General features: G+C 57.6%; 104 protein-coding genes, 3 tRNA genes and 4 pseudogenes (2 of these 111 only partly in view). 67 read left to right on the forward strand and 44 right to left on the reverse strand.

Features of this window, described 5'->3' with window-relative positions:
• From BLT55_RS02440 to BLT55_RS02465, 6 genes and pseudogenes are all read right to left on the reverse strand, one after another.
• Positions 1-1,712: pseudogene (locus BLT55_RS02440) on the reverse strand (glycosyltransferase); its annotated part reaches 307 nt to the left of the window's first position; the annotation flags it as partial.
• A gap of 103 nt (positions 1,713-1,815) precedes the next feature.
• A pseudogene (locus tag BLT55_RS02445) lies at positions 1,816-2,292 on the reverse strand (beta-(1-3)-glucosyl transferase); the annotation flags it as partial.
• A gap of 136 nt (positions 2,293-2,428) precedes the next feature.
• Positions 2,429-3,544 (reverse strand): annotated as a pseudogene (locus BLT55_RS02450) (glycosyltransferase family 2 protein); the annotation flags it as partial.
• A gap of 144 nt (positions 3,545-3,688) precedes the next feature.
• Positions 3,689-4,666 carry an IS5 family transposase gene (locus tag BLT55_RS02455; protein ID WP_007247761.1) on the reverse strand — a complete coding sequence of 326 codons (978 nt, stop codon included), beginning with the start codon at positions 4,664-4,666 and terminating at the stop codon, positions 3,689-3,691.
• 235 nt (positions 4,667-4,901) lie between these two features.
• Complete coding sequence (locus tag BLT55_RS02460; RefSeq protein WP_007247761.1) at positions 4,902-5,879, reverse strand: IS5 family transposase; 978 nt, start codon at positions 5,877-5,879, stop codon at positions 4,902-4,904.
• Positions 5,880-5,967: 88 nt separating this feature from the next.
• Positions 5,968-7,368: pseudogene (locus BLT55_RS02465) on the reverse strand (glycoside hydrolase family 17 protein); the annotation flags it as partial.
• A gap of 213 nt (positions 7,369-7,581) precedes the next feature.
• On the opposite strand from BLT55_RS02465, the gene tcdA reads away from it, so the two are divergent.
• Complete coding sequence (tcdA, locus tag BLT55_RS02470) at positions 7,582-8,412, forward strand: tRNA cyclic N6-threonylcarbamoyladenosine(37) synthase TcdA (protein ID WP_055001137.1); 831 nt, start codon at positions 7,582-7,584, stop codon at positions 8,410-8,412.
• Here tcdA and BLT55_RS02475 read toward each other — a convergent pair.
• Genes BLT55_RS02475 through BLT55_RS02490 form a run of 4 tightly spaced genes read right to left on the reverse strand, consistent with a single transcriptional unit; the run spans position 8,403 to position 11,502 of the window.
• Entirely contained in the window at positions 8,403-8,810 is a 408-nt protein-coding gene (locus BLT55_RS02475) for a SufE family protein (RefSeq protein ID WP_055001136.1), read from the reverse strand. The two genes, tcdA and BLT55_RS02475, sit on opposite strands and share 10 nt — an antisense overlap.
• Entirely contained in the window at positions 8,807-10,012 is a 1,206-nt protein-coding gene (locus BLT55_RS02480) for an aminotransferase class V-fold PLP-dependent enzyme (protein WP_055001135.1), read from the reverse strand. Before BLT55_RS02480 ends, BLT55_RS02475 begins: the two co-directional genes overlap by 4 nt.
• Positions 10,013-10,072: 60 nt before the next feature.
• Positions 10,073-11,107, reverse strand: a complete 1,035-nt coding sequence (dapD, locus tag BLT55_RS02485) for a 2,3,4,5-tetrahydropyridine-2,6-dicarboxylate N-succinyltransferase (protein ID WP_055001134.1) — start codon at positions 11,105-11,107, stop codon at positions 10,073-10,075.
• Between the two features lie 47 nt (positions 11,108-11,154).
• Positions 11,155-11,502, reverse strand: a complete 348-nt coding sequence (locus BLT55_RS02490; protein ID WP_054087307.1) for an ArsC family reductase — start codon at positions 11,500-11,502, stop codon at positions 11,155-11,157.
• A gap of 233 nt (positions 11,503-11,735) precedes the next feature.
• Between BLT55_RS02490 and BLT55_RS02495 the strand changes: the two genes are divergently transcribed.
• Positions 11,736-11,966, forward strand: a complete 231-nt coding sequence (locus tag BLT55_RS02495; RefSeq protein ID WP_007250141.1) for a hypothetical protein — start codon at positions 11,736-11,738, stop codon at positions 11,964-11,966.
• A gap of 87 nt (positions 11,967-12,053) precedes the next feature.
• Here BLT55_RS02495 and BLT55_RS02500 read toward each other — a convergent pair whose 3' ends face one another.
• From BLT55_RS02500 to map, 4 genes are all read right to left on the reverse strand, one after another.
• Positions 12,054-12,884 carry a matrixin family metalloprotease gene (locus BLT55_RS02500; RefSeq protein ID WP_055001139.1) on the reverse strand — a complete coding sequence of 277 codons (831 nt, stop codon included), beginning with the start codon at positions 12,882-12,884 and terminating at the stop codon, positions 12,054-12,056.
• 148 nt (positions 12,885-13,032) lie between these two features.
• Positions 13,033-14,226 (reverse strand): succinyldiaminopimelate transaminase, encoded by a 1,194-nt coding sequence (gene dapC / locus BLT55_RS02505; RefSeq protein ID WP_055001133.1) that lies wholly within the window; start codon positions 14,224-14,226, stop codon positions 13,033-13,035.
• A gap of 51 nt (positions 14,227-14,277) precedes the next feature.
• Positions 14,278-16,974, reverse strand: coding sequence for a [protein-PII] uridylyltransferase (locus BLT55_RS02510; protein WP_055001132.1), 2,697 nt, complete (start codon positions 16,972-16,974; stop codon positions 14,278-14,280).
• Positions 16,975-17,038: 64 nt separating this feature from the next.
• On the reverse strand, positions 17,039-17,821 hold the full coding sequence (gene map, locus BLT55_RS02515; RefSeq protein WP_055001131.1) for a type I methionyl aminopeptidase: 783 nt from the start codon (positions 17,819-17,821) through the stop codon (positions 17,039-17,041).
• Positions 17,822-18,145: 324 nt separating this feature from the next.
• Between map and rpsB the strand changes: the two genes are divergently transcribed.
• The 23 genes from rpsB to ispD all read left to right on the forward strand — a co-directional run bounded on the left by rpsB (position 18,146) and on the right by ispD (position 44,437).
• A complete protein-coding gene (rpsB, locus tag BLT55_RS02520) occupies positions 18,146-18,889 on the forward strand; it encodes a 30S ribosomal protein S2 (RefSeq protein WP_003314293.1) in 744 nt (247 codons plus the stop codon).
• Positions 18,890-19,079: 190 nt separating this feature from the next.
• Complete coding sequence (tsf, locus tag BLT55_RS02525; protein ID WP_007250147.1) at positions 19,080-19,943, forward strand: translation elongation factor Ts; 864 nt, start codon at positions 19,080-19,082, stop codon at positions 19,941-19,943.
• A 206-nt stretch (positions 19,944-20,149) separates the two neighbouring features.
• Positions 20,150-20,893, forward strand: coding sequence for a UMP kinase (gene pyrH, locus BLT55_RS02530; protein WP_007250148.1), 744 nt, complete (start codon positions 20,150-20,152; stop codon positions 20,891-20,893).
• The gene (gene frr / locus BLT55_RS02535; RefSeq protein WP_007250149.1) at positions 20,890-21,447 is read left to right on the forward strand and encodes a ribosome recycling factor; all 558 of its coding nucleotides are present in this window, start codon (positions 20,890-20,892) and stop codon (positions 21,445-21,447) included. Before pyrH ends, frr begins: the two co-directional genes overlap by 4 nt.
• A gap of 16 nt (positions 21,448-21,463) precedes the next feature.
• On the forward strand, positions 21,464-22,219 hold the full coding sequence (gene uppS / locus BLT55_RS02540; protein ID WP_055001130.1) for a polyprenyl diphosphate synthase: 756 nt from the start codon (positions 21,464-21,466) through the stop codon (positions 22,217-22,219).
• The gene (locus tag BLT55_RS02545) at positions 22,219-23,034 is read left to right on the forward strand and encodes a phosphatidate cytidylyltransferase (protein ID WP_007250151.1); all 816 of its coding nucleotides are present in this window, start codon (positions 22,219-22,221) and stop codon (positions 23,032-23,034) included. Before uppS ends, BLT55_RS02545 begins: the two co-directional genes overlap by 1 nt.
• Positions 23,031-24,224: a 1-deoxy-D-xylulose-5-phosphate reductoisomerase gene (gene ispC / locus BLT55_RS02550; protein ID WP_055001129.1), complete on the forward strand. Its 1,194-nt coding sequence runs from the start codon at positions 23,031-23,033 to the stop codon at positions 24,222-24,224. Before BLT55_RS02545 ends, ispC begins: the two co-directional genes overlap by 4 nt.
• A 106-nt stretch (positions 24,225-24,330) precedes the next feature.
• Positions 24,331-25,683: a sigma E protease regulator RseP gene (gene rseP, locus BLT55_RS02555; protein ID WP_055001128.1), complete on the forward strand. Its 1,353-nt coding sequence runs from the start codon at positions 24,331-24,333 to the stop codon at positions 25,681-25,683.
• 74 nt (positions 25,684-25,757) lie between these two features.
• The gene (bamA, locus tag BLT55_RS02560; protein ID WP_055001127.1) at positions 25,758-28,145 is read left to right on the forward strand and encodes an outer membrane protein assembly factor BamA; all 2,388 of its coding nucleotides are present in this window, start codon (positions 25,758-25,760) and stop codon (positions 28,143-28,145) included.
• A 45-nt stretch (positions 28,146-28,190) separates the two neighbouring features.
• Positions 28,191-28,694 (forward strand): OmpH/Skp family outer membrane protein, encoded by a 504-nt coding sequence (locus BLT55_RS02565; protein WP_003314303.1) that lies wholly within the window; start codon positions 28,191-28,193, stop codon positions 28,692-28,694.
• Between the two features lie 2 nt (positions 28,695-28,696).
• Entirely contained in the window at positions 28,697-29,752 is a 1,056-nt protein-coding gene (gene lpxD / locus BLT55_RS02570) for a UDP-3-O-(3-hydroxymyristoyl)glucosamine N-acyltransferase (protein WP_055001126.1), read from the forward strand.
• A gap of 109 nt (positions 29,753-29,861) precedes the next feature.
• Positions 29,862-30,302 (forward strand): 3-hydroxyacyl-ACP dehydratase FabZ, encoded by a 441-nt coding sequence (gene fabZ / locus BLT55_RS02575; protein WP_007250155.1) that lies wholly within the window; start codon positions 29,862-29,864, stop codon positions 30,300-30,302.
• Entirely contained in the window at positions 30,299-31,075 is a 777-nt protein-coding gene (gene lpxA, locus BLT55_RS02580) for an acyl-ACP--UDP-N-acetylglucosamine O-acyltransferase (protein WP_055001125.1), read from the forward strand. The genes fabZ and lpxA overlap by 4 nt, the downstream gene beginning before the upstream one ends.
• Before the next feature lie 2 nt (positions 31,076-31,077).
• Entirely contained in the window at positions 31,078-32,220 is a 1,143-nt protein-coding gene (lpxB, locus tag BLT55_RS02585; protein WP_055001124.1) for a lipid-A-disaccharide synthase, read from the forward strand.
• Between the two features lie 11 nt (positions 32,221-32,231).
• The gene (rnhB, locus tag BLT55_RS02590; protein ID WP_007250158.1) at positions 32,232-32,885 is read left to right on the forward strand and encodes a ribonuclease HII; all 654 of its coding nucleotides are present in this window, start codon (positions 32,232-32,234) and stop codon (positions 32,883-32,885) included.
• A gap of 63 nt (positions 32,886-32,948) precedes the next feature.
• Entirely contained in the window at positions 32,949-36,470 is a 3,522-nt protein-coding gene (dnaE, locus tag BLT55_RS02595; protein ID WP_055001123.1) for a DNA polymerase III subunit alpha, read from the forward strand.
• 127 nt (positions 36,471-36,597) lie between these two features.
• The gene (accA, locus tag BLT55_RS02600; protein ID WP_055001122.1) at positions 36,598-37,545 is read left to right on the forward strand and encodes an acetyl-CoA carboxylase carboxyl transferase subunit alpha; all 948 of its coding nucleotides are present in this window, start codon (positions 36,598-36,600) and stop codon (positions 37,543-37,545) included.
• Positions 37,546-37,696: 151 nt separating this feature from the next.
• Positions 37,697-39,034, forward strand: coding sequence for a tRNA lysidine(34) synthetase TilS (gene tilS / locus BLT55_RS02605; protein WP_055001121.1), 1,338 nt, complete (start codon positions 37,697-37,699; stop codon positions 39,032-39,034).
• Positions 39,035-39,297: 263 nt separating this feature from the next.
• Positions 39,298-40,929, forward strand: coding sequence for a CTP synthase (locus tag BLT55_RS02610; protein ID WP_007250162.1), 1,632 nt, complete (start codon positions 39,298-39,300; stop codon positions 40,927-40,929).
• A 14-nt stretch (positions 40,930-40,943) separates the two neighbouring features.
• Positions 40,944-41,789 (forward strand): 3-deoxy-8-phosphooctulonate synthase, encoded by an 846-nt coding sequence (gene kdsA, locus BLT55_RS02615; RefSeq protein ID WP_054087328.1) that lies wholly within the window; start codon positions 40,944-40,946, stop codon positions 41,787-41,789.
• Positions 41,790-41,927: 138 nt separating this feature from the next.
• A complete protein-coding gene (gene eno / locus BLT55_RS02620; RefSeq protein WP_054080059.1) occupies positions 41,928-43,214 on the forward strand; it encodes a phosphopyruvate hydratase in 1,287 nt (428 codons plus the stop codon).
• A gap of 189 nt (positions 43,215-43,403) precedes the next feature.
• Positions 43,404-43,682, forward strand: a complete 279-nt coding sequence (locus BLT55_RS02625) for a septum formation initiator family protein (RefSeq protein WP_055001120.1) — start codon at positions 43,404-43,406, stop codon at positions 43,680-43,682.
• Positions 43,683-43,726: 44 nt separating this feature from the next.
• The gene (gene ispD, locus BLT55_RS02630) at positions 43,727-44,437 is read left to right on the forward strand and encodes a 2-C-methyl-D-erythritol 4-phosphate cytidylyltransferase (RefSeq protein WP_055001119.1); all 711 of its coding nucleotides are present in this window, start codon (positions 43,727-43,729) and stop codon (positions 44,435-44,437) included.
• Positions 44,438-44,444: 7 nt separating this feature from the next.
• Here ispD and BLT55_RS02635 read toward each other — a convergent pair whose 3' ends face one another.
• Positions 44,445-45,341 (reverse strand): LysR family transcriptional regulator, encoded by an 897-nt coding sequence (locus BLT55_RS02635; RefSeq protein WP_007250167.1) that lies wholly within the window; start codon positions 45,339-45,341, stop codon positions 44,445-44,447.
• Between the two features lie 104 nt (positions 45,342-45,445).
• On the opposite strand from BLT55_RS02635, the gene BLT55_RS02640 reads away from it, so the two are divergent.
• The 8 genes from BLT55_RS02640 to rpoS all read left to right on the forward strand — a co-directional run bounded on the left by BLT55_RS02640 (position 45,446) and on the right by rpoS (position 52,686).
• Positions 45,446-46,558, forward strand: a complete 1,113-nt coding sequence (locus BLT55_RS02640) for an S-(hydroxymethyl)glutathione dehydrogenase/class III alcohol dehydrogenase (RefSeq protein ID WP_055001118.1) — start codon at positions 45,446-45,448, stop codon at positions 46,556-46,558.
• Between the two features lie 99 nt (positions 46,559-46,657).
• On the forward strand, positions 46,658-47,503 hold the full coding sequence (gene fghA / locus BLT55_RS02645; protein ID WP_055001117.1) for an S-formylglutathione hydrolase: 846 nt from the start codon (positions 46,658-46,660) through the stop codon (positions 47,501-47,503).
• A 53-nt stretch (positions 47,504-47,556) separates the two neighbouring features.
• Complete coding sequence (gene ispF / locus BLT55_RS02650) at positions 47,557-48,030, forward strand: 2-C-methyl-D-erythritol 2,4-cyclodiphosphate synthase (RefSeq protein WP_055001116.1); 474 nt, start codon at positions 47,557-47,559, stop codon at positions 48,028-48,030.
• On the forward strand, positions 48,027-49,085 hold the full coding sequence (truD, locus tag BLT55_RS02655; protein WP_055001115.1) for a tRNA pseudouridine(13) synthase TruD: 1,059 nt from the start codon (positions 48,027-48,029) through the stop codon (positions 49,083-49,085). Before ispF ends, truD begins: the two co-directional genes overlap by 4 nt.
• A complete protein-coding gene (surE, locus tag BLT55_RS02660) occupies positions 49,073-49,822 on the forward strand; it encodes a 5'/3'-nucleotidase SurE (protein ID WP_055001114.1) in 750 nt (249 codons plus the stop codon). Before truD ends, surE begins: the two co-directional genes overlap by 13 nt.
• A gap of 41 nt (positions 49,823-49,863) precedes the next feature.
• Complete coding sequence (locus tag BLT55_RS02665) at positions 49,864-50,499, forward strand: protein-L-isoaspartate(D-aspartate) O-methyltransferase (protein WP_007250173.1); 636 nt, start codon at positions 49,864-49,866, stop codon at positions 50,497-50,499.
• Between the two features lie 206 nt (positions 50,500-50,705).
• Entirely contained in the window at positions 50,706-51,572 is an 867-nt protein-coding gene (locus BLT55_RS02670; protein ID WP_055001113.1) for a peptidoglycan DD-metalloendopeptidase family protein, read from the forward strand.
• A gap of 103 nt (positions 51,573-51,675) precedes the next feature.
• The gene (gene rpoS / locus BLT55_RS02675; protein ID WP_007250175.1) at positions 51,676-52,686 is read left to right on the forward strand and encodes an RNA polymerase sigma factor RpoS; all 1,011 of its coding nucleotides are present in this window, start codon (positions 51,676-51,678) and stop codon (positions 52,684-52,686) included.
• A gap of 556 nt (positions 52,687-53,242) precedes the next feature.
• Here rpoS and fdxA read toward each other — a convergent pair.
• Positions 53,243-53,566 (reverse strand): ferredoxin FdxA, encoded by a 324-nt coding sequence (gene fdxA, locus BLT55_RS02680; protein WP_007250176.1) that lies wholly within the window; start codon positions 53,564-53,566, stop codon positions 53,243-53,245.
• A gap of 245 nt (positions 53,567-53,811) precedes the next feature.
• The gene (gene mutS / locus BLT55_RS02685) at positions 53,812-56,379 is read right to left on the reverse strand and encodes a DNA mismatch repair protein MutS (RefSeq protein WP_174518633.1); all 2,568 of its coding nucleotides are present in this window, start codon (positions 56,377-56,379) and stop codon (positions 53,812-53,814) included.
• 272 nt (positions 56,380-56,651) lie between these two features.
• On the opposite strand from mutS, the gene BLT55_RS33355 reads away from it, so the two are divergent.
• The 4 genes from BLT55_RS33355 (at position 56,652) to recX (ending at position 59,015) form a co-directional block, all read left to right on the forward strand.
• Positions 56,652-56,789 carry a hypothetical protein gene (locus BLT55_RS33355; protein ID WP_156357547.1) on the forward strand — a complete coding sequence of 46 codons (138 nt, stop codon included), beginning with the start codon at positions 56,652-56,654 and terminating at the stop codon, positions 56,787-56,789.
• Positions 56,790-56,879: 90 nt separating this feature from the next.
• Positions 56,880-57,380 (forward strand): CinA family protein, encoded by a 501-nt coding sequence (locus BLT55_RS02690; protein ID WP_055001111.1) that lies wholly within the window; start codon positions 56,880-56,882, stop codon positions 57,378-57,380.
• 94 nt (positions 57,381-57,474) lie between these two features.
• Positions 57,475-58,539, forward strand: coding sequence for a recombinase RecA (recA, locus tag BLT55_RS02695; RefSeq protein ID WP_007250179.1), 1,065 nt, complete (start codon positions 57,475-57,477; stop codon positions 58,537-58,539).
• 5 nt (positions 58,540-58,544) lie between these two features.
• Entirely contained in the window at positions 58,545-59,015 is a 471-nt protein-coding gene (gene recX / locus BLT55_RS02700; protein WP_055001110.1) for a recombination regulator RecX, read from the forward strand.
• Between the two features lie 51 nt (positions 59,016-59,066).
• On the opposite strand, the gene BLT55_RS02705 is transcribed toward recX, so the two are convergent.
• Both BLT55_RS02705 and BLT55_RS02710 read right to left on the reverse strand, forming a co-directional pair.
• Positions 59,067-60,140 (reverse strand): LOG family protein, encoded by a 1,074-nt coding sequence (locus tag BLT55_RS02705; RefSeq protein WP_055001109.1) that lies wholly within the window; start codon positions 60,138-60,140, stop codon positions 59,067-59,069.
• Positions 60,141-60,323: 183 nt separating this feature from the next.
• A complete protein-coding gene (locus BLT55_RS02710; RefSeq protein WP_007250182.1) occupies positions 60,324-60,740 on the reverse strand; it encodes a quorum-sensing-regulated virulence factor family protein in 417 nt (138 codons plus the stop codon).
• A 229-nt stretch (positions 60,741-60,969) separates the two neighbouring features.
• On the opposite strand from BLT55_RS02710, the gene BLT55_RS02715 reads away from it, so the two are divergent.
• The 3 genes from BLT55_RS02715 to BLT55_RS02730 all read left to right on the forward strand — a co-directional run bounded on the left by BLT55_RS02715 (position 60,970) and on the right by BLT55_RS02730 (position 62,983).
• On the forward strand, positions 60,970-61,680 hold the full coding sequence (locus BLT55_RS02715) for a tRNA-uridine aminocarboxypropyltransferase (protein WP_055001108.1): 711 nt from the start codon (positions 60,970-60,972) through the stop codon (positions 61,678-61,680).
• 207 nt (positions 61,681-61,887) lie between these two features.
• Positions 61,888-62,535, forward strand: coding sequence for a response regulator transcription factor ErdR (gene erdR / locus BLT55_RS02725; protein WP_055001138.1), 648 nt, complete (start codon positions 61,888-61,890; stop codon positions 62,533-62,535).
• An 82-nt stretch (positions 62,536-62,617) separates the two neighbouring features.
• Positions 62,618-62,983 carry a diacylglycerol kinase gene (locus BLT55_RS02730; RefSeq protein ID WP_054080061.1) on the forward strand — a complete coding sequence of 122 codons (366 nt, stop codon included), beginning with the start codon at positions 62,618-62,620 and terminating at the stop codon, positions 62,981-62,983.
• A 6-nt stretch (positions 62,984-62,989) separates the two neighbouring features.
• On the opposite strand, the gene BLT55_RS02735 is transcribed toward BLT55_RS02730, so the two are convergent.
• Entirely contained in the window at positions 62,990-63,916 is a 927-nt protein-coding gene (locus tag BLT55_RS02735) for a LysR family transcriptional regulator (protein WP_007250186.1), read from the reverse strand.
• Positions 63,917-64,039: 123 nt separating this feature from the next.
• Between BLT55_RS02735 and fpr the strand changes: the two genes are divergently transcribed.
• Positions 64,040-64,819, forward strand: a complete 780-nt coding sequence (gene fpr, locus BLT55_RS02740; RefSeq protein ID WP_002554680.1) for a ferredoxin-NADP reductase — start codon at positions 64,040-64,042, stop codon at positions 64,817-64,819.
• A gap of 48 nt (positions 64,820-64,867) precedes the next feature.
• Here fpr and tsaA read toward each other — a convergent pair whose 3' ends face one another.
• The 6 genes from tsaA to BLT55_RS34630 form a co-directional block, all read right to left on the reverse strand.
• Positions 64,868-65,575 carry a tRNA (N6-threonylcarbamoyladenosine(37)-N6)-methyltransferase TrmO gene (tsaA, locus tag BLT55_RS02745; protein ID WP_055001107.1) on the reverse strand — a complete coding sequence of 236 codons (708 nt, stop codon included), beginning with the start codon at positions 65,573-65,575 and terminating at the stop codon, positions 64,868-64,870.
• A gap of 4 nt (positions 65,576-65,579) precedes the next feature.
• A complete protein-coding gene (locus tag BLT55_RS02750; protein ID WP_055001106.1) occupies positions 65,580-66,050 on the reverse strand; it encodes a YehS family protein in 471 nt (156 codons plus the stop codon).
• A gap of 76 nt (positions 66,051-66,126) precedes the next feature.
• Positions 66,127-66,837, reverse strand: a complete 711-nt coding sequence (locus BLT55_RS02755) for an rRNA pseudouridine synthase (protein ID WP_007250189.1) — start codon at positions 66,835-66,837, stop codon at positions 66,127-66,129.
• 93 nt (positions 66,838-66,930) lie between these two features.
• On the reverse strand, positions 66,931-67,371 hold the full coding sequence (locus BLT55_RS02760; RefSeq protein ID WP_055001105.1) for a GNAT family N-acetyltransferase: 441 nt from the start codon (positions 67,369-67,371) through the stop codon (positions 66,931-66,933).
• A gap of 116 nt (positions 67,372-67,487) precedes the next feature.
• Positions 67,488-68,831, reverse strand: a complete 1,344-nt coding sequence (gene rimO, locus BLT55_RS02765) for a 30S ribosomal protein S12 methylthiotransferase RimO (RefSeq protein ID WP_007250191.1) — start codon at positions 68,829-68,831, stop codon at positions 67,488-67,490.
• Positions 68,832-69,160: 329 nt separating this feature from the next.
• Positions 69,161-69,400 carry a T3SS effector HopA1 family protein gene (locus BLT55_RS34630; RefSeq protein WP_397389525.1) on the reverse strand — a complete coding sequence of 80 codons (240 nt, stop codon included), beginning with the start codon at positions 69,398-69,400 and terminating at the stop codon, positions 69,161-69,163.
• A gap of 44 nt (positions 69,401-69,444) precedes the next feature.
• On the opposite strand from BLT55_RS34630, the gene BLT55_RS02770 reads away from it, so the two are divergent.
• A complete protein-coding gene (locus BLT55_RS02770) occupies positions 69,445-70,422 on the forward strand; it encodes an IS5 family transposase (RefSeq protein ID WP_007247761.1) in 978 nt (325 codons plus the stop codon).
• 237 nt (positions 70,423-70,659) lie between these two features.
• Here BLT55_RS02770 and BLT55_RS02775 read toward each other — a convergent pair whose 3' ends face one another.
• A complete protein-coding gene (locus tag BLT55_RS02775) occupies positions 70,660-71,259 on the reverse strand; it encodes a T3SS effector HopA1 family protein (RefSeq protein WP_139206371.1) in 600 nt (199 codons plus the stop codon).
• 101 nt (positions 71,260-71,360) lie between these two features.
• Here BLT55_RS02775 and BLT55_RS02785 point away from each other — a divergent pair, with 101 nt between their 5' ends.
• Positions 71,361-72,434: an IS630 family transposase gene (locus BLT55_RS02785; RefSeq protein ID WP_074799928.1), complete on the forward strand. Its 1,074-nt coding sequence runs from the start codon at positions 71,361-71,363 to the stop codon at positions 72,432-72,434.
• 554 nt (positions 72,435-72,988) lie between these two features.
• Here the strand turns inward: BLT55_RS02785 and BLT55_RS02795 are convergent.
• On the reverse strand, positions 72,989-73,966 hold the full coding sequence (locus BLT55_RS02795) for an IS5 family transposase (protein WP_007247761.1): 978 nt from the start codon (positions 73,964-73,966) through the stop codon (positions 72,989-72,991).
• 107 nt (positions 73,967-74,073) lie between these two features.
• Complete coding sequence (locus BLT55_RS02800) at positions 74,074-74,454, reverse strand: CesT family type III secretion system chaperone (RefSeq protein WP_074801268.1); 381 nt, start codon at positions 74,452-74,454, stop codon at positions 74,074-74,076.
• A 329-nt stretch (positions 74,455-74,783) separates the two neighbouring features.
• Between BLT55_RS02800 and BLT55_RS02805 the strand changes: the two genes are divergently transcribed.
• A complete protein-coding gene (locus tag BLT55_RS02805) occupies positions 74,784-76,679 on the forward strand; it encodes a potassium transporter Kup (RefSeq protein ID WP_054999735.1) in 1,896 nt (631 codons plus the stop codon).
• Positions 76,680-76,771: 92 nt separating this feature from the next.
• On the opposite strand, the gene BLT55_RS02810 is transcribed toward BLT55_RS02805, so the two are convergent.
• From BLT55_RS02810 to BLT55_RS02835, 5 genes are all read right to left on the reverse strand, one after another.
• Entirely contained in the window at positions 76,772-78,106 is a 1,335-nt protein-coding gene (locus BLT55_RS02810) for a virulence factor family protein (RefSeq protein WP_054999734.1), read from the reverse strand.
• The gene (mprF, locus tag BLT55_RS02815; RefSeq protein ID WP_054999733.1) at positions 78,106-80,748 is read right to left on the reverse strand and encodes a bifunctional lysylphosphatidylglycerol flippase/synthetase MprF; all 2,643 of its coding nucleotides are present in this window, start codon (positions 80,746-80,748) and stop codon (positions 78,106-78,108) included. Before mprF ends, BLT55_RS02810 begins: the two co-directional genes overlap by 1 nt.
• Positions 80,749-81,098: 350 nt before the next feature.
• Positions 81,099-81,175, reverse strand: a tRNA-Met gene (locus tag BLT55_RS02820).
• A 204-nt stretch (positions 81,176-81,379) separates the two neighbouring features.
• Positions 81,380-82,620, reverse strand: a protein-coding gene (locus BLT55_RS02825) for an IS3 family transposase (RefSeq protein ID WP_167359962.1) whose coding sequence is annotated in 2 segments (ribosomal slippage) — positions 81,380-82,269 and positions 82,269-82,620 — 1,242 coding nt in all. Because the reading frame shifts where the segments join, the coding sequence is not laid out codon by codon here.
• Between the two features lie 98 nt (positions 82,621-82,718).
• A tRNA-Met gene (locus BLT55_RS02835) sits at positions 82,719-82,795 on the reverse strand.
• Between the two features lie 271 nt (positions 82,796-83,066).
• On the opposite strand from BLT55_RS02835, the gene dinB reads away from it, so the two are divergent.
• On the forward strand, positions 83,067-84,128 hold the full coding sequence (gene dinB / locus BLT55_RS02840; protein ID WP_055000896.1) for a DNA polymerase IV: 1,062 nt from the start codon (positions 83,067-83,069) through the stop codon (positions 84,126-84,128).
• Positions 84,129-84,163: 35 nt separating this feature from the next.
• Here the strand turns inward: dinB and BLT55_RS02845 are convergent, their stop codons facing one another.
• The 3 genes from BLT55_RS02845 to BLT55_RS02855 all read right to left on the reverse strand — a co-directional run bounded on the left by BLT55_RS02845 (position 84,164) and on the right by BLT55_RS02855 (position 88,401).
• A complete protein-coding gene (locus BLT55_RS02845; RefSeq protein ID WP_055000897.1) occupies positions 84,164-85,120 on the reverse strand; it encodes a hypothetical protein in 957 nt (318 codons plus the stop codon).
• Positions 85,121-85,189: 69 nt separating this feature from the next.
• On the reverse strand, positions 85,190-86,905 hold the full coding sequence (locus BLT55_RS02850; RefSeq protein ID WP_007250199.1) for a proline--tRNA ligase: 1,716 nt from the start codon (positions 86,903-86,905) through the stop codon (positions 85,190-85,192).
• A 173-nt stretch (positions 86,906-87,078) separates the two neighbouring features.
• On the reverse strand, positions 87,079-88,401 hold the full coding sequence (locus BLT55_RS02855; protein ID WP_007250200.1) for an OprD family porin: 1,323 nt from the start codon (positions 88,399-88,401) through the stop codon (positions 87,079-87,081).
• 1 nt (position 88,402) lies between these two features.
• On the opposite strand from BLT55_RS02855, the gene BLT55_RS33365 reads away from it, so the two are divergent.
• The 3 genes from BLT55_RS33365 (at position 88,403) to BLT55_RS02870 (ending at position 89,947) form a co-directional block, all read left to right on the forward strand.
• Complete coding sequence (locus BLT55_RS33365) at positions 88,403-88,798, forward strand: hypothetical protein (protein WP_156357544.1); 396 nt, start codon at positions 88,403-88,405, stop codon at positions 88,796-88,798.
• Positions 88,799-89,312: 514 nt separating this feature from the next.
• Complete coding sequence (locus BLT55_RS02865) at positions 89,313-89,738, forward strand: HIT domain-containing protein (protein WP_007250201.1); 426 nt, start codon at positions 89,313-89,315, stop codon at positions 89,736-89,738.
• 2 nt (positions 89,739-89,740) lie between these two features.
• Positions 89,741-89,947: a SlyX family protein gene (locus BLT55_RS02870; protein ID WP_007250202.1), complete on the forward strand. Its 207-nt coding sequence runs from the start codon at positions 89,741-89,743 to the stop codon at positions 89,945-89,947.
• 90 nt (positions 89,948-90,037) lie between these two features.
• Here the strand turns inward: BLT55_RS02870 and BLT55_RS34385 are convergent, their stop codons facing one another.
• Positions 90,038-90,646, reverse strand: a complete 609-nt coding sequence (locus BLT55_RS34385; protein WP_042913110.1) for a cold-shock protein — start codon at positions 90,644-90,646, stop codon at positions 90,038-90,040.
• A 313-nt stretch (positions 90,647-90,959) separates the two neighbouring features.
• Here BLT55_RS34385 and BLT55_RS02885 point away from each other — a divergent pair, with 313 nt between their 5' ends.
• A complete protein-coding gene (locus BLT55_RS02885; protein ID WP_007247761.1) occupies positions 90,960-91,937 on the forward strand; it encodes an IS5 family transposase in 978 nt (325 codons plus the stop codon).
• Positions 91,938-92,325: 388 nt separating this feature from the next.
• Positions 92,326-92,799, forward strand: a complete 474-nt coding sequence (locus tag BLT55_RS02890; RefSeq protein ID WP_024644441.1) for a Dps family protein — start codon at positions 92,326-92,328, stop codon at positions 92,797-92,799.
• Between the two features lie 655 nt (positions 92,800-93,454).
• On the opposite strand, the gene BLT55_RS02895 is transcribed toward BLT55_RS02890, so the two are convergent.
• On the reverse strand, positions 93,455-94,432 hold the full coding sequence (locus tag BLT55_RS02895; RefSeq protein ID WP_007247761.1) for an IS5 family transposase: 978 nt from the start codon (positions 94,430-94,432) through the stop codon (positions 93,455-93,457).
• Between the two features lie 53 nt (positions 94,433-94,485).
• Here BLT55_RS02895 and BLT55_RS02900 point away from each other — a divergent pair, with 53 nt between their 5' ends.
• From BLT55_RS02900 to BLT55_RS02975, 16 genes are all read left to right on the forward strand, one after another.
• A complete protein-coding gene (locus BLT55_RS02900) occupies positions 94,486-94,827 on the forward strand; it encodes a ribbon-helix-helix domain-containing protein (protein ID WP_055000657.1) in 342 nt (113 codons plus the stop codon).
• Between the two features lie 311 nt (positions 94,828-95,138).
• Entirely contained in the window at positions 95,139-96,914 is a 1,776-nt protein-coding gene (gene aspS, locus BLT55_RS02905) for an aspartate--tRNA ligase (protein WP_055000650.1), read from the forward strand.
• A 117-nt stretch (positions 96,915-97,031) separates the two neighbouring features.
• A complete protein-coding gene (locus BLT55_RS02910) occupies positions 97,032-97,778 on the forward strand; it encodes a YebC/PmpR family DNA-binding transcriptional regulator (RefSeq protein ID WP_055000651.1) in 747 nt (248 codons plus the stop codon).
• Between the two features lie 131 nt (positions 97,779-97,909).
• A complete protein-coding gene (gene ruvC / locus BLT55_RS02915) occupies positions 97,910-98,434 on the forward strand; it encodes a crossover junction endodeoxyribonuclease RuvC (RefSeq protein ID WP_003364732.1) in 525 nt (174 codons plus the stop codon).
• 106 nt (positions 98,435-98,540) lie between these two features.
• The gene (gene ruvA, locus BLT55_RS02920) at positions 98,541-99,149 is read left to right on the forward strand and encodes a Holliday junction branch migration protein RuvA (RefSeq protein ID WP_007250209.1); all 609 of its coding nucleotides are present in this window, start codon (positions 98,541-98,543) and stop codon (positions 99,147-99,149) included.
• On the forward strand, positions 99,150-100,211 hold the full coding sequence (gene ruvB, locus BLT55_RS02925; RefSeq protein ID WP_055000652.1) for a Holliday junction branch migration DNA helicase RuvB: 1,062 nt from the start codon (positions 99,150-99,152) through the stop codon (positions 100,209-100,211).
• A 134-nt stretch (positions 100,212-100,345) separates the two neighbouring features.
• A complete protein-coding gene (gene ybgC, locus BLT55_RS02930) occupies positions 100,346-100,813 on the forward strand; it encodes a tol-pal system-associated acyl-CoA thioesterase (protein ID WP_055000653.1) in 468 nt (155 codons plus the stop codon).
• Positions 100,803-101,498 (forward strand): protein TolQ, encoded by a 696-nt coding sequence (gene tolQ, locus BLT55_RS02935; RefSeq protein WP_055000654.1) that lies wholly within the window; start codon positions 100,803-100,805, stop codon positions 101,496-101,498. The genes ybgC and tolQ overlap by 11 nt, the downstream gene beginning before the upstream one ends.
• 14 nt (positions 101,499-101,512) lie before the next feature.
• The gene (gene tolR / locus BLT55_RS02940) at positions 101,513-101,977 is read left to right on the forward strand and encodes a protein TolR (RefSeq protein ID WP_002554654.1); all 465 of its coding nucleotides are present in this window, start codon (positions 101,513-101,515) and stop codon (positions 101,975-101,977) included.
• The gene (tolA, locus tag BLT55_RS02945; protein ID WP_007250212.1) at positions 101,977-103,047 is read left to right on the forward strand and encodes a cell envelope integrity protein TolA; all 1,071 of its coding nucleotides are present in this window, start codon (positions 101,977-101,979) and stop codon (positions 103,045-103,047) included. Before tolR ends, tolA begins: the two co-directional genes overlap by 1 nt.
• Positions 103,048-103,094: 47 nt before the next feature.
• Positions 103,095-104,345 carry a Tol-Pal system beta propeller repeat protein TolB gene (gene tolB, locus BLT55_RS02950; protein ID WP_223862785.1) on the forward strand — a complete coding sequence of 417 codons (1,251 nt, stop codon included), beginning with the start codon at positions 103,095-103,097 and terminating at the stop codon, positions 104,343-104,345.
• 52 nt (positions 104,346-104,397) lie between these two features.
• Positions 104,398-104,901, forward strand: a complete 504-nt coding sequence (gene pal / locus BLT55_RS02955) for a peptidoglycan-associated lipoprotein Pal (protein WP_003314369.1) — start codon at positions 104,398-104,400, stop codon at positions 104,899-104,901.
• Between the two features lie 6 nt (positions 104,902-104,907).
• Positions 104,908-105,723, forward strand: coding sequence for a tol-pal system protein YbgF (ybgF, locus tag BLT55_RS02960; RefSeq protein WP_042913115.1), 816 nt, complete (start codon positions 104,908-104,910; stop codon positions 105,721-105,723).
• A 171-nt stretch (positions 105,724-105,894) separates the two neighbouring features.
• Positions 105,895-106,542: a 7-carboxy-7-deazaguanine synthase QueE gene (gene queE, locus BLT55_RS02965; RefSeq protein WP_055000658.1), complete on the forward strand. Its 648-nt coding sequence runs from the start codon at positions 105,895-105,897 to the stop codon at positions 106,540-106,542.
• A gap of 16 nt (positions 106,543-106,558) precedes the next feature.
• Positions 106,559-107,233 (forward strand): 7-cyano-7-deazaguanine synthase QueC, encoded by a 675-nt coding sequence (queC, locus tag BLT55_RS02970; protein ID WP_162234975.1) that lies wholly within the window; start codon positions 106,559-106,561, stop codon positions 107,231-107,233.
• 63 nt (positions 107,234-107,296) lie between these two features.
• Positions 107,297-107,372 (forward strand) — tRNA-Lys (locus tag BLT55_RS02975).
• A gap of 485 nt (positions 107,373-107,857) precedes the next feature.
• Here BLT55_RS02975 and BLT55_RS02985 read toward each other — a convergent pair.
• Both BLT55_RS02985 and mobH read right to left on the reverse strand, forming a co-directional pair.
• Entirely contained in the window at positions 107,858-109,312 is a 1,455-nt protein-coding gene (locus tag BLT55_RS02985) for a site-specific integrase (protein ID WP_055000656.1), read from the reverse strand.
• A complete protein-coding gene (gene mobH, locus BLT55_RS02990; protein ID WP_074799944.1) occupies positions 109,309-111,225 on the reverse strand; it encodes a MobH family relaxase in 1,917 nt (638 codons plus the stop codon). Before mobH ends, BLT55_RS02985 begins: the two co-directional genes overlap by 4 nt.
• Positions 111,226-111,834: 609 nt before the next feature.
• On the opposite strand from mobH, the gene BLT55_RS03000 reads away from it, so the two are divergent.
• Complete coding sequence (locus BLT55_RS03000; protein ID WP_074799949.1) at positions 111,835-112,236, forward strand: DUF3742 family protein; 402 nt, start codon at positions 111,835-111,837, stop codon at positions 112,234-112,236.
• A 168-nt stretch (positions 112,237-112,404) separates the two neighbouring features.
• Here BLT55_RS03000 and BLT55_RS03005 read toward each other — a convergent pair whose 3' ends face one another.
• The 3 genes in view from BLT55_RS03005 to BLT55_RS03015 are tightly spaced (at most 2 nt apart) and all read right to left on the reverse strand, a layout consistent with a single transcriptional unit that may run on beyond the window.
• Complete coding sequence (locus BLT55_RS03005; RefSeq protein WP_055001788.1) at positions 112,405-113,943, reverse strand: conjugal transfer protein TraG N-terminal domain-containing protein; 1,539 nt, start codon at positions 113,941-113,943, stop codon at positions 112,405-112,407.
• Positions 113,940-114,314: a hypothetical protein gene (locus BLT55_RS03010; RefSeq protein ID WP_055001787.1), complete on the reverse strand. Its 375-nt coding sequence runs from the start codon at positions 114,312-114,314 to the stop codon at positions 113,940-113,942. Before BLT55_RS03010 ends, BLT55_RS03005 begins: the two co-directional genes overlap by 4 nt.
• 2 nt (positions 114,315-114,316) lie before the next feature.
• Positions 114,317-115,343, reverse strand: the 3' portion of a protein-coding gene (locus BLT55_RS03015) for an integrating conjugative element protein (RefSeq protein WP_167359949.1). 365 nt of this gene lie beyond the right edge of the window; only the last 1,027 of its 1,392 coding nucleotides appear in the window; its start codon lies beyond the right edge, outside the window; it ends in the stop codon at positions 114,317-114,319.

The raw sequence follows: 115,343 nt of genomic DNA on the forward strand, positions 1-115,343 counted from the left end.
AGCGCCATGCCGGCCAGTATGGCTGCCAGTGCTTCGTTGATGTGGGTGCTGATCCGTTGTCTGTAAAGTGCCGCTACTTTGAGGGCGCGCACAACGTACATCAGGATCAATGACGTGGAAAATATCCATGGCACCGGTTCGACAGTGTCGGGCGTCAGGAGCATCGTCATGGACCAGGCGAGCGCCGCCAGTGCCAACAGATAATTCAGGCCTTCTGCTGCCCACGGCATCCACCCAACGACGAAATGGTAGCGTTGCATCGCGGTCACGGATGCGCAGTTTCCTGCAATCAGGCTTCCGGCATGCCGCTTGATGATCTGGATGGCGCCATATGCCCAGCGATAGCGCTGTTTCTTGAAATCAATGAATGTGTCGGGCGTTAGGCCTTTGCCATAGCTGGTAGCGGCGTAGCCGGTGGAAAATCCGTTTTCCAGCATGCGCAGACCAAGTTCGGCGTCTTCGCAAATGCACCATTGCGCCCACCCCAGCCGGTCCAGTGCCGAGCGGCGAATAAGGGTCATGGTGCCGTGCTGGATGATCGCATCGTGATCATTACGAATGACCATACCAATATTGAAAAAGCCTCGATACTCGGCGTGGCAGCAGCGTTTGAACAGACTTTCATGGCTGTCGCGATAATCCTGCGGTGACTGAATAACGGCAATCTTCGGGTCCAGGAAGTGCGGCATCATATGTTTCAGCCAGAGTCGCTGAACGCAATAGTCAGCATCGACGACGGCCACCACCTCGGCATCTTCAGCTGTATGTTTCAGCAGGTAATTGAGTGCGCCCGCCTTGAACCCGGGAAGCGAATCGACATGAAAAAACCGGAAGCGGGCGCCGAGTTGCTGGCAATAGCGTTCAATGGGCTTCCAGATGGCCGGGTCTTGTGTGTTGTTGTCAATGACCAGCACTTCGAAATCCGGGTAATCCAGTTTTTGCAACGAATCGAGCGTCAGTTTCACCAGGTCAGGGGGTTCGTTGTAGCACGGCACATGCAGGGAAACCTTTGGCGTGGGGCCCACATGGCGGTGTTCAGGGGAGAACGATCGTGGGTCGTCCGGCCCCCAACAGGCTTCCAGAAACTCATGAGTTTCCATGCCGATGTAAGTCAGCAGGCTGGCAGCCCAGATAACAGCGACAGGCAGTGCCAGCCATACGGACAGTGATTGCGCGTAGCTCATGCCGAGCCAGACCAATGCGCAATAAATCAGAATCACTATTGAAGCACCTGTAAACCACGAGTCCGGCCTCAGGCGAGTCATGAGCCTGAGTATTTCCGAGAGCATGTTGAGCGGCATTCTCACGGGGCCACGAACATGCAGTTTCAGTCTGCGCTTTGCATCGAACAGACCCCAGTTAGGGCCTGGCAGACCTTCTTCGGTCTTCCAGTGCTGGTCGAAAGCCTCTATCACGAAATAGTCATGGCCGTGCTGATCCAGCAACGGGATCTGATTGCGCAGGTATATCGAGTGTTCTGCCGCAGATGTCGTTATCCGTCTCTTGGCGCTGGCTTTGCTGGGCCAGCCAATCTCGGACAGTATGAGGGGCTTGTCAGGGAATCGAGTCCTCAGCTCATTGGCCCGTGCCAGCACCATCGGGCTCGCGTCTATCGCACCGGCGCCTTCCCAGAATGGCAATATATGAGCCGCTATAAAATCAGCATGTTCGGCAAGTTCCGGCGTCTCGTACCATTGCATCCATATTTCGGAAGGAGGCGCTGATTTATTCGATTTTTCGTCCCTGCAACGCTCTGGAGGCCTTGATTTATCTGGGGGCAACAGCTGGGTTTTAGAATAAATCAGCGTCTCCGGAAGTCGAGACAGGTACGTTGACGGCGCGTCGTGCGGTTTGCATATAGTGGACAAGCAGATCGACAGGGATATCGTCACGAAGCAGAACTTCATTGCTGATGATCAGTCGTCGCACGCTTGAAAACCGATTGGTCAACTCGACCCCCTTCAGCAATTCCCGCGCATTATGTTTTTCGTCCTCTGTGATCCATACGCCGAGGGTGACCGTCATATCCAACTCTGCGGCGAGTTCGGGGATATGCATCAGTGTCCCTTCGACCGAGTACGTTCTTATATTCCGTGTGACGCTTCGAAGCAGCAGCAGGTCGTCCCTGATCTGGTCGCGAGTCGGAAAAATCTGTTTGTAGGGGCTTTGTCCCGGGCGAAACGGGGCATAGGCTAAACCAGAGATCATTTCAGGCCAGTCGGGCGGATGGTTGAGTCTGGTTTTGAACAGGTTTGTTGACCACGTGCCTGCCTTGTTTGAATTTTTACCCATGTTTGAAATGTGCTCCATGCGGTGTATCTGTAGCGCGACTCCCTGTCGCGTCTATTAACCTTGGCGGCTTTGAGGTGCCAGGCGTTTTAGAGCAAACGATGACCTGAGACCGCCGTTTATCGTGTCTTCTGGATATTCAAATAGTGGACGGGGCAGGGCGGTTTGCGCGAGCAGACAGGATCGCCATGGTCATGGCGGCTACGTAAGGCAATGACTGGGCGAACATTATCGCCACCCAGAATCCAAGGTCTGGACCGATAGCGTCTTTTCGGATGCACAGCGATACCATCATGGCCCACCAGGCCACGGCCATGTACAGATCTTCCCGGACGTCCAGCAGAGCCTTGCCGAGCCCGCTGCCAGAGGTCTGCTTGGGCGTGCGAAAGAACGGTAATCCTGAGGTGAATGCCGATGAAAGCACGGCCTTGCCTACGACCGAGTACAGCGCCATGCTCGCAATTATGGCTGCGAAGGCGTCTTTGACGTCAGTGCTGGCCAATCGTTGATAAAGGCTGATCGCTTTGCAAACGCCCAGAACAAACATCAACAGTAATGAGGATGAAAATATCCACGGCACAGGTTCGAGAGTGTCGGGTTTAATGATCATTGCCATTGACCAGAGAAGCACAGCGATAGCCAGAAAGTAATTTATTCCCCCTGCAATCCAGGGCATCCAGCCGGCAATGAAGTGATAGCGCTGTATTGGCGTCAAGGCCTCGCACGTACCTGCTATCAAGCTTCCAGTATGATGTTTGAGTATCTGGATGACTCCGTAAGCCCAGCGATACCGTTGTTTCTTGAAGTCCATGAATGTATCCGGGATCAGTCCCTTGCCATAGCTGATGGCGACATAGCCGGTGGAAAAGCCGTTCTCCAGTATTCGCAGCTCGAGCTCGGCATCCTCGCAGATGCTCCATTCTGCCCAGCGCAGTTGCTGCAACACCGAATTGCGAATCAGGGTCATGGTGCCGTGCTGAATGATTGCGTCGTGGTCGTTGCGGATGACCATGCCAATATTGAAAAAAACGCGATACTCGGCCTGGCAGAAACGTTTGAACAGACTTTCGTCGCCATCACGGTAGTCTTGCGGTACTTGAATAACCGCTATATCCGGGGACGCAAAATAGGGGACCATGTGCTTGAGCCAATGCCGGTGCACGCAATAATCGGCATCGATCGCCGCTACGATCTCGGCATCCTCGGCGGTGTATTTCAGCAGGTAGTTCAATGCGCCCGACTTGAACCCGCTAAGGAGACGCTGAACAATTAACCCGTTCGCACCGTCCCCATTTCCAAGCCGGTTTTTTTCAACCTGCCGGCCTTATTTTACGTTTCTCGAGCAGATTTCTGCCCTCATTTTGCTGAAAGGCGGGCCAGTCCCGCCTTTCAGACGGATTTATCCTGCCGTCTGTTGTAAATACCGCTTGGCCAGCATCAGATTGGCCAACCCAAACAAACTGAACAACTGCGCTGTATTCTTTTCCAGCCCACGGTAGCGAACCTTGCGATGATTGAAGCGCACCTTGATTACCTGGAAGGGGTGCTCGACCTTGGCACGCAGTTGCGCCTTGGCATATTCAATTTTGCGCTTGACCCGATACAGCACGCTGCCTTCGCCGTGCTGCTTGTAACTGCTTGGCCGTTCTGCAATCGACCAGATAACGTCCCGTTCAGCATGCTCCGGTCGCTTGGCCGCACCGGTGTATCCAGCGTCACCCGAAACATAGGTTTCGTCACCGTGAAGCAACTGGCCAACCTGGGTGACATCCGCCACGTTAGCGGCCGTCCCTACTACGCTGTGCACCAGCCCCGACGTGGCGTCTACACCAATGTGGGCCTTCATCCCAAAGTGCCATTGATTGCCTTTCCTGGCCTGATGCATCTCAGGATCACGCTTGCCTTCTCGGTTCTTGACCGAGGGCGGCGCGGCGATCAGAGTAGCGTCGACGATAGTGCCTTCCTTGAGCAGCAGCCCCCGGCTGGCCAGATGCTGGTTAATCGTTTCAAACAGCAGCCGGGTTAGCTGATGGACTTCCAGCAAGCGGCGAAAACGCAGCAAGGTGGTGGCATCCGGTGCAGACTCGCGACCCAGGTCGATACCCATAAAACCGCGGATGGCCTGGCTGTCGTAGACGGCATCTTCGCAACCTTCATCGGAGAAACCGAAACACTGCTGCACGACGTACATGCGCAACATGCGCGACACCCCTATCGCAGGGCGTCCGCGCTTGCCTGCGGTGTTGCTATAAAACGGCGCCACTTGCGCCTCCAGCAGGGCCCAGGGCACCAACTGTTCAAGGTCAGCCAGGAAGCGATCTCGGCGAGTCTGCTTTTTCTTGCCGGTATATTCGAGTTCGGAGAAGGTCTTCTGCACGCGCGTAACGCTCACGGAGAGGGAGGCTGTTGAAGGAACTTAGTGTGCCAAGGGTGGGGACAGTTGGCTATTTTTGCAGCGCCTCCCTAAGGAGACGCTGAACAATTAACCCGTTCGCACCGTCCCCATTTCCAAGCCGGTTTTTTTCAACCTGCCGGCCTTATTTTACGTTTCTCGAGCAGATTTCTGCCCTCATTTTGCTGAAAGGCGGGCCAGTCCCGCCTTTCAGACGGATTTATCCTGCCGTCTGTTGTAAATACCGCTTGGCCAGCATCAGATTGGCCAACCCAAACAAACTGAACAACTGCGCTGTATTCTTTTCCAGCCCACGGTAGCGAACCTTGCGATGATTGAAGCGCACCTTGATTACCTGGAAGGGGTGCTCGACCTTGGCACGCAGTTGCGCCTTGGCATATTCAATTTTGCGCTTGACCCGATACAGCACGCTGCCTTCGCCGTGCTGCTTGTAACTGCTTGGCCGTTCTGCAATCGACCAGATAACGTCCCGTTCAGCATGCTCCGGTCGCTTGGCCGCACCGGTGTATCCAGCGTCACCCGAAACATAGGTTTCGTCACCGTGAAGCAACTGGCCAACCTGGGTGACATCCGCCACGTTAGCGGCCGTCCCTACTACGCTGTGCACCAGCCCCGACGTGGCGTCTACACCAATGTGGGCCTTCATCCCAAAGTGCCATTGATTGCCTTTCCTGGCCTGATGCATCTCAGGATCACGCTTGCCTTCTCGGTTCTTGACCGAGGGCGGCGCGGCGATCAGAGTAGCGTCGACGATAGTGCCTTCCTTGAGCAGCAGCCCCCGGCTGGCCAGATGCTGGTTAATCGTTTCAAACAGCAGCCGGGTTAGCTGATGGACTTCCAGCAAGCGGCGAAAACGCAGCAAGGTGGTGGCATCCGGTGCAGACTCGCGACCCAGGTCGATACCCATAAAACCGCGGATGGCCTGGCTGTCGTAGACGGCATCTTCGCAACCTTCATCGGAGAAACCGAAACACTGCTGCACGACGTACATGCGCAACATGCGCGACACCCCTATCGCAGGGCGTCCGCGCTTGCCTGCGGTGTTGCTATAAAACGGCGCCACTTGCGCCTCCAGCAGGGCCCAGGGCACCAACTGTTCAAGGTCAGCTAGGAAGCGATCTCGGCGAGTCTGCTTTTTCTTGCCGGTATATTCGAGTTCGGAGAAGGTCTTCTGCACGCGCGTAACGCTCACGGAGAGGGAGGCTGTTGAAGGAACTTAGTGTGCCAAGGGTGGGGACAGTTGGCTATTTTTGCAGCGCCTCCCTAAGTGGATTGACATGAAAGAACCGGAAGCGAGGCCCCAGTTGCCTGCAATACTGCTCGATGGGCTTCCAGACTTCCGGGTCTTGAGTGTTGTTGTCGATGATCAGAACCTCAAAGCTCGGATAGTCCAGCCGTTGCAATGCGTCGAGCGTCAGCTTCACCATGTCGGGAGGTTCGTTGTAGCACGGCACGTGTATGGACACTTTGGGTAACGGGCCCGCGTAAGCTCGTAACGGAGGAAAAGATCGCGGTTCCTCCGGTCCCCAGCATGATTCGAGGAACTCGTAACCCTGTATCCCTGTGCCGATCAGTAAGCTGGTCGCCCATGCCAATACGATGGGCAAAGCCACCCACATCGATAAAGACTGTGCGTAACTTATGCCAACCCCTAACAGTAATGCGTACAACGCAGCAAAAACCAATACGGTTGTTCGCCAGTTGTCGGGCTGCCAATCGGCGATCAATCTCGGAACTTCTGATCGCCAGCTGGCGCGTATTTTTACTGGGCCTTGCAGTGGTGACTTTATCTTTCGCTGGGCATCGAACAGGCCCCAGTGAGGCCCCGGCAACCCCTCCTCAGTTTTCCATTGTTGATCAAATGCCTCCCTGACAAAGTAGTCTAAGCCACTCTGATTCAACAGCGCGAGCTGGCTTCGCAGGTAGATTGACTGTTCGGCGTTATAGGCGATGGTGCGTCTTCTGAAGTTGCCTTTGTCTGGCCAGCCAATCTCGGAAAGTATCAGCGGTTTTTCGGGAAACATCAGCCTCAATTCGTTCGCCCGTGCGAGAACCGCAGAGCCTGCCTGGGTGACCGGAACGAACTCCCTGAATGGCAAGACATGCGCCGCGATGAACTCTACGTGATCAGCCAGTTTCGGCGTATCGTGCCACTGTTGCCATCCCTCTGAGGTTGAAACCGGAACGTTGACACTTCGTCGTGCGGTTTGTATGTAATCAATCAGTTGGCTGACGGTGACGTCATTGCGCAGTAATGCTTCATTTCCGATGATCAGACGCCGGACGCTGGGGTACTGATTGGCAAGCTTCACGCCCTCGATCAGTTCCCGATCATTACGTTTTCCGTCCCAGCCTATCCATATGCCGAGGGTGACACTCATACCGAGTTCTTCGGCTATTTCGGGAATACAGGCCAGCGTCTGCTCGACCGAGTAGGTTCTTACATGTCGAGTCAACGGGCGGATCAGCAGCAAGTCTTCTTTGATTTGCTCACGGGTCGGATAAATATGGTTGTAGGGACTTTGTCCGGGACGAAAGGGGTTATAGGCAAGGCCCGAGATGCTGTCAGGCCAGTCAGGGGCCTTGTTCACGACGGATTTGAATAGGTTGACCGGCCAGATTAGAGCGTCTGGTTTTTTTTTATTCATGTTTGAAATGTGCTCCATGCGGCATATCGATATCGCGGCTTCCTGTCGCGTCTATTAATCCTAGCGGCTTTGAGGTGCCGGGCGCTGCCGGTACTTAGACTCTTTTCTGCGTTGTCGCTGCTAAACAAAGGTTTTTTGCACCGTTAGCGCTGATCGCGACTGAGGAGCAAGGCGGGTGTCCTAACCTGCGACAACCCCATATAATGCGCGCCGGTTTTCGGGGTATTGATCATGAGCACAGACGATCCACGTTTCGCAGGCATCGCCCGTTTGTATGGCGTCGAGGGGCTGGCGCGCCTGCGTGCGGCTCATGTGGCGATCGTCGGTATTGGCGGTGTGGGTTCCTGGGCGGCAGAAGCCATGGCGCGCAGTGGCGTGGGCGAGATTTCGCTGTTTGACATGGACGACGTCTGTGTCAGCAACAGCAATCGCCAGCTACACGCGCTGGACAGCACCGTCGGGCGGCCCAAGGTTGAGGTGATGGCCGAGCGCATCCGGGCTATCAACCCCGACTGTGTAGTGCACGCGGTGGCGGATTTCGTGACCCGCGACACCATGGCCGAGTGCATCACCGCGGACATGGACTTCGTGATCGACTGCATCGACAGCGTTAACGCCAAGGCCGCGCTGATCTCCTGGTGCAAGCGCCGCAAGATCCAGATGGTCACCACCGGCGGTGCAGGCGGGCAGGTAGATCCGACTCTGATTCAGATCGCCGACCTGAACCGTACCTTTAATGACCCCTTGGCGTCCAAGGTGCGTTCGACTCTGCGTCGCGACTACGGTTTTTCACGCACACCGAATCGCCACTACAGCGTGCCCTGTGTCTTTTCCACCGAGCAACTGCGCTATCCGAAGCCGGATGGCAGCATCTGTCTGGAAAAGAAGTTCGTCGGTGACGGCGTCAAGCTGGACTGTGCCGGTGGGTTCGGCGCGGTGATGATGGTGACTGCCACGTTCGGCATGGTCGCCGCCACGCGCGCCGTGGACAAGTTGGTCGCCGGCACGCGGCGGCCGTCCGAGCGGGTCAAGCCTCTGGCGGCGGCAGCCGATCAGGCCTGAGTCAGTTCACGCATTCTCTGCAGTACGGCATTCAGGCCGTTGCTGCGCGACGGTGAAAGCTGGCGGCTCAGCCCCAGTTGAGTGAACCAGTCAGGCAAATCCACGCGTTGCAGTTCGTCGGCGGACAGCCCGTTGACCCGCGCGAGCAACAGCGCAACCAGCCCGCGAATCAACCGCGCGTCGCTGCTGGCACGGAATTGCCAGCCTGCAGCGCTGATTTCGCCGGTCAGCCAGACGTTGCTTTCGCAGCCATGGACCAGATGGTCATCCGATTTATCGTGATCGTCCATCGGTGGCAGACGATCACCCCACTGCATGAGCAGGCGTGCGCGCTGTTCCCAGCTCTGCGGTTGCCCGAAGGTCTCCAAGGCAATGAGCGCCTGCGCGGGAACCGTCATCGAAGCAGCTCCAGCGCCTGATCCAGTGCGCTGAAAAAAGCCAGCAGGTCATCCGAGTCGTTGTACAGCGCCAGCGATACCCGCACCGCGCCGGGCAAGCCGAGCGTCTTGAACAGCGGCATCGCGCAATGATGACCGGCCCGCACGGCGATGCCTTGTTCAGTCAGCAGATGCGCCAGATCGGCATTGTGAACCCCGTCAACCACGAAGCTGACCAGCGCCAGATCCGGGTCGCCGAGCACTCGAATGCCATCACGCTGTTGCAGGCCTTCCAGCAGGCGGCGATGCAGGTTCGCTTCGTGCTCCGCGACGGCGTGGTGATCGAGGCCACTCAGGTAATCGAGCGTGGCGCCCAGGCCTATCACGCTGGCGATGGGCGGTGTGCCGGCCTCGAAGCCCAGTGGCGCAGGTCGAAACGTCGCTTGCCGGTAGTCGGCCGTCAGCACCATCTCGCCGCCATACTGCCAGTGCGTCAGGCTCGGCAGCGCTTCATGGCGGCCGTATAGCACGCCCAGTCCTTCAGGTCCGTAAAGCTTGTGACTGGAAAATACATAGAAGTCGCAGCCAAGGGCCTGCACATCGTGGCGACCATGCACCACGCCTTGTGAGCCATCCACGACGGTCAGTGCACCATGCATCCTGGCCAGTGCAAGCAGGCGGGTCAGCGGTTGCCAAGTGCCGAGCACGTTGGACAGCTGGCTGACTGCCAGCAGACGTGTACGCGGTCCGATCAGGCTGGCGGCCGCATCGGTGTCAATCACGCCATTGATGTCGATCGGCAGAATCACCAGCTTCAGGTTGCGGCGTTGCGCCAGTTGCTGCCATGGCAGCAGGTTGGCGTGATGTTCCAGCGCGCTGATGACGATCTCGTCGCCCGCAACGAACGCATGCTCCAGCCCGTAGGCAAGCAGGTTGAGGGCCGAGGTCGCGCCGTGGGTGAAAATGAGTTGCCCGCTGTCACCGGCGTTTAGCCAGTGCGCCGCCTTGAGGCGACTGTCTTCGAACGCCTGTGTGGCGTGAGCGCCGGGCAGGTGCTGCGCACGATGCACATTGGCGGCACCGTTAGCGTAATAGTGGCTCAGGGCATCGATCAATGCCTGCGGTTTTTGCGTGGTGGCGGCGTTGTCCAGATAAGTCTGGCCTTGCCGTTGCAGGGCGGCGATGGCTGGAAAGTCAGCACGCCAGAGAGAGGTGAGGGGCATTGTTCGTCCGGCTCGTGGAAGCGGATTCAAAGCCGCAAGACTTTGAATCCGCACACAGCATCAGTTGTGAGCGTGCAGTGCTTCGTTCAGCTCGACGGCCGACTTGTGGGTCTTGCATTCCACAGCGCCGGTCTGCGAGTTGCGACGGAACAGCAGATCGTTCTGGCCTGCCAGCTCGCGGGCCTTGACGATCTTCACCAGCTCGTTTTTTTCATCGAGCAGCGCAACCTTGGTGCCGGCGGTGACATAAAGACCCGATTCGACGGTATTACGATCGCCCAGCGGAATGCCGATCCCGGCGTTGGCACCGATCAGGCAGCCTTCGCCGACCTTGATGACGATGTTGCCGCCACCGGACAGTGTGCCCATGGTCGAGCAACCGCCACCCAGGTCAGAGCCCTTGCCGACGAATACGCCTGCCGAAACACGACCTTCGATCATGCCCGGGCCTTCAGTGCCGCCGTTGAAGTTGACAAAGCCTTCGTGCATCACGGTGGTGCCCTCGCCGATATAGGCGCCCAGACGCACGCGGGCGCTGTCGGCAATACGCACACCGCTCGGCACGACGTAGTCAGTCATTTTCGGGAATTTATCGACCGAGAACACTTCCAGCAGTTCGCCTTTGAGGCGCGCTTCGAGTTGGCGTTCGGCCAGCTCACCCAGGTCGACTGCGCCCTGACTGGTCCAGGCGACGTTTGGCAGTAGCGGGAAAATGCCGGCCAGGTTCAGGCCGTGCGGCTTGACCAGCCGATGCGACAGCAAATGCAGCTTGAGGTAGGCCTCGGGCGTCGACGTCAGAGTGCTGTCTTCAGACAGCAGGGTGGCAACCAGCGGTTTCTGGCTTTCCGCCAGACGTGTCAGCAGGGCGGCTTGAGTGCTGTCGACCGGCTTGACGACCTCGGCCAGCTTGTACGCCATGTCTACAGTGAAGGTGAGGGCCTTGTTGCCATCGGTGTAGCCCAGCACCGGTGCGATCGCGGCGACCAGTGCAGGCGATGGATTGATCAGTGGCTGGGCGTAAAACACTTCCAGCCACGCGCCTTGACGATTTTGGGTGCCGACGCCGAAGGCCAGGCTGAACAGGGTAGTGGACATGCAAATACCTCTTAACTTTATCAAGGGGCTTTCAGTAGCGCTCTGGCTTACTGTAAAGCCGCTGCATACAGGTCTGGTTTGAACCCGATCAGGGTTTTATCGCCCAGTTCAAGCACCGGACGCTTGATCATGGACGGCTGCGCAACCATCAGTTCGATGGCCTTTGCCTGATCGAGATCGGCTTTCTGTCCGTCATCGAGCTTGCGAAAGGTGGTGCCTGCGCGGTTCAGCACCACTTGCCAACCGTGCTCGTCGCACCACTGAGTCAGATGCTCACGGTCGATACCCAGTGTTTTGTAATCATGAAACTCGTAGCTCACGGAATGTTCGTCGAGCCAGGTACGAGCCTTTTTCATGGTGTCGCACGCTTTGATGCCAAATAGAGTGTAAGTCATTGTTTTAAGCGGGGTGGCTGATCTTGCTCGTGATTCCCCGCGATTTCTCCTCGCAATTCAGCCGCGCATTATGCCACGTCATTCCATGCAGCGCCGTGCCTGAGTGGATCTGGCGTCTGGCGGTAAATAGATAACTCCTATAACTATCATAAAAAAAGTTTCACCCCCGCCATCTTGAGTGAGGCGTCTTGTCGGACAATGATGGCGCTCGATTTTCAAAACTGGGTCGCGTTATGTCTGAACAAGATAAGAAGCGTCAGGAAGCGCTTGTCCGGCAACGCTATTACAGGGAACGTCAACGTGCCGAAGGCTTCAAGCAAAGCACAATCTGGATTCACGCCGAAGCGGAGGCGGACGGCAGGTCGGCTGCTCGCGAAGGCAAGCCGCTGCTGCCCATGCAGTCCCACGACCCGGTAAGCTGGGCCGTGGGGTGGGTAGCGGAAAAAATGCGCACGCGTCAGTAGTCAGCTTTCCACGCGTGCTCGCGCCACGCTTTATGGCTAAAGTGCGTGGCGCGTGAACCGGGCATCAGACGCTCCAGGCCTATCGCTTCAGCGTTGTTCAAATTTCGAGTTGGCGCGATTCGGGTAGATGGCGCCCATCACCTTGATGTCATTGGGGCTGAGTGTCTTGCCGACATTGATGATTTCAAAATCGCCCAGGGTCAGGCCATTGGGGATGTCGAAGTGCATGACCGAGTCCCGGTCATAAGCTGAATAATGGTAATCCGCAGCTTCGTACCGGTCGAGAAAGTTCCGGTTGACTTCCTCGTCGGTCAGTCCGGTTTGTGCAAGCAGGGAGCGCAAAAGCGGCTCGTTCCAGGGGATGTTGGCCTGCGGATGCTGATGCTCGTGAACGGCGCCCAGCGCATGCCCGAACTCATGCAAGACGATGCGCGTCAATTCTGCCGACGGTTTCAGATCAGTCGTGTAAATCTCATTGATATTGAATTCCATGGTGGGCTCATCCTGCCTGGCCAGCAGCGCATCGGTGCCTATTGCACTCCAGTTCAGGTGTTCATTGAAGCCAATGCGGATATCGCTGATACCTTGGGTCACGAACTCGAATTTCAGATTTATGTGCGCCAGCCACTTTTTTGCCGCTTCGATGACGGGGTCTTTAAGGGCGGCCGGAGGGTCCTTCGGAAAGAGAATTTTCAGCGTGCGCCCGCGTGCCCAGTATTTGGTGAACGCCACCAGCATCCGTGGCTTGCGCGTCGACTCGTCTGTTTCGTAGCCGGTTTCCGATTCGTAGGTGGGGGTGATGGCTGCGTTGGCGGCGTTTTCACGAATGGCAGCGTCATAGGACGTCTGCTGATCTGTGACAGTTCGCATGCAGCAGGATGACGGCAGTTTTACATTCTGAACGGATGGAGCAGGCATTCGATTGACCTTCATAGCAATTCGCTTCCTGTCAGGAAGCCGTAAAAATGAAGGTTCAAGGTAGGTTCAAACGAGGTGTTGCAGGTGGTAACTATTTGTTTTATTACCCTGCCGCACATTGCATGCGACAGGGCTGTTTCCGACGCCTCTACTTGTTCAGGAAGGCGCGGATACGTTCAGCAGCTTCGATGCACTCGGCCAGCGGCGCTACCAGTGCCAGTCGCACCCGCCCGGCCCCCGGGTTGACGCCGTCGACTTCCCGCGACAGGTACGAGCCGGGAACGGCGGTGACGTGCTGGTCAACGAACAGATCGCGACAAAAAACGGCGTCGTCGGTGCCCACATTTGGCCACAGATAGAACCCGCCGTCCGGACGCTGTACGTCCAGCACCGGGGCCAGAATCTCGAGCACCGCGTCGAATTTCTCGCGGTACAGGTCCCGGTTGGCACGCACATGGGCTTCGTCGTTCCAGGCGGCGATGCTGGCCAGTTGGGTTTGAACCGGCATGGCGCAACCATGGTAGGTGCGATACAGCAAGAACGCCTTGAGGATCTCGGCATCGCCGGCAACGAAACCGGAGCGCAGGCCCGGCAGGTTGGAGCGCTTGGACAGGCTGTGAAAAACCACGAAGCGCTTGAAGTCCTTGCGGCCCAGTTCCACGCAGGCACTGAGCAGGCCCGGCGGTGGCGTTTGTTCGTCGAAGTACAGCTCGCTGTAGCACTCGTCCGCGGCAATGACGAAGTCATACTGATCGGCCAGTGCGATCAGCTTTTTCAGCGTTTCGACCGGGATCAGCGCGCCGGTCGGATTGCCCGGCGAACACAGAAACAGAATCTGGCAGCGTTTCCAGATGTCCGGGGTGACCGCATCGAAATCAGGGTTGAAGCCGTTCTCGCTCAGGCACGGCAGATAGTGCGGTCGGGCGCCCGCCAGATACGCCGCACCTTCGTAGATCTGATAAAACGGGTTCGGGCTGATCACCAGGCCGTCGTCACTGCGATTGACCACGGTCTGGGTAAATGCAAACAGCGCCTCGCGGGTGCCGTTGACCGGCAGTACGTTGCGCGCCGGGTCAATCCAGCCTTCAGGCACGCCAAAGCGACGGCTGCACCAGCCGGCAATCGCCTCGCGTAGCGCGGGGATACCGAGCGTGGTCGGGTACACCGCCATCTGGTCGAGGTTGTCTGCGAGCGCCTTGGCAACGAAATCGGGTGAGCGGTGCTTCGGCTCGCCAATGGACAGCGCCACCGGGCGTTTATCCGGATTAGGCGTCACGCCGCCCAGCAAAGCGCGAAGCTTTTCGAACGGGTAGGGCTGAAGCAGTTGCATGGCGTTATTCATGGAGCGTGTTCCTCGATGAGCTATGTAGAGCCGATTCGTGTGGTCGAGTGTTCAAATGCTGATCCGCAAATCGCCGCCGGTGTCCGGGTTGACGCTCAGTTGCTTGACGATGGCTTCCTGCAACTGGCTGCACAACTGCGGATCGGACAGCGGCTGATTGTTGGCGTCGGTGATGAAGAAAACGTCCTCGACGCGCTCGCCCAGCGTTGCAATCTTGGCGTTCTGCAAAGACAGGTCGAACTCCAGAAAGATCTTGCCGACCCGCGCCAGCAGGCCGGGTCGATCCGGGGCCAGCAGTTCCAGGACGGTCACCGGGCGCTGGGCATCATTGTGAATGGTGACCTGCGGCGCAAACGCGAAGTGCTTGAGCTGGCGGGGGACGCGGCGCTTGATGATCGTCGGGTAGTCATCCGGGTTGTGCAGCGCTTCGGTCAGGCCGTCGCGGATGTCCTGAATGCGTTCCGGATTGTTGCCGATCGAGCCGCCTTCGTGATCGAGCACTATGTAGGTGTCGAGCGTGAACTGGCTGCTCGAGGTAATGATGCGCGCATCGTGAATGTTCAGGTTCAACTGGTCCATCGCGGCGACGGTCACCGCGAAGAAGTCGTGCTGATCCGGCGCATAAATGAAGATTTGGGTACCGCCTTCGAATTCGCGATATGTGGTTTCTTTGATCAGCACCAGCGGGCCGCCGTCGGAGGGCTGTTGCAGGATAGCGTCGCTGTGCCAGGCCACGTCACCGGCGGTATGGCGCAGAAAGTAGTCGTCGCCCAAGGCTGACCACAGCTGCTCGACATCATCGGGATCGGTCCCGTTGCGCACCAGAATATCCAGCGCGGCGATCTGCGTGCGGCGGATCTGCTCTTCGCGGTCGACCGGGTTTTCCAGGCCGCGACGCAGGGCGCGCTTGGTTTCGGTATACAGCTGGCGCAACAGGCTGGCGCGCCATGAATTCCACAGGGTCGGATTGGTCGCGTTGATATCGGCGACGGTCAGCACGTACAGATAATCCAGATGCACCTCGTCACCGACAAACTGGGCGAAATCATGAATCACCTGCGGGTCGGACAGGTCCTTGCGCTGGGCGGTGGTCGACATGACCAGGTGATTGCTCACCAGCCAGACGATCAGCCGGGTGTCCCAGTCAGGCAGTTGATGACGCTTGCCGAACGCCTGCGCATCCACTGCACCAAGTTCCGAGTGATCGCCACCCCGGCCTTTGCCGATATCGTGATACAGCCCGGCCAGGTAGATAAGCTCGGCCTTGGGCAGGCGGGCCATGATCTTGCTGGCCAGTGGAAATTTTTCCGACACCTCGGTGTATTGCAGCTTGCGCAGATGCTTGATCAGATTCAGCGTGTGCGCGTCGACGGTATAGATGTGGAACAGGTCGTGCTGCATCTGCCCCACGATGTGGCCGAACTCCGGCAGATACAGGCCAAGAATGCCGTAGCGGTTCATGCGTCGCAGGTTGCGGTGAATGCCCGTTTCGCACTTGAACAGCTCGATGAACAGGCTGGTGTTGCGGATATCGTTGCGGAAGTCGTCGTTGATCAGGTGCCGGTGCTCGCGCAACAGGCGAATGGTGTCGGCACGTACCCCCTTGATTTCCGGGTGCTGAGCCATCAGCACGAAAATTTCGAGCATCGCGAACGGGGTGCGTTTGAACACGTTCGCATGAGTGGCTTCTATATAGCCGTCATGCAACTGGAAGCGCGAATTGATCGGCTGCGGCGTACCGCTGTCTTCGGAAAGAATCACTTCCTCGAAGTGCTGGATGATCAGATCGCTCAGCTCGGCGATGCTCATGACCACGCGATAGTACTTCTGCATGAAGCGCTCGATGGCCAGCTTGGCATCATTGTCTTCGTAGCCCAGCAGGCTGGCGATACTGCGCTGGTAGTCGAACAGCAGCCGGTCTTCGGAGCGTCCGGCCAGCATGTGCAGCGCATAGCGCACTTTCCAGAGAAACTCCTGGGAGGAGGCCAGCAACGCGTTTTCGCTGCCCAGCAGAAAGCCTTCGCCTGCCAATGCATGCAGGTTCAGCGTGCCGTACTGGCGTCGGGCTACCCAGAGAATGGTCTGGATATCGCGCAGCCCGCCGGGGGAGCCTTTGACGTTGGGCTCCAGGTTGTATTCGGTGTCGTTGTACTTGTGATGGCGCTTTTTCTGTTCTGCGTGCTTGGCAAGGAAGAAATCCTTGCTCGGCCACATCTGCCGCGTACTGGTGACGTCCAGCATCCGTTGGCGCTGGTGTTCAGGTCCGGCGATGGTGCGGCTTTCCATCAGGTTGGTGATGACCGTCAGGTCAGCCCGTCCTTCCTGCGCGCACTCGGCAACCGAGCGTACGCTTTGCCCGACCTCAAGGCCGATGTCCCACAGCAGCGTCAGAAAACCCTCGATAGGTTCGCGAAAAATTTCGTGATCGTCGCTGTCCAGCAGGATCAACAAGTCGATGTCCGAATGGGGGTGCAATTCGCCGCGGCCGTAGCCACCCACCGCCAGCAGCGCGATGTCGGCGTCTTCGCTCCAGTTGAACTGGTCCCAGGCCTTTTGCAGGATGTTATCCACGAACCATGCTCGATCCTCGATCAGCCGCCGAATATCGCGGCCCGACCTGAAGCGCTCGTCCAGCACGTCTCGGGCTCTGCGAATGGCTTTCTTGAAAGCCGCGATGGGGCTGGCTTTCAAGGCCAGTTCGGCCTGGAGCTGACCGCGATCGAACAGGTCTGGGTCTACTTGCGGCATGGAACAGCATTCCTCATGTCGGGCATTGCGTGTATTCAATCGGATTCAGCCATGCAGACTCGAGTCAGGGAGCCTTTTGTGCAATGGTATCGTCGCTGCGTAAAGTGAAGATTTCGTAACCCTCGGCGGTCACCAGTAGTGTGTGTTCCCACTGTGCCGAAAGCTTGCGGTCCTTGGTGATCGCCGTCCAGCCATCGCCGAGGATCTTGGTTTCCGGGCGACCCTGATTGATCATCGGTTCAATCGTGAAGGTCATGCCTTCCTGTAACTGGATGCCGGTGCCCGCTTCGCCGAAGTGCATGATCTGTGGCTCTTCATGAAACACCTTGCCGATCCCGTGGCCGCAGAAATCACGTACCACCGAAAAACCATTCTTTTCTGCATGTTTCTGGATGACTGCACCGATATCGCCCAGGTGAGTGCCCGGTTTGACGATCTCGATGGCTTTGTACAGGCATTCCTGAGTCACCTTCGACAGGCGTTCTGCCCACACCGGAACGGTGCCGACATGGAACATTCTGCTGGTGTCGCCGTGGTAGCCGTCCTTTATGACCGTGACGTCAATGTTCAGCGAGTCGCCGTCCTTGAGCTTCTTGTCGCTCGGGATGCCGTGGCAGACCACCTGATTGATCGATGTGCAGATCGACTTGGGGAAACCCCGGTAATTCAGCGGGGCAGGGATCGCTTTCTGTTCGTTGACTATATAGTCGTGGCAGATGCGGTCCAGCTCTTCGGTGGTCACGCCCGGCTTGACATAAGGGGCGATCATTTCCAGAACCTCGGCGGCCAGACGGCCGGCGATGCGCATCTTTTCGATGTCTTCCGGAGTTTTGAGGGTGATGGTCATACAGAATCTCTCGACGTGGCGGGCACGCGGCTGGTGCGCAAAGGCGCGATTCTACCAGACCGCCTGCGTCGGGGGATCATCGCTTCCTTCTATAGCCGTTCGATGGCGCCTTTCAGCAGGGGCTAAATGCAAAGTAAAACAAGAACTTGATGGGAGTTCCGTTATCTTCCCTTTTGTGATATAAAATGCGCCGCTTTCCAAGGTCCGCCTTCGAAGCACAAACCCACACACGTGTCGACACGATGACCTGGGTGCCTTGGCTAGATGCCATTGGTTGGTCATTGGGATACGTGGAGGCCTAACCCGACTTATCAAGGAACTATCATGTCCCAAGTCAATATGCGCGATATGCTGAAGGCTGGTTGCCACTTCGGCCACCAGACCCGTTACTGGAACCCGAAAATGGGCAAGTACATTTTCGGCGCGCGTAACAAGATTCACATCATCAACCTTGAAAAAACCCTGCCTATGTTCAACGAAGCGCTGACTTTCGTTGAGCGCCTGGCATCGGGCAAAAACAAGATTCTGTTCGTTGGCACCAAGCGTTCCGCTGGCAAGATCGTTGCTGAAGAAGCAGCACGTTGCGGTTCGCCGTACGTAGACCATCGCTGGTTGGGCGGCATGCTGACCAACTTCAAGACCATCCGTCAGTCGATCAAACGTCTGCGCGAGCTGGAAGTACAGGCTGAAGACGGTACTTTCGCCAAGCTGACCAAGAAAGAAGCCCTGATGCGCACCCGTGATCTGGAAAAACTGGATCGCAGCCTGGGTGGTATCAAGGACATGGGCGGTCTGCCAGACGCACTGTTCGTTATCGACGTTGACCACGAGCGCATCGCGATCACCGAAGCCAACAAGCTGGGCATCCCTGTTATCGGCGTCGTCGATACCAACAGCAGCCCGGAAGGCGTTGACTACATCATCCCGGGCAACGATGACGCAATCCGCGCTATCCAGCTGTACATGGGTTCGATGGCTGACGCTGTTATCCGTGGTCGTAACAATGTTGCTGGCGGCACCGACGTATTCGTCGAAGAAGCTCCAGCTGCAGCAGCTGTAGAAGGCTGAGTAAAAACGCCTGGCGTTTACTCAGTACGCGAAAAGGGGGCTTAGCCCCCTTTTTGCCACCTCGGAAATGATTTGTCGGCGTGCAAGCACGGCCTTGTTGTCATGTGTTGCTGCCACCCTGATTTTTCAAGAATTGCACGCCCGGCCAGCCGGGTGGAATGGTTGAAGACCTATCCAAGAGGATTTTGAAATGGCAGAGATTACTGCAGCGTTGGTCAAAGAACTGCGCGAGCGTACCGGCGAAGGCATGATGGATTGCAAAAAGGCCTTGACCAAGGCTGGCGGCGACATCGAAAAGGCAATCGACGACATGCGTGCTTCCGGCGCCATCAAGGCTGCCAAGAAAGCAGGCAACGTTGCTGCTGAAGGCGCTATCGCCATCAAGGACGACGGCAAAGCTGCTGTCATCATCGAAGTCAACTCGCAGACCGACTTCCTAGCCCTGCAGGACGATTTCAAGAATTTCGTCGCTGCCAGCGTCGAAAAAGCCTTCGCCGACAAAATGACCGACGTCGCTCCACTGATCGAAGCTCAGGAAACTGCGCGTCTGGTGCTGGTCGGCAAAGTTGGCGAAAACGTCAACATTCGTCGTCTGAAGCGCATCGAAGGTGACGTAGTAGGTTCTTACCTGCACGGCAACAAGATCGGTGTGGTCGTTACCCTCAAAGGCGGCGACGTCGATCTGGCTAAAGACATCGCCATGCACGTAGCGGCGAGCAACCCTGAGTTCCTGTTACCTTCGGAAGTGTCTGCCGAAGCGATCGAGCGCGAGAAGAATGTCTTCCTGCAATTGAACGAAGACAAGATCAAAGGCAAGCCTGCTGAAATCGTCGAGAAGATGGTCGGCGGCCGTATCACCAAGTTCCTGGCAGAAGCCAGCCTGGTTGAGCAGGCGTTCGTCAAGAACCCTGAAGTCAAGGTCGGCGAGCTGGCCAAGAAGGCCGGTGCTGAAATCGTTTCTTTCACCTACTTCAAAGTAGGCGAAGGCATCGAGAAGCCGGTCGACAACTTCGCTGACGAAGTTGCTGCCCAGCTGGCTGCCGCCAAGCAGTAAGACAGTTTTTCAAACTGTCGCCTCAAAGAGGCTGCCCGCTCACGCGTGCGGCCTCTTTGTCGAAAGAGCAAAGGAATTTTCCTTGGAGATTATGCCTGCAAGGCTGCATTCTCCCGACGCTTGCACAGCGTCAAGCTAAAGTAAGCGCAGGCTTGAAATAGCCCGCACAGATTTTTTTCAGAAAAACGCCGCAGGAGAGATTCGCAATGGCTCAGCAGGGCAGTGGTTATCAGGCTCGCTATAAACGCATTCTACTCAAGCTTAGCGGCGAGGCCCTCATGGGCTCCGAAGAGTTCGGCATCGACCCCAAGGTCCTGGACCGCATGGCACTTGAAGTCGGCCAACTGGTCGGTATCGGTGTTCAGGTCGGCCTGGTCATCGGCGGCGGCAACCTGTTTCGTGGTGCAGCCCTGAGCGCAGCCGGCATGGATCGGGTAACAGGCGACCACATGGGCATGCTGGCCACTGTGATGAATGCTCTGGCCATGCGCGATGCGCTCGAGCGCGCTAATATCACGGCGATCGTCATGTCCGCCATTTCGATGGTGGGTGTCACCGATCACTACGATCGTCGCAAGGCCATGCGCCACCTCAGCGCCAAGGAAGTGGTGATCTTCGCGGCAGGTACGGGTAATCCGTTCTTCACAACCGATTCGGCAGCGTGCCTGCGCGCTATCGAGATCGACGCCGACGTGGTGCTCAAAGCGACCAAGGTCGACGGTGTGTATACCGCAGATCCGTTCAAGGACCCGAATGCCGAGAAGTTCGATCATCTGACTTACGATGAAGTGCTGGATCGCAAGCTGGGTGTGATGGATCTGACCGCAATCTGCCTGTGTCGCGATCACAAGATGCCATTGCGCGTCTTCAACATGAATAAGCCGGGTGCCCTTCTGAATATCGTCCATGGTGGCGCCGAAGGAACCCTGATCGAGGAAGCCCAACAATGATCAATGAAATCAAGAAAGATGCTCAGGTTCGCATGCAGAAGAGCCTGGAGTCGTTGGCCCATGCGTTCACCCGGATCCGTACCGGCAAGGCTCACCCAAGCATTCTGGGTGGCGTCATGGTTCCTTACTACGGTGCCGATACCCCGCTGAGCCAGGTTGCCAACGTGACCGTCAAGGATTCGCGCACCCTTCAGGTCGTGGCGTTCGAGCGCAACATGCTGGCTGCGGTCGACAAGGCCATCCAGAGCTCCGGCCTGGGCTTCAACCCGACCAACCTGGGCGAATTGCTGCTGATTTCGATGCCGGCGCTGACTGAAGAAACCCGCAAGGGCTTCACCAAGCAGGCACGTGATGCAGCCGAGGATGCCCGTGTTGCCGTGCGCAACATCCGTCGTGACGCGCTGAGCCAGTTGAAAGACCTGGTCAAGGACAAGGAAATCAGCGAAGACGAAGAGCGTCGTGCGGCTGACGACGTGCAGAAGCTGACCGACAAGTTCGTGGCGGAAATCGAAGCTGCGGTGAAGCAGAAAGAAGCTGATCTGATGGCTGTATAAGGTTTCGGACGCTTTCATGGAAAAAATAAAACCGGCCGCGCCCTCATCGGTGCCGCGTCACGTCGCGATTATCATGGATGGTAATAATCGCTGGGCGAAAAAGCGTCTGTTGCCAGGCGTTGCAGGCCATAAGGCGGGCGTCGATGCTGTGCGCGCCGTTATCGAGGTCTGTGCCGAAGCCAAGGTTGAAGTGTTGACGTTGTTTGCGTTCTCCAGTGAAAACTGGCAACGCCCGGCCGAAGAGGTCGGTGCGCTGATGGAGCTGTTTTTTACGGCCTTGCGGCGTGAAACGAAGCGCCTGAACGAGAATGACATCAGCCTGCGCATCATTGGTGATCGTTCGCGCTTTCATCCCGAGCTTCAGGCAGCCATGCGTGAGGCAGAAGTGCGGACGTCAGGTAACAGTCGTTTTGTGCTGCAGATTGCCGCCAATTACGGCGGTCAGTGGGACATCGCGCAGGCTGCCCAGCGGTTGGCGCGCGAGGTTCAGGCCGGTCATTTGCAGCCGGACGAGATTACGCCCGATCTGCTGCAGTCCTGTCTTGCCACGGGCGATCTGCCGCTGCCGGACCTGTGCATTCGCACCGGCGGCGAGCACCGCATCAGCAATTTCCTGCTTTGGCAGCTGGCCTACGCCGAGCTGTACTTCTCCGACCTGTTCTGGCCGGACTTCAAACACTATGCCATGCGCGTTGCGCTGGCAGATTTCGCTTCTCGCCAACGTCGCTTCGGTAAAACCAGCGAACAGGTAGAAGCTGGAGCCCGGGCTTAATGCTGAAACAACGGATCATCACGGCACTCATTCTGTTGCCGATTGCCCTCTGCGGCTTTTTTCTGCTGACCGGCATGTACTTCGCCCTGTTTATCGGGGTTGTCGTCGTTCTGGGCGCCTGGGAATGGGCGCGGCTGGCTGGCTTTGCTGCCCAGTCGATGCGCGTTGGCTATGCCGCAGTGGTCGCTGTCCTGCTTTTTCTGATGTACCTGCTGCCGGGGCTTGAGCCATGGGTGCTGGTCGCTGCGGTCATCTGGTGGGGCGTGGCGACGTTTCTGGTGCTTACTTATCCCGATTCCAGCGGCCACTGGGCGAGCGCCGCATGCAAGCTGGTGATCGGTCTGCTGATTTTGCTGCCGGCCTGGCAGGGGCTGGTGCTGATCAAGCAATGGCCGCTGGGCAACTGGTTGATTCTGGCGGTCATGGTGCTGGTCTGGGCGGCCGACATCGGCGCCTATTTTTCCGGAAAGGCATTCGGCAAGCGCAAGCTGGCACCCAAAGTGAGCCCCGGCAAAAGCTGGGAGGGCGTATACGGTGGTCTGGCGGTGAGTCTCGCTATCACGGCTGCGGTGGGTATTTCCCGCGACTGGTCTGTCATCCAGTTCATCGCCGCTCTGCTGGGCGCTGCCGTAATTGTCTTCATCTCGGTGATCGGTGACCTGACCGAAAGCATGTTCAAGCGCCAGTCAGGGGTCAAGGACAGCAGCAACCTGCTGCCTGGCCACGGCGGGGTGCTGGATCGCATCGACAGCCTGACGGCGGCTATCCCGGTATTTGCCGTGCTGCTCTGGGCCGCTGACTGGGGTGTCATGTGAGTGCTCCGCAACAGCTCACCATTCTAGGGGCGACCGGTTCCATCGGCCTGAGTACTCTGGATGTGGTCGCTCGCCATCCCGCGCTTTATCAGGTGTTCGCGCTGACGGGCTTCAGTCGTCTGAAAGAGCTGCTGGCCTTATGCATCAGACATACACCGCAATACGCCGTGGTGCCGGATCAGGCGGTCGCGCGTAAATTGCAGGACGATCTTGCCGCTGCCGGGCTCGATACCCGAGTGCTGGTGGGGGAGCAGGGGCTGTGCGAAGTGGCCGCGCACTCGCAGGTCGATGCGGTGATGGCTGCCATCGTCGGTGCGGCGGGCTTGCGTCCGACTCTGGCGGCGGTAGAAGCAGGCAAGAAGGTCTTGCTGGCCAATAAAGAGGCGCTGGTCATGTCCGGTGCCCTGTTCATGCAGGCGGTGCAACGAAGTGGGGCCGTGCTGCTGCCCATCGACAGCGAACACAATGCGATCTTTCAATGCCTGCCTGTCGACTTTTCGCGGGGGCTGGGCGCTGTCGGTGTGCGGCGTGTCATGCTGACTGCTTCGGGCGGCCCGTTTCGTGAAACGGCCCTTGATCAGTTGCAGAATGTGACCCCTGAGCAGGCCTGTGCGCACCCGGTCTGGTCGATGGGGCGCAAGATTTCAGTAGATTCGGCCACGATGATGAACAAGGGGCTCGAGCTGATCGAAGCCTGCTGGCTGTTTGATGCGCGCCCTGATCAGATCGAGGTTGTGATTCACCCCCAGAGCGTGATCCACTCGCTGGTCGATTATGTCGATGGCTCGGTTCTGGCCCAGTTGGGCAATCCCGACATGCGCACGCCAATCGCCCATACACTGGCCTGGCCTGCACGTGTAGACTCCGGCGTAGCGCCGCTGGATCTGTTTCGCATCGGGCAGCTGGATTTTCAGGCGCCGGACGAAGGCCGATTCCCGTGTCTGCGGCTGGCGCGGCAGGCGGCAGAAGCCGGTGGCAGCGCGCCCGCCATGCTCAATGCCTCCAATGAAGTGGCCGTCGCGGCATTCCTTGATCGGCGTATTCGCTACCCGGAAATCGCCGGTATGATCGAGGATGTCCTGAATCAGGAGCCCGTGATCGCTGTCGAGGTGCTCGATACGGTTTTCGCGGTGGATGCGAAAGCGCGTTTGCTGGCAGGCCAATGGCTTGAAAGAAACGGCCGGCAGTGATCGCCGCCGTATGAATGAAAGGGTTGTTGTGGTACGTCAACAGCAGCCCGCGCAGGCGTGCGCTGATTAACACACTGACCGACCAGTCGGTACCTGGAGAAGATTGATGAGCGCTCTGTACATGATTCTCGGCACCCTGATTGCGCTGGGTGTGTTGGTGACCTTCCACGAGTTCGGCCACTTCTGGGTGGCGCGGCGCTGTGGCGTCAAGGTGCTGCGTTTTTCGGTGGGCTTCGGCACGCCGCTGGTGCGCTGGCACGACCGTCAGGGCACCGAGTACATGATTGCCGCGATTCCGCTGGGCGGTTATGTGAAGATGCTCGACGAGCGTGAGGGCAATGTCCCGCCCGAACTGGCCGATCAGGCCTTCAACCGCAAGACGGTCGGGCAGCGCATAGCGATTGTGATCGCCGGTCCGACGGCCAACTTCCTGCTGGCCATCGCGTTCTTCTGGGTGCTGGCGATGATGGGCAGCGAACAGGTTCGCCCCGTGATCGGCAACGTCGAGCCTGGCAGTATCGCTCAGCAGGCCGGCTTGACGTCCGGCCATGAAATCGTTGCAGTCGATGGCGAGCCTACTTCCGGCTGGGCTGCGGTCAACCTGCAACTGGTTCGCCGGCTGGGTGAAAGCGGCACCATCGCGCTCAAGCTCAGGGATCAGGGCTCGACGGTCGATACATCCCGCGAGCTGGTGCTGAACGACTGGCTCAGAGGTGCCGAGGAGCCTGATCCGATCAAGTCGCTGGGGATTCGCCCGTGGCGTCCGGCCCTGCCGCCGGTACTGGCAGAAATTGATCCAAAAGGTCCGGCGCAGAGTGCCGGGCTCAAGACCGGTGATCGTCTGGTGTCGATGGACGGTCAGCCCCTCAATGAGTGGCAGCAGGTTGTCGACCGGGTGCGTGAGCGGCCGCAAGCCGTTGTGTCGATGCGCATCGAGCGTGATGGCGTGCAAATGGACGTGCCGGTGACCCTCGCCGCCAAAGGTGAGGGCAAGGCTGCCGCAGGTTATCTGGGTGCCGGGGTAAAAGCTGTCGATTGGCCACCAGAAATGTTGCGTGAGGTCAGCTACGGTCCTTTCGCCGCGATGGCCGAAGGTGTAAAGCGCACCTGGAGCATGAGCGTGCTGACTCTGGACTCGCTCAAGAAAATGTTGTTCGGCGAGCTCTCGGTAAAAAACTTGAGTGGACCGATAACCATTGCTAAAGTGGCGGGCGCTTCGGCCCAGTCGGGTTTTGGAGATTTTCTGAACTTCCTCGCTTATCTGAGTATAAGCCTCGGAGTTCTGAATCTGCTGCCCATTCCTGTCCTGGACGGGGGGCACTTGCTGTTTTACCTGATCGAGTGGGCGCGTGGTCGTCCCCTGTCGGAAAAGGTACAGGGTTGGGGTGCACAGATCGGTATCAGTCTGGTGGTGGGCGTCATGTTGCTCGCACTGGTCAACGATCTGGGCCGATTGTAAAGCGTTGCCGAGTTGCGAATCTGCCGCATTTTGCGGCAGTTTGTTTATTGCCAGTTGGAATAAGAAAGGACTTCATGAAACGTCTGCTGCTAACTGCGGTTCTTTCCGCACTGATGATCGCTGAAGTTCACGCCGAGTCCTTCACCATCTCCGATATCCGTGTCAACGGCCTGCAGCGGGTTTCCGCGGGCAGCGTCTTTGGTGCGCTGCCGCTGAACGTAGGCGAGCAGGCGGATGACGGTCGTCTGGTCGATGCTATCCGTTCGTTGTTCAAAACCGGTTTCTTTCAAGACATCCAGCTGGGTCGTGATGGCAATGTGCTCGTCATCAACGTCGTTGAGCGCCCGTCGGTTGCCAGTATCGAAATCGAGGGCAACAAGGCCATTTCGACTGAAGACCTGATGAAAGGCCTGAAACAGTCCGGTCTTGCCGAAGGTGAAATTTTTCAGCGTGCGACCCTTGAAGGTGTGCGTAACGAGCTGCAACGCCAATACGTTGCCCAGGGCCGTTATTCCGCCACGGTTGACGCCGAGGTCGTACCTCAGCCGCGCAACCGCGTAGGCCTGAAAATCGATATCAATGAAGGCACCGTTGCCTCCATTCAGCACATCAACGTGGTCGGCAACACCGTCTTCTCCGACGAAGACCTGACCGACCTGTTCGAACTCAAGACCAGCAACTGGCTCTCGTTCTTCAAGAACGATGACAAGTATGCGCGCGAGAAGCTGTCTGGCGACCTCGAGCGTCTGCGTTCGTACTACCTCGATCGCGGCTATATCAACATGGATATCGCCTCGACTCAGGTGTCGATCACGCCTGACAAGAAGAACGTGTACATCACGGTCAACGTCAACGAAGGCGAGAAGTACAGCGTCAAGTCGGTCAAACTCAGCGGCGACCTGAAAGTACCTGAAGATCAGGTCAAATCCCTGCTGCTGGTTCAGCCGGGGCAGGTTTTCTCGCGCAAGGTCATGACCACGACTTCCGAGCTGATCACCCGTCGTCTGGGCAACGAAGGCTACACGTTCGCCAACGTCAACGGCGTGCCGACGCCGAACAACGAAGACCACACGGTCGACATCACGTTTGTGGTCGATCCTGGCAAGCGCGCTTACGTCAACCGCATCAACTACCGGGGCAACACCAAGTCGGAAGACGAAGTGCTGCGTCGCGAAATGCGTCAGATGGAAGGTGGCTGGGCTTCTACCTACCTGATCGATCAATCGAAAACCCGTCTTGATCGCCTGGGCTTCTTCAAGGAAGTCAACGTCGAAACGCCGCCTGTTCCGGGCACCGATGACCAGGTGGACGTGAACTACGCCGTTGAAGAGCAAGCGTCCGGCTCGATCACCGCCAGCGTCGGCTTTGCACAGAGTGCCGGCCTGATCCTGGGTGGTTCGATCAGCCAGAACAACTTCCTGGGTACGGGTAACAAGGTCAGCATCGGCTTGACTCGCAGTGAATACCAGAGCCGTTACAACTTCAGCTACGTCGATCCGTACTACACGCCGGACGGTGTCAGCCTGGGTTACAGCGCGTTCTACCGCACCACCAACTACGATGACCTCGACGTTGATGTGGCAAGCTACGCAGTAGATAGCCTGGGTGCCGGTATCAACCTCGGCTACCCGATCAGCGAGACCTCGCGCCTGACCTACGGTCTGACCGTGCAGCAGGATGAGATCAAGACCGGCCGTTACACCGTTGACGAGATTTTTGACTTCGTTGACAAGGAAGGCGACAAGTACCTGAACTTCAAGGGCTCGGTCGGCTGGTCTGAATCGACGCTGAACAAAGGTGTGCTGGCGACCCGTGGTCACTCGCAAAGCCTGGTGTTCGAATCCACCTTGCCAGGCAGCGACCTGTCGTTCTTCAAGCTGGATTACCGAGCTCAGTACTTCCACCCGATCACCGACAGCTACACCCTGCGTCTGCACACCGAGCTGGGTTATGGCGACGGCTACGGTTCGACCTCGGGTCTGCCGTTCTACGAGAACTACTACGCTGGTGGCTTCAACTCGGTTCGTGGCTTCAAGGACAGCACGCTGGGGCCGCGTAGTACTCCGAGCCGGGGTGCTGCGGTGACAGGCAATCAGGGTACGTCAGCCGATCCTGACCAGGATCCACTGCCGTTCGGCGGTAACGCTCTGGTTCAGGGCGGCGTAGAAGTCATGTTCCCGCTGCCGTTCGTCAAAGATCAGCGTTCGCTGCGTACTTCCGTTTTCTGGGATGTCGGTAACGTATTTGACACCAAGTGCGACTCGAGCAGAACGACAGGCAACGGCAAGAAAGTCGAGTGTAACGACATCGATCTGTCCGGCATGGCCAGCTCTGTTGGTATCGGCGTCACCTGGATCACTGCGCTCGGTCCTTTGAGCTTCGCCTTGGCGATGCCGATCAAGAAGCCGGACGACGAAGCAGAAACTCAGGTCTTCCAATTCTCCCTGGGTCAGACGTTCTAAGCGTCTGATCTGTGATAACGCAACGAATTTTGTAGGAGTTGTATTGTGCGTAAGTTGACTCAATTGGTAATGCTGGCCACCGTCCTGGTCGCCAGCCCTGCATTTGCTGACATGAAAATCGCTGTCCTGAACTATCAGATGGCTTTGCTGGAATCCGACGCTGCCAAGCGTTATGCAGTAGACGCCGAGAAAAAATTCGGCCCGCAACTGACCAAGCTGAAGAGCCTGGAAAGCAGCGCCAAGGGTATTCAGGACCGTCTGGTAAGCGGCGGCGACAAGATGGCTCAGCCTGAGCGCGAACGTCTGGAGCTTGAGTTCAAGCAAAAGGCGCGTGACTTCCAGTTCCAGTCCAAGGAACTGAACGAAGCCAAGGCTGTTGCAGACCGTGAAATGCTCAAGCAACTGAAGCCGAAGCTGGATCAGGCTGTTGAAGAAGTCATCAAAAAAGGTGGTTTCGATCTGGTCTTCGAGCGCGGTGCAGTGATTGACGTCAAGCCTCAGTATGACGTGACTCGCCAGGTCATCGAGCGCATGAACCAGCTGAAGTAACCATGAGCATAACCATCAAGCTCGGCCAGTTAGCCGAGTTCCTTGGCGCCACGTTGCGTGGCGACAAGGACAGGGAAATCACCGGGCTGGCCGCTCTAGAAGAGGCCGGCCCTGGTCAGATCAGCTTCCTGGCAAAACCTCAATACCGCAAATACCTGGCTAGTGCGCAAGCGGCTGCCTTGCTGCTCAAGCCGGCAGATGCCGATGGCTACGCCGGGGATGCACTGCTGGTTCCAGATCCGTACCTGGCCTACGCGCGTATTTCGCATTTTTTCGATCCCAAGCCGAAAAGCCCGGCGGGCGTGCATCCCACTGCCGTCATTGCTGAGGACGCTCAGGTTGATCCGGCCGCCAGCATTGGTGCTTTTGCTGTGATCGAGAGCGGTGCACGCATTGCAGCAGGTGTCACCATCGGTGCGCATTGCTTCGTCGGCGCCCGTAGCGAAATCGGTGAGGGTGGCTGGCTGGCACCGCGTGTGACGCTCTACCACGACGTTCGCATCGGCAAGCGCGTGGTCATTCAGTCAGGCGCGGTGCTGGGGGGCGAAGGTTTCGGTTTTGCCAACGAGAAGGGTGTCTGGCAGAAGATCGCTCAAATAGGCGGCGTTACCCTGGGCGATGATGTCGAGATCGGTGTCAATACGGCGATTGACCGTGGTGCACTGGCCGACACGCGTATCGGCAACGGTGTGAAGCTGGACAACCAGATTCAGATCGCCCACAACGTGCAGATTGGTGATCACACGGCGATGGCGGCCTGTGTCGGTATTTCCGGAAGCACGAAAATCGGCAAGCATTGCATGCTCGCAGGCGGCGTCGGGTTGGTCGGGCATATCGAGATTTGTGATGGCGTCTTCATTACTGGCATGACCATGGTCACGCACTCCATTACCGAGCCGGGTTCCTACTCCTCGGGTACGGCGATGCAGCCTGCGGCCGAATGGCGAAAGAGTGCGGCTCGCCTGCGCAAGATCGACGACATGGCGCGACGTCTGCAAAAGCTCGAAAAGGTTGTCGAGACGGTGACCTCCCCGGGTGATCGCTCATCTGATGGCTGATACCTTTTTAATATCAAGCGTGCACAGTCGATAAACTGCCTCCTTGATGTAGAGGGGTGCTGCGCAGTCGCGACGCACTCCTAATCTTTACTACAGGCTTCCCCTCGAAATGATGGACATCAAAGAAATTCGCGAATACCTGCCTCATCGTTACCCGTTCCTGCTGGTGGATCGAGTGACCGAGCTGGATATCGAGAACAAGAACATTCGCGCGTACAAGAATGTCAGTGTCAACGAGCCTTTTTTCAACGGTCATTTCCCTGAGCATCCAATCATGCCAGGTGTTTTGATCATCGAAGCAATGGCGCAGGCGGCCGGTATCCTTGCGTTCAAGATGCTCGACACCAAGCCGTCAGACGGTACACTTTATTATTTCGTGGGCTCGGACAAACTGCGTTTCCGTCACCCGGTTCTGCCGGGCGACCAGCTGATTCTTGAAGCCAGGTTCCTGAGCTGCAAGCGCCAGATCTGGAAGTTCGAATGCAAGGCCACGGTTGATGGCAAGGCCGTATGCTCCGCCGAAATCATCTGTGCGGAACGTAAACTATGAGTTTGATTGACTCTCGCGCAATCATCGATCCGACGGCCGTTCTGGCCGACAACGTTGAGGTCGGCCCGTGGTCGATCATCGGAGCCGGTGTGGAAATTGGCGAGGGTACAGTCATCGGTCCGCACGTGGTCCTCAAGGGGCCAACGAAGATCGGCAAGCACAACCGCATCTACCAGTTTTCATCGGTGGGCGAAGACACGCCTGATCTCAAGTACAAGGGCGAAGAAACCCGTCTGGTGATCGGTGATCACAATGTCATTCGCGAAGGCGTGACCATTCACCGCGGCACCGTTCAGGACCGCGCTGAAACCACGCTGGGTGATCACAACCTGATCATGGCTTATGCACACATCGGCCATGACAGTGTGATCGGCAATCATGTGATTCTGGTCAACAACACGGCGTTGGCCGGCCATGTGCACGTCGACGACTGGGCGATTCTGTCCGGTTTCACCCTTGTGCATCAGTTCTGTCATATCGGTGCCCACAGCTTTTCCGGAATGGGCACGGCCATCGGCAAGGATGTTCCTGCGTTTGTCACGGTGTTCGGCAACCCGGCCGAGGCGCGCAGCATGAACTTCGAGGGCATGCGTCGTCGAGGTTTCTCCGAAGACGCGATTCATGCGCTGCGCAGAGCCTACAAAACGGTTTATCGCCAGGGGCTGACCATTGATCAGGCGCTGACCGAGCTGGCAGAACCTGCGGCACAGTTTCCTGAAGTCGCGGTGTTTCTCGAATCCATTCAGACATCGACTCGCGGCATCATTCGTTAATCATGACCAGCCCATTACGCATTGCTCTGGTCGCTGGCGAAGCCTCCGGCGATATCCTTGGCTCCGGTCTGATGCGGGCCATCAAGGCGCGCAACCCCGATGTTCAGTTCATTGGCGTGGGTGGGCCGCTGATGGAGGCGGAGGGCATGCAGTCGTACTTCCCGATGGAGCGTCTGTCGGTGATGGGGCTGGTGGAAGTGCTCGGTCGGCTGCGTGAGCTGTTGGCGCGGCGCAAACTGCTGGTGCAGACGCTGATCAACGAAAATCCTGATGCCTTCATCGGTATCGATGCGCCTGACTTCACGCTCAATATCGAACTGCAATTGCGTCGCGCCGGTATCAAGACCGTGCATTACGTCAGCCCGTCGGTCTGGGCCTGGCGTCAGAAGCGGGTCTTGAAGATTCGCGAAGGCTGCGACCTGATGCTGACGCTGCTGCCGTTCGAGGCGCGTTTCTACGAAGAGAAGGGCGTGCCGGTGCGGTTTGTCGGCCATCCGCTGGCCGATACCATTCCTCTCGAATCCGATCGTGACGCGGCGCGCGCGCAACTGGGCTTCCCTGTGCAGGGGCCGGTTGTGGCGCTGATGCCGGGCAGCCGGGGCGGCGAAGTGGGTCGTCTGGGGACGCTGTTTTTCGATGCGGCCGAGCGGCTGCTGGCCGAGCGACCCACGCTGCGCTTCGTGCTGCCGTGTGCCAGCCCGCAACGGCGCGTCCAGGTCGAAGAACTGTTGCAAGGTCGAAATCTGCCCGTCACATTGCTCGACGGTCAGTCGCACGTGGCACTGGCCGCCTGTGATGCGGTTCTGATCGCGTCCGGTACCGCCACGCTGGAAGCTCTGCTCTACAAGCGGCCGATGGTCGTTGCCTACCGGATGGCACCGCTGACGTTCTGGATTCTCAAACGGCTGGTCAAAAGCCCTTACGTGTCGCTGCCGAACCTGCTGGCCCAGCGCTTGCTGGTGCCGGAGCTGCTACAGGACGATGCCACTGCCGAAACGCTGGCCAGCACGCTGCTGCCACTGATCGACGACGGGCATGCGCAAACCGCAGGTTTTGACGAGATTCACCGGGACCTGCGCCGTGATGCATCGAATCAGGCAGCAGACGCCGTACTGGGCCTGCTCGGCCGGTCATCCTCACTGTGAGTTCGCTTACCATGCAGACAGGCCTGGATTTCACCCTCGTCGAGGATCTGGTCGCGGGCGTCGACGAAGTCGGACGCGGTCCGCTTTGCGGTGCCGTGGTCACGGCGGCGGTCATTCTTGATCCTGCCAGACCTATTCTCGGGCTCAACGACTCGAAAAAACTGACCGAGGCCAAGCGCGAAAAGCTGTTTGTCGAGATACAGGAAAAAGCCCTGTGCTGGTTCATCGCCCGGGCCGAAGTCGAAGAAATCGATCAGCTGAACATTCTGCACGCCACGATGCTGGCCATGAAACGCGCAGTCGAAGGTCTTGTCATCACGCCAAAACTGGCGTTGATCGATGGCAACCGCTGTCCGCAATTGTCTGTGCCCTCTGCGCCGGTAGTGCAGGGCGATGCCAAAGTACCGGCCATCGCTGCCGCGTCGATTCTGGCAAAGGTCAGCCGCGACCGGGAAATGGCGGCACTCGAGCTGGTCTATCCGGGTTATGGCATCGGCGGGCACAAGGGTTATCCTACGCCGGTGCACCTGGAAGCACTGGCCCGACTGGGCCCTACGCCTATCCATCGGCGTTCTTTCGCGCCGGTGCGGGCCGCCCATGAAGCGCGCGCGGGGATGAATATCGGCGTAACACGTTCACCGTCGATCGGTTTGTTGCAGGACTGACGTTTCTGCCTGAGGCCGCTACAATCCCGCCCTTCGTTTGTATTTACGCGTTATAGGATCACCATGCCGGCTTCTTTCGTTCATCTACGCCTGCACACCGAATATTCGCTGGTTGACGGTCTGGTCCGGGTCAAACCGTTGATCAAGGCGTTGACCGGCATGAACATGCCCGCCGTGGCGGTGACCGATCAGAACAACATGTGTTCGCTGGTCAAGTTCTACAAGGCCGCGCAGGGCTCGGGTATCAAGCCGATCTGTGGTGTCGATCTGTGGCTGGCCGGCAGGGACGACGACGCTGCGCTCAGTCGCATCAGCCTGTTGGCGATGAACGCTCAGGGCTACCGTAACCTGACCGAGCTTATCTCGCGCGGCTTTATCGAAGGTCAGCGCAATGGTCAGATCGTCATCCAGCGCCAATGGGTTGCGCAGGCCAGCGAAGGCGTCATTGCGCTTTCGGCGGCCAAGGAAGGCGAGATCGGCATGGCACTGCTCGGCGGCAACCCCGGCGAGGCGGACGAACTGCTGCGCGAGTGGCTGCAAGTCTTTCCGGATCGCTTCTATATCGAAGTGCAGCGCACCAACCGCACCAACGACGAAGAACATCTGCACGCCGCTGTCGCGCTGGCCCAGCGCCATGGCGCGCCGCTGGTGGCGACCAATGATGTGCGCTTCATCAAACAGACCGACTTCGAGGCCCACGAGACGCGCGTGTGCATCGGCGAAGGCCGGGCGCTGGACGACCCGCGTCGTTCGCATAACTACAGCGATCAGCAATACCTGAAAAGCCCGGAAGAAATGGCCGAGCTGTTCAGCGATCTGCCGGAAGCGCTGGAAAACACGGTCGAGATTGCCAAGCGCTGCAACATCGACGTCAAGCTGGGCACGCACTTTTTGCCCAACTTCCCGATTCCCGATGGCATGACCATCGATGAGTATTTTCGCAAGGTCTCGTTCGACGGCCTGGAAGAGCGTCTTTCGGTCTTGTTGCCAAAAGAAACGACCGAGGATTACGAGGCCAAGCGCCAGGTCTATGTCGACCGGCTGAATTTTGAGCTGGATATCATCATCCAGATGGGCTTCCCCGGTTACTTCCTGATCGTGATGGACTTTATCCAGTGGGCCAAGAGCAACGGCGTGCCGGTGGGGCCGGGGCGTGGTTCGGGTGCCGGTTCGCTGGTCGCCTACGTGCAGAAGATCACCGACCTCGATCCGCTGGAATACGACCTGCTGTTCGAACGTTTCCTGAACCCGGAGCGGGTTTCGATGCCCGACTTCGACGTCGACTTCTGTATGGACGGCCGTGATCGGGTCATCGAGTACGTGGCCGAGAAATACGGGCGCAACGCGGTCAGCCAGATCATCACCTTTGGTTCCATGGCGGCCAAGGCGGTGGTGCGCGACGTGGCGCGGGTGCAGGGCAAGTCTTACGGGCTGGCGGACCGCCTGTCGAAAATGATCCCGTTCGAAGTCGGCATGACCCTTGAAAAAGCCTACGAGCAGGAAGAAATTCTCCGTGACTTCCTCAAGGTCGATGAAGAGGCCGCAGAAATCTGGGAGATGGCGCTCAAGCTGGAAGGCATTGTGCGTAACGTGGGCAAGCACGCCGGTGGCGTGGTTATTGCCCCGACCAAGCTGACTGACTTCTCGCCGATCTATTGTGACGAGGCGGGTGACGGTCTGGTGACCCAGTTCGACAAGGATGACGTCGAGGCGGCCGGGCTGGTGAAGTTCGACTTCCTCGGTCTGCGTACCCTGACGATCATCGACTGGGCGCTCAAGACTATCAACCGCGACCGCGCCAAGGTCAACGAAGCGCCGCTGGACATCGCGTTCATTCCGCTCGATGACATGCCGACCTATCAGCTGTTGCAGCGCGCCGAAACCACGGCGGTGTTCCAGCTTGAATCGCGCGGCATGAAAGAGCTGATCAAAAAGCTCAAGCCCGATTGCCTGGAAGACTTGATCGCACTGGTGGCACTGTTCCGCCCTGGCCCGCTGCAATCGGGCATGGTGGACGACTTCATCAACCGTAAGCACGGACGCGCCGAGCTGTCGTACCCGCACGTCGATTATCAGTACGAAGGCCTCAAGCCAGTGCTGGCGCCGACTTACGGCATCATTCTGTATCAGGAACAGGTGATGCAGATTGCCCAGGTCATGGCCGGTTACACCCTGGGTGGTGCGGACATGCTGCGCCGGGCAATGGGCAAGAAGAAGCCCGAGGAAATGGCCAAGCAGCGCGGTGGTTTTATCGACGGTTGCAAGACCAACAACATCGACCCGGACCTTGCCGGTAACATTTTCGACCTGGTGGAGAAGTTCGCCGGTTACGGCTTCAACAAGTCTCACTCGGCGGCCTATGGCCTGGTGTCTTACCAGACTGCCTGGCTGAAGACGCACTACCCGGCGCCGTTCATGGCGGCCGTGCTGTCGGCGGACATGCACAACACCGACAAGGTCGTGACCTTGATCGAGGAAGTGCGCACCATGAAGCTGCGCCTTGATGCGCCGGACGTGAACACCTCGGAGTTCAAGTTCACGGTCAGCGACGACGGCCGCATTCTTTATGGCCTTGGTGCGATCAAAGGCGTGGGCGAGGGGCCGGTCGAGGCGATTACCGATGCGCGTCAAAAGGGACCGTTCAAGGATCTGTTCGATTTCTGTGCCCGCGTCGACCTCAAACGGGTCAACAAGCGCACGCTGGACGGCCTGATTCGCAGCGGTGCGCTGGATCGGCTCGGCCCGTATTTCGAGCTGGAACCCAAAGCTTATCAGGCCAATATCGATCGCAACCGATCGGTATTGCTGGCGGCGCTGGAGGAGGCCATTCAGGCTGCCGAACAGACTGCGCACAATCGCGACAGTGGTCACTCGGACCTGTTTGGCGGCCTGTTCGTCGAAGCGGATGCCGACGTCTACGCGAACCATCGCAAGACCCGTGAGCTGAGCCTCAAGGATCGCCTGCGTGGCGAGAAGGAAACGCTGGGGCTGTACCTGACCGGTCACCCGATTGACGAATACGAAGGCGAAATTCGCCGTTTCGCCCGCCAACGGATCATTGATCTCAAGCCGGCCAGAGACACGCAGACAGTTGCCGGGCTGATCATTGCCCTGCGCGTGATGAAGAACAAGAAGGGCGACAAGATGGGGTTCATTACCCTGGACGACCGCTCGGCCCGCATTGAAGCCTCGCTGTTTGCCGAGGCGTTTCATTCGGCGCAGTCGTTGTTGCAGACCGATGCTATGGTTGTGGTCGAAGGTGAGGTGAGCAACGATGACTTCTCCGGCGGGCTGCGACTGCGCGCCAAACGCGTCATGAGTATCGAGGATGCGCGTACCAACCTCGCCGAAAGCCTGCGTGTGACGGTGCATGCCGGCGCACTCAAGGGGGATCGGCTGCGCTGGCTCGGCGATCTGTGCAAGCGCCATCGCGGTGCCTGCCCGATCACGGTGGACTACACAGGGCAGGACGCCAGAGCATTGCTGCAATTGGGAGAAGCGTGGCGTATTGATCCGGCAGACAGCTTGATTCAAGCTCTGCGTGACCAGTTCGGGCGTGAGAACGTCTTTCTCCAGTATCGTTGAATGCCGCAGGCTCGACCTGCGCTCGACGCTGAATCCAATTTCGACCTGAACGCGCCTGTTCCGAGCAGGAAAGGCGCAGACGGATCAACCGGCCGGCCTCTTGGCCGTTTACCCAAGACGGATGCCTATGAACCCGAATTTTCTTGATTTCGAACAGCCTATCGCTGACTTGCAGGCCAAAATCGAAGAGCTGCGCCTGGTGGGTAACGACAACTCGCTGAACATCGGCGACGAAATCTCCCGGTTGCAGGACAAGAGCAGGACGCTTACCGAAAGCATCTTCGGTAACCTGACCAGCTGGCAGATCGCGCGCATGGCGCGTCACCCGCGTCGTCCGTACACGCTCGATTACATCGAAAACATCTTTACCGAGTTCGACGAACTGCATGGCGATCGGCGCTTCTCCGATGACGCAGCGATCGTCGGCGGCATTGCCCGTCTGGACAACCAGCCGGTGATGGTGATCGGTCATCAGAAAGGCCGTGAGGTTCGCGAGAAGGTTCGCCGCAACTTCGGTATGCCGCGTCCGGAAGGCTACCGCAAGGCCTGCCGTCTGATGGAGATGGCCGAGCGTTTCAAAATGCCGATCCTGACCTTCATCGACACGCCGGGCGCCTATCCGGGTATCGACGCTGAAGAGCGCAACCAGAGCGAAGCGATTGCCTGGAACCTGCGTGTCATGGCGCGTCTGAAAACCCCGATCATCGCTACCGTCATCGGTGAGGGCGGTTCCGGTGGTGCGCTGGCCATTGGCGTCTGCGACCAGTTGAACATGCTGCAATACTCGACCTACGCGGTCATCTCGCCGGAAGGCTGCGCTTCGATTCTGTGGAAGACCGCCGAGAAGGCGCCGGATGCTGCCGAAGCCATGGGCATCACTGCGGATCGGCTCAAGGGGCTGGGCATCGTCGACAAGGTTATCGCCGAGCCATTGGGTGGCGCGCATCGTGACCCAGTGGCGGCAGCCGATCTGATCCGTGAGTCGTTGAGCAGCCAACTGGCCATGCTCAAGGAACTGGACAACGACGCGCTGCTGGCTCGCCGTTACGACCGCCTGATGAGCTACGGTCTGTAAGCTGCGTCGCCCCGATTGTTTCCACGCCTTGCGGGCTTCTGCCCGAAGGGCGTGGGAACGTACCGCGCGACGCTTCGCTTGTTCGCGAATGGGCTGGTTTGAGCACTTGAGCAGTCAGTGTGCGAATAAGCCAAGCCGGTGAAAAACACCAATGACCACTTCCACACGCAACGGTCATGATCTTGCCGCCAGGCTTCTTCAAGCCTTGGCGCCTTGGCGTGCTGCGCCAGCCTGGCACATCGGTTTTTCCGGCGGCCTTGATTCCACTGTGCTGCTGCATCTTCTTGCTGACCTCTCCAGGCGCGAAACGCTGCCTGCGCTCAACGCTGTTCATGTTCATCACGGCCTGCAGGCTGCTGCCGATGCCTGGCCGGAGCATTGTCGGCAAGTGTGTCAGGCACTGGGCGTCGCATTCGAGCGGGTTCGCGTGCAGGTCGAGCCGGGCGCAAGCATCGAGCAAGCGGCCCGGCAGGCGCGCTATGCCGCGTTTACCGACCGGCTGGGTGAAGGCGATGTGCTGCTGACCGGCCAGCATCGCGATGATCAGGCCGAGACCCTGTTATTCCGCCTGCTGCGTGGCGCAGGGGTGCGTGGTCTGGCTGGCATGCCTGTTCAGCGTATTCTGGGGCGCGGGCATCTGGTGAGGCCGCTGCTGGCGGTGTCGCGAACCGAACTGGAGGACTACGCGCTTCAGCGGGGTCTGACTTGGGTCGAGGATCCCAGCAATGACGATCAGCAGTTCTCGCGCAACTTTCTGCGCGGTCAGGTGCTGCCACTGCTCACGTCCAGATGGCCGCAGGCGTCCGCCAGCCTTGCACGCACCGCGGTTCATCTTGGCGAAGCGCAACAATTGCTGGACGAGCTTGCGGCGCAGGACATCGCCGATGCCCAGGCCACAACGCCGTATGCCTGGCTCGGCTTGCCGGTGTTGAACCTCGAACCGCTTGCCGGCTTGTCGGTCGCGCGGCAGCGCAACGCTTTGCGTTACTGGCTGGCGCCGTTGACCCGCCTGCCGGATACCGATCATTGGGCCGGTTGGGATACGCTGCGCGATGCAGCTCCCGACGCGTTGCCGCTGTGGCGGCTTGCCGAGGGTACGCTGTATCGCGCGCAGAGCCTCCTTTGGTGGCTGCCTGCCGGTTGGGAGCGGGCGTGCTCAGGGCCGACGCTGTGGCACGACCCCCGGGCACCGTTGAGTCTTCCCGGTAACGGTCAACTGACGCTGGACGACGGCGCGCCAGACGGACCGTTGCAGGTTCGCTATCGGCAGGGCGGGGAGGTGATGCGCATCGCCGGGCGTGGCCGTCGTGATCTCAAGCGGCTGCTCAACGAGCAGGCGGTACCGGCGTTTTTGCGCGGCAGATTGCCGCTGCTGTACCGTGGCGACGAGTTGCTGGCGGTTGCCAACCTGCCCGGACTGGTCGCTTCGCCCAATGAACGCTGGCGTTTGCGCTGGATTGCGCCGGCCAGCGACCAAAGTTTGAGCTGAAAGGGCCTTTCCGGTAGACTACGCTCCCTTCTTGATACAACTTCTGTTGGTTCTTTTGAAACAACGCAAGTTGCCGGTTACCAACCAGTGTTTACTGGGTAATTCTTAAAATGTAGCGCACACCACACTGGCTTCGGCCGGTCGGTTTCAACGCAGCAGTTTCGGGAGTGCACCGTGAATTTTGTCGGTAACCGGAGGCCTCGGCCATCCTTCGCTTTCCCCGGCGGCTCTGACCGCTTTAACGCAGACTTCTAGGGTTTTTCATGACGCGCTACATCTTCGTCACGGGCGGTGTTGTTTCTTCATTGGGGAAAGGCATTGCCTCGGCTTCACTGGCGGCCATCCTGGAGGCGCGGGGACTCAAGGTCACCATGCTGAAACTGGATCCCTACATCAATGTGGACCCAGGCACCATGAGCCCGTTCCAGCACGGTGAGGTGTTCGTCACCCACGACGGCGCTGAAACCGACCTTGACCTTGGTCACTACGAGCGGTTCATCCGCACCACAATGACCCAGAACAACAACTTCACTACCGGCCGTGTGTACGAACACGTCCTGCGCAAAGAGCGTCGTGGTGATTATCTGGGCGCGACGATTCAGGTCATTCCGCACATTACCGATGAGATCAAGCGTCGCATTATCAAGGGTGCAGGCGATGCCGACGTGGCACTGGTCGAAATCGGCGGCACGGTCGGCGACATCGAGTCGCAACCGTTCCTCGAAGCCATTCGCCAGTTGCGCTTCGAAGTCGGCGCACGCCGCGCGATGCTGATGCACCTGACGCTGGTGCCGTACATCGCCACCGCTGGCGAGACCAAAACCAAGCCGACGCAGCATTCGGTGAAGGAATTGCGCTCCATCGGCCTGCAGCCGGACATCCTGGTTTGCCGCTCCGATCATCCGATCGATATCTCGTCGCGTCGCAAGATCGCTCAGTTCACCAACGTCGAAGAGCGTGCGGTCATCGCCCTCGAAGACGCGGACACCATCTACAAGATCCCGGGCATCCTGCATTCGCAAGGCCTGGACGATTTTGTCGTCGAGCGCTTCGGCCTGCAGTGTGGCGGTGCCGACTTGTCCGAATGGGACAAGGTGGTCGACGCCAAGCTCAACCCGGAACACGAAGTCACCATCGCGATGGTCGGCAAGTACATGGAACTGCTCGACGCCTACAAATCGTTGATCGAAGCCATGAGCCACGCCGGCATCACCAATCGCACCAAGGTTAACCTGCGTTACATCGATTCCGAAGACATCGAAAACCAGGGTACCGGCCTGCTGGAAGGCGTCGATGCGATTCTGGTTCCTGGCGGCTTCGGTCTGCGTGGCGTCGAAGGCAAGATCACTGCGGTGCAGTTTGCCCGTGAAAACAAGGTCCCGTATCTGGGCATCTGTCTGGGTATGCAGGTGGCGGTCATCGAGTTCGCACGTAACGTGCTGGGCTGGAAAGATGCCAACTCCACTGAATTCGATCGTACCAGCGCGCATGCCGTGGTCGGTCTGATTACCGAGTGGGAAGACGCCACTGGCGCAGTCGAAACCCGTACCGAAAGCTCCGATCTGGGCGGCACCATGCGTCTGGGTGCGCAGGAATGCCAGCTTGAAGCCGGTTCGCTGGTCCACGACTGCTACGCCAAGGAGGTGATTGTCGAGCGCCATCGCCATCGCTATGAAGTGAACAACAACCTGCTGCCGCAACTGATCGAGGCGGGCCTGAAGGTTTCCGGTCGCTCCGGTGATGGTGCGCTGGTCGAAGTGGTCGAAGCGCCGGATCATCCATGGTTTGTGGCATGCCAGTTCCACCCAGAGTTCACCTCGACGCCGCGTGATGGCCATCCGCTGTTCAGCGGGTTTGTCAAAGCGGCATTGGCTCAACATCAGAAAAATTCCTGACAGGGACTTCACACATGGCTCAGAAAATCATTCGCGTAGGTTCGATCGAGGTCGCCAACGACAAGCCGATGGTGTTGTTCGGCGGCATGAACGTGCTCGAATCCCGGGACATGGCCATGCAGGTCTGCGAAGAGTACGTGCGAGTGACCGAAAAGCTCGGTATCCCTTACGTGTTCAAGGCCAGCTTCGACAAGGCCAACCGCTCTTCGGTAACGTCCTACCGTGGTCCTGGCCTTGAAGAAGGCATGCGCATTTTCGAAGAGATCAAGCGTACCTTCAACGTGCCGCTGATCACTGACGTGCACGAGCCTCATCAGGCCGCGGTAGTGGCCGAAGTGTGCGACATTATCCAGCTGCCGGCGTTTCTGTCGCGTCAGACCGACCTGGTGGTGGCGATGGCCAAGACCGGCGCAATCATCAACATCAAGAAAGCCCAGTTTCTCGCACCGCAGGAAATGAAACACATCCTGACCAAGTGTGAAGAGGCGGGTAACGATCAGTTGATCCTCTGTGAGCGTGGTTCGAGCTTCGGCTACAACAACTTGGTGGTGGACATGCTCGGCTTCGGCATCATGAAGCAGTTCGAATACCCGATATTGTTCGACGTGACCCACGCTCTGCAGATGCCGGGCGGTCGTGCTGATTCTGCCGGTGGCCGTCGTGCCCAGGTGCTTGATCTGGCCAAGGCCGGTATCAGCCAGAATCTGGCTGGCCTGTTCCTGGAAGCCCACCCGGATCCAGACAACGCCAAATGCGATGGCCCTTGCGCCTTGCGTCTGGACAAACTGGAGCCATTCCTGGCCCAGCTCAAGTCACTGGATGAACTTGTCAAAAGTTTTCCGATCGTAGAGACCGCTTGAGCAGGGTTCTCCGGTAAAGTGCCATCCCCCGTCATTCGTGACGGGGTTGTCGCATTCAGGGCTGCCGGTTTTTGTGCCTGACTGCGAAGATCGTTTTTCCGCTGCGTCGTTTTCGTCAATCCTGGAGTGTTTACAACAATGGCAAAAATCGTTGACATCAAAGGTCGTGAGGTTCTCGACTCCCGTGGCAATCCTACCGTTGAAGCCGATGTGCTCCTCGATAATGGCATCATCGGCAGTGCCTGTGCGCCGTCCGGTGCATCAACCGGCTCGCGCGAAGCGCTGGAGCTGCGTGATGGCGACAAGAGCCGTTACATGGGCAAGGGTGTTCTGAAGGCTGTGGCCAACATCAATGGTCCGATTCGTGACCTTCTGCTAGGCAAGGACCCGGTCGATCAGAAGGCGCTGGATCACGCGATGATCGCGCTGGATGCTACCGAGAACAAGGCAAGCCTTGGCGCAAACGCCATTCTCGCCGTGTCTCTGGCCGCTGCCAAAGCCGCTGCCCAGGACCAGGATCTGCCGCTGTACGCGCACATCGCCAACCTGAATGGCACACCGGGCGTCTACTCGATGCCGGTGCCGATGATGAACATCATCAACGGTGGCGAGCACGCCGATAACAACATCGACATCCAGGAATTCATGATTCAGCCTGTCGGTGCCAAAACCTTCGCCGAAGGCCTGCGCTGGGGCACCGAGATTTTTCATCACCTCAAGGCTGTACTCAAGGCACGTGGCCTGAACACCGCAGTGGGTGATGAAGGTGGTTTCGCGCCTAACCTGGCGTCCAACAAAGAAGCACTCGACGCCATCGCCGAAGCCGTTGCCAACGCTGGCTACACCCTGGGCACCGACGTGACCCTGGCACTGGATTGCGCGGCAAGCGAGTTCTACAAGAACGGCAAGTACAAACTGAGCGAAGAAGGCGAGTACAGCTCTGCCGAGTTTGCCGAATACCTTGCCGAGCTGACTCGCAAGCACCCGATCATTTCCATCGAAGACGGTCTGGACGAGTCCGATTGGGACGGCTGGAAAATCCTTACCGACAAGATCGGCGAGAAAGTCCAACTGGTCGGTGACGACCTGTTCGTGACCAATACCAAGATCCTTAAAGAAGGCATCGACAAGAAGATCGCCAACTCGATCCTGATCAAGTTCAACCAGATCGGTACGCTGACCGAAACGCTGGAAGCCATTCAGATGGCCAAGGCTGCTGGTTACACGGCGATCATCTCTCATCGTTCCGGCGAAACCGAAGATTCGACCATCGCCGACCTCGCTGTGGGAACCGCTGCCGGTCAGATCAAAACCGGTTCGCTGTGCCGCTCCGACCGCGTATCCAAGTACAACCAGTTGCTGCGTATCGAAGAGCAATTGGGTGCCAAGGCTGTGTATCGTGGTCGTGGTGAGTTTCGCGGCTGAGCCATAGATGGTAAAAGACGCAGAGCGTTGCGCAGAGTCGAGCCACACGGCCGGTCTGCGCCACGTCAATGCTGACGCTCCGCGGTAGTCTGGAGTGATTGAGCCTGGCTTATGTCAGGCTCAATGCCCTCAGTGATGTGTGCTTTAGATTGGCTCTGCTGTCCTTTTTACTGGGTACCTGATATTTCAATGCGCAGTCCTAACTGGTTATTCCTCATCCTGCTTCTGATGCTGGGTGGCTTGCAACACCGCCTGTGGGTCGGTAACGGCAGCCTCGCGCAAGTGGCCAGCCTGACTCAGCAGATCGCCGACCAGCATGCTGAGAATGAGGTATTGCTGGAGCGTAACCGTGTGCTGGACGCCGAGGTTCTGGAACTGAAAAAAGGTCTGGAAACCGTTGAAGAGCGCGCCCGGCATGAACTGGGCATGGTCAAGGACGGCGAAACCCTCTACCAGCTCGCGCAATAAAAACTCGCTCAATAAAACAATTCGCCCAATAACAAGTAGGTGCGATGAAAGACTTTCTTCCTGCCTTCTGGGCAGTGATTCCTGCAGCGGGCATCGGTGCTCGCATGGCAGCCGACCGTCCCAAGCAATATCTGCAACTGGGCGGCCTGACCATTCTCGAACACAGCCTGCTTTGCTTTCTCGATCACCCCCGGCTCAAGGGCCTGGTGATCAGTCTGGCGGTGGACGATCCGTACTGGGCGGACTTGCCCTGTGCGCATGATTCACGCATTCAGCGCGTGGTTGGCGGCAGCGAACGTTCCGGCTCGGTGCTCAACGCGCTGCTGCATCTGCACGCGCAAGGCGCCAGCGACAACGATTGGGTGCTGGTGCATGATGCGGCGCGTCCGAACCTGGCGCGCAGCGATCTGGACAACCTGCTCGGCGAGCTGGCTGACGACCCGGTTGGTGGCCTGCTGGCGGTACCGGCGCGCGATACGCTCAAGCGCGCAGACAACAGCGGTCGCGTGCTGGAAACCGTGGACCGGAGCCTGATCTGGCAAGCGTTCACACCGCAGATGTTTCGTCTGGGCGCTTTGCATCGCGCGCTGGCGGACAGTCTGGTTTCGAATGTGAGCATTACCGACGAGGCGTCGGCCATCGAGTGGGCAGGGCAGTCGCCCCGGCTGATCGAAGGGCGCTCGGATAACATCAAGGTCACGCGTCCGGAAGACCTGGAATGGCTGCGTCAGCGCCGTAGCGAGTTCGGCCGCTAAACGTTTGCTACTGACGATACTCATCGCGCATCGCCAGCGCTTCTTTCAGATAATCCACCAGCTTGCGCACTTTGGGCGACAGGTGCCTTTGTTGCGGGTACAGCGCCCAGACGGCGGTGTTGGGCGGCTGATGCGCCTCCAGCAGGGAAACCAGCGTGCCGTCCTTGAGATGTTTCTGCACGTAATAATCCGGTAACTGACACAGGCCCACGCCGTGCAGCGCGGCGTCCAGCACCGCTTGCCCGCTGTTGCAACGCCAGTTGCCTTGCACCCGCTGCGAAAACTCGCGACCGTTCTGCTGCAAGAGCCAGGTATCACTTCCGCCGATCAGGCAGTTGTGCCGACTCAGTTCCGAGAGGCTGTGCGGTCGGCCATAACGCTGAATGTAGGAGGGCGATGCGCACAGGTACATCTGGCGCGGTGCAAGGCGCGTCGCGACCCGTCGGGAGTCTTGCAGCCGCCCCAGTCGAATGGCCAGATCCATGCCTTCGTGCACCAGATCGAGCGTGTCATTGCTCAGCTCGATGTCCACGCGCAGGTGCGGATACAGGCCCATGAAACGCGTGACCAGCGGCGTGATGAAGCGCTCGCCGTAGGCCACAGCGCAGGTCATGCGCAACAAGCCTTTCGGCTCACTGGCCAGATCCCCCACCGCACGCAGCGCTTCTTCGCGACCGTCCTGCAAACGCTGGCAGTGATGCAGAAAGGTCTGGCCAGCTTCGGTCAACGCGACCTTGCGCGTGCTGCGGTAGAGCAGGCGGGTTTGCAGGCGTTCTTCAAGGCGCGCTATCTGGCGGCTGACATGCGAAGACGACACGCCCAGGCGTTGCGCGGCGGCTGTGAACTGGCCGCACTCGGCAACGGCGACAAACTCATCCAGACCTTCCCAGCGATTGGTGTACATCGATTATCCCTGTACAGCATTAATGTTTTGCTTTTGGCTGCATTACTCGCCAATTCGCACTGTACTACACTGCAAACCTTGTTTTTACTCGCCGGAGAAGTTTGATGATCAAGTCACGCGCTGCAGTGGCCTTTGAAGCCAAAAAGCCACTGGAAATCGTCGAAGTCGACGTTGCCATGCCCAAGGCAGGCGAAGTGTTGCTCAAAGTGGTGGCATCCGGTGTCTGTCATACCGACGCGTACACGCTTTCCGGCGCTGACCCTGAAGGCATTTTTCCATCGATTCTCGGCCACGAAGGCGGTGCGATCGTCGAAGCGGTTGGCGAGGGCGTGACCTCTGTGGTAGTCGGTGATCACGTGATTCCGCTGTACACCCCGGAATGCCGCCAGTGCAAATTCTGCCGCTCGGGCAAGACCAACCTTTGCCAGGCGATTCGTTCTACTCAAGGAAAGGGCCTGATGCCGGATGGCACTACGCGTTTTTCCTACAAGGGCGAGCCGATTTTTCATTACATGGGCACCTCGACCTTCTCTGAATACACCGTATTGCCTGAGATTTCCGTCGCCAAAATCGACAAGAAAGCGCCTTTGGAAAAGGTCTGCCTGCTCGGCTGTGGCGTCACCACCGGTATCGGCGCCGTGCTCAATACGGCCAAGGTCAAGCCGGGCGACACCGTGGCCATTTTCGGCCTGGGCGGGATCGGCCTGTCGGCGGTGATTGGCGCTGTAAAGGCCAAGGCTGCACGAATCATCGCCATCGACATCAACCCGGCCAAGTTCGAGATCGCCAAACAGCTGGGCGCCACCGATTGCGTCAACCCGAAGGATTTCGATCGTCCGATTCAGGAAGTCATCGTCGATATGACAGATGGCGGCGTCGACTTCTCGTTCGAGTGCATCGGTAACGTGCAATTGATGCGCTCGGCGCTGGAGTCCTGCCACAAAGGCTGGGGCGAGTCGGTGATCATCGGCGTGGCCGGTGCAGGTCAGGAAATTGCCACCCGTCCATTTCAACTGGTGACCGGGCGCGTCTGGCGCGGTTCGGCGTTTGGCGGCGTGCGTGGCCGTACCGAGCTGCCAAGCTATGTCGACATGGCGCAAACCGGCGAAATCCCGCTGGATACTTTCATCACCCACACCATGGGCCTGGAAGACATCAACAAGGCTTTCGATCTGATGCACGAAGGCAAAAGCATTCGCACCGTCATTCATTTTTGAGGAGCAGCTGCAAGCGCTTGGCTTCAAGCGGCAAGAAGGGCTGTTGCCAGCTTGAAGCTTACGGCTTGCAGCTTGCAGCTTGCAGTTGGAGTAAACGACATGCCTTTGGAAAATATCTCCTGTCAAAAAAGCTTTGGTGGCTGGCACAAGCGTTACAGGCACCTCTCGCCAGTGCTGGGCTGCGACATGGTGTTTGCGGTGTATTTGCCGCCGCAGGCCGAGCAGGGCGGCAAATTGCCCGTACTGTACTGGTTGTCCGGGCTGACTTGCACGGATGAAAACTTCATGCAGAAAGCGGCGGCGCACCGGCTCGCGGCCGAGTTGGGCATCATTATCGTGGCGCCCGACACCAGCCCGCGCGGCGCCGATGTCGCCGATGACCCGGACGGTGCCTGGGATTTCGGCCAAGGCGCAGGCTTTTATCTGAATGCCACTGAAGCGCCGTATGCCCGGCATTATCAAATGCATGATTACGTGGTCAAAGAGCTACCCGCGCTGATTGAAGCGCATTTCCCGGCGTCACAGGCCCGCAGCATCAGTGGCCACTCGATGGGTGGTCACGGCGCGCTGGTGTGTGCCCTGCGCAATCCCGGCCGTTACAAGTCGGTGTCGGCGTTTTCGCCAATCAGCAACCCGATTGATTGCCCATGGGGGCAGAAAGCCTTTTCTCGGTATTTGGGCGAAGACCGTTCGCGGTGGCGTGAGTGGGATGCCAGCGTGCTGATGTCCGGCGCTGCAGAGAAGCTGCCGACCCTGGTCGATCAAGGTGATCGGGATGATTTCCTGGTCAATCAGCTCAAGCCCGAGGCTCTGCTTCAGGCCGCCAAAGCCGCCGACTATCCGCTGACCCTGCGGATGCAGCCAGGCTATGACCACAGCTACTTCTTCATCGCCAGTTTCATAGAAGACCATTTACGGCATCACGCCGACGCCTTGAACAGCTAACCGGCGCCAAAGCAGGTAGAATCACGCCCTGTCTTTTTTCAGGGCGTTTTTCTATGCGTATTGGCCATGGCTACGATGTGCACCGTTTCGCTGAAGGCGATTTCATAACCTTGGGCGGGGTGCGGATTGCACACGGTTTCGGCCTGTTGGCCCACTCCGATGGCGATGTGCTGCTGCACGCCCTCAGTGATGCACTGCTGGGTGCCGCTGCGCTGGGCGACATCGGCAAGCATTTCCCCGACACAGACCCGCAATTCAAGGGCGCTGACAGCCGTTTGTTGCTGCGCCATGTGCTCAAACAGATCCACGACAAAGGCTGGAAGGTCGGTAATGTCGACGCCACGATCGTCGCCCAGGCGCCGAAGATGGCCCCGCACATCGACGCAATGCGCGCGTTGATCGCCGAGGACCTGAACGTAGAGCCGGATCAGGTGAACGTGAAAGCCACCACCACGGAAAAGCTCGGTTTTACTGGTCGTGAAGAAGGCATCGCGGTGCACGCCGTCGCGTTGTTGCTGCGCGCATGACCGAACTCGAACTGCTGGGCCCGAGGGCCTGGGGCGATGCGTTGGGTCGTGCTGTGCTCAAGGCCGTCGCTGAAGACTTTCAGGTTGATGAAGTGCTGGATATACCGCTGACAGGCGATGGCGAGCACCTGTGGTTGTGGGTCGAGAAACGCGGCCTGAATACCGAGGAAGCGGCCCGCCGGCTGGCACGTGCCGCAGGTGTTCCGTTGCGTACCGTCAGTTATGCAGGATTGAAAGACCGCCAGGCGCTGACCCGCCAATGGTTCAGCATTCAGTTGCCAGGCAAGGCCGATCCTGATCTTTCGGCAGCGCAGGACGAAACGCTGCAGATTCTCGACAGCGGTCGCCACAAGCGAAAATTGCAGCGCGGTGCCCATGCGGCCAACGGTTTCACGCTCAGGCTGACGCAACTGGACGCCGACAAGGACGCCTTGAATCAACGCCTTGAAATAATTGCCCGGCAGGGTATTCCCAACTACTTTGGCACGCAGCGTTTCGGATATCAGGGCGGCAATCTGGGCGAAGCTCGTGAATACGCGGCCCGTCAAGCGCTGCCAGAACAGCGAGCGGTGCGGTCGCGGCTGTTGTCCACGGCGCGCAGCTATCTGTTCAATCGAGTGCTGGCGGCGCGTATTGCCGACGGCAGCTGGCAGCAGGCCCAAGTGGGTGATCTGCTGGCATTTACCGACAGTCGCAGTTTTTTTCCGGCCGGTATCGCCGAGTGCAGCGATCCTCGCTTGGCGATTCTCGATCTTCATCCCACCGGCCCGCAATGGGGGGAAGGCCCTTCGCCAGCGACCGGCGCGACCGCAGCGCTCGAAAACGCGATCACCGCTAGTGAGTCTTCACTGCGTGACTGGCTGGTCAAAGCAGGCATGGAGCACGAACGGCGCATCCTGCGGCTGCCCATTGGACGGCTGACGTGGCATTATCCCGAGCCTGACATTCTGCAACTGGAATTCGTCCTTCCGCCCGGATGCTTCGCCACTGTGTTGGTGCGCGAACTCGTTGATCTGGCGCCGGTTGGGCAGACGGACAGCTCATGCGTATTCTGATATCAAATGACGACGGGGTCACTGCGCCCGGTCTTGCGGCGCTGCATGCGGCGCTGGCGGACTATGCCGAGTGTGTGGTGATCGCCCCTGACCAAGACAAAAGTGGTGCCAGCAGTTCGCTGACACTCGACCGGCCCCTGCACCCGCACACCCTCGATAACGGCTTCATCAGCGTCAACGGCACGCCGACCGATTGCGTACATCTGGGCCTGCACGGGCTTCTGGAGCGTGAGCCGGACATGGTGGTGTCGGGGATCAACCTTGGCGCCAACCTGGGCGATGACGTGCTGTATTCCGGCACCGCTGCCGCCGCGCTCGAAGGCCGCTTCCTGCAGCGTCCGTCGTTTGCCTTTTCGTTTCTGTCACGTCAGCCGGATAATCTGGCGACGGCGGCCCATTATGCGCGTTTGCTGGTAGAGGCCCACGAGCAACTCGATCTGCCACCGCGCACGGTACTGAACGTGAACATTCCGAATTTGCCGCTTGAACACATTCGGGGCATTCAACTGACCCGCCTGGGCCACCGTGCCCGCGCTGCCGCCCCGGTCAGAGTGGTTGATCCGCGTGGCAGGCCCGGTTACTGGATCGCTGCTGCCGGTGATGCCGAGGATGGCGGTGCCGGAACCGATTTTCATGCGGTCATGCAGGGCTACGTATCGATTACGCCGCTGCAACTGGACCGAACCTTTCAGGATGGTTTCAGCAGCCTGAACAACTGGCTGGAGGACCTGCGCTGATGTCGCGTGAGCAGGATGATCTATTGCGTCGCGGGATCGGGATGACCTCGCAACGAACACGCGAGCGCTTGATTCAGCGTCTCTGTGAGGAAGGCATTACCAACGATCGAGTGCTGGACGTCATTCGCAAGACGCCCCGGCACCTGTTCGTCGATGAAGCGCTGGCGCACCGCGCCTATGAAGACACCGCCTTGCCGATCGGCCATAACCAGACCATCTCTCAGCCTTATATGGTTGCGCGGATGAGTGAGCTGTTGCTGGCCGCTGGCCCGCTCGACAAGGTCATGGAAATCGGCACCGGTTCCGGCTACCAGACTGCAGTGCTGTCACAGCTGGTCGAGCGGGTATTTTCGGTGGAGCGCATCAAGGTCCTTCAGGACCGGGCCAAGGAGCGGCTGGTTGAACTCAACCTGCGCAACGTGGTTTTTCGCTGGGGCGATGGCTGGGAAGGCTGGCCGGCGTTGGCACCTTATAACGGCATCATCGTCACGGCGGTGGCGACGGACGTGCCGCAGGCGCTGCTCGATCAACTGGCTCCAGGAGGACGGTTGGTCATCCCGGTGGGCTCGGGCGAAGTACAGCAATTGATGCTGATCATTCGCGAAGAAAACGGGTTTTCCCGACACGTATTGGGTGCCGTGCGCTTCGTGCCTTTGCTCAACGGGCCGATTGCCTGAAGATTGTCCGCATCGATGAGTGAATTCTGGCGTCACTCACCGGTCTACAGCGGTCAGTCCACAAGGATAAATAGCTAAATGGCATCATTTCACGTATCTGACTGATCTATAACAGCGATTTCAGCAGTTAATCACGGGCTGCCCGCCGCGCTTGCGGCACAATAGGCATCTTTTTTGAATTCAGTCACCAGTAAAGGGAGTGGCGGGTGAGTCTCACAGTCATTCAGCAGCTCAGGTCCTCAAGAATTTATCAGCGTCTGGTGATTGGCATTGCTCTCGGTGTCCTTCTGGCCGGCTGTTCCAGCACGCCGCCAGGTGGTGTTCGTGTGGTCGATCGTAATGGCAATGCGGTTGCGCAACGCCCCACCGTGACCACCGGCCAGTACGTCGTCAGACGCGGCGATACGCTGTTTTCCATTGCGTTTCGTTACGGCTGGGACTGGAAAGCACTGGCTGCCCGCAATCAGATCCCGGAGCCGTTTACCATCAAACCAGGTCAGACGATTCGCTTTGACGGGCGCTCTTCTTCAACATCCGGTGTAGCGTCGACCCCCGTTGGAGGGCGTCCAACCACGACAACTTCCACCACGACAAGCAGCTCGGGCTCAGTGAAAACCACTGTCATGTCCAAGCCGGTGGCGGTTGTACCGGTGGTGATACCGCCGTCGGCAACGACCGGCACAGGCCCGGCTGGCAAGTCTCCGTCGGGTTGGACGTGGCCTTCTAGTGGCATTTTGATAGGAAAGTTTTCCTCAAACGGCAGTTTGAATAAAGGAATTGATATCGCGGGTGATTTGGGACAGCCTGTTTTGGCAGCGTCTGATGGTTCGGTCGTTTACGCCGGAAGCGGATTACGTGGCTACGGCGAATTGATCATCATCAAACACAGCGATACCTACGTCAGTGCCTACGGTCATAATCGCAGGTTATTGGTTCGGGAAGGGCAGCAGGTCAAGGCAGGGCAGACAATTGCCGAAATGGGGTCAACAGGAACTGACCGGGTGAAACTGCATTTTGAGATTCGCCGCCAAGGGAAACCTGTAGATCCATTGGAATTTTTGCCACGTCGTTGATAGTTGCCAGCCTGTTCCTGGCGTAATAGGAACAGGCTCAAGCGATGCCATGGAACCAGGCGCCGCTGGAGCTTGAGGTCGAACTCACCAAAGGACTAAAACAATGGCTCTTGGCAACGAAGCGCCGGAGTTTGACATCGATGATGAAGTGCTCCTTATGGAAGCCGGCATTGTACTGACGGAGGCGTCAAACGATAAGCAGCCAGCCGCTGCTGTGTCGGGACGCGTCAAGGCCAAGCATTCAACATCGCTCAAACAACACAAATACATCGACTACACCCGAGCGCTCGACGCTACCCAGCTGTATCTCAACGAGATCGGGTTCTCTCCTCTGTTGTCCCCGGAAGAAGAAGTTCACTTTGCACGTCTGTCGCAAAGTGGCGATCCGGCCGGACGCAAACGCATGATTGAAAGCAATCTGCGACTGGTGGTTAAAATCGCCAGGCGCTATGTCAATCGTGGTCTGTCATTGCTGGACCTGATCGAAGAGGGCAACCTTGGGCTCATCCGGGCGGTCGAAAAATTCGATCCTGAACGTGGCTTCCGTTTCTCGACGTACGCCACTTGGTGGATTCGTCAGACCATTGAACGCGCGATCATGAATCAGACCCGGACGATCCGGCTGCCGATTCACGTCGTCAAGGAACTGAACGTCTACCTGCGTGCGGCCAGAGAGCTGACCCAGAAGCTCGACCATGAGCCTTCCCCTGAAGAAATCGCCAACCTGCTGGAACGACCTGTCGGTGAGGTCAAGCGCATGCTGGGCCTCAACGAGCGAGTCTCTTCGGTGGATGTTTCCTTAGGGCCGGACTCTGACAAGACCCTGCTCGACACCCTGACGGACGACCGTCCTACCGACCCGTGCGAATTGCTGCAGGATGATGATCTGTCTCAGAGCATCGACCAGTGGCTGTCCGAACTGACCGAAAAGCAGCGCGAGGTGGTGATACGCCGCTTTGGCCTGCGCGGGCATGAAAGCAGCACACTGGAAGACGTAGGGCTGGAAATCGGACTGACCCGTGAACGGGTGCGTCAGATACAGGTTGAAGGACTCAAGCGCCTGCGCGAGATTCTTGAAAAGAACGGTCTGTCCAGCGAGTCACTCTTCCGATAAATCCCCTCCGCAAACCGCATCATGCCAAGGCCGATATAACACTTGATGTGTGTATCGGCCTTTTTATATGTCCTTCGTAATGTCACTGCTACGTCTGCAACGGGATAGCGATACTGCCGCAGGTCTTTAACGCTTGTGAAATACGGCTGTGGGATCCCATGTTGTGTAAGTCATTGCGTACAGATGCTGTAAGTCATCAAGGCATTATGGGTGAGTTTTTTTGCATTCTGTAAGAAGTTAATCGGTCAACTAGCTGATATTAAAGATCTTTTGTTCTCGATGCGGGCGGGCCTGGAAATATTCTGCTGCGTTTCGGGTGTTGCTCTGCCGGGTTAAATCTCTAATATCGAAGCTGTGCCAACGGACAGGTACAGGCCATCAAGGATAATGAAGGCTATGGACATCGCAGGATGCGATTCATCAGGATGATGACAAGGGAATACAGGGGTTAGGGAGAAAATGTGGGCGGGTCAAACCGCCCCTTTTTTTTGTCTGAAATCTGTCGAATTCAGCGTAATGAAAAGGCCCTCGCGAGGGCCTTTTGTCTGCCTGGAATCTAGCGTTCCAGTTCAGCGATCTTGCCAGGCTTGCCATCCCATTCCGCAGCGTCAGGCATGGCGTCTTTCTTCTCGGTGATATTGGGCCAGACGTCGGCAAGCTCAGCGTTCAGTTCGATGAAGTTTTCCATACCCGCAGGTATCTCGTCTTCCGAGTAAATGGCCACAGCAGGGCACTCAGGCTCGCAGAGCGCGCAGTCGATGCACTCGTCCGGGTGAATGACCAGAAAGTTCGGGCCTTCGTAGAAGCAGTCCACCGGACAGACTTCTACACAATCGGTGTATTTGCACTTGATGCAGTTGTCGGTGACGACGAAGGTCATTTCTAATTTTCTCCTCAGGCGGCTGCAGCAGAGCCCTTCCAGACAGGGTTGCTAGGTTCGGGAGGTTTCCCGGCCCTATGAAAACACGTGCTTGTGGTGAGCGGCCTTGATGCAGTCCGACCGCATCGCTTGTCACACACCCTTGGTTCGCTGCGTTTTCACGCGGCTCGAAAACAACCCGGCCAGGCTAAAAGCCGGGAGCATCCCAAACCGCGCGGGATTCTAACAGCTTGTAACGGTTCGCGTCACAGACGTGTTTGCAATGTGTACAGCAAATCCAGAGCCTGCCGCGGGGTCATGTCGTCAACCTTGATCTTCGACAGTTCATCGAGCACCGGATGCGGCAGACTGGCGAACATATCGCTCTGTTGCGGGACCGCAGGTTTGCCGGGTTTGGCGCGCGGCTGTTCGTGGGGCAGGCTGGTGGTTTCCAGGCGCTGCAAGTGCTCCTTGGCGCGCGTGATGACTTTCGCTGGAACGCCCGCCAGTTGCGCCACGGCCAGGCCGTAGCTCTGGCTGGCAGGCCCTGGCAGCACACGGTGCAGGAATACGATCCGCTCGTTGTGTTCGGTGGCGTTCAAATGCACGTTGGTGACCAGCGGCTCGCTTTCCGGCAGCACCGTCAGTTCGAAATAATGCGTCGCGAACAGCGTGTAAGCGCGCAGTTGCGCAAGGCATTCGGCAGCCGCCCAGGCCAGTGACAGGCCGTCGAAAGTACTGGTGCCGCGTCCGACCTCGTCCATCAGCACCAGGCTCTTGTCGCTGGCGTTATGCAGAATGTTGGCGGTCTCGCTCATTTCCACCATGAACGTCGAACGTCCACCGGCAAGGTCGTCGCTGGAGCCGATCCGGGTGAAGATCCGGTCAACCAGCGACAGTTCGCACGTGGCGGCCGGCACGAAGCTGCCAATGTGGGCCAGCAGCACGATCAATGCCGTCTGGCGCATGTAGGTCGACTTACCGCCCATGTTCGGGCCGGTGATGACCAGCATCCGCGTGTTGTCGTCGAGGGCCAGGTCGTTGGCAACGAATGGCGTGCTCAACACCTGCTCGACCACCGGATGGCGACCTTGCTCGATGCGCATGCAGGGCTCGGCCACGAAGCGTGGGCAATTCAGGTCCAGATTCAGGGCGCGCTCTGCAAGATTGCTCAATACGTCCAGCTCGGCCAGTGCTGCCGCAGTGTCCTGCAGCGGGGCCAGATGGCCGATAAGGTCTTCAAGCAAGGCCTCGTAGAGCATTTTTTCACGCGCCAGCGCACGGCTTTTTGCTGACAGTGCTTTGTCTTCGAACTCTTTGAGTTCCGGCGTGATGAAGCGCTCGGCGCCCTTGAGGGTCTGGCGGCGAATGTAGTCGGCCGGTGCCTGTTCAGCCTGCTTGCTCGGCAACTCGATGAAGTAGCCGTGCACGCGGTTGTAACCGACTTTCAGATGGCTCAGTCCGGTACGGGCTTTTTCGCGCGCTTCCAGATCGATCAGGAACTGGCCGGCGTTTTCGCTCAGTGATTGCAGCTCGTCCAGCTCTGCGTCGTAGCCGGTCTTCAGAACGCCACCGTCACGAATCACGGCGGGCGGGTTGTCGTTGATCGCGCGTTGCAGCAGATCAGCAAGCTCGGGGTATGTGCTGGCGGTCTGCGCAAGTTGCTGCAGGTGCGGCGCGTCAAGGTCGGTCATCGCCTGTTGCAACTCGGGCAGTGCGCTCAGAGCATCGCGCAGTCGGGCAAGATCGCGCGGCCGAGCGTTGCGCAGACCTATCCGCGCCAGAATCCGCTCGATGTCCCCGATTTCCTTGAGCTGCGGTTGCAGGTTCTCGAAACGATAGCGTTCCAGGAAGCAACCAATGGAGGTCTGACGTGCCTGCAATACGGCAAGGTCGCGCAGCGGGCGATTCAGCCAGCGAGTCAGCAAGCGCGTGCCCATCGCTGTCTGGCAGCGATCCATGACGGACTGCAGCGTGTTGTCGCGTCCGCCCGAGAGGTTGGTGTCCAGTTCCAGATTGCGCCGACTGGCGGCGTCGAGGATCACGGTATCGTCGAGACGCTCGTGGCGCAGGCTGCGCAAGTGCGGCAGGGCGGTGCGCTGTGTTTCCCTGGCGTAGCTCAAGAGGCAGCCAGCAGCACCAATGGCCAGGGTCAGGTTCTCGCAGCCGAAACCCTTGAGGTCCTGGGTCGCAAACTGCTGGCAGAGACTTTTGTGCGCGGAATCGCGTTCGAAATCCCAGGGCGCGCGACGTCTGGCACCGCGGCGCTTTTCCGCTGGCAAACCTTGTGGCCAATCGTCAGGAATCAACAGCTCGACCGGGTTGATGCGCTCAAGCTCGGCGAGCAGATTTTCCCAGCCCTTGATCTCCAGCACACTGAAGTTGCCACTGGTGATGTCCAGCACCGCGAGGCCGAACAGCCGCTCGTCCCCCAGCACGGCGGCGATCAGGTTGTCCCGGCGCTCATCGAGCAGCGCTTCATCGCTGATGGTCCCGGGCGTGATGATGCGCACCACCTGACGGTCCACCGGGCCCTTGCTGGTGGCCGGATCGCCGATCTGTTCACAGATCACCACCGACTCGCCAAGCTTCACCAGTTTGGCCAGATAGCCCTCGGCCGCATGATAGGGAATCCCGCACATGGGTATGCTCTGGCCTGCCGACTGGCCGCGAGCAGTCAGGGTGATATCCAGCAATTTGGCGGCTTTCTTCGCGTCTTCGTAGAAAATTTCGTAGAAGTCGCCCATGCGATAGAACATCAACTGGTCCGGGTGCTGATTTTTCAGCTTCCAGTACTGTTGCATCATGGGCGTGTGTGAGGAGAGATCGGAAATTGCTTTATTCATCAGTGGCTTAGGCAAGTTCTTTAGAGGGGTGAGGCAAACTTCAGGCATGACACGCGTTCCCTCTTGAATGGAGGGGCGTCTGCCAAGTGTTTGCGATGGGCGCAAGGTTATCACGCACGACAGAGCGTTGCAGTGAGGACATGACACTTGCTGATTGGTGACCAGGCGTTTCCCGGCGGCCATGGAGGTCGATTTGCCGTATAGACTTTCAGCGCTGCCACTCGATAGCCGAAGGGCACTCTATAAAAAAGGATTTTTATATGAACAATCACATGAAAAGCAAACGAGCGAGAGATTCTGTCAGCGGTCGCTTCATTCCTCTGGAGGAGGCCAGAAAAAGACCGAGAGAAACCACGGTGGAAACGGTCAAAAAGCCCGTACGCAAGAAAAACAACTGATTATTCGGCAGGTGACGAACGGCCGTTCATCGGCCGTTTCGTCTCTCTAATCGGTTTTACAAAGTCATAAGGTCTGAACAGGATGATCCCGTGGATGAAATTACCCGGCTTGCCGACACGCTTGGCAGCCTGCTCAAAGCCGTCGATGCTCAGGTCACGACTGCCGAATCCTGCACGGGCGGCGGCATCGCCGAAGCCATTACCCGCATCGGCGGCAGCTCCGCCTGGTTCGAAGCGGGTTACGTGACGTATTCCAATGCTCAGAAAACCCGGCAACTAGGCGTGCCTGACGCGTTGTTCGAGCAATTTGGGGCGGTCAGTCAGCCGATCGTGGAAGCCATGGTGCGGGGTGCGCTGCATGAAAGTGCTGCGCGCTTCGCTGTCGCGGTCAGCGGTGTTGCAGGGCCAGGCGGCGGTTCGGTCGACAAGCCCGTCGGTACAGTGTGGCTGTGCTGGGGTGATGGAGCCACGCTCATCACCCAGCGTCGCTGGTTTGCGGGTAATCGGGATGAGGTCCGTCGACAGACGGTACTGACCGCGCTGCAAGGGCTGATACAACTGGCTCGTGGAGAAATGCCAAAACAGGGGTAGGCGCGCGGCCGTTGCTGTGGAATAATACTGTCTACTTATACAGGTGTTGTGGCCATCAAGGCCCCTGATTGAATTTGATAACGTGAGGACTTCAATGGACGACAACAAGAAGAAAGCCTTGGCTGCGGCCTTGGGTCAGATCGAGCGTCAGTTCGGTAAAGGTGCCGTGATGCGCATGGGCGATCACGATCGCCAGGCGATTCCTGCCATCTCCACCGGTTCGCTGGGTCTGGACATCGCACTCGGTATCGGCGGTCTGCCTAAAGGCCGGATCGTGGAAATCTACGGTCCTGAGTCTTCCGGTAAAACCACGCTGACCCTGTCGGTCATCGCGCAAGCCCAGAAAATGGGCGCGACGTGCGCATTCGTCGATGCGGAACACGCACTCGATCCGGAATACGCAGGCAAGCTGGGCGTCAACGTCGACGACCTGTTGGTCTCGCAGCCGGACACCGGCGAGCAGGCGCTGGAAATCACCGACATGCTGGTGCGTTCCAATGCCATTGACGTCATCGTCGTCGACTCCGTTGCCGCGCTGGTGCCGAAGGCTGAGATCGAAGGCGAGATGGGTGACATGCACGTGGGTCTGCAGGCGCGCCTGATGTCGCAGGCACTGCGCAAGATCACCGGTAACATCAAGAACGCCAACTGCCTGGTCATCTTCATCAACCAGATCCGCATGAAGATCGGTGTGATGTTCGGTAGCCCGGAAACCACCACCGGTGGCAACGCACTGAAGTTCTACGCTTCGGTACGTCTGGATATCCGTCGTACCGGCGCCGTGAAAGAAGGCGACGAAGTGGTTGGCAGCGAAACCCGCGTCAAGGTCGTGAAGAACAAGGTAGCTCCGCCGTTCCGCCAGGCAGAGTTCCAGATTCTCTACGGCAAGGGTATCTACCTGAACGGCGAAATCGTCGACCTGGCCGTATTGCACGGTTTTGTCGAGAAATCCGGCGCATGGTACAGCTACCAGGGCAGCAAGATCGGTCAGGGTAAAGCTAACTCGGCCAAGTTCCTGGCGGATAACCCGGAAATCTGCAAAGCGCTTGAGAAGCAGATTCGCGACAAGTTGCTTACCCCGGGTGTCGACACCAAGGCTGTAGGCTCTCGTGAAGCAGTGGTTACCGATGACGTGGCCGAAGCAGACGCTGATATCTGATAGCCATGTCTGCCGTGCTCGATACACCTGTCGCCGTACGGCGAACTGCAATGGACCTGCTCGCACGCCGCGAGCATGGTCGAGTCGAGCTGACGCGCAAGTTGCGTCAGCGCGGCGCTACCCCCGAGCTGATAGAGCCTGCGCTTGACCGTCTGGTCGAGGAAGGCTTGCTCTCTGAATCCCGTTACCTCGAAAGCTTTGTTTCCTACCGTGCCCGTTCGGGCTATGGCCCTGTTCGTATTCGGGAAGAGCTGACTCAGCGCGGTCTGCAACGAGCCGATATCGAACAGGCGCTAAGAGAGTGCGGGGTTGATTGGCAGGAAAAACTCGAGGAAATCTGGCAGCGCAAGTTTGCTGGTGCATTACCGGTCGATGCTCGTGAGCGTGCAAAGCAGGGACGTTTTCTGAGCTACTGCGGGTACCCGCTGGACATGATTGGCCGCCTGTTGAGCGGCCGTAATCATCGGGACGATTGAGTCGGGGTGGTTTCATACCGCGCCCCGTATATCTTCTTGTATCTTCTTGTTTTAAGCGCGTGCCCAGTTTTCTTGCAGATTGATGTAATCCACCAACTCCCGAAGTCGTCCCTGATTGCGCCCGGTAAAGGTGAACGCCAGTCGTGTCAGGTGACTGAATTGCGCCTCATCGTGCTCTTCGCCCTGATATCCGTGCTGATGAAAGTTTTCACTGATGCACAGGTCGACGAACGCTTCTTGCAGGTGCTCCAGCGCCTGTTCACTCAGTGCGTGATGCATGCGGATCACGAACTTGCTCTTCAACCAGCGGCTGGAGTGGAAGTTGCTGTAGAACTGATTGATCTCTTGCACAGCCTCGTCAGCGCTGTAGACCAGCCGCATGAGTTTCATGTCGGCGGGCAGGATGTAATGGTTTTCCTGTAGCTGGTTCTTGATGAAGTCCAGCGCGCCTTGCCAGAAGCTGCCACCAGGGGTGTCCAGCAACACGACCGGCACCAGTGGGCTTTTACCGGTTTGTATCAACGTCAGCACTTCCAGCGCTTCATCCAGGGTGCCGAAGCCGCCCGGGCAGAGCACCAGCGCATCGGCTTCCTTGACGAAGAACAGTTTGCGGGTGAAGAAGAAGTGGAAGGGCAGCAGGTTCTCGGTGCCGTCCACGGTCGGGTTGGCGTGTTGCTCGAAGGGCAGGGTGATGTTGAATCCCAGGCTGTGTTTCAGGCCCGCACCGGCGTGTGCTGCGGCCATGATGCCACCGCCGGCGCCGGTGATGACCATCATGTCGGATTGCGCCAGTTTCTCGCCCAGTTCCGTGGCCTGCGCGTACAGCGGATGCTCCACGGGGGTACGAGCGGAACCGAATACGGTGACCTTGCGGCGCCCCTTGAAGCGTTCCAGCACGCGAAAGGCCTTATCCAGCTCGCGCAGGGTCTGCAGCGTTATCTTGACGTCCCAGCGATTGCGGTCGTCCTGAGCCATGCGCAATACGGTCAGGATCATGTCTCGATACAGCGGCAGATTTCGGGTATCGGGGGCAACCTGTTGAATATGCTCTTCGACCTTGCGGGTCAGGTCGAGGCCATCACTCTGGAAGTGTCGGGATAGAAGATCGTCAGGTACATACGGCATTCAGGATTTCTCCTCCTGCAAAATCAATGACCCGGTAGGGCGTGTCGAATCGATGATGTGCTGGTTTGCAGAGAAAGGCTATCGCTTCCCTGTGGGTTTTCAAGGTTAATGAGTTGCTGAATGTCTAAAGGCCGAACGCGCCTGAAGGGCAGGCGCGTTACGTATGGTGAGGTCTGGAGCGGCTTACTTCTTGGGTTTTACAGTGCAGTCCGAAGCCTGAAAGGTCTGGGTCGCAACCGGACGGTTGGTCTTGTACTCGGTGAACTGATACTTGAGTACAGCGCCTTTGGTCATCAACTGGCGGAAACCGTTGTTGTGGCAAACACTGTTACCCAGCTGATTGCGCATCACGTCAGGGTTGGCGCGCATTTGCTGAGCCTGACCTTCACGCACGCTGAGGTGGTTGATCAGTTCGTTGCCGCTGACGGTATAACCCTGATCCAGGATGTCTTCGTTGATCGCCCGAGGGGTTCCGACACTGCTTTCCTTCGCGACTTTTTCCAGCATCTTGCTGAGTTCGAACTCCTGTTTCGACGCCGCCTGGGCGCACAACGGAGCAACGAGCAACAACGTAAGGGTAGGGGCGATAAGGCGCAGCATTAAACTCTCCTGATTAAGTAGCTGGCCGTTGGACCAGCGACTGCAACGTGCGTTCCGGTCAGCCCGCCGATAACGCGGGTTGCAATGGCGCAGCAGTATAGAGCAGGAGTCTGGCCCGGGCCTAGGCCGAAAGCAGGTTGAAGCGCCGGGGCTCTGATAAACTGCGCGCACTTTATTCCTGTCGAGTCTTCGTGGTGTCGATGTTTTTTCTCTGCAGGCGTGTCTTTCCATGAGTCACGCCGTCTCCCGTTTACGCGACGAACGCCTGGCGCGCGCCATCAAACCTTTCACTGCGAGGGGTTCGCGCGCGCCGCGGTGCCCGGATTGCCGGGTCATTTCCAGCTATTGCCTGTGCGCGTGGCGCCCCACGGTCGCTGCCGAATCGGGCATGTGCCTGTTGATGTACGACACCGAGCCGCTGAAGCCGACCAACACGGGCTGGTTGATCGCCGATGTCATTGAAGACACGCACGCATTCGGCTGGTCGCGGGTGGATGTCGACGAGCGCTTGCTGGCCCTGCTGGACGATCCGCAATGGCAGCCGTACATCGTCTTTCCGGGCGAGTTCGTCGCCGAAGAGCGGGTGGTGACCACGGTGTCGCGCGAGAACGGCAAGCGTCCATTGTTCATCCTGCTCGACGCCACCTGGAACGAAGCGCGCAAGATGTTTCGCAAAAGCCCTTATCTGGAGCGGTTTCCGGTTCTCAGCCTGGAACCCGAGCAAATCTCGCGTTATCGCCTGCGCCGTTCCAAGCGTGACGACCACTTTTGCACGGCGGAAGTGGCCGCGCTGTGCCTGGAGCTGGCAGATGATTGCGCTGCCAGCGGTGTGCTGGATGCGTATCTGGATGTGTTCAGCGCGCACTACCTGGGCGCGAAGTTTCAGAATTCGATTGATCCGGACGACGCGGCGCACACTCATTTGAAGGCTTTTCTTTAGCGATGTGGCTAATTGCCGTTTCTGCCCACGGACAGCGGCGCTTCGCGCTTGACCGTCATGGTGTTGCTGGGCATGCTTGGCGCCGCCTGGAAGCCGATTCATCTGGTCTGGCGTGGTGCTTGCTGCCGGTTTACGGCGCGGTGCGAATTTGTCAGGCCTGGAGCGGCCGATTGTGTCGGCCCTCTCTATAAAAAACAGGATCACTACATGACCTACAACATCCTGATCGCTGATGATCATCCCCTGTTTCGCAGTGCGCTGCATCAGGCGTTGACCATCGGCCTGGGGCCTGCAGCACGGTTGGTCGAGGCAGAAAGCATTGCACAACTGGAATCGCGCCTGGCTGAAAAGGCCGACTGGGATCTGGTCTTGCTGGACCTGAACATGCCGGGCGCCTATGGCTTCTCCGGATTGGTCCTGCTGCGCGGGCAGTATCCGCAGATTCCGGTGGTGATGGTCTCTGCTCAGGAAGAGGCGTCGATTGTCGTGCGTTCGCGTGAGTTCGGGGCCAGCGGCTTCATTCCCAAATCCAGCTCGCTTGAAGTCATTCAGCAAGCGGTACGCACCGTGCTGGATGGCGACGTCTGGTGGCCGCCGCAAGTCAATGAGGTGATCAGCGTGTCGGACGAAGCGAAAGCGGCCAGCGCAGGGCTCGCCAGCCTGACGCCCCAGCAGTTTCGAGTGTTGACCATGGTCTGCGAGGGGCTGTTGAACAAGCAGATCGCCTCCGAGCTCAGTGTGTCCGAGGCAACCATCAAAGCTCACGTGACTGCCATTTTCCGCAAGCTCGGGGTGCGCACGCGTACTCAGGCTGCGTTGCTGTTGCAGCAGCTGGAGTCGATTTCCTCCCATTGAAGCAAGTCAGCCAAGCGTATTCACGCTTTTTTGACCTTTGGTGCCTTAGCTTTCCTCATCTTTTTTTGCACGGCAGCCCTCTATGTCGCCCTTCAAAGGCCAGACCGGTCTTAAACGTATTCTCAACGCCGCAGGCTATTCCCTTGACGGTCTGTCCGCTGCCTTCAAAGGTGAAGCTGCGTTCCGTCAGTTGGTGCTGCTCAATGTCGTGCTGATCCCGCTTTCGTTCTTTCTGAACGTCAGCAAAGGCGAGCACGCCTTGCTGGTTGCCGTGTGCCTGCTGGCGCTCATCGTCGAACTGCTCAACTCGGCGGTCGAGGCAGCCATTGACCGAATTTCCCTGGACCTGCATCCGCTGTCCAAGAACGCCAAAGACATGGGCAGCGCCGCGCAATTCATTGCCCTGAGCATGATCGCGCTGGTATGGGGCATCGTTCTGCTGGGCTGATCGCGCTCAGTACAGGCTGGGCAGCACGATTTCGTCGCTGCGCTGTGCCCCGGCCGTGAAGGCGCGACACAGGTCGAGAAACTCGCGCATGGCTGAAGTCTGGTACTTCTGTTTATGCCAGATGAAGTAGAACTGCCGCGCCAGGTCCAGCTCGGGCGTGGCCAGCTCTACCAGATTGCCGCGGCGAAAGGCATCGCGCAGTGCCAGTCTGGAAATGCAGCCAATCCCCAGTCCGGACTCCACCGCACGCTTGATCGCCTCGGTGTGTTCCAGTTCCAGCCGCACATTCAACCCGTTGCGATGATGACGCATGGCCTGATCGAAGGTCAGCCGTGTGCCAGAACCCTGTTCGCGCAAGATCCAGGCTTCGTGGGTCAGCTCTTCCAGCGACGCCTTTCCACTTTTCGCCAGCGGATGTTGTGGCGCGCAGAACACCACCAGCTCATCCTTTACCCAAGACTGCACCTCGATGTCTGGGTGGCTGCAATCGCCTTCGATCAGGCCCAGGTCGATTTCGTAGTGCGCCACTTGCTGCACGATGTTCGCGGTGTTCTGGACATGAAGCTTGACCTGGCTTTCCGGGTGGCGCTGCATGTAGCCGCCGATCAGCAGGGTCGCCAGGTAATTGCCGATGGTCAGCGTTGCGCCTACCGCCAGCGAGCCGAAGCCGGATTTACCGTTGAGCAGGTCTTCGATTTCCTTGGCCTGATCGAGCAGCGCTACGGCCTGCGGCAACAGCTGCCTGCCGGTCGCATTGAGGCTAAGGCGTTTGCCGGCGCGATCGAACAACTGGCAGCTCGACTGACGTTCCAGCTCGGTAATGGAGGTGCTGGCCGCCGACTGCGAAAGCGACAGCAGCACGGCGGCTCTGGAGACGCTTTCCTGCTGGGCGACGGCGACAAACACTTGAAGCTGACGGAGAGTAAATCGCATATCTATATAACCGATAACCTATATCTTGATAATTCATTTAACAGATATTGTGTCTGCCACTAGAATGGCGCGCAATAGCGCAATGCCTCTGCGCGCATGAATTTTTCAGGAGTTCCTACGTACATGAGCAACATGAACCACGAGCGTGTCCTTAGCGTCCACCACTGGAACGACACCCTCTTCAGTTTCAAGTGCACCCGCGACCCTGGCTTGCGCTTCGAGAACGGTCAGTTCGTCATGATCGGTCTGCAGCAGCCCAATGGTCGTCCGCTCATGCGCGCTTACTCGATTGCCAGCCCGAACTGGGAAGAGCATCTGGAGTTCTTCAGCATCAAGGTGCCGGACGGCCCGCTGACCTCGCAGCTGCAACACCTGAAGGAAGGCGATGAGATCATCATCAGCAAGAAGCCTACCGGTACGCTGGTGCTCGACGACCTCAAGCCAGGCAAGCATCTTTACCTGCTGAGCACCGGCACCGGTCTGGCGCCGTTCATGAGCGTGATCCAGGACCCCGAGACCTACGAGCGTTTCGAAAAGGTCATCCTGTGCCACGGTGTGCGTTACGTAAACGAAGTCGCGTACCGCGAATTCATCACCGAGCATCTGCCGCAGAATGAGTTCTTCGGTGAAGCGCTGCGTGACAAGCTGATCTACTACCCGACGGTCACCCGCGAGCCCTTCGAGAACGAAGGCCGTCTGACCGACCTGATGCGCAGTGGCAAGCTGTTCAGCGACATCGGCCTGCCGCCGATCAACCCGCAGGATGACCGTGCGATGTTGTGCGGCAGCCCGAGCATGCTCGACGAGACCAGCGAAGTGCTCAACAGCTTCGGCCTGACCGTTTCGCCGCGTATGCGTGAGCCGGGCGACTATCTGATCGAGCGTGCGTTCGTCGAGAAGTAAATCGATCTACAGAAACCCGCCTCATCCTTGAAGGGTCAGGCGGGTTTTTTAATGCGCGGGATTTGTTGCCGGCATGACTTCAAGCACGCAGATGACGCCGGCCTGCGGGTAATGCCAGCGAACGTCCAGATCCCAGAACCGGGCACCGTAGCGACGCTCTGGCGTGGGCAACTGATAGGCCGGGCGCGGGTCTTGCGCGAGGCACTGTTCGACCAGCTCGACCAACGGCTCGTTCAGGCGCAGGGCGTGTTCACGGGCCTGCATCAGTGCACTGTCCTGCCAGTGCACCGGAATCAGCTCAGGTGCCGCGCTGGCGACGCCGTTGCGAGCGTCGCTGACTGCATCGGCGTAAGGCACGTAAGGCTTGATGTCCAGCACCGGCGTACCGTCCAGCAAATCGATGCCCGACAGCCAGAGGCGGCCGGGTTCGACCTTGTCCAGCTTGACCACCGATTGCCCGATGCCGTTGGGGCGATGTGTCGCGCGTGTAGCGAACACGCCCATCGACTGATTGCCGCCAAGGCGGGGCGGGCGCACTTTGAGGCGCGGCTTGTCTTCCAGCGCCAGATGAAACAGAAACAGCAGCCAGACATGGCTGACCTGCTCCAGACCCTGAACAGCGTCGCCCTGATCGAAAGGTGCCACCAGCTCCAGCACCCCGCGTGCTGCCGGGGCCAGCTGCGGTTGGCGCGGTATGGCGAACTTCTCCTTGAAGCAGGAGCGCACGAAGCCGACAGGGGAGACGTTGTAGCTCATGGTCTCAACCGGTTAAGCCACGAACGCGCAGGGTCAGACCCTTGAGGAAGTTGCGCAGCAGTTGATCGCCGCACGCGCGGTAATTGGTATGTCCGACCTTGCGGAACAGTGCACTCAATTCCGGCTTGGAGACCGGGAAGTCAGCGGATTTGAGGATGGCGTGCATGTCGTCTTCTTTCAGCTCGAACGCGACGCGCAGTTTTTTCAAAACGATGTTATTGGTGATCGGCAGTTCGATGGGCTGCGGCGGACGGCTGTCATCCTTGCCACGCTTGAAGTAGACCAGGCCGTCAAGAAAGTGCGCCATGATTTCATCGCTGCACTCGAGGTAGCCTTCTTCTTCCTCTTTTTTCATGAAGGCGATGACGTCGCTTTTCGACACTTCATAGCCGGTCAGAGCGGTGATTTCGACGATCTTGCTGTCGCTGATATCGAGCATGTAGCGCACGCTGCGCAATACATCGTTGTTCATCATAAGGCGTGAGTCCTGGTAGTCGTATGGCGGTGCGGGAAGATGATCACGCGCGCTGTAATGAGGTGGTGTGCGGCGGTCAGAACTTTTCCTTGCTCGTCATGTAGCGCCATTGGCCTTCTGGCAACTTACCCATGGACACACCGCCAATGCGGATGCGCCGGATGGAGACGATCTTCAAGCCGACGGCTTCGCACAATTGCGCGATGATGCCGGGCTGCGGGTTTTTCATGGCAAAGCGCAGACGGTTTTCGTTCTGCCAACTGGCCTTTACAGCCGGCAATTCCTTGCCCTTGTACGTCAGGCCATGATTGAGGCGATTCAGGCCGTGAGCAACCATGTCGCCCGTGATTTCCACCACGTATTCCTGCTCGATCTTGCTGCGGTCGTCGGTGAGCTTGCGCAGGATTTTCCAGTCCTGGCTGAACACCATCAGGCCGCTGGCATTGGCCTGCAGGCTGGAAATCGGCTCGAGACGCATGAAGTGGCCTTTGAGCGGGCGCTTGCTGTAGCTGTGCTCTTCGGACAGGGTGCCAGGCGTGATCATCTGCAAGGCGCTTTCGGCACTGGCGGAGGCTGGCTTGTGCAGGATAATCGTCACCGCTTCCGGAGAATCGGCCTTGGCGTCCGGGCTCAGCTCGACTTTCTGGGTGCTGACCTTGAAATGCGGCTCTTCGATAACCACGCCATCCACAGTGACCCAGCCACCTTCGATAAACAGTTCGGCCTCCCGGCGGGAGCAGCCCACCAGTTCGATAAGGCGTTTGGAGAGGCGAATGGGGTCTGTCATGACAAAAAAGCCGCTTACTGATGAGAAAGGCGCCATTGTAACCGCCTGCGCCCGGTTAATCGCGGCAACATTGCATTTGTGCCGCAATCGGCCTCAATCCCGACCCTCGAGCCGCATCCTGAGCATGGGGTAGGGGTTTCCAAGACCATCCACTGCCGAGCGACTGACGATTTTGAAGCCATGCTTGCAATAGAAGCCGAACGCGCGCGGATTCTGCTCGTTGACGTCCAGCTCGACGATGCCGAAGTGCCGTATGGCGTGTTGCAGCAGGTAAGTCCCGAGGCCCTGACGCCGATGCTCCGGAGCGATGAACAACATGTCCAGCTTGTCTTTGTTGACGCCCGCAAAGCCGGTGATGCTCGAGTTGTCATCGCGGGTGCAGAACAGTGTCACGCTGTCCAGATACTGGCTCAACAAGCCTTTGAGCCTGACGATGTACGCTTCCGGCATGAAGTCATGGGTGGCGCGTACCGAGCGCTCCCAGACGTCAGTCAGTTCCGGATAATCCTCTTGGCGCGGTGCATATAGTCGCATCTCGGTAGCTCCTTGTTGCCGATTCTGCATAGACAACAGCCGCGCACAAAAAAGCCCTGCCGTTTCAGAAGGCAGGGCTTTTTCAGGCAGCGCTTTTCAGCCAGATACACCCGAGCTTAAAGCACCTCGGCCCACAAGTCGTATTCGTCAGCATCGGTCACGCGGCACATGATCTTGTCGCCGGGCTGGACAGTGCTGCCATCTTCCAGACCGATAAAAACGTTGCCGTCGATTTCCGGCGCGTCGAAGAAGCAACGGCCCACCGCGCCGCGTTCATCCACTTCGTCGATCAGCACTTCGATTTCCTTGCCGATCTTCATTTGCAGGCGGGCGGCACTGATCGCCTGTTGATGGGCCATGAAGCGGTCCCAGCGATCCTGTTTGACATCATCCGGCACGATGGCTGCGTCCAGCAGGTTGGCGGGCGCGCCCTCGACCGGCGAGTACTGGAAGCAGCCGACGCGGTCCAGCTGGGCTTCGGTCAGCCAGTCCAGCAGGTACTGGAAGTCTTCCTCGGTTTCGCCGGGGAAGCCGACAATGAATGTCGAACGGATGATCAGATCAGGGCACTGCTCGCGCCAGTTCTTGATACGCGCCAGGGTCTTGTCTTCGAAGGCCGGGCGCTTCATCAGCTTGAGGATCTTCGGGCTGGCGTGCTGGAACGGGATGTCCAGGTACGGCAGGATCTTGCCGGCGGCCATCAGCGGGATCAGTTCGTCGACGTGCGGGTACGGGTAAACATAGTGCAGGCGTACCCAGACGCCCATCGAGCCGAGGGCCTGACACAGCTCGGTCATGCGGGTCTTGATCGGCTGACCGTCCCAGAAACCGGTGCGGTATTTGACATCGACGCCATAGGCGCTGGTGTCTTGAGAAATCACCAACAGCTCTTTTACGCCTGACTTGACCAGGCGCTTGGCTTCGTCCAGCACATCACCGACGGGGCGGCTGACCAGCTTGCCGCGCATCGACGGGATGATGCAGAAGCTGCAACTGTGGTTGCAGCCTTCGGAGATTTTCAGGTAGGCGTAATGGCGCGGCGTCAGCTTGATGCCCTGCGGCGGCACCAGGTCGATCAGCGGATTGTGATCATGGCGTGGCGGCACCACGTCGTGCACCGCATTGACCACCTGCTCGTACTGCTGCGGGCCGGTCACCGACAGCACGCTCGGGTGCACATTGCGAATGACACTCGCATCGACGCCCATGCAGCCGGTGACGATCACCTTGCCGTTTTCCTTAATCGCTTCACCGATCACTTCCAGTGACTCGGCCTTGGCCGTGTCGATGAAGCCACAGGTATTGACCACGACCACGTCGGCGTCCTCGTAGGTCGCCACGACTTCGTAACCTTCCATGCGCAGTTGGGTCAGGATGCGTTCAGAATCAACGAGCGCCTTCGGGCAACCCAGAGAAACGAATCCAACCTTGGGGGCGGACGGCGTGGTAACGGTGGACATGGCAAACCTCGGCGTGAAGGGCGCTCGTGCGCAAAGCGCAGGCACCGACTGGGCGCTGGGTGCGCCTCTGATCAAAAAGTGCGCAATTCTAGCGGTGAGCGGGCGGGATGACCAGCGTTAGGGTGATAATTGCGATGGGGGCTGGTCATGAGCCCTCGTTGCCAACGGTAGTCAGGCATGAAAGCATGGTGGCGTGCCATGGTACGCCACCCTTGTCGTAGCTGATTGTTAGTGCAGATGCTGAGTCGATCGCTATCTCGCCAGCGAATCGCCCGGTCATCGTTTCGCTGTGTTCTCATAACTGGCAATCGGCTGTGGGAGGTGCCCATTCACCTTGACTTTCTGAGTGCCGGGTTTTCTGTATCAAACCCGTGTGCGGCCAGTGCTGTTTTGAGTCTGGCGTCCAGCGGTCCCTCAAGCTTCAAAGCGTCTACAATAACGCGTGCTCTGCTAAGCCCATGGCTAATCTGGTTCTTATCTGCGTCCTCAGCATAGGAAAAACCACGCCCGGTAGATTGCATACTTAAGGAGGCGCTGCAAAAATAGCCAACTGTCCCCACCCTTGGCACACTAAGTTCCTTCAACAGCCTCCCTCTCCGTGAGCGTTACGCGCGTGCAGAAGACCTTCTCCGAACTCGAATATACCGGCAAGAAAAAGCAGACTCGCCGAGATCGCTTCCTGGCTGACCTTGAACAGTTGGTGCCCTGGGCCCTGCTGGAGGCGCAAGTGGCGCCGTTTTATAGCAACACCGCAGGCAAGCGCGGACGCCCTGCGATAGGGGTGTCGCGCATGTTGCGCATGTACGTCGTGCAGCAGTGTTTCGGTTTCTCCGATGAAGGTTGCGAAGATGCCGTCTACGACAGCCAGGCCATCCGCGGTTTTATGGGTATCGACCTGGGTCGCGAGTCTGCACCGGATGCCACCACCTTGCTGCGTTTTCGCCGCTTGCTGGAAGTCCATCAGCTAACCCGGCTGCTGTTTGAAACGATTAACCAGCATCTGGCCAGCCGGGGGCTGCTGCTCAAGGAAGGCACTATCGTCGACGCTACTCTGATCGCCGCGCCGCCCTCGGTCAAGAACCGAGAAGGCAAGCGTGATCCTGAGATGCATCAGGCCAGGAAAGGCAATCAATGGCACTTTGGGATGAAGGCCCACATTGGTGTAGACGCCACGTCGGGGCTGGTGCACAGCGTAGTAGGGACGGCCGCTAACGTGGCGGATGTCACCCAGGTTGGCCAGTTGCTTCACGGTGACGAAACCTATGTTTCGGGTGACGCTGGATACACCGGTGCGGCCAAGCGACCGGAGCATGCTGAACGGGACGTTATCTGGTCGATTGCAGAACGGCCAAGCAGTTACAAGCAGCACGGCGAAGGCAGCGTGCTGTATCGGGTCAAGCGCAAAATTGAATATGCCAAGGCGCAACTGCGTGCCAAGGTCGAGCACCCCTTCCAGGTAATCAAGGTGCGCTTCAATCATCGCAAGGTTCGCTACCGTGGGCTGGAAAAGAATACAGCGCAGTTGTTCAGTTTGTTTGGGTTGGCCAATCTGATGCTGGCCAAGCGGTATTTACAACAGACGGCAGGATAAATCCGTCTGAAAGGCGGGACTGGCCCGCCTTTCAGCAAAATGAGGGCAGAAATCTGCTCGAGAAACGTAAAATAAGGCCGGCAGGTTGAAAAAAACCGGCTTGGAAATGGGGACGGTGCGAACGGGTTAATTGTTCAGCGTCTCCTTAAGGAGGCGCTGATTTATTCGATTTTTCGTCCCTGCAACGCTCTGGAGGCCTTGATTTATCTGGGGGCAACAGCTGGGTTTTAGAATAAATCAGCGTCTCCTTAAAGGCGTATGTTCGACAAAACCGTCTGCCGGGATACCGCTCAGAGTTTTTAGTTCCTCCGCCAGTCGCGCGGCTGTTTCAAGATCGCCATTTATGTAAAGGATGGCGGAGTCTGTTCGTTTGCCATAATTGGCCGGGCCCGCGACTTTGCCTTGTGTCACGGATTTGTCTCTATCGATCAAAGTGACCATTGCGTGAGCCAGTTGGGCCGCATACTTGGGCTCCACGCCAATAGTGAGGCGCCCGGAATCTTTGCCAGGGTCGCGATCTTTCTTGGGCATGAGTCGGTAGAACCCATCTCTGGATTCAGGGCGTTCAGCCATGAATGCGTTCAAATCGAGTTCTTTGTTTCTGAGATGATCCTGACTCTGCGGGCGAATAATCAGTTGATTCTGTTCATTCAGAGCTTTCAGGGTATGCAGATAATTACTCTGCTGCCTCGTATTCATGGGCGTTGTGCCGGGCACGTCATCTTTGTACATCATGTAAACATGCTCCTCATCTTTGCGTCGAGCCTTTTGCGCGGCCTCCGCCCACTGTTGCAAGCTGGCAAATGTCTTTTTTGCCGACAACTGCGCTTCCGCCAATTTTATTGCGTTGGTAACCGAGCTAGTGTGCTGTTCGCGAAATATCTTTTCGTTATTTTCGGCTACACTTCAGATGTCATCCCAGCCGTGGAGAGCTTATCGTGAGCGCTCTGGACATCACGCTTAGCCTTGAAGAAACGATCGAACTCAAACGACGCGTTCGCTCTGCCACCATACCTCAGCGAGAGGGTCGTCGAGCACGCATAATCCTGCTGGCTGCCGAAGGTGAAACCCGAGACAACATTGCACGTTTGACGGGCTTTTCCTGCCCAACGATCACGCTCTGGTGCCAGCGTTTCCAGGCTCGTCGACTGGACGGACTGGTCGACGAACCTGGGCGTGGACGCAAGTCATCTTTGCCTGCCGAGACAGTTCGCCGTGTCCTGGAACAGGTCACCCGTCCTCGCATCGGAGAACCACGCTGGAGCTGTCGGAGCATGGCAAAGGCGGCGGGTATTTCCTCGACCACCGTCCATAAGCTGTGGGCTGCCAATGATTTAAAGCCCCACCTGACGCGCACATTCAAGTTGTCCAACGATCCGCAGTTTGAGGAGAAATTCTGGGATGTGATCGGGCTTTATCTGGCCCCACCGGATAAGGCTTTAGTGTTGTGCTGTGATGAGAAAAGCCAGGTTCAGGCGTTGGAGCGAACACAGCCGGGTTTGCCTTTGGGCATCGGTCATATCCAGACTAAATCCCATGATTACACCCGTCATGGCACGGTCACGTTATTCGCCGCACTGCATTACCTCCAAGGAAAATTGATCAGCAGCATCGAGCGTCAGCACCGGCATCAAGAGTGGTTGGCCTTTCTCAAGAAGATCAATAAAGAAACGCCCAAACACCTCCAGCTTCATCTGATCGTCGATAACTACGCGACCCACAAGCATGCCGCAGTGAAGGCCTGGCTGGCGAAGCATCCGCGTTTTCATATTCATTTCACGCCGACCTCCAGCTCTTGGATGAACATGGTTGAACGCTTCTTTCGAGACATCACGGTGTATCTTCGCGACGGCAGTTTTGCCTCGGTTCGCGAGCTGGAGAGCTCCATTACAGCGTTCATGGCGTTACGTAATGCTCAGCCGACCCGATACGTTTGGAACGCAAAGGGAGAGGAGATTCTGAACAAAATTCAACGGGCGCGTGAAGCACTTGAAACCGCAGGCAATAAGTAACTTATTTCGAAAACATCACACTAGATCCGCCTTCCTCTGGGTTCATGCGTCTGCCCGGCATCCTGTCCAAGCGAGGAGCGGTAGCCATTTTTTCATTAATCACTTGAGCGATCTGCTCCCTCTGGCTTTTTACACCAACGAGGTGCGTAGCGACCTTGAAGAACTTGTTCGCCTTGGACGGCTGATCAGGTTTAAGCACGGTAATCTCGCCGCTCTCTGCGGCACTGATCTTATAACTTTTACCGTTGACCTCCAGGTGGCCCTCGGATTTAAGCGCCTGGATATCATCGAGACTTGAATGCCTAGGGAGGCGCTGATTTATTCGATTTTTCGTCCCTGCAACGCTCTGGAGGCCTTGATTTATCTGGGGGCAACAGCTGGGTTTTAGAATAAATCAGCGTCTCCCTAGGGAGACGCTGAACAATTAACCCGTTCGCACCGTCCCCATTTCCAAGCCGGTTTTTTTCAACCTGCCGGCCTTATTTTACGTTTCTCGAGCAGATTTCTGCCCTCATTTTGCTGAAAGGCGGGCCAGTCCCGCCTTTCAGACGGATTTATCCTGCCGTCTGTTGTAAATACCGCTTGGCCAGCATCAGATTGGCCAACCCAAACAAACTGAACAACTGCGCTGTATTCTTTTCCAGCCCACGGTAGCGAACCTTGCGATGATTGAAGCGCACCTTGATTACCTGGAAGGGGTGCTCGACCTTGGCACGCAGTTGCGCCTTGGCATATTCAATTTTGCGCTTGACCCGATACAGCACGCTGCCTTCGCCGTGCTGCTTGTAACTGCTTGGCCGTTCTGCAATCGACCAGATAACGTCCCGTTCAGCATGCTCCGGTCGCTTGGCCGCACCGGTGTATCCAGCGTCACCCGAAACATAGGTTTCGTCACCGTGAAGCAACTGGCCAACCTGGGTGACATCCGCCACGTTAGCGGCCGTCCCTACTACGCTGTGCACCAGCCCCGACGTGGCGTCTACACCAATGTGGGCCTTCATCCCAAAGTGCCATTGATTGCCTTTCCTGGCCTGATGCATCTCAGGATCACGCTTGCCTTCTCGGTTCTTGACCGAGGGCGGCGCGGCGATCAGAGTAGCGTCGACGATAGTGCCTTCCTTGAGCAGCAGCCCCCGGCTGGCCAGATGCTGGTTAATCGTTTCAAACAGCAGCCGGGTTAGCTGATGGACTTCCAGCAAGCGGCGAAAACGCAGCAAGGTGGTGGCATCCGGTGCAGACTCGCGACCCAGGTCGATACCCATAAAACCGCGGATGGCCTGGCTGTCGTAGACGGCATCTTCGCAACCTTCATCGGAGAAACCGAAACACTGCTGCACGACGTACATGCGCAACATGCGCGACACCCCTATCGCAGGGCGTCCGCGCTTGCCTGCGGTGTTGCTATAAAACGGCGCCACTTGCGCCTCCAGCAGGGCCCAGGGCACCAACTGTTCAAGGTCAGCCAGGAAGCGATCTCGGCGAGTCTGCTTTTTCTTGCCGGTATATTCGAGTTCGGAGAAGGTCTTCTGCACGCGCGTAACGCTCACGGAGAGGGAGGCTGTTGAAGGAACTTAGTGTGCCAAGGGTGGGGACAGTTGGCTATTTTTGCAGCGCCTCCCTAGGGAGACGCTGATTTATTCTAAAACCCAGCTGTTGCCCCCAGATAAATCAAGGCCTCCAGAGCGTTGCAGGGACGAAAAATCGAATAAATCAGCGCCTCCCTAGGAATGCTTTGATAGGCGTGATACAGCTCACTCTGCTCGTCCCACCCAAGGCCCGGTCCCGCGCTCACCAGCGGGTTTAGAGCACCGGCCAAAAGACGTTGCAGGGGCAAATCCTCCGGCGGGTCGAGCAAACCTATCAGTAGCAGGCGTTCGCGGGCGTCATCGCGCAAGAGCGTCAGTGCGAACGTATCGTCAATGATCATGTTGCATGCCCCTTTGCCATCAAACCTCAAGGGCTGCATCTTCATGCCTTGTGAAAAGTCATCAAGCAAGGTCTTGTAGAAAAGGTTACTCATCAACTGTACCAACACTGGGAGTTACACTTTAGGTGGCGCAATGGCTCGAAAGGGTTCCCATCAAGGCCTGCGACCTGTTCGATTCGCGCCCTTCAACGCGTCGAGAATGCGTGTGAGTGTTCATTGAGACTTGATGGTGAGTTCCTATACAGCAGTGCGCGATCACGATGATGAGCCTCTCATCCATCTTAGAAAGAGAATTACCTTGACCGCTGCGTTATGCTTCGCGCCATCGCGCCGAGGCATGTCAATGTCTGGCTGAATCTGAATTGTTACGCCTTGTGATGTTCTCAGTGTTGAACCTCATGTCTGGTTTCCGGGAGTAGTGGATGAGTCAAGCAAACAGTCATGCGGAGGCCGGCGGCGCTGCCAAGCCCATCGGGTTGCTGATCGCCGCGGTAGGGGTGGTTTATGGCGATATCGGCACCAGTCCGCTGTACACCCTCAAGGAGGTGTTTCAGGGTGGTTACGGTGTGGACGTGACCCATGACGCGATTCTCGGCGTGCTGTCGCTGATCTTCTGGTCGCTGATCTGGGTGGTTTCCTTCAAATACATGGCGTTCGTACTGCGTGCCGATAACCAGGGCGAGGGCGGCATCATGGCGCTGATGGCCCTGGCGCGGCGAGCGTCGGCCAAGCATCCCCGGCTGCAAATGATGATGGTGGTGTTCGGACTGTTCGGCGCCGCATTGTTCTACGGTGACAGCATGATCACCCCTGCAGTTTCGGTGTTGTCGGCGATGGAAGGGCTGGAACTTGCGTTTGATGGCCTCGATCACTGGATCGTGCCCATGGCGCTGATTGTGCTGGTGGGCCTGTTTCTGATTCAGCGTCATGGCACCGCGCGCATCGGTGTGCTGTTCGGGCCGGTGATGGTGGTCTGGTTTCTGGTGCTGGGTGCGCTGGGCGTATACGGCATCATGCAGTCGCCGGAGGTGCTGAAGGCGGTCAATCCGGCATGGGGGCTGAATTTTTTCATCATTCATCCGGGGATCGGCGTTGCCATTCTGGGCGCCGTGGTCCTGGCGCTGACCGGCGCCGAAGCGCTGTATGCCGACATGGGGCACTTTGGTCGCAAGCCGATCTCGCGCGCCTGGTTCATCCTCGTATTGCCCGCGCTGCTGCTCAACTATTTCGGGCAAGGCGCGCTGGTGCTGGGCAATCCTGAAGCGGTACGTAACCCGTTCTACCTGCTCGCGCCGGGCTGGGCGCTGCTGCCGCTGATCGGGCTGTCGACGATGGCGACGATCATTGCGTCTCAGGCGGTGATCTCTGGCGCGTTCTCGATGACGTTGCAGGCGATTCAATTGGGTTACATCCCGCGGATGCACATTCAGCACACCTCCAGTGACGCGCAGGGGCAGATCTATATCGGTGCCGTGAACTGGGCGCTGATGGCCGGTGTGATCATGCTGGTGATCGGTTTCGAGTCGTCTGGTGCGCTGGCATCCGCCTACGGCGTGGCGGTTACCGGGACCATGCTCTGCACCACGATTCTGGTGTCGACGGTCATGCTGATGCTCTGGAAATGGCCACCGCTGCTGGCCGTGCCGCTGTTGATCTGCCTGTTGCTGGTGGACGGCCTGTTCTTCGCCGCCAACGTGCCGAAAATCTTTCAGGGCGGGGCGTTTCCAGTGTTGGCGGGTGCGGTGCTGTTCATCCTCATGACCACCTGGAAGCGTGGCAAACAGCTACTGGCTGAGCGAATCGACGAAGGCGGACTGCCATTGCCGATCTTCATCGGCAGCATTCGCGTACAGCCGCCGCATCGTGTGCAAGGCACGGCAGTGTTTCTGACTGCACGTTCGGACGCTGTTCCCCATGCGCTGCTGCACAACATGCTGCATAACCAGGTGCTGCATGAGCAGGTGGTGTTGCTGACCGTGGTGTATGAAGACTCCCCGCGGGTGCCCGCCGCACAGCGCTTCGAAGTGGAATCCTATGGCGAAGGCTTCTATCGGGTGATCCTGCACTTCGGCTTCATCGACGAGCCGGATGTGCCTGCTGCGCTGGCACTGTGTCACCTGGCAGAGCTGGACTTCAGTCCGATGCGCACCACGTACTTCCTCAGTCGCGAGACAGTCATCCCGTCGAAAATGGATGGCATGGCGCGCTGGCGCGAAGCGTTGTTCGCCTTCATGCTCAAGAACGCCAATGGCAACCTGCGCTTCTTCAAGCTGCCGTTCAACCGGGTGATCGAACTGGGTACGCAGGTCGAGATGTAAACGTGCAGGCATGAGCCCTGACGCATAAAAAAATCCCGGCAACCTTACGGTGCCGGGATTTTTTGTGCCCTGAGGTGTGCCCAGGCAAATGCTTATTGGGCAGTGGCTTTGCCCTGACGCTTGTTGATGGCGTCGATCAGGCGTTTGGCCAGCGCCGGGTAGTCTTCATCGAAGTGATGACCGCCTGGCAACTGCACGGCCTCGCCAACTGCGGTGGTATCGGTGCAGCCGCTGTCCTTCTTCTCTTCGATGCCGTAGACGCAGAACACCTTGGCAGCTGGCAGCTTGGCCATTTCCTGTCCGGTGGTGGCTTCTTTACCCGCGTTGCCGAGCCAGCCGTCAACGTGAATCTCGAAGCTGCCGGTGCGGGCGAAGGCCAGCAGAATGATCGCGTCGACCCGGTTCTGGTCTTCCGCCGCCAGACGGTTGTAGATCGCCGGCATCACGTCCGCGCCGAATGAGTAACCGGCCAGGATGAAGCGCTTGGTGCCCCATTTCTGCCGGTAGTGGTTCATCAGGTCGGTGAGGTCGACGGCGGTCTGTTCCGGGGTCTTGTGTTCCCAGTAGTAGCGCAGCACGTCGATGCCGACGACCGGATAGCCCATTTTGGCCATGTCACCCGCGACGACCTTGTCCAGGTCGCGCCAGCCGCCGTCGCCGGACATAAACAGTGTCACGGTATCGGATGGCTGGCTGGCCGGGACTTCAACGACCGGAATACCCAGGCCGCCGCTGTCGTTTTCGCCCAGCAGCAGATGGCGCAGTTCAGTGTTAAGAACCTGCGGCAGGGGAATGTCGTAGTCGCTGATGCTGGTGTCGGCGTTGGTCTGATCGCGCACGAAGGCCGCACTCGGATCATCCGGAGCGTCGTTCCACGCTGCCAGCCAGTGCCCGTGCGGCGCTTTCTGTGGCAGTGGCACGTCGCAGATCTGTGGCGGTTTCTCGTCTTCCTCCAGAACAGGTGGAGGATTGGAAACGTGCTCAAGCGCAAAGCCCACTGAAATAGCCTGCGCCTTGTCATCGGTCTGCGCGGCCAGCCAGCGCCATGCCAGCGTTGCGCCAGGGCCTATGCCGCCGACCACCTTTGCCGGTCCGTCGAGTTTCTGCAGTGCGGCCTGAAAGGTCTTCTCTTGCAAGACGCAATCGTCTTTGGGCAGCACCACCTGAATGATGCGCGCCGACGCATCTTTGCTGATCGCCAGCAATTGCTTGTCGGTGAGCATTTCTTCAGCGGTGACGGCCAGGGCAATGCGAGTCTTGACGCTGGTCGCCGGAGCTACGCTGGTCAGCGGCGCTCCGCTTTCCAGGTTCAGGTGTTCCAGCGATGCAGGTGGAGCGGGGCGGTTCCAGATCCATATTCCCAAAGCTACGGCTAAAAGAACAATTACCAGTGCTGCAAGCAACTGGCGCCAAGAGCGTCGAATCATCAGCGTTTCACCAATCCAGTCAAGCCGCCCGCAATCAGGGCGGCGGTGTCAGCCAGTGCCACAAGCGGATCGAGTCCGGCAGGCACGGCCATATAACGAGGTTCCCAATCGGGCTGGAACTTGTCCTTGAAGCGGCGCAGCCCCTGGAAGTTGTAGAGCTGTTCGCCACGACGGAAGATCATCGAGCCCAGGCGCTGGGTGATCGGCGCGCCTCGTCGAGGTTGCAGGCCGGACAACGGCACCATGCCCAGGCTGAAGCGGGCATAGCCTTGGGCTTTATAATGCAGAATCAGGCCGACCATCATGAATTCCATGGTCAACTTCGGCGCGTCCGGGTGAGAGCGCATCAGGTCCAGGCTGGCCAGTTCCAGGCTTGTGGTTTCCAGCAGGTTGGAAAAGGCGACCGGCTTGCCCAAGAAGTGGACGATGGCAATGCGGAAATATTTCAGGTACTCGGGGCTGAAGCGACCCAGCGAAAAGCCTTTTTCGCGCACGTTCTTGCCGGTCAGCCAGGCATCGGAAATCACTTTCAGCTCGTCGATGGGCGCCTGGCCCGGTTCGTAGATTTCCAGCGAAAGACCATCACGCCCACCCCGGTTCCAGGTGTAGCGCAGGTCTTTCATTTCCTTGCCCTTGGCTTCCATGTCAAAGCGTCGCAGGTCAACGCGGGCTTCTTCGCCGAGCTTGATGGCTGTCTGGCCAATGTCCATGTAGAACGGCAGGTTTTCCGCGCGCACCTGGTAGAACACCGGGCGAGCATGGTGCACGTCGCACAGGTCACGGAACTGCCAGATCAGCTCGGCACGTTGCTGGGTCGGCCCGATCGGATCGTAAAGCGCAACCAGACTGCGTCCGCGGTGCGAGTACATCAGAAATGCGTTGCCCGCCGGATGAAACAGGATGGCCTTGTCGCCGGTCAGCACCAGCCCGCCGTCGGGCTGGCTGGAGGCTTTGAGAATTTCGGCGGCCTTGTCCAGATCGGCCGCATCAGGCAGCTTGATCACCGGCCTTGCGGTGCGCAGCAGCCAGGTCAGCGAGACCACGACCAACAGCACTGCACTGCCTAAAGCCGAACGCAGGCCGCGCGGCGCATCTGCATCGAGGGTGAACTGCCACCACAACTGATGGCTGTAGGGCACGTCCTGATAAGCGAACAGCAGCAGCCAGATAGAAGCACCTACCACGCAGATGCTGGCAATCAGGTAGACCGGCGAGAACGGCAACTCCAGCAGGCGACTTGGACGGTAGAACGAACGGCGGAAAGTCAGCAGCAGGCAGGCAGTCAGCAGCAGCATGCTGGCTTCTTCCCAGTCGAAGCCCTTGAGTATCGACAGCACTGCACCGACCAGCAGCAAAATAGACGTCAGCATCCAGGCGGCCGACAGCCTGCGGCGCAAGCCCTGAGCGAGCAACAGGCACAGCACGCCGACAAGGCTGGCCCCAAAGTGCGAGGCATCGATCAGTCGGTGCGGAATCATGAAGCCGACGTTTTCCAGCCGGGTATCGATTTCAGGGGTGGCACCAGAGAAGAGCAGCACCACCCCCGACAAGAAAACCAGCAGTGCCAGAATCGGCGCTGCCAACCCGGACGCGACGCGCGTGGCCTGCTTGGTTGGCAGGAGGCGCTGCGCCTCGGTGAACAACAGGGTCAGACAGGCCAGCAACAGCGGCAGCATCACGTAGATCAAGCGATACAGCAGCAGCGCAGCGGCCAGCGGTGCAGCGCCCAGTTCGTTGGCAAACGCGGCCAGCAGGATCGCCTCGAACACGCCGACGCCGCCCGGAACATGGCTGAGTACCCCCGCAGCGAGGGCCAGCAGGTAGATCAGGATGAATGCGCCGAGCGGTGGCGCATGCGGCAGTAACAGATAAAGCACCATTGCTGCAGCAGCGACGTCCAGTGCGGTAATCACCAACTGAATCAACGTCAGCTTCAGGTCCGGCAGGCGCAGGGTTCGGCGCCCGAGGCGGACCAGAATATTGTGCGGGATGTCCTGCTCAGGCAAGCGGCGGCGATAGATGAAAAGCGCCAGCATCAGGCTGCCAGCCAGTACCGCTGTGGCGACGACAGCCAGTACTTCCACCGGAAGCTTGAGCGCCAGTGACGCGCCGGACAGGTTGCTCAACGTAGCCAGTGCAGCCAGCGGCGGCAGTGCGCAGCCCAGCGAGAGGCTGGCAAATACCGTCATCCGGGCAATTTCGATCGCGCCCACGCCGTAGCGTGAATAAAGGCGGTAACGCACTGATCCGCCAGACAGCATCGAGAGGCCGACCGCATTGCCGATGGCAAATGAGGTGAAACCACCGAGAAGCAGCGTTTTGACGGGCAGATCGACGTTCGCATAGCGACTGGCGGACAGTTCATAGCCCATCAGGATGATGTAACCGATCACCGCAGCAAGCAGTGCGCCGCCCAGCGCGGGCAGGGGGACTGCGAACAGCGAGTCGTGCAGCGCGTACCAGTCCATTTCGACCAGCATGTGGCGGCAGGCGATCAGGGCCAGACCGAATAACAGCATCATTACCGCCAGCCCGATAGGCTGTCGGTATTTGCTTAGCAGCTCCCGCCAGTGCAGGCGCGGTGGGGTGCTGGATTGTTCGGCATCAACTGCTTTATGGGAATCTGACGTGTTGTCGCGCATCAATCACTCCTTGGATCGTGCGCGACAGGATGGAGGTATACAGCCAAGTTACCAATCCCTACGCAAAAAATATTTCAGGATGTTAGCGCGTCAACGTCTAACGAGCGAATAACGATTCAAACCCGGTGAAGCTGTTCAGCTGTGGTTCAGTAGTGATTCAGCTTAGTAACAGCCTATCGGCAGCGCCTGCAAAAACTGTCGTCGCCGAGCACATTACGTTACAGCTGTGATGATAGGGTTTCAAAGGGCGTAGCAAAAAGTCTTTTTTGTCAGACAGTTAGCTGTTGCCTGGAGAGGTTTTTGACCGGAAACAAAAAAGGCCACTCTTTCGAGTAGCCTTTCTTGATGTTTGGTTGCGGGAGCCGGATTTGAACCGACGACCTTCGGGTTATGAGCCCGACGAGCTACCAGACTGCTCCATCCCGCGTCTATGTGGCGGCATTCTACAGCCGAACGCCGAAGTGTCAACCCTTAATACCAAAAACAGATAAATGAGTGGGTTAGCGTGAGCCGCGCAGCACAGTCAGGGTCAGCGCGCCCCGCATCTCAAATCTTCGCCGCGTCGCGAAATCAGTGCAGGAAAGAAATACGCAGCGATGCTTTTCGAGCGCTGTCTAGTCCTGAAATAGGTTTACACCTGTTTCACGCTCAAAAACGCCCGATGCACCGCATCGGGCGTTTTGTATTTCAGGGATAAGTGTGGTCGCTCCCCATTGTAGATCTGCACCGATTCATCCACCATTTTCACTGCATCTGCCAAGTCTTTAGGCCGATGGAGTAGAAACTCGGTCTTCAAAATTCCGTTTATTCGCTCGGCCATAGCGTTCTGGTAACAGTCATAACCATCAGTCATCGAGCACCGGATTTCATGCCTGGTATGCAGCCGCTGATAGAGGTCGGAACAGTACTGGGCACCGCGATCTGAATGATGAATCAGCATCTGATCGGTTTTTCGCTCTCCTACCGCTTTTTCCAGTGCCTTTATCACCGACTGGGTATGCAGGCTTTCATGCACATGATGACCAACGATCTTGCGTGAGTACGCATCTGTCACAAGGCTCACATAGGCCACGCTTTCCTGTGTAGGCAGATAGGTGATGTCTGCAACCCAGACCTGTTCGGGTCCATTGGCCACGACTTGTTCAGGACCTGCTTTGAGCAGGTTGGGGTGGCGGCGAAAGCGATGATGACTATGAGTGGTCTTGTGATAAGCCCGTTTGCGCGGAACCAGCTCGCGCGCATCACGAAGGATGGTAAACAGACGGTCTCTACCCACGCACAACGACGCAGGAGCTTCGACGCTCATCAAGTAGTGCAGCTTGCGCGTTCCCAGCCTGGGCTGGCGACGCCGCTTTTCCAGGACGAAGTCCACCACCTCTTGGTCTTGGCGGACCTTCGCGTCAAAAGCGCGATTACGCTTGTAATACGCTTGACGCGAAATACCCATGAACAGGCAAGCCCTGGTAATGCTCAGGTCTTGGATTTGCCCTTGCGAGAGGACTTGCCGGGTCGCTTTTTTACGATGGAAACACCGTAGTCATTTTTCAAGACGTTCACGACAGCTTCAAAGAACTGGGCCTTCTGATTGCTCAGCACCAGCTGTTCTTCAAGCTCTTTAATCCGCTGCTCAGGTGTCGGCGGGAGTGTTGGCTCGGTCATGGACCTGTTCCTCGGCTCTCGAATTGATGCGCCTTGGCTCCAATCCTGTCGACCGTGCTTTCGTAACCAGACCAGCACCGTCGACCGGCCTTGGATGCCATAGCGTCGCTGGGCTTCTTTATAACTCAACTCGCCTTTTTCAACCTGATCTACGACCGATAATTTAAAGGCTAGCGTGTAATCGCGCTGGCTGCGCCTTTTGCCCGAATTCATTGAGTCCTCCTGAGGAAAGGTCAGAAGGTGTAAACCTTATTCAGGACGGGACACGCGCACAAAAAAAGCCACTCTTTCGAGTAGCCTTTTTTGATGTTTGGTTGCGGGAGCCGGATTTGAACCGACGACCTTCGGGTTATGAGCCCGACGAGCTACCAGACTGCTCCATCCCGCGTCTGTGTGGCGGCATTCTACAGAGAGATGGCGGAGTGTCAATAGTTAGTTTTAAAAAAGTGCTTTTTCTTCAATCGCTTAGCAGGCGGTTAGCAGGCCGATCCAACGTGTCGATAAGGGTTTGACGCCCGTATGACGGGTTCATCCCGCCTTGTGCAGGGCGTTCACCGGCTGATGACACACTTTTTCAGCAGCCTTTCGCATCATTAAGTGTTACTTGGCGATACGGGTGAGATACTGCGCGACCATGGATTCCCGAAACGCATCAGGTCATGACGCAGCGCAAGATCATCCACATCGACTGTGACTGCTTTTATGCAGCCATTGAAATGCGCGACGAGCCCGATCTCGCGGGCAAGCCTCTGGCAGTGGGCGGCTCGGCAGATCGACGCGGGGTGATCGCCACCTGCAATTATGAGGCGCGCGCTTACGGCGTGCGCTCGGCCATGTCCTCCCGGCATGCGCTCAAGCTCTGCCCGGACCTGACCATCGTCAAGCCACGCATGGACGCTTATAAAGAAGCATCGCGTGAAATTCATACCATCTTCCGTGACTACACCGATCTGATCGAACCATTGTCGCTGGACGAGGCGTTCCTGGATGTATCGAATGCCAGCCACTTTTCCGGCAGTGCGACGCGCATTGCTCAGGACATTCGCCGTCGCGTCTCGAATCAGTTGCATATCACGGTCTCGGCGGGCGTGGCGCCCAACAAGTTTCTGGCCAAGATCGCCAGTGACTGGAAAAAACCCAACGGGTTGTTCGTGATTACCCCGGATCAGGTCGAGGATTTTGTCGCTTCGCTGCCGGTCACCAAATTGCATGGCGTGGGCAAGGTCACCGCAGACAAACTGGGCCGCCTGGGGATCGTTGACTGCGCCGACCTGCGCAGCCGCAGCAAACTGGCCCTGGTGCGCGAGTTCGGCAGTTTTGGCGAGCGTCTCTGGAGTCTGGCGCACGGGATTGATGACCGTCCGGTGCAGAACGACAGTCGTCGTCAGTCAGTCAGCGTGGAAAATACCTACGATAACGACCTGCCCGATCTGGCTGCCTGCCTCGAAAAGCTACCCGCCTTGCTGGAAACCCTGACCACGCGCATGGAGCGAATGGAAGGCCAGTACCGGCCTGGCAAACCGTTCGTCAAAGTGAAATTCCATGATTTCACGCAGACGACGCTGGAGCAGTCCGGAGCCGGCAGGGACCTTGGCAGTTACGAGCAACTGCTGACTCAGGCGTTCGCCCGAGGCGGCAAGCCGGTCCGACTGCTGGGGGTCGGGGTGCGTCTGCACGATCTGCGTGCAGCGCATGAGCAACTCGAGTTGTTCTCGCGTTAATGGCTGGCCGCGCCAAGGGTGCACAGCCAGACGCATTATTCGCTTTGAGCAGGAACAGCGACCAGTCGGCCCGCGTCTCTGGCCAGAGACTCGAGAAACTCGCGTTGCAACTGGGGATCGTTGCGCGTCAGCTCGATCAGGTTCTGTTCCAGTTCGCTGGCTTCCTCTTCCAGACCCATGTCGGAAAGGCGCTTGACCCGATGCACCCACTGACTGACTTCATCATCTTCCAGATCGTCATAAATCAGTGCGTGAGCTTCCAGCAACTTGCCACGCAGCGAGTGGCTGATCGGCAAGCTGGCACTGGCATGCGCGCTGTCCTGATCGTCCTCGACACTGATGTACAAGCGGGTGATGCGGCTCAGGTCCTGTTCGGCGAACGGGCTGTCCAGCAGATTCAGACGCAACACGCCGTTGCGGTCCGTGCTCAGCTCATGGGTTTCAGCCCCGGCCTTGACGATCACCGGCCGCTCATTCCAGGGCAGGTCCGAGTTTTCGATGCGTTTGTCTTTCTGGACTTCGTCGATGCTCGCCAGGTTCTGCTCGGCGCGCCCGTGCGAAGGTGCATTCATGAACGGGTTGAGACCGGCAACGCCATAGTGAATCCAGTCTTTGGTCATGCTTTCCGGCAAATTACCCAGTGCAACGACATTGACGACGTTCGCGCCGACTCCGGCGACCACTGCCACTGCGCCAAGGGGGATTTCGTAGATTTCCCGCCACGGCTGATAAGGCGTGTAACGGTCATAGTGACGCGTAACCTCGAAGTCGGTGACCTCAAAGGATTTGTGTTCGTGGATGCGGATACGGCGTTGCGGCAACTCAAGCGTTTTGGGTTCGCCGATGTCGACCTGCAGCGTATGTTCGAGCAGTTTGCGCTCGACGCGCTCTTCGTGTTCGTTGCGTTGCGACAACTGGTTGGCACAGCCGCCGACGAGAAAAGTGCCGCACAGGACGACACTGCCGAGGCTTAAGGTGCTTCGTTTGAACATGAGATCTCAGATGCGGAGTGGGCGAGTGATGAGCGGCGCACCCTTTGCAGCAAGGATGCGCCTTTAGACTCAGCGTTTCACGCGACCCTGGATGAACGACAGCACATCCGCCACAGCAATGGCTTGCGGTTGCGACTCGGTACGGCTCTTGTATTCCAGATTGCCTTCGGCCAGACCGCGATCACTGACCACGATGCGATGCGGAATACCGATCAGCTCCATGTCGGCGAACTTGATGCCCGGGCTGGTTTTCTTGTCGCGATCATCGAGCAGCACTTCGAAGCCTGCGCCAGTCAGCTCGGCGTACAGCCGGTCGGTCGCTTCGCGGACCGCGTCTGTCTCGTAACGCAGCGGGATCAGTGCGATCTGGAAGGGCGCCAGTGTATCGTTCCAGATGATGCCGTTCTCATCGCTGTTCTGCTCGATGGCAGCAGCAACCACGCGGGAAACACCGATGCCGTAGCAACCCATTGCTAGGTTGACCGGTTTGCCGTTCTCGCCCAGTACCTGGCACTTCATCGCTTCGCTGTATTTGGTGCCCAGCTGGAAGATGTGCCCGACTTCGATGCCACGCTTGATTTCCAGCGTGCCTTTGCCATCCGGGCTTGGATCGCCGGCCACTACGTTGCGCAGGTCGGCAACGGTCGGTACTGGCAGATCGCGCTCCCAGTTGACGCCGAAATAGTGCTTGTCATCAATATTGGCACCGACGCTGAAGTCACTCATCAGCTCGACAGAACGGTCGATGATGCAAGGCAGCGGCAGATTCAGTGGGCCCAGCGAGCCTGCGCCCGCGCCGATCGCATCACGCAGTTCGGCTTCAGAGGCCATGACCAGCGGGCTGGCGACCAACTCTTGCTGGCTTGCCTTGATTTCGTTGAGCTCGTGATCGCCACGAATGATCAGCGCGATCAACTTGCCTTCTTCTGCCGCGTGGACAACCAGCGTTTTGACGGTTTTTTCAATCGGCAAACCAAAGCCTTCGACCAGTTGCGCAATGGTTTTGGCATTTGGCGTGTCGACCAGGCGCAGCTCTTCGGTCGCGGCCGGGCGGGAGGTCTCGCGTGGGACCGCTTCGGCTTTTTCGATATTGGCCGCGTAATCGGAGCCGTTGCTGAACACGATATCGTCTTCGCCGGATTCGGCCAGTACGTGGAACTCGTGAGAACCCGCACCGCCAATCGAACCGTTGTCAGCTTCGACCGGGCGGAATTTCAGACCCAGGCGACTGAAAATATTGCTGTACGCGAGGTGCATGCGGTCGTAAGTGACCTGCAGCGATGCGTTGTCGGCATGGAACGAGTAGGCGTCTTTCATGACGAATTCCCGGCCACGCATCAGGCCGAAACGCGGGCGGATTTCGTCACGGAATTTGGTCTGGATCTGGTACAGGTTGATCGGTAGCTGTTTATAGCTGTTGAGCTCATTACGGGCCAGATCGGTAATGACTTCTTCGTGGGTCGGGCCCAGGCAGAATTCACGGTTGTGGCGGTCGACCAGGCGCATCAGCTCCGGGCCATACTGCTCCCAGCGTCCGGATTCCTGCCACAACTCCGCAGGCTGGATGCCGGGCATCAGAATTTCGAGTGCGCCAGCGGCGTCCATTTCTTCACGCACAATGGCTTCGACCTTGCGCAGTACACGCAGGCCCATGGGCAGCCAGGTATAAAGACCGGATGCCAGTTTGCGAATCATGCCGGCACGCAGCATCAGCTGATGGCTGACCACGACCGCATCGGAAGGGGTTTCTTTCTGTGTGGCGAGCAAAAATTGACTGGTGCGCATGGTAGGCCGTTGTCGGTTGCTGAGACTGAATAAGACTTGGCATTGTACGGCGCTGATCCAGTGACGTACAGGGCAGGGCGGGCTTGCAGGGGGTTGCAAACAGGCTTTGAAGGCTTGAATGAAAAAGCCCAGCGTGTGCCGGGCTTCTTCTATTAACGAGTACTGAGTTGCGATTACAGGATCGAAATCGGGTAATCGACGATCAGACGGAACTCGTTGACGTCGCCTTCGCCCTCGTCGGCATTGGCGCGGTGCCATGCTTGACGAGCGCGGAAGGACAAGTCCTTGGCCGGGCCGTTTTGCACAACGTACTTGGCCTCAAGGTTGGTCTCGTGGTGTTCGCCATCAGCACCGTACAGGCCAGCATAAGCGCTGTTCACCGGAGTGTTGGTGCCGTCGATGTCAGTACCCTTGATGTAGCGGGTCATGAAACTCAGGCCGGGAATACCGTAAGGCGTCATGTTCAGGTCGTAACGAACCTGCCAGGATTTCTCGCCCGGACCGTTGAAGTCGGAGTACTGGATCGAGTTGTTCAGGAAGATCGAGTCGCCACCGCGGTTGTTGTCACCGATACCGATGTAGTCAAACGGGGTGTCGCCGTTGATCTTCTGGAAAGCCAGGGTCACGGTATGTGCAGCAAGGAACGAGTAGGCTGCAGAACCCGAGAACGCGGTGTTGCTGATCGAGCCGGCTTTGGCGCTGCCTTCGTCAACGGTGCGGTAGATGTTCGCATCGAATGCCAGAGACTGGTCATTGCCCAGTGGCAATGCGTAGTTCACGTTACCGTAGTATTGATCCCAGACGTCTTCGAGCTTGGCGGCATAGAACGCAACGCCCAGGCTGTCGTTGATAGCGTATTTGCCGCCAGCGAAATCAGCGGTTTTGGCTTCTACGCCTGCGTAAGTTGCAAAGATGCCACCGCTGTGGCTGGTGTCATCCTGGCTGGTGCCCGAGTAGAAATGTCCTGCTTCAACATCGAGGCCGGTAATTTCGCTGCTTTGCAGGCTCAGACCGCTTGCTGTCTGAGGCAGCAGACGCGAACCGCCGACGGCGAAGACCGGGCTGGTAGGCTGCATGTCACCAACTTTCAGTTCGGTTTTCGAAACGCGGAACTTGACCGCGCCACCCAGTTTGCCCTGAGTGTTTTCGTTGTTGCCGCTCGAGTCGGTGACCAGGTTGCCAGAGCCCGAATACTTGTCAGGACCCCAAAGCTTTACGCCGCCGTAACCGAAAGCTTCAACGCCGACGCCGACGGTGCCTTGAGTGTAACCGCTGCTGAAATTGGCCCAAATACCCTGGGTCCAGTCGCGATCATCAACAGCGCCATCTTTCTTGTCGCGGTTGTAGTAATAGTTGCGCAATTTCAGGTCAAAGGTGCTGCCTTCAACAAAGCCTTTGGCATCAGCCTGATCGCTGACGAAAGGTGCCGCTGTTGCCAGTTGGGCGCTGGCTGCAGTAACGGCCAGTGCGATTGCGCTCCACTTCATCACTCTCATCGTGATTGCTCCTTTGGTTTTTAGAAGATTTTTTGCCGTCCCACCTGTTTTTTTATCTGGGCGGCTCTTTCTATTTTTTGGTCCGCGAAATCTACATGACGCTGACTTTGGTTGCGATAGCTACAGCTCTATCCTTTCAGAATCTTTACGGTGCTACTCGTGGCGAACCGTCCATGATGCAGCAGTAGCGTTGCACTCAGGCTTTCCAGGTTTCTGTATCGACCGTCTGCGCCTGACCGGATCGGTCCGTGCGCAGCCTGCCAGAAACTTTCCCCGGGGTCGCGAGACATTTTCCCTTGATCCTGCCGCCGCTGTTTTCCGCCAGAAGCATCGTGATCATGTGAGTGATAAAGCAACAAGCGTGCACAAAATTCCTGAAAATGAAAAAATTTTGTGAAAAATCAGAATCAGGATCGAGTTTTGTTTGCAACCATTTGTTTTTTAAGCATTTTATTGATTTTAATAATTTCACCAGCCTAGGGTCTCGCATCGCGAAGCTCAAGGCTTTTTTCAAAAGCGTTACCTGCAACCGCATCCAGTGTGTAAAAAACGAACCCACAGTGTTGCTGTCGCAACATCGGTGTGTTGTTTTGGTGCAACCCGCGTCGCGAATGCCTGAACCTGGAGCGTTGCCTGCGGGCAAACCTATGGTGGGCACCAGGTTGTTTCATTTTCATGTACTTGAGCCGTCTTTTCCGGAATGGGCTACCTGCCAACGCTTTTTTTGCGGCTCTGCGATGGTACAAACGGGCGTCAACTCGGTGCGTTTGCAGTCAGGCGGGCTGCATGCTGGTGCGCGGAACGGTTTGGGGATGAAGCGGCCTTTGATCGCGCGTATCCTTCAAGTGTTGCGCTGCGGCCCGCCAGTGGTGGGCTGGTCGATATTCATTTGGCATCAGGAGCTATTTATCGTGTTCGTTCTGGATTCACGTCTTCAACAAGACACCCTGCCGATTGGCGACTTCCCCCTGTGCCGACTGCTGCTGTCCAACGATGCGAATTATCCATGGTTCATCCTGGTGCCGCGTCGCGCCGATATCAGTGAAATCTTTCAGCTTGAGGCTGCTGATCAGCTCACGCTGTGGCAAGAGACAACCGAGCTGTCGAGGGTGCTGAAAGAGGCGTTTGCCGCGGATAAACTTAACGTTGCGGCGTTGGGTAACGTGGTCAGCCAACTGCATATGCATGTCATCGTGCGCAAGCGCTCGGATGTCGCCTGGCCTGCGCCGGTGTGGGGCAAGCATCCTGCGCTTGCCTATACTGATGAGCAGTTCGCCGAAATCCGGCGGCAACTCAAGCCATTGTTGGCTACTGATTTTCGATTCGAGGAGGAATGATCATGAACCTTGATGAGCGAGTCATGGAGCTGGAAAGCCGCATGGCGTTTCAGGACGACACCATTCAGGCACTCAATGATGTGCTGGTGACGCAACGTCGTGAGCTGGACCGTCTGCAATTGCAAATGGCTGCGATGCTCAAGCGTCAGGAGGAAATGGGCAGTCAGTTTGAAACATTCGAAGAAGAGGCACCGCCACCTCACTATTGATCTGGCTGCATAAAAAAATCGCGGCGTCCGTAAGGGCGTCGCGATTTTTTTACATCGGCTTGTTACAACAACGAACGTGCCTCAGACGAATCAGCGACGCGGCAGCGCTGCAATGACGTCTTCGGCCTGCAGGCCTTTGTCTCGGTTCATTACGGAGAATTCGACACGCTGGCCTTCGACCAGTACACGGTGGCCCTCACCGCGAATGGCACGAAAATGCACAAAAATATCGTCGCCCGAATCCCGGGAAATAAAGCCGAAGCCTTTGGATGTGTTGAACCACTTCACGGTGCCTGTATCGCGATTGCCCATGTCATGGCTTTGAGCAGCAGGCGCTGGTGAGTAAGACCTGTAAAAACTGACTGCAAGGTGCAATGCAACGGCCACAACCGCAATAATCAGGCTCACCATAATGGCCGGCTGGCCTGCGATGAATGGCAGTGGAACGAGCAACACCAGGGTTTGTATGACGACAGCAATGACGAGTAGAGCGCTGACCAGATTTTGCAGATTATGCCGTGGGCCTCGGTTCCAATAAGGAATCACCGGAGCGAGTACCAGGTTGAGCAACCCGAAAAAAGCCAGACCAAGTGCATCGGGCTGTTGCAGGTAGGGAGACAGGGTTTCACTGCGCAGGCTAGGTATGAAAGAAAGCAGCAAGGCTGCCGCTCCCGTTACCAGATGGACGATTTTCAACATTTTAAAAAGCTCACATGCAAGAAGGATTACAAGAAATAGCGGGTAACGCCCGGTACGCTTCAGAACAAGAGGAGGCGTGATGCACGAACGTTTGGCCAGCCTATGCGCCAACGCTGGATGGCAACTCATTGGCGACACGGCCTGTATTTAACAGCAAAGCCTGATGCTACTCAAATCAGCAATTGATGACGACCGGAGTGTTTTGCTGCTGTCAGCGTTCACTTTAGGGAGGCGCTGCAAAAATAGCCAACTGTCCCCACCCTTGGCACACTAAGTTCCTTCAACAGCCTCCCTCTCCGTGAGCGTTACGCGCGTGCAGAAGACCTTCTCCGAACTCGAATATACCGGCAAGAAAAAGCAGACTCGCCGAGATCGCTTCCTGGCTGACCTTGAACAGTTGGTGCCCTGGGCCCTGCTGGAGGCGCAAGTGGCGCCGTTTTATAGCAACACCGCAGGCAAGCGCGGACGCCCTGCGATAGGGGTGTCGCGCATGTTGCGCATGTACGTCGTGCAGCAGTGTTTCGGTTTCTCCGATGAAGGTTGCGAAGATGCCGTCTACGACAGCCAGGCCATCCGCGGTTTTATGGGTATCGACCTGGGTCGCGAGTCTGCACCGGATGCCACCACCTTGCTGCGTTTTCGCCGCTTGCTGGAAGTCCATCAGCTAACCCGGCTGCTGTTTGAAACGATTAACCAGCATCTGGCCAGCCGGGGGCTGCTGCTCAAGGAAGGCACTATCGTCGACGCTACTCTGATCGCCGCGCCGCCCTCGGTCAAGAACCGAGAAGGCAAGCGTGATCCTGAGATGCATCAGGCCAGGAAAGGCAATCAATGGCACTTTGGGATGAAGGCCCACATTGGTGTAGACGCCACGTCGGGGCTGGTGCACAGCGTAGTAGGGACGGCCGCTAACGTGGCGGATGTCACCCAGGTTGGCCAGTTGCTTCACGGTGACGAAACCTATGTTTCGGGTGACGCTGGATACACCGGTGCGGCCAAGCGACCGGAGCATGCTGAACGGGACGTTATCTGGTCGATTGCAGAACGGCCAAGCAGTTACAAGCAGCACGGCGAAGGCAGCGTGCTGTATCGGGTCAAGCGCAAAATTGAATATGCCAAGGCGCAACTGCGTGCCAAGGTCGAGCACCCCTTCCAGGTAATCAAGGTGCGCTTCAATCATCGCAAGGTTCGCTACCGTGGGCTGGAAAAGAATACAGCGCAGTTGTTCAGTTTGTTTGGGTTGGCCAATCTGATGCTGGCCAAGCGGTATTTACAACAGACGGCAGGATAAATCCGTCTGAAAGGCGGGACTGGCCCGCCTTTCAGCAAAATGAGGGCAGAAATCTGCTCGAGAAACGTAAAATAAGGCCGGCAGGTTGAAAAAAACCGGCTTGGAAATGGGGACGGTGCGAACGGGTTAATTGTTCAGCGTCTCCTTAGCGACGCTGCCTCTGTAGCCGCCGGGCCAGAGCGCTCCAGCCAGGGATCGGGGGGTTCCTCACGATGTGCCCGGAATGTGTACGCAGGTGGGTGCGCTCTGGTCGGCCATTGCGCTGCCAGATCTTCATCCGGCAGTGCCCGCCGGTAGCCTGGCACGACGGAAAGCTGCGCCGCTGCGGTTCTCTTGATAGAGTAGGGGTCGTCAGTAATTTTCAATCCTCACCAAAAGGGCATGAAACATGGCAATCGATATCGGTATCAGTGAAGAAGATCGCAAATCGATCGTGGACGGTCTTTCGCATCTGCTCTCGGATACTTATGTGCTTTACCTCAAGACTCATAACTTTCACTGGAACGTCAGTGGGCCAATGTTTCGCACACTGCATCTGATGTTTGAAGAGCAATACAACGAACTGGCACTTGCAGTCGACTCTATTGCCGAACGTATTCGTGCATTGGGCTTTCCGGCCCCGGGTACTTACTCGACGTATGCTCGCCTGTCTTCCATCAAGGAAGAAGAGGGTGTGCCCAGTGCTGAAGATATGATCAGAAGTCTGGTCCAGGGTCAAGAAGCCGTAGTCCGCACTGCTCGTAGTATCTTTCCTCTTCTTGATAAGGTCAGTGATGAGCCGACCGCCGACCTGTTGACGCAACGCATGCAGGTGCATGAAAAAACAGCCTGGATGCTGCGCTCGATGCTCGAGTCCAAGTAACGTTCAGGGCGAGTGGCCGCAACGGTCGCTCGCCTGTTTTCAGGTGTCCGCGTTGCCCGCCCGGGCGCACGCTTTGCCAGGCTTTCAGCTGGCGCTGCTGGCTTCTGGCGCCTCTCAATCAGGTTGCAACCACCCTTTGCTTTAGTCGCTGAATGGCCCGCTACACAATAATTCTCTGACGTTGACGTCCGCTATCTCTTCAATAAGAAACTCTATTCCGCTCAGTTCTGTAGCCATATCCTACAGTATCAAGGTGCGCGCCCTGCTGGATATAAGATTCCGGATACGGTTTTATAGATAGCGTGTTTATTTATTTTTAAATATTTCTTTTGTGAATCTTAAATTCATTAATTCAAGGGTGGCTACTGTGAGGGTTCGAGACATTGATCATGAGATGAAAGCCTTAAGGAGACGCTGATTTATTCTAAAACCCAGCTGTTGCCCCCAGATAAATCAAGGCCTCCAGAGCGTTGCAGGGACGAAAAATCGAATAAATCAGCGGCTCCTTAAGGAGACGCTGAACAATTAACCCGTTCGCACCGTCCCCATTTCCAAGCCGGTTTTTTTCAACCTGTCGGCCTTATTTTACGTTTCTCGAGCAGATTTCTGCCCTCATTTTGCTGAAAGGCGGGCCAGTCCCGCCTTTCAGACGGATTTATCCTGCCGTCTGTTGTAAATACCGCTTGGCCAGCATCAGATTGGCCAACCCAAACAAACTGAACAACTGCGCTGTATTCTTTTCCAGCCCACGGTAGCGAACCTTGCGATGATTGAAGCGCACCTTGATTACCTGGAAGGGGTGCTCGACCTTGGCACGCAGTTGCGCCTTGGCATATTCAATTTTGCGCTTGACCCGATACAGCACGCTGCCTTCGCCGTGCTGCTTGTAACTGCTTGGCCGTTCTGCAATCGACCAGATAACGTCCCGTTCAGCATGCTCCGGTCGCTTGGCCGCACCGGTGTATCCAGCGTCACCCGAAACATAGGTTTCGTCACCGTGAAGCAACTGGCCAACCTGGGTGACATCCGCCACGTTAGCGGCCGTCCCTACTACGCTGTGCACCAGCCCCGACGTGGCGTCTACACCAATGTGGGCCTTCATCCCAAAGTGCCATTGATTGCCTTTCCTGGCCTGATGCATCTCAGGATCACGCTTGCCTTCTCGGTTCTTGACCGAGGGCGGCGCGGCGATCAGAGTAGCGTCGACGATAGTGCCTTCCTTGAGCAGCAGCCCCCGGCTGGCCAGATGCTGGTTAATCGTTTCAAACAGCAGCCGGGTTAGCTGATGGACTTCCAGCAAGCGGCGAAAACGCAGCAAGGTGGTGGCATCCGGTGCAGACTCGCGACCCAGGTCGATACCCATAAAACCGCGGATGGCCTGGCTGTCGTAGACGGCATCTTCGCAACCTTCATCGGAGAAACCGAAACACTGCTGCACGACGTACATGCGCAACATGCGCGACACCCCTATCGCAGGGCGTCCGCGCTTGCCTGCGGTGTTGCTATAAAACGGCGCCACTTGCGCCTCCAGCAGGGCCCAGGGCACCAACTGTTCAAGGTCAGCCAGGAAGCGATCTCGGCGAGTCTGCTTTTTCTTGCCGGTATATTCGAGTTCGGAGAAGGTCTTCTGCACGCGCGTAACGCTCACGGAGAGGGAGGCTGTTGAAGGAACTTAGTGTGCCAAGGGTGGGGACAGTTGGCTATTTTTGCAGCGCCTCCTTAAGTCGAGAGGTGGAAATACGCCACGATCCTTTTGTCGAAGATTTCAATATGATGCTGGCGGAGCCTCATTCCAAATCGGTCAGGCTAAATGGCCTGGCCACTTGCCTGCGTCTGGAAAAAGTGTACTGGAATATTCTTTCCGGTATAGCAAGCTCCAATGAGTGCTCCGTTAATACCGTGCTGTCCCACATAGACAGAGAGGTCCACCTGCGCTACGGCGGGGTGAAGAACTTCAGTGGTCTGATTCGTGTGGTCTGTGTCGCGCATTTGCTCAAGGCTGACCCGGTGGGCATTACCCACGCCTAGGTCCTTGCCTATCTCATTCAGGCAGGCATGCCCTGGGAACAGACCCGGGCGTGCCTGCAGTTTTTTGCTCGCAAGCTGATCGCCTTGATGCAGGTCAGTGGCGAACTTATCCGGGCCGGATAGGTTCTCTCGGCTGCACGGTGTCAATTTACTCTATATAATCTCCCGTCTTGCTGAAGGGCGTGACGCTGCGCGAATCTGCGCGAGCCAAGGCTGGCCCTGGCTTCTTGCCAATGCCTTGCACTGCCGGGCGCAAGCCAGGAGCGAAAGCCCCCACCGAATTTCGAATTACGAGAAGTGAAAACACCATCATGATGCGCAGCCATTATTGCGGCCAACTGAACGAGAGTCTGGAAGGCCAGGAAATTACCCTTTGCGGATGGGTCCACCGTCGTCGTGACCACGGAGGCGTGATTTTCCTCGATATCCGTGACCGTGAAGGCATGGCTCAGGTAGTGTTCGACCCTGATCGCGCAGACAGCTTTGCTGCGGCTGACCGTGTTCGTAGCGAGTACGTCGTCAAGGTCGTCGGCAAGGTCCGTGCCCGTCCTGCTGGCGCCGTGAACGCTAATATGGCGTCAGGCGCCATCGAAGTTCTGGGTTATGAGCTCGAAGTCCTGAACGAGTCCGAGACCCCGCCGTTCCCGCTAAACGAATATTCCGACGTAGGCGAAGAAACCCGTCTGCGCTATCGCTTCATCGACCTGCGTCGTCCGGAAATGGCTGAAAAGCTGCGTCTGCGCTCGCGCATCACGACCAGCATCCGCCGCTACCTGGATGACAACGGCTTCCTCGATGTCGAGACGCCGATCCTGACCCGTGCCACACCGGAAGGCGCTCGTGACTATCTGGTCCCTAGCCGCACACACCCGGGCAGTTTCTTCGCACTGCCGCAATCGCCGCAGTTGTTCAAGCAACTGCTGATGGTGGCCGGCTTCGACCGTTACTACCAGATCGCCAAGTGCTTCCGCGATGAAGACCTGCGTGCCGACCGCCAGCCGGAATTCACCCAGATCGACATCGAGACCAGCTTCCTCAACGAAGAAGACATCATCGGTCTGACCGAGAAGATGGTTCGTCAGTTGTTCAAGGAAGTCCTCGACCTGGAGTTCGACGAATTCCCGCACATGACCTTCGAAGAGGCCATGCGCCGCTACGGTTCCGACAAGCCAGACCTGCGTAACCCGCTGGAACTGGTCGACGTCGCCGATCAGCTCACCGGCGTCGAATTCAAGGTGTTCAGCGGCCCGGCCAACGATCCGAAAGGGCGTGTTGCCGCGCTCCGTGTACCGGGTGCTGCGAGCATGGCGCGCAGCCAGATCGACGACTACACCAAGTTCGTCAGCATCTACGGTGCCAAAGGCCTGGCCTACATCAAGGTCAACGAGCGTGCGAAAGGGCCGGAAGGCTTGCAGTCGCCGATCGTCAAGTTCATCCCTGAAGAAAACCTCAACGTCATTCTTGACCGCGTGGGTGCTGTCGATGGCGACATCGTGTTCTTCGGCGCCGACAAGTTCAAGATCGTCAGCGAGGCCCTTGGCGCGTTGCGCATCAAGATCGGTAACGACCTCAAGCTGCACACGTGCGAATGGGCTCCGATGTGGGTCGTCGACTTCCCGATGTTCGAAGAGAACGAAGACGGCAGTTTCACCGCATTGCACCACCCCTTCACGGCACCCAAGTGCACGCCTGAAGAGCTGGAGGCCAGCCCGGCAACGGCGCTGTCCCGTGCTTACGACATGGTCCTCAACGGCACCGAGCTGGGTGGCGGTTCGATCCGTATCCACCGCAAGGAAATGCAACAGGCGGTATTCCGTCTGCTGGGCATCGCCGAAGACGAGCAGCAGGAGAAGTTCGGCTTCCTGCTCGATGCCTTGAAGTACGGTGCACCGCCGCACGGTGGCCTGGCATTCGGTCTCGACCGTCTGGTCATGCTGATGACCGGCGCGCAGTCGATCCGTGAAGTGATTGCGTTCCCGAAAACCCAGAGCGCGGCCGATGTCATGACCCAGGCGCCTGGTGTCGTCGATGCCAAGGCATTGCGTGAATTGCACATCCGTCTGCGCGAGCAGCCAAAGGCCGAGTGATGTCGGGCAGGGCGTATAAGTGATACGCCCTGCATTTACCCCTTATCGAGTGAAGCTTTTTGCCATGCTGGTCATCGGCGAAAGGTGAAAGTGTTTCAAAAGAATCCGGAGCGAAAAATGGCAGGTCATTCTAAGTGGGCGAACATCAAGCACCGCAAAGAGCGTCAGGATGCCAAAAAAGGCAAGATTTTCACCAAGTGGATTCGTGAGCTGACCGTTGCTGCCCGTCAAGGCGGTGGCGATCCGGGTTCCAACCCGCGTCTGCGACTGGCGCTGGACAAGGCGTTGGGCGCCAACATGACCCGCGATGCCATTGATCGCGCAGTGGCGCGTGGCGTGGGTGCGTCCGACGGCGATGACGTCGAAGAGCTGGGTTATGAAGGTTATGGCCCTGGCGGCGTGGCAGTCATGGTTGAAACCATGACGGATAACCGCAATCGTACTGCCGCCGCTGTCCGTCATGCGTTCACCAAGTGTGGTGGCAATCTTGGTACCGATGGCTCGGTTGCCTATCTGTTCGATCGCAAGGGGCAGATATCCTTTGCCGCAGGTGTCGACGAAGATGCGTTGATCGAAGCCGCCATGGAAGCCGATGCTGACGACGTCGTGACCAATGAAGACGGCTCGATTGATGTGTTCACGTCGTTCTCCGGTTTCTATGCGGTGCGCAACGCGCTGGAAGCTGCGGGCTTCAATGCAGCAGATGCGGAAATCGTCATGTTGCCGACGACCAGCGCTGTGCTCGATCTGGAAACGGCTGAAAAGGTGCTCAAGCTGATCGACATGCTCGAAGACCTGGATGACGTGCAGAACGTCTATTCGAACGCAGAAATCCCTGACGAAGTCATGGAGCAACTGGGCTGACAGCCCACATGCAGTACCGTGTCAGAAGCCGGAGGGACGAGGCCGTGGTCATCACGCAGCTATCGGCCTCCGGCTTCTGCCTTTATGCTGCATACATCGTTTTTGCATGATTTCCTCAAGCTGCAGGCGTTATGACTCTTATTCTTGGTATCGACCCCGGTTCGCGAATTACCGGCTATGGCGTGGTGCGCGACACCGGGCGTGGCTGCGTTTACGTAGCCTCGGGGTGTATTCGCACCGGTAGCGGCGAACTGCATGAGCGTCTGCAGATTGTCTATCGTGGTGTCAGAGAGGTCATCAAGACCTACGGTCCCGTTACCATGGGTATCGAAAAGGTGTTCATGGCGCGCAACGCCGATTCTGCCTTGAAGCTGGGGCAGGCAAGGGGGGCGGCCATCGTGGCCGGTGCCGAGGAGGCGCTAGAGATCGCCGAGTATACCGCCACTCAGGTCAAGCAGGCTGTCGCAGGAACCGGCGGTGCCAACAAAGAGCAGGTCATGATGATGGTCATGCATTTGCTCAAATTGACTCAGAAACCACAGATCGACGCATCCGATGCGCTGGCCATTGCACTGTGTCACGCGCACACACGTTCCAGCCTGATTCCGCATGGGTTGGGTACAGCGCGCAGTCGTGGTGGACGGTTGCGTCTCTGATGGCATCATTTTTACGCATATTTTTACTTGCGGGTCGGTTGGCTGCTGTGATGTCTGTATCCCACTTCTTTGCGCAAGCGACTGGCAAAACGAAAGGATTTGCAACGTGATTGGACGTTTACGCGGTTTTCTGGCTGAAAAACAGCCTCCGCATCTGGTTTTGGACGTTAACGGTGTCGGCTACGAGCTGGAAGTGCCGATGACGACGCTGTACCGGCTGCCGCATGTTGGCGAGCCTGTGACGTTGCATACCCATCTGGTGGTCCGCGAAGATGCGCACCTGCTATACGGCTTTTATGAAAAACGCGAGCGCGAGCTGTTTCGCGAGCTGATCCGCTTGAACGGCGTCGGGCCCAAGCTGGCGCTGGCGCTGATGTCCGGCCTGGAAGTCGATGAGCTGGTGCGCTGTGTTCAGGCGCAGGATACTTCAGCGCTGACCCGCATTCCCGGTGTTGGCAAGAAGACCGCCGAGCGATTGCTGGTCGAGCTCAAGGACCGTTTCAAGGCCTGGGAGTCGTTGCCAGGCACCTTTGCGCTGGTTTCCAGTGGCCCCAACCAGCTTGAGCCAGTGGCATCGGCCGAGTCGGATGCGGTCAGTGCGCTGATTTCGCTGGGCTACAAACCTCAGGAGGCCAGCAAGGCTGTCTCCGCCATCAAGGAAAAAGACTTGAGCAGTGCAGATCTGATTCGTCGTGCGTTGAAGGGGATGGGTTAAGTGATAGATGCCGACCGCCTGATAACCGCCGTTGGGGGCCGTGATCGCGATGAGCAGATGGATCGCGCCATTCGCCCGCTGAGCCTGGCAGACTATATCGGCCAGCCGACGGTGCGCGAGCAGATGGAGTTGTTCATTCAGGCTGCCCGTGGCCGTAGCGAGGCGCTGGACCATACGCTGATCTTCGGCCCGCCCGGCCTGGGCAAGACCACGCTGGCCAACATCATCGCCCAGGAAATGGGCGTGTCGATCAAAAGCACCTCGGGCCCGGTGCTGGAGCGGCCCGGAGACCTGGCTGCCATACTGACCAACCTTGAACCTAACGATGTGCTGTTCATCGACGAAATTCACAGGCTGTCACCGATCGTCGAAGAAGTACTTTATCCGGCCATGGAAGACTTTCAGCTCGACATCATGATCGGTGAAGGTCCCGCAGCGCGCTCCATCAAGCTCGATCTGCCACCATTCACGCTGGTGGGCGCGACCACGCGTGCCGGCATGCTGACCAATCCGCTGCGTGACCGATTCGGCATCGTGCAGCGTCTCGAGTTCTACAACATTGCTGATCTGTCGACCATCGTGTCGCGTTCGGCAGGTATTCTCGGTCTGGTCATCGAGCCCAAAGGCGCATTCGAGATTGCCAGGCGTGCACGTGGCACGCCACGAATTGCCAATCGTTTGTTGCGCCGCGTGCGGGATTTCGCCGAAGTGCGTGGCAATGGCCAGATTACCCGGCAGACGGCTGACAAGGCGTTGAACCTGCTGGATGTCGATGAGCACGGCTTCGATCATCAGGATCGACGTCTGCTGCTGACCATGATCGAAAAGTTCGATGGAGGTCCGGTGGGTGTCGACAGCCTGGCGGCGGCCATCAGCGAAGAGCGTCACACAATTGAAGACGTGCTGGAGCCCTATTTGATCCAGCAAGGCTATATCATGCGCACACCTCGCGGGCGCGTGGTCACCCGTCATGCGTATCTGCATTTCGGGCTGAACATTCCTGCAAAAATGGGCGAGATGCCTGTCGCGGACGATTTTGTCGATGATCCTGCGGATTTATAGCAATGGTTTGCAATTTATTCCTGTCTGGCGTGGTCACAATGCCAGTCTTGCGGCCGATACCGGTAAACAAGTGGCAATACGTTGAAAAACAGTTGCCTGACCCGATTGGCAACCTGAGGAGTAAGCACTAGAGTATGCGCGCGCAAAACGGGGTTCAGTCGTTTGCACATCGCTGTCGCGTTTATTACGAGGACACCGATGCTGGCGGCATCGTCTACTACGTCAATTATCTGAAATTCATGGAGCGGGCTCGCACCGAGCGGCTACGGGATCTGGGGTTTGCCCAGTCCGAACTGGCGCAGGAAAACCTTTTATTTGTCGTGCACTCCAGTGAGGCGCGTTATCACAAGCCGGCGCGGCTGGATGACGAGCTGCTTGTCAGTGCAGAAGTAACCGAATTGAACCGCGTCAGCCTGCGGTATACACAGCAGATCAGGCGGGCGTCAGATGCAGCGCTGCTCTGCGAAGGGCAGTTCCTGGTGGCGTGTGTACGCGCCGATAGTTTTAAACCCCGGGCCATTCCCGAAGCTTTGCGAGCGGCCCTTGCCGACCAGAGCGGCGCGGGCATACATTCAGAGCAGGAGATAAAGCGTGGAAGCTAACGTCGTCGACCATTCCTCCATGTGGAGTTTGGTCAGCAATGCCAGCATTGTTGTTCAGTTGGTGATGCTGATTCTGGTGGCCGCTTCGGTCACCTCGTGGATCGTGATTTTTCAGCGCAGCAACATGCTGCGTGCAGGTCGGCGTGCACTGGACAGCTTTGAAGAGCGCTTCTGGTCCGGCATCGACCTGTCGAAACTGTACCGTCAGGCAGTCAGCAATCCTGATCCGGACTCGGGCGTCGAGCAGATCTTCCGTGCCGGTTTCAAGGAATTCTCCCGTCTGCGTCAGCAGTCCGGCGTCGATCCTGATGCCGTCATGGAAGGTGTGGCGCGCGCCATGCGTGTTGCCATTTCCCGCGAGGAAGAGAAGCTCGAAGCCGGTCTGCCTTACCTGGCAACAGTCGGCTCTACCAGTCCGTATGTCGGTCTGTTCGGTACTGTGTGGGGGATCATGAACTCCTTCCGCGGCCTCGCAACTGCCCAGCAAGCGACGCTGGCTACTGTTGCGCCGGGTATCGCCGAGGCACTGATTGCAACGGCCATCGGCCTGTTTGCAGCTATCCCGGCCGTTATTGCCTACAACCGTTTCGCCGCGCGCAGTGAGACCTTGATCAGCCGCTACTACACGTTTGCTGACGAGTTCCAGGCCATCCTGCACCGTAAAGTGCACACCAGCGAAGAGTGAGCAGGTAATTCCCCATGGCTTTAATCGCTCGAGATCGTCGCAGGAAACGCAAGCCGGTTGCCGAAATGAACGTAGTGCCCTACATCGACGTGATGTTGGTGCTGCTCGTGATTTTCATGGTCACGGCTCCCATGATCAACCAGGGCGTGAAGGTCGACTTGCCCAAGGTCTCCAGCGAGGCTTTGCCGCAAGACAACAACAATCAGGTCCTGACCATTTCGATCAAGGCTGACAAGACCTATTACTGGAACCTTGGCAGCGAAGTCGATACCGACAAGCAGATGGACAAGGCAATGACCCTGCCGCAATTGACTGCGGCGGTGACCAAAATCGTCGCTGCCGGTCGTGATGCAGGCAAGCAGACGCAAGTTTTCATTCGTGGTGACAAGACCGTCGATTACGGTTCGGTCATGGGCACGATGGGTGGGCTGCAGAAAGCCGGGGTCGGGAATGTTGGCTTGATTACCGAGGCACCCTGATGCAGCCGATTCGAGAGCCGTCCGCCTCGGAAAGCTACTTCTGGCCCAGTGTCTGGGCCGTGGCATTGCACATCCTGATTTTCGGCATGCTGTTCGTCAGTTTTGCCATGACTCCGGATTTGCCCGAAGCCAAGCCTATCGTTCAGGCAACGCTCTACCAGCTCAAGTCCAAGAGCCAGGCCACAACCCAGACCAACCAGAAGATTGCCGGTGAGGCGAAGAAAACTGCTGCGCGACAGACTGAAGTCGAACAGCTGGAGCAGAAAAAGATCGAGCAGCTCAAACAGGAAGCTGTGAAAGCTGCGGAACAAAAGAAAGAAGAAGCGGCTCAAAAAGCCGAAGACCAGAAGGCTGCTGAGGAGGCCAAGAAGTCCGAGCAGAAGGCAGAGGAGGCTAAAAAGGCCGACGATGCCAAGAAAGCCGACGAAGCCAAGAAGGTCGCTGACGCGAAAAAAGTCGAAGAAAAGCAGCTGGCTGACATAGCCAAGAAAAAGGCCGAAGACGAGGCGAAGAAAAAAGCCGAGGAAGACGCCAAGAAAGCTGCTGCCGAGGAAGCCAAGAAACAGGCTGCTGATGAGGCCAAGAAGAAGGCCGCAGAAGACGCCAAGAAAAAGGCTGCCGAGGACGCCAAGAAAAAAGCCGCTGCCGATTCCGCCAAGAAGGCGCAGGAAGCAGCTCGCAAGTCCGCCGAAGACAAGAAGGCGCAAGCATTGGCCGATCTGCTCTCCGACAAACCGGAGCGGCAACAGGCTCTGGCAGACGAGCGGGGCGACGAGACGGCTGGTAGTTTCGATGACCTGATTCGTGTTCGAGCATCCGAAGGCTGGAGTCGTCCTCCATCGGCGCGTAACAACATGTCGGTAACGTTGCAGATCGGGATGTTGCCCGACGGCACCATTGCCTCTGTATCGATTGCCAAGTCCAGTGGCGACGGGCCGTTCGACAGCTCTGCGGTTGCAGCGGTGAAGAACATTGGACGTTTGACAGAAATGCAGGGTCTGAAGCCGGCTGACTTCGCTCCCTATCGTTCATTCAAGATGACATTCACACCTGGAGATCTAGCCTTGTGATCAACCTTTTTCGAGGACTGCTGGTCGTTCTCTGTTTCGCGTCCGGAATGGTCGCGGCAGAAGAGAAGAACATTCTGGTCACCAGCGGCAGTGACCGCGCCGCGCCAATCGCTGTCGTGCCATTCGGTTGGCAGGGCGGCAGCGTATTGCCGGAAGACATGGCGGAGATCGTGAGCAACGACCTGCGCAACTCCGGCTATTACGCGCCGATTCCAAAGCAGAACATGATCAGCTTGCCGACCCAGGCCAGCGAAGTCATTTTCCGTGACTGGAAAGCGTTGGGTGCCCAATACGTCATGGTCGGCAACATCACGCCTGCCGGCGGACGTCTGCAGATTCAATATGCATTGTTCAACGTTGCCACCGAGCAGCAGGTACTGACCGGCAACGTGTCGGGCACCAATGATCAGCTGCGTGACATGGCGCATTACATCGCCGACCAGTCGTTCGAGAAGCTCACCGGCATCAAGGGCGCGTTCTCGACCCGCATGCTGTACGTGACTGCCGAACGTTTTTCGGAGAGCAATACGCGTTACACCCTGCAGCGTTCGGATTACGACGGTGCCCGGGCAGTCACGCTGTTGCAATCGCGTGAGCCGATTCTGTCGCCACGTTTCGCACCGGATGGCAAGCGTATCGCTTATGTGTCGTTCGAACAGAGACGCCCACGCATCTTCGTTCAGCATATCGATACCGGTCGTCGTGAGCAGATCACCAACTTCGAAGGCCTGAATGGCGCACCTGCGTGGTCCCCGGATGGCAGCAAGCTCGCCTTCGTGCTGTCCAAGGACGGCAACCCGGAAATCTACGTGATGAACCTGGCTTCGCGTCAGCTGAGCCGTGTCACCAATGATTCTTCGATTGATACCGAACCTTTCTTCGGCAAGGACGGGTCTACGCTATACTTCACGTCGGACCGTGGCGGCAAGCCACAAATCTACAAGACGAATATCAATGGCGGCGGTGCCGAACGTGTTACGTTCGTGGGTAACTACAACGCCAATCCGAAATTGTCAGCCGATGAAAAGACGCTGGTAATGATTCACCGGCAGGACGGCTTCACGAATTTCAAGGTCGCAGTGCAGGATTTGGCCCGCGGTAGCGTAAAAATCCTCACAGATAGCAACCTAGATGAGTCGCCTACTGTTGCGCCCAACGGCACCATGGTAATCTACGCCACCCGCCAGCAGGGCCGGGGAGTCTTGATGCTCGTGTCCATCAATGGACGCGTAAGGCTCCCGCTTCCTACCGCTCAAGGCGAAGTCAGAGAACCTTCCTGGTCCCCTTACCTGAACTGACGCGGCGCTACACGTTTTGCTTAACACACTGGGGTTCATTAGGAGTTTCAAGATGGAAATGCTGAAGTTTGGTAAATTTGCTGCGCTGGCTCTGGCCATGGCTGTAGCTGTAGGTTGCTCGTCCAAAGGCGGCGACAATGCCGGTGCAGGCGGTGCTGCTGTTGATCCTAACGCTGGTTACGGCGCCAACTCGGGTGCTGTTGACGGCTCCCTGAGCGAAGAAGCTGCTCTGCGCGCAATCACCACCTTCTACTTCGAATACGACAGTTCGGACCTGAAGCCAGAAGCCATGCGCTCCCTGGACGTGCACGCCAAAGACCTGAAAGCTAACGGCGCTCGCGTTGTTCTGGAAGGCAACACCGACGAACGTGGTACTCGCGAGTACAACATGGCACTGGGCGAGCGTCGTGCGAAAGCCGTTCAGCGCTACCTGGTTCTGCAAGGTGTTTCCCCAGCTCAGCTGGAACTGGTTTCCTACGGCGAAGAGCGTCCAGTTGCTACCGGCAACGATGAGCAGTCCTGGGCTCAAAACCGTCGCGTCGAACTGCGTAAGTAATTTGACATGCGAACGTGCCGACGTGCTCTAACCGTTTTGGCCCTCGCCCTTCCGCTTTCAGCGTTGGGTGCGGCACCTGTGGTCGATAACAATTCTGGCTCTGGCAGCAGCAGTTATCCGCCAGCGGGTTATGGCACGTCCGGCGCCTATGCCGGGGGAGGGGTTACGGCCCCTGCCTCGGCACAAGGTCAGCTGTTCATGCAGCTGCAGCAGATGCAAGACGAAATCGCGCGTTTGCGCGGTGTTGTCGAGGTTCAGCAAAATGACATCCAGCGCATGAAGCAGGAAGCTCTGGAGCGTTATCAGGAACTCGATCAACGTATAGCCAGTGGTACTGCCGCTCCGGCTACCAATAATTCTCAACCTTCTGGTGGCGCAATTGACGCCAGTGGGGCGCCTTCCGCATCAGCGGCCCAGGCACCGGCAGCAGGCACCGAGCCTCCTGATCCGGCGAAGGAGAAGCTTTATTACGAAGCTGCCTTCGATTTGATCAAAGCAAAGGATTTCGACAAGGCCAGTCAGGCTTTTACCGCTTTCCTGCGCAAGTACCCGAACAGCTCGTATGCGGGCAATGCCCAATACTGGTTGGGCGAAGTGAACCTGGCCAAGGGCGACCTCCAGGGTGCCGGTCAGGCATTTGCCAAAGTCAGTCAGCAGTACCCGAAACATGCCAAAGTGCCTGATTCGCTGTACAAGCTGGCCGATGTAGAGCGCCGTCTTGGTCACACTGACAAGGTCAAAGGCATATTGCAGCAGGTTGTGGCCCAATATCCGGGGACTTCCGCCGCACAATTGGCGCAACGAGACCTTCAGCGCCTTTGAAGTCTTGACCCGCTAATCAAGAAAGCCGCGCCAGTCGCGGCTTTTTTCGTTAGAATCTCGCCCCCGAAATTCCGGTACACCCTACGCTTTTCCGGATTCTGCGATTGCAGGGTCCTTTGAAGTGCCTGACGGAGGCGGACGGCCTGTTTAGCTGTTACGCCCGTGGCTGATATGCAAGACACATTACGCATCACCGAAATATTTCACTCGTTGCAGGGTGAAACCCGTACGGCGGGTTTGCCCACCGTATTCGTTCGCCTGACTGGCTGCCCCTTGCGCTGCCAGTATTGCGACAGTGCTTACGCGTTCAGTGGCGGCACCGTTCAGGCTCTGGACGACATTATCGAACAAGTGGCCTGCTACCGGCCTCGCTACGTTTGCGTGACCGGGGGCGAGCCGCTGGCCCAGCCCAATGCCATCCCGTTGCTCAAACGTCTTTGTGATGCAGGCTACGAAGTGTCATTGGAAACCAGTGGCGCGCTGGACATCTCCGCAGTGGACCCTCGTGTCAGTCGCGTCGTCGACCTCAAGACCCCTGGGTCGAAAGAAGTCGCACGCAATCGCTACGAGAATATCGAGCTGCTGACGGCGAACGATCAGGTCAAGTTCGTGCTGTGTTCGCGCGAAGACTACGATTGGGCGGTTTCCAAGCTGATTCAGTACGGTCTTGATCGCCGTGCGGGTGAGGTTCTGTTTTCGGCCAGTCATCACGAGCTTAAGGGTCGTGACCTTGCTGACTGGATCGTGGCCGATAACCTGCCGGTACGCTTGCAGATGCAGTTGCATAAAATTCTTTGGGATGACGAGCCGGGGCGCTGATATGAGTGAATTGACCATGACTGAAAAAAGAGCGGTGATTCTGCTCTCCGGTGGCCTGGATTCCGCGACAGTGGTTGCCATGGCTCGCGCCGAGGGTTACGCCTGCTACACCATGAGCTTCGATTATGGTCAGCGTCACCGTGCCGAGCTGGATGCTGCTGCGCGTGTCGCGCGCGACCTTGGTGCAGTCGAGCACAAGGTGATCGGCTTGAACCTCAACGGCATCGGCGGCTCGGCTCTGACCGACAGCTCCATCGCCGTGCCTGAAGCGCCATCGGAAGGTATTCCGGTGACCTACGTTCCGGCGCGCAATACGGTGTTCTTGTCTCTGGCGCTGGGTTGGGCTGAGGTGCTGGGCGCTCGCGATATCTTCATCGGCGTCAATGCGGTGGATTACTCAGGCTACCCGGACTGCCGCCCCGAGTTCGTCGAGTCTTTCGAGCGCACGGCCAATCTGGCCACCAAGGCTGGCGTAGAAGAGCAGGGTTTTACCGTCAGGGCTCCGTTGCAGAACCTGAGCAAGTCCGACATCGTCAAGGCGGGGGCGGCGCTGGGTGTCGATTATTCGCTCACAGTTTCCTGTTATCAGGCCGATGATCAGGGCCGGGCGTGTGGTAAATGCGACAGCTGCCGACTGCGTGCCGAGGGTTTCACCAATGCCGGTATGGCGGACCCGACTCGTTATTTTTAAAGTTTTTTAAAAAAGGTGTTGAATAACTGATAGAAATCAGTAATATACTCGCCACGCAACAGAGGGTCGTTAGCTCAGTTGGTAGAGCAGTTGGCTTTTAACCAATTGGTCGTAGGTTCGAATCCCACACGACCCACCATTTTTGGTTCCAAGGTTCACCTTGGAGCCGAATCTTAAAGATCTGATGCCATTCGTATCAGGTCGCAGGCAGCTGGTTGAGGTGCCTTGATTTACCGGGTATAGCGCAGTCCGGTAGCGCGCCTGCTTTGGGAGCAGGATGTCAGGAGTTCGAATCCCCTTACCCCGACCAAACACTGTTGTGTGCTTCAAATCTTCAATTGCTGTGTGTCGTCTGTTTCTTGAGGGCGAGCATTGCATGTGAAACGGTTTATCCAGGCAAGCAGCCGTCTGTCGCGAAACATAACTCCGACACGCGGTGATGTCAAATTGCAGCGCTCTGTTCCAAGCGAAAGCTTGTTAACAGGGCGCTTTTTTGCGGGTGCGAGTCAGCGTTCATCGCTTATCTGCCCTCGTACCGTCTTCCTGACGCCGACTCTTGGCACAGACAATAGGCGGGTATGACCATTACTGATGGCAGTTAGCAATTGTCTTAGCCCCCATACTTCAGCCGGTGCGGTTGTTCCAAACGCTTGCGTCAAAGCCTGACGGCAGTGGGTTGCCCATTTGCTCGTTCGAGCCTGACGGTAATCGGCTATCAGTGGTTGTAGGACACATGACTACTCTGCCGCTAGCGGCTTCTCTTACCCACTGCGAAAACGCCTCAAGCTGTCGTGCGAGGTCTTCCGGGCTGAACAGGTCATGAGGCAGAGCCTGCCTCATGGGCGTCTCAGTGGAATCGTCAAAAGGATTTGTTCGCTCCTCTGGGTCAGTTCCATATTTTTCTGAAAGATTGGACTCGGTGTTTTTGACCTGCACACCCGCGCGGCGTATCTCATCAGCTTTCAAGGGTGAGTGGGCATTGGCTGCTGGGGCAGGAGGGAGTGTAGGTTGGGAGAGGCTACCTGAGTTGACGGCAGGGCTGCTGCTGACTGAGCGTTGGGTCAGATGTTTTGCGGGAGCTTTCTTGCTTGTACGCGCACTCTCTCGGTTGGCGGCATCTGGTTTAGGCAGATAATTAATCTTTGCCGGTCTCCTGCTGCGCTCATTCATGACCTCGCGCATCACGTCGTAATCCGGTTCGATGTATTCCATCGTGGTCGCAATATTGGAGTGGTTGAGCAGGTTTTTTGTTATGTGAATATTGCGTTCCGGCTGTCGCATCATTTCACTGGCAATGGTATGCCTGAAGCGATGAGGTGTCATTCGAACACCCGTCATGGCAGTGAGCTTTTTATACATGGCTTCTACCTGATCAGCGTTCATCTGTGTGCGACTGTAATGGCCGGAGAAGCGGTTGACGTTGAAAATCTGATCGGCGGGATCGAAGCCGACTCGTTGCGCGATGTCCATGAGCCGTTTCAGATGAGGCATTAGTCCGTCTGGGATGGGGATCATGAATTCTCTGTGAGTCTTTTCCGTCTCTCCCCTGACTCTGATCAGGCGTTGTCCCAAATCGATATCGGCATACCTCAAGCAGATCAGGGCATTTAGCCTGATGCCCGTGTAGTAGAACATTTCAAATACTGCGAGCCAGAACCATGCGGGGGTGATCTCTGTTCTGTTCCCGGTTGCACGCTCCTCCTGGACCAGAATGTTTAGCCAGTTTCTCGCACGTACAATGGCGTCTGTGTTGACGGTTTTCTTTGGTCGTTTGGCGGGGATCACACGTGTTTCTTTCAGAGGATTGACCTTGAGGTCAACGAGACCATGCTCCATTGCATATCGGTACACCGTTCGCAGGTGACCGGAGTACGTGTTCCAACTGCGCTTTGAGATTCTCTCCAGTTCTGATCGGCGCCAGTCGAGCATGTCCCGGTGCGTCGTCTCGCTTGCCAGACGGTCGCCGAAGAATCTGACATAGGACTTTGTGGCAGCCCAGTAGATCTTGACGGTGTCGGGTCTCAGGTCATGAGTGAGGATGTATTCCTGGGTCAGCTCAGGCAGTGTCATCGTGTTCATTCAGATGGTTCCTTATCTGCCAAGTCCGCCAAGCTGATGACCGGGTTGTCATAGGGCACTTCGCTAAAAACGTCGGTGGGCTCAATGAGCAGGTAGCCCCGCAGTTGCTTGCTTTTGCGTGGTCCTTTGACCAGGCACGTCCAGATGTTCAGGCCGGCGGGCGTCTTCCGATGTTTTTTCAGCTTCTCAAAAGATCGCTGGACCACTTGCCAGGCTTCTAGATCGCGCTCTTTCGCCTCATGCTCGAGCGCGTAGCGTTTGAAGATATCCGGACTGACCAGAAACGCCGTGCTGTCCACGGTATGTACACGCGCTTTGGCGTCATTGATGATGATCCGGTGAGAGATCACACCGCCCTTCAGCCAGGTGAGGAAGTTGGTGCCATGATTCGGGGCCGAGTCAGTCGAGTTCTTGGCAGTGTCTGTTGCTGGAGTTGTCTCAAAAACGGGGATGTCAGCCTCAGCCTGCTTGGGCTGACTAAGCCGTGCAGGTGGTTTGGTTGGAAGAGAAAAGGGGATCTGGTCGTCGTCAGTGCTCTCCGGGCTACTTTGCACTGGTGCAGTTGGAGCAGCAGGTACTGGATCGGGAAATAGATCGAGCAGCTCATCCAGCGCATCAAAATCTTTTACTGGTGCCGGTGCTTGTTTCTGAGAGGATTGCTGCGCCGTCTGATTGACCGCGGCAGGTATCTTCTTGTTGTTATCTACCGATAGTGGTTCGGCGGCTCCCACAAGCGCTTGCTCGACTTCTTCCACCGGTCCTGCGGCTTCCACCGTAAGGGTGCCGGTATACGCCTCTGGTCTTTCGGTAGCGTTCGGCCAGATCAATGCCGGCGCGATTTTCAGTACCGTGAGCGTGTTCTTCCAGCCTCGACCATTGTCGATGCTGGCCTTCCAAATGGCTTTTCCCTCTCCATTAGGCTGAATGATTGCCTGATCCTGGAGCAGATTGAACATGGGGGCATTGGACGTCGGAATGTGCTCAATGCCCTGTGACAGCAGATGAGCCCTGAGCTGGTCTACCGCAGGCTTGCTGACAAGCCACAAGCCGTCCTGCGTCAGCCAGCCGTCTGAAGGACCATCGGGCTGGTTCAGCTTGAATTTCTCAGAGATGAGCATCCTCAAGCCTTCGGCCAGCTGCCGCTGAATGGATTGTTTAGGCGCTGACATTGCCCGACCCGGATTGCCGCCGAGTTCTTGCGCCACCGATGCCTGATCCGCCTGTGAGACAATTTCTCCCAGGATGTCGGCATGCTCATATTGCCCTGCGAACGCGAACACCAGTTGGGTCCAGAGCTCGGGAAACCCGCTGAGCCAGTCCAGTGCCTTCGCCGGAATGACATTCGCGTAGATCAGCGACGAAGCAGCTCCATGCAACCGGTAGTCCCGACCTTTCACGTACTTGAATCGGTATGGCTGATCCAGTGGCCCATGCCATGGATGCCAGGTCGTGCCGTCTGCCAGTTCCACCTTGACGTCTACAGCAATCTTGCCCAGGTCATGGACGAGCGCACCATAAGCCGATGCTGCAGACCACGCTTCGGACTGGGCAGCCTGTGACTCGGGCGGAGCTCCGATGGGCAGCAGATACATTTGCCGAATCTTCAGTGCGTAGGCGACGATTTCAAGACCGTGATCCAGCATGCCGCCATGATAGGCATGGTGATGATTCTCCGAGGCAGGGAGATGCTGCACCAAGGCTGCGTAGCTCTTGAATGCCTGCACGTATAGCGTATCGAACTGCGTGCGGGGCAGGGACGTTCGCTGCCATATGTTTTCAATGAGCTGACGCCGTCGGGGAGTAGACAGTAACGTGTCGGAAGACTCGGGTTTGATAAACCCTGCAGCAGCATTAGAGGGCGTGGTTGGCGATGTTTTTCTTCGCTGAAAGAAACTAAGCATTGAGGCACCCATGATGAAGTCATGGTGGACCTTTTGCTCTATAGGGCTCAGCGTGACAAGTCGAAACCCATATCCATCCTGGAAAGGTTATGTACATGAGCCGCCACCTGAATGGTTGGGATCCAAACAGTGTCAGCGAACCGATGTTGCCATGCTTGCCGAAGAAAATGTAGCCTCCAAGTGCTTGTTTAGGATGGTTTTTTGTAAATTCCAATTCGTGCAAAGCTGCCTTTCTAGCCCTTTCGATATCCATTTCCGGCGGACTCGCCGGCCTTTTCGGGTAAGGCACTTACCCTTATTCCCCATTCCATTCAAACCCTTCGCCTTGCCCTTTTGCTTCAGCCCATTTTCCCCTTTGGTGCTGACAATCCGGGGCAGGCAAAGATTGAAATCCAGTGAAAGGCCCATGGCAGCGCTTCATATCTCCAGGTGAAGCGCAGGATGGCCGGGACAGCTTTTCGGTCAAAACACTGTCAATCCGGGCCTCTCAACGGTCGGTATCTGTTGCCTAATTGCTCGTTGAGGGCTTGATTTTCAAGGGAGATTGAGCTGAAGATACCCACTAATGGGTTATCAATTGATGTCAATACGACATGCTCTAATCGACCGGCGAGGTGACACATGACCCCAGATGCCAATACGGATTTAAGCGGTGCAGCGCGTTTTGGTCACGTGCTCGGTCGTGGTCTGCGTCGAATACTCAATGTTGAGCGCGCGTTCTGGTCGCTTTTCGACCGCACCGGTGTGCCCAGAGTGATCGTCACTCCAGTCAAGTGGTGTGCCCGTGCGGCGGTGCTCGGTACGGGCGCATTCTTCGTGGCTTGGGGATTGCTGTATGTTTTGGCGGTTGTGTGCTTTATCGCAATCGCAATCGCAATCGGTTTCGTCACAAATCCTGATATTGAACGCGCTTTGCGTGGTTCTCAGCTTGTTCATTTTGATGATAGGAATCCTTATCGAGAGGAGCTTCGAGAAGGCCTAGATGGCTACGGTATTTACATTGGCGATCAGCGAGTGGATTAGTAGTAGAAAACCGAGCAGATAATAGAAAGTCTGCTCGGTTTGCTTAGGGAGGCGCTGATTTATTCGATTTTTCGTCCCTGCAACGCTCTGGAGGCCTTGATTTATCTGGGGGCAACAGCTGGGTTTTAGAATAAATCAGCGTCTCCTTAGATTTCTAGTTACAAACGGCTACAGCTCTCCTTTAATAACGGATATTGCATGTCCTGCTCCTTTCCCTCCTGCCTCTTCAGCTTTGTTAGTCGCAGTTCTTAGGCCACTCATTAGTGAGCCGAGCTTCAGTCCGGTCCAGCCGAGCGCGACTACCCAGAAACTGGGTAGCGCGATGAACATTGCCCCTATCACGAAGTCCAGCAGCAGGTCTCCCTGCGCATTGCTGGCCCCGAACACTGGATCAAAATTGGAATGAGGGACGTCACTGCCGATCCCGTTGCCGTACAAGGCGTCCAGTATCGTGCTGTCAACCCACCGGGCCAGTTGGAACCAGAAGTCCACGAAGATCAGCGCAAACTCGGCGAACGTGATCGTCATCACGACTTTCAGGTCAAACATTCCGAATACCAGGACAAATGGAATGCAGATGATCAAAGCCATCTTCAAAAACGCCATTGCCATGGGGGCCGCCTGACGGACGCTGTCAATGGCAGGGTACATCGCAACAGATCCAAACGCTTGCCCGACTGTAGCAGTCAGGCGGGTCACATCGTTTGCTACTGATCCACCCACTTGGCCTCCGTAGTCGGTATACACCTGTCCCTGGGTCAGTTTCTGCTTCCTCGGGGAGACCAGATCGCGAATGACCGAGTCGTTCACCTCATTCGGGGTCATGAATTTTGCCCACTGAGCGAGCTTGCTCAGCAGATCTGGACTGACCTGCTCCAGCAGCCTGGCTCGTAGGCCAATGCTGCTATCCGACCACCACTGCGTGCAGGTAGGGAAGCCACCGCCACCGGTGGTTTGGGGCAGGCCTGCATCGCGAGTTGTGTCATAAGGCCATTTGGTTCGAGGCGTGTGTGATCTAAATCCAGAGAAACCATCATCGTAATACCCTGGCGTCTGCAGAAAGAACCTCGAGCCGATCCAGTTGACGTCGTTGAGTTGATCCTTACTCAGGTTAGGCTGGGTCATGAACAGCTTTGCACGCGCCCGTGCATAGCAGTCGTTCGTGAAGTCAGCGACCTCCTGGGCAAGCAGCGGGTCGTTGATACGTGCCCTGTTCACATCCATTCGAACTTGTTGCAGGTCTACACCACAAGGGATCGCCGCGATGGAGGCTGCGGTTGCGGCTTTTGACATCGCATGCACGAATAGCCACCACACAGGAACAACGGCACTCTTGCCGTTCAAGGTACTGAATGAGGTATTCCAACCCGTATCGGCAGGGTTGGGTACCGAATACTGACACTGCTCCGAGCGGCTTCGGTCAAACCGCAGCGTGTCGATGCTGACCGTCACCAGAGGCATGCAGCAGACAATGATGACCAGAATCGCGGTGTAGAAGCGGTTCTCGACTCGGGCCAGTGAGAGCACCCCTTTGTTGCCTTCGTCGGCCCCCTCGGCACGTGCCTTGAGCCATTCGCTGATGATGATGGCGGCAAAGGGGGCTGCGAATAGTCCGCTGTCCTCGATCATGTTCCAGACGCCGCTGTTGATGATCCAGCCCACCAGGGTGAGGTAATACTCCAGATAATCATTGGTGTGTAAAATCATAGTGTGCTGACTCCCTCAAGCAGACTTGCACGCCGCAGCTCCAGCAGGGCAATCAGCAGCAAGGCTGCCATCTCGCACCTGCTCAGCCCTGATGGGACTGGGTTGGCGGGAGACGCTCGGAGTGTCACGTGTTTCCTGATCTTGAACCATCCGAAGGCCAGCGTTGCGTAGACCAACAGCCGCCAGGCCAGCATGTACCCGTAGTGCGTTCTCTGCCATTCGCTGAATTGCTCCAGATCCCCAAACACCTTGCTGACGAACGTCAGAAACGTCACGACCAGTAGCGCCATCAGTAATGACATCGATAGAAAAGCCAGCGCAGCTTTGCCCGCTTTTCTCCATCGTCCAGTTTTTGCTGTGGTCGACGTCATTGTCAGTCCTCCTTCTTGGGACTTTGCAGTTGTTTGAGGCGATCCGGTGTGGGATCACCCTGGAAAATGATCTTGGAGCCTTCCTGTCGGCCCTGAGCTCGTTGCAGAATGGCTGTCGGAGAGTTGCTGGCCAGATTGCGCCGCATGTCCAGCTCGGTCTTCAGGTTGTCAATTTCCTGTTGCAGGTTGTTGTTCTGCTGACTGACCGCCTGCTGGGCCACATCATTGGCGGCGATGTTCGGTTCTTTGCTTCCGGTAAACAGGGTGCGTTGAAGCAGCAACGCTTTACCTAGCACATCTGATAAAGCGAGCTCTGAAGCAAGGCGTTTGGCCAATATGTCCTGGTCGTGTTCGGAGCGCAGGGCCTCGACCACGCCGCGCGTCACAGGCAGAGAGCTACTGCTGGCTTGCGACAGGTTCTCCTGCGTGAGGGATTTGTTGCCTGAAATGAGCTCCTGCAGCGCCTTGAGTTTTGAGTCGTAGGACTCTTGAATGAGGGGCGTGAGCCCAACGCCAGCAGTAGAGGTGGTTTTGGTGCAACCCTCACACGTGCGTTGTTGCTGCTCTCCCAGAACACGGTTGGCGAATGTGGTTGCTTCCTGCGGCGAAGACCAAGTGGAGCACACCATGCCGTTGTTGCAGCTCGATGGGCTGATAGACGCTGTATCAGCGGCATTACGTCCATTCAGCAGGTTGTATCCTGCCCGCGTGACATCGCCTACGACCTTGATCGGTTGCTGGCCTGATCCGCCGGCCTTGCTTCCACCCACCCAGGTGATACCGTCATTCCCACCTTGCTTTTCGACCTGAGCAACGGCCGAGACCGCGTCTGTGTTTCCGGTTTTCACTGCCTGACTCATGGCCTGGCCTTCGGCGATCTTGTCCCAGCCCATCTGTCCGCCCGCGACATCGAGCATCTTGTCCGCTATGGCACGGCACGTGCCTTTGGAGCGGTCGAAATCAAGACGGCCTTGCAGGATGCCGTTGGTGAGCAGGTTGTAAAGCGCTGGATTGGCGCGCTGGATAATC

This window comes from Pseudomonas cannabina (genome assembly GCF_900100365.1).
GTDB lineage: Bacteria > Pseudomonadota > Gammaproteobacteria > Pseudomonadales > Pseudomonadaceae > Aquipseudomonas > Aquipseudomonas cannabina.

Coding starts and splice junctions, on each gene's coding strand:
- rseP (WP_055001128.1), top strand. CDS start 24,331: ATGAGCGCTCTGTACATGATTCTCGGCACCCTGATTGCGCTGGGTGTG.
- frr (WP_007250149.1), top strand. CDS start 20,890: ATGATCAATGAAATCAAGAAAGATGCTCAGGTTCGCATGCAGAAGAGC.
- BLT55_RS02810 (WP_054999734.1), bottom strand. CDS start 78,106: ATGATTCGACGCTCTTGGCGCCAGTTGCTTGCAGCACTGGTAATTGTT.
- lpxD (WP_055001126.1), top strand. CDS start 28,697: ATGAGCATAACCATCAAGCTCGGCCAGTTAGCCGAGTTCCTTGGCGCC.
- truD (WP_055001115.1), top strand. CDS start 48,027: ATGACCGAACTCGAACTGCTGGGCCCGAGGGCCTGGGGCGATGCGTTG.
- uppS (WP_055001130.1), top strand. CDS start 21,464: ATGGAAAAAATAAAACCGGCCGCGCCCTCATCGGTGCCGCGTCACGTC.
- fghA (WP_055001117.1), top strand. CDS start 46,658: ATGCCTTTGGAAAATATCTCCTGTCAAAAAAGCTTTGGTGGCTGGCAC.
- BLT55_RS02890 (WP_024644441.1), top strand. CDS start 92,326: ATGGCAATCGATATCGGTATCAGTGAAGAAGATCGCAAATCGATCGTG.
- BLT55_RS02755 (WP_007250189.1), bottom strand. CDS start 66,837: ATGACAGACCCCATTCGCCTCTCCAAACGCCTTATCGAACTGGTGGGC.
- BLT55_RS02985 (WP_055000656.1), bottom strand. CDS start 109,312: ATGAACACGATGACACTGCCTGAGCTGACCCAGGAATACATCCTCACT.
- BLT55_RS02735 (WP_007250186.1), bottom strand. CDS start 63,916: ATGCGATTTACTCTCCGTCAGCTTCAAGTGTTTGTCGCCGTCGCCCAG.
- BLT55_RS02635 (WP_007250167.1), bottom strand. CDS start 45,341: ATGTACACCAATCGCTGGGAAGGTCTGGATGAGTTTGTCGCCGTTGCC.
- BLT55_RS02665 (WP_007250173.1), top strand. CDS start 49,864: ATGACCTCGCAACGAACACGCGAGCGCTTGATTCAGCGTCTCTGTGAG.
- fpr (WP_002554680.1), top strand. CDS start 64,040: ATGAGCAACATGAACCACGAGCGTGTCCTTAGCGTCCACCACTGGAAC.
- BLT55_RS03000 (WP_074799949.1), top strand. CDS start 111,835: ATGACCCCAGATGCCAATACGGATTTAAGCGGTGCAGCGCGTTTTGGT.
- recX (WP_055001110.1), top strand. CDS start 58,545: ATGTCTGCCGTGCTCGATACACCTGTCGCCGTACGGCGAACTGCAATG.
- queE (WP_055000658.1), top strand. CDS start 105,895: ATGCAAGACACATTACGCATCACCGAAATATTTCACTCGTTGCAGGGT.
- accA (WP_055001122.1), top strand. CDS start 36,598: ATGAACCCGAATTTTCTTGATTTCGAACAGCCTATCGCTGACTTGCAG.
- BLT55_RS02850 (WP_007250199.1), bottom strand. CDS start 86,905: ATGCGCACCAGTCAATTTTTGCTCGCCACACAGAAAGAAACCCCTTCC.
- BLT55_RS02545 (WP_007250151.1), top strand. CDS start 22,219: ATGCTGAAACAACGGATCATCACGGCACTCATTCTGTTGCCGATTGCC.
- dnaE (WP_055001123.1), top strand. CDS start 32,949: ATGCCGGCTTCTTTCGTTCATCTACGCCTGCACACCGAATATTCGCTG.
- BLT55_RS02845 (WP_055000897.1), bottom strand. CDS start 85,120: ATGTTCAAACGAAGCACCTTAAGCCTCGGCAGTGTCGTCCTGTGCGGC.
- BLT55_RS02805 (WP_054999735.1), top strand. CDS start 74,784: ATGAGTCAAGCAAACAGTCATGCGGAGGCCGGCGGCGCTGCCAAGCCC.
- BLT55_RS02625 (WP_055001120.1), top strand. CDS start 43,404: ATGCGCAGTCCTAACTGGTTATTCCTCATCCTGCTTCTGATGCTGGGT.
- tolA (WP_007250212.1), top strand. CDS start 101,977: ATGCAGCCGATTCGAGAGCCGTCCGCCTCGGAAAGCTACTTCTGGCCC.
- rpoS (WP_007250175.1), top strand. CDS start 51,676: ATGGCTCTTGGCAACGAAGCGCCGGAGTTTGACATCGATGATGAAGTG.
- tolR (WP_002554654.1), top strand. CDS start 101,513: ATGGCTTTAATCGCTCGAGATCGTCGCAGGAAACGCAAGCCGGTTGCC.
- dapD (WP_055001134.1), bottom strand. CDS start 11,107: ATGTCCACTACCCTGTTCAGCCTGGCCTTCGGCGTCGGCACCCAAAAT.
- surE (WP_055001114.1), top strand. CDS start 49,073: ATGCGTATTCTGATATCAAATGACGACGGGGTCACTGCGCCCGGTCTT.
- ybgC (WP_055000653.1), top strand. CDS start 100,346: ATGCGCGCGCAAAACGGGGTTCAGTCGTTTGCACATCGCTGTCGCGTT.
- ispF (WP_055001116.1), top strand. CDS start 47,557: ATGCGTATTGGCCATGGCTACGATGTGCACCGTTTCGCTGAAGGCGAT.
- map (WP_055001131.1), bottom strand. CDS start 17,821: ATGACCATCACCCTCAAAACTCCGGAAGACATCGAAAAGATGCGCATC.
- tsaA (WP_055001107.1), bottom strand. CDS start 65,575: ATGAGCTACAACGTCTCCCCTGTCGGCTTCGTGCGCTCCTGCTTCAAG.
- BLT55_RS02640 (WP_055001118.1), top strand. CDS start 45,446: ATGATCAAGTCACGCGCTGCAGTGGCCTTTGAAGCCAAAAAGCCACTG.
- tcdA (WP_055001137.1), top strand. CDS start 7,582: ATGAGCACAGACGATCCACGTTTCGCAGGCATCGCCCGTTTGTATGGC.
- pal (WP_003314369.1), top strand. CDS start 104,398: ATGGAAATGCTGAAGTTTGGTAAATTTGCTGCGCTGGCTCTGGCCATG.
- tsf (WP_007250147.1), top strand. CDS start 19,080: ATGGCAGAGATTACTGCAGCGTTGGTCAAAGAACTGCGCGAGCGTACC.
- BLT55_RS34385 (WP_042913110.1), bottom strand. CDS start 90,646: ATGTTGAAAATCGTCCATCTGGTAACGGGAGCGGCAGCCTTGCTGCTT.
- BLT55_RS02705 (WP_055001109.1), bottom strand. CDS start 60,140: ATGCCGTATGTACCTGACGATCTTCTATCCCGACACTTCCAGAGTGAT.
- BLT55_RS02480 (WP_055001135.1), bottom strand. CDS start 10,012: ATGCCCCTCACCTCTCTCTGGCGTGCTGACTTTCCAGCCATCGCCGCC.
- rnhB (WP_007250158.1), top strand. CDS start 32,232: ATGCAGACAGGCCTGGATTTCACCCTCGTCGAGGATCTGGTCGCGGGC.
- aspS (WP_055000650.1), top strand. CDS start 95,139: ATGATGCGCAGCCATTATTGCGGCCAACTGAACGAGAGTCTGGAAGGC.
- ybgF (WP_042913115.1), top strand. CDS start 104,908: ATGCGAACGTGCCGACGTGCTCTAACCGTTTTGGCCCTCGCCCTTCCG.
- tilS (WP_055001121.1), top strand. CDS start 37,697: ATGACCACTTCCACACGCAACGGTCATGATCTTGCCGCCAGGCTTCTT.
- BLT55_RS02750 (WP_055001106.1), bottom strand. CDS start 66,050: ATGATGAACAACGATGTATTGCGCAGCGTGCGCTACATGCTCGATATC.
- BLT55_RS02500 (WP_055001139.1), bottom strand. CDS start 12,884: ATGCCTGCTCCATCCGTTCAGAATGTAAAACTGCCGTCATCCTGCTGC.
- fabZ (WP_007250155.1), top strand. CDS start 29,862: ATGATGGACATCAAAGAAATTCGCGAATACCTGCCTCATCGTTACCCG.
- lpxA (WP_055001125.1), top strand. CDS start 30,299: ATGAGTTTGATTGACTCTCGCGCAATCATCGATCCGACGGCCGTTCTG.
- mprF (WP_054999733.1), bottom strand. CDS start 80,748: ATGCGCGACAACACGTCAGATTCCCATAAAGCAGTTGATGCCGAACAA.
- mobH (WP_074799944.1), bottom strand. CDS start 111,225: ATGGGTGCCTCAATGCTTAGTTTCTTTCAGCGAAGAAAAACATCGCCA.
- BLT55_RS03010 (WP_055001787.1), bottom strand. CDS start 114,314: ATGACGTCGACCACAGCAAAAACTGGACGATGGAGAAAAGCGGGCAAA.
- BLT55_RS02910 (WP_055000651.1), top strand. CDS start 97,032: ATGGCAGGTCATTCTAAGTGGGCGAACATCAAGCACCGCAAAGAGCGT.
- BLT55_RS02715 (WP_055001108.1), top strand. CDS start 60,970: ATGAGTCACGCCGTCTCCCGTTTACGCGACGAACGCCTGGCGCGCGCC.
- BLT55_RS02800 (WP_074801268.1), bottom strand. CDS start 74,454: ATGAGTAACCTTTTCTACAAGACCTTGCTTGATGACTTTTCACAAGGC.
- BLT55_RS03005 (WP_055001788.1), bottom strand. CDS start 113,943: ATGATTTTACACACCAATGATTATCTGGAGTATTACCTCACCCTGGTG.
- BLT55_RS02510 (WP_055001132.1), bottom strand. CDS start 16,974: ATGCCGCAAGTAGACCCAGACCTGTTCGATCGCGGTCAGCTCCAGGCC.
- BLT55_RS02475 (WP_055001136.1), bottom strand. CDS start 8,810: ATGACGGTTCCCGCGCAGGCGCTCATTGCCTTGGAGACCTTCGGGCAA.
- ruvC (WP_003364732.1), top strand. CDS start 97,910: ATGACTCTTATTCTTGGTATCGACCCCGGTTCGCGAATTACCGGCTAT.
- BLT55_RS02760 (WP_055001105.1), bottom strand. CDS start 67,371: ATGCGACTATATGCACCGCGCCAAGAGGATTATCCGGAACTGACTGAC.
- ispD (WP_055001119.1), top strand. CDS start 43,727: ATGAAAGACTTTCTTCCTGCCTTCTGGGCAGTGATTCCTGCAGCGGGC.
- dinB (WP_055000896.1), top strand. CDS start 83,067: ATGACGCAGCGCAAGATCATCCACATCGACTGTGACTGCTTTTATGCA.
- BLT55_RS02870 (WP_007250202.1), top strand. CDS start 89,741: ATGAACCTTGATGAGCGAGTCATGGAGCTGGAAAGCCGCATGGCGTTT.
- dapC (WP_055001133.1), bottom strand. CDS start 14,226: ATGAATAACGCCATGCAACTGCTTCAGCCCTACCCGTTCGAAAAGCTT.
- rimO (WP_007250191.1), bottom strand. CDS start 68,831: ATGTCCACCGTTACCACGCCGTCCGCCCCCAAGGTTGGATTCGTTTCT.
- BLT55_RS02490 (WP_054087307.1), bottom strand. CDS start 11,502: ATGACTTACACTCTATTTGGCATCAAAGCGTGCGACACCATGAAAAAG.
- rpsB (WP_003314293.1), top strand. CDS start 18,146: ATGTCCCAAGTCAATATGCGCGATATGCTGAAGGCTGGTTGCCACTTC.
- tolB (WP_223862785.1), top strand. CDS start 103,095: ATGGTCGCGGCAGAAGAGAAGAACATTCTGGTCACCAGCGGCAGTGAC.
- lpxB (WP_055001124.1), top strand. CDS start 31,078: ATGACCAGCCCATTACGCATTGCTCTGGTCGCTGGCGAAGCCTCCGGC.
- erdR (WP_055001138.1), top strand. CDS start 61,888: ATGACCTACAACATCCTGATCGCTGATGATCATCCCCTGTTTCGCAGT.
- eno (WP_054080059.1), top strand. CDS start 41,928: ATGGCAAAAATCGTTGACATCAAAGGTCGTGAGGTTCTCGACTCCCGT.
- BLT55_RS02730 (WP_054080061.1), top strand. CDS start 62,618: ATGTCGCCCTTCAAAGGCCAGACCGGTCTTAAACGTATTCTCAACGCC.
- BLT55_RS33355 (WP_156357547.1), top strand. CDS start 56,652: ATGAACAATCACATGAAAAGCAAACGAGCGAGAGATTCTGTCAGCGGT.
- fdxA (WP_007250176.1), bottom strand. CDS start 53,566: ATGACCTTCGTCGTCACCGACAACTGCATCAAGTGCAAATACACCGAT.
- pyrH (WP_007250148.1), top strand. CDS start 20,150: ATGGCTCAGCAGGGCAGTGGTTATCAGGCTCGCTATAAACGCATTCTA.
- recA (WP_007250179.1), top strand. CDS start 57,475: ATGGACGACAACAAGAAGAAAGCCTTGGCTGCGGCCTTGGGTCAGATC.
- queC (WP_162234975.1), top strand. CDS start 106,559: ATGACTGAAAAAAGAGCGGTGATTCTGCTCTCCGGTGGCCTGGATTCC.
- BLT55_RS02855 (WP_007250200.1), bottom strand. CDS start 88,401: ATGAGAGTGATGAAGTGGAGCGCAATCGCACTGGCCGTTACTGCAGCC.
- BLT55_RS02495 (WP_007250141.1), top strand. CDS start 11,736: ATGTCTGAACAAGATAAGAAGCGTCAGGAAGCGCTTGTCCGGCAACGC.
- bamA (WP_055001127.1), top strand. CDS start 25,758: ATGAAACGTCTGCTGCTAACTGCGGTTCTTTCCGCACTGATGATCGCT.
- BLT55_RS02710 (WP_007250182.1), bottom strand. CDS start 60,740: ATGCTGCGCCTTATCGCCCCTACCCTTACGTTGTTGCTCGTTGCTCCG.
- BLT55_RS02610 (WP_007250162.1), top strand. CDS start 39,298: ATGACGCGCTACATCTTCGTCACGGGCGGTGTTGTTTCTTCATTGGGG.
- kdsA (WP_054087328.1), top strand. CDS start 40,944: ATGGCTCAGAAAATCATTCGCGTAGGTTCGATCGAGGTCGCCAACGAC.